96 protein-coding genes (2 of these 96 running past the window's edge) are annotated in these 115,343 nt (G+C 72.9%); 54 read left to right on the top strand and 42 right to left on the bottom strand.

Annotated features, from left to right (window positions below):
* On the top strand, positions 1–533 hold the 3' portion of the coding sequence (locus ACFFR3_RS12015) for a helix-turn-helix transcriptional regulator (protein WP_364377016.1). It extends 442 nt beyond the left edge of the window; only the last 533 of its 975 coding nucleotides appear in the window; its start codon lies beyond the left edge, outside the window; it ends in the stop codon at positions 531–533.
* 95 nt (positions 534–628) lie between these two features.
* On the opposite strand, the gene ACFFR3_RS12010 is transcribed toward ACFFR3_RS12015, so the two are convergent.
* The 6 genes from ACFFR3_RS12010 to ACFFR3_RS11985 all read right to left on the bottom strand — a co-directional run bounded on the left by ACFFR3_RS12010 (position 629) and on the right by ACFFR3_RS11985 (position 7,698).
* On the bottom strand, positions 629–2,005 hold the full coding sequence (locus ACFFR3_RS12010; RefSeq protein WP_379483113.1) for a PQQ-dependent sugar dehydrogenase: 1,377 nt from the start codon (positions 2,003–2,005) through the stop codon (positions 629–631).
* A gap of 157 nt (positions 2,006–2,162) precedes the next feature.
* On the bottom strand, positions 2,163–2,987 hold the full coding sequence (locus ACFFR3_RS12005) for a PIG-L family deacetylase (RefSeq protein WP_364377020.1): 825 nt from the start codon (positions 2,985–2,987) through the stop codon (positions 2,163–2,165).
* Between the two features lie 10 nt (positions 2,988–2,997).
* Positions 2,998–4,419 (bottom strand): tetratricopeptide repeat protein, encoded by a 1,422-nt coding sequence (locus ACFFR3_RS12000; protein ID WP_379483112.1) that lies wholly within the window; start codon positions 4,417–4,419, stop codon positions 2,998–3,000.
* A 104-nt stretch (positions 4,420–4,523) separates the two neighbouring features.
* Positions 4,524–6,110: a GMC oxidoreductase gene (locus ACFFR3_RS11995; protein ID WP_379483111.1), complete on the bottom strand. Its 1,587-nt coding sequence runs from the start codon at positions 6,108–6,110 to the stop codon at positions 4,524–4,526.
* The gene (locus ACFFR3_RS11990) at positions 6,107–6,625 is read right to left on the bottom strand and encodes a carboxymuconolactone decarboxylase family protein (RefSeq protein ID WP_364377026.1); all 519 of its coding nucleotides are present in this window, start codon (positions 6,623–6,625) and stop codon (positions 6,107–6,109) included. The genes ACFFR3_RS11995 and ACFFR3_RS11990 overlap by 4 nt, the downstream gene beginning before the upstream one ends.
* The gene (locus ACFFR3_RS11985; RefSeq protein WP_379483110.1) at positions 6,622–7,698 is read right to left on the bottom strand and encodes an NAD(P)H-dependent amine dehydrogenase family protein; all 1,077 of its coding nucleotides are present in this window, start codon (positions 7,696–7,698) and stop codon (positions 6,622–6,624) included. Before ACFFR3_RS11985 ends, ACFFR3_RS11990 begins: the two co-directional genes overlap by 4 nt.
* Positions 7,699–8,004: 306 nt before the next feature.
* On the opposite strand from ACFFR3_RS11985, the gene ACFFR3_RS11980 reads away from it, so the two are divergent.
* On the top strand, positions 8,005–10,101 hold the full coding sequence (locus ACFFR3_RS11980) for an ATP-binding protein (RefSeq protein WP_379483109.1): 2,097 nt from the start codon (positions 8,005–8,007) through the stop codon (positions 10,099–10,101).
* Between the two features lie 11 nt (positions 10,102–10,112).
* On the opposite strand, the gene ACFFR3_RS11975 is transcribed toward ACFFR3_RS11980, so the two are convergent.
* From ACFFR3_RS11975 to ACFFR3_RS11945, 7 genes are all read right to left on the bottom strand, one after another.
* Entirely contained in the window at positions 10,113–11,429 is a 1,317-nt protein-coding gene (locus ACFFR3_RS11975) for an amidase (RefSeq protein WP_379483108.1), read from the bottom strand.
* Between the two features lie 71 nt (positions 11,430–11,500).
* On the bottom strand, positions 11,501–12,310 hold the full coding sequence (locus tag ACFFR3_RS11970) for an amino acid ABC transporter permease (RefSeq protein WP_364377034.1): 810 nt from the start codon (positions 12,308–12,310) through the stop codon (positions 11,501–11,503).
* Positions 12,307–12,975, bottom strand: coding sequence for an amino acid ABC transporter permease (locus ACFFR3_RS11965; RefSeq protein WP_345402824.1), 669 nt, complete (start codon positions 12,973–12,975; stop codon positions 12,307–12,309). The genes ACFFR3_RS11970 and ACFFR3_RS11965 overlap by 4 nt, the downstream gene beginning before the upstream one ends.
* Before the next feature lie 6 nt (positions 12,976–12,981).
* Positions 12,982–13,821 carry a glutamate ABC transporter substrate-binding protein gene (locus ACFFR3_RS11960; protein WP_345402827.1) on the bottom strand — a complete coding sequence of 280 codons (840 nt, stop codon included), beginning with the start codon at positions 13,819–13,821 and terminating at the stop codon, positions 12,982–12,984.
* A gap of 9 nt (positions 13,822–13,830) precedes the next feature.
* Positions 13,831–14,574: an amino acid ABC transporter ATP-binding protein gene (locus tag ACFFR3_RS11955; protein ID WP_345402831.1), complete on the bottom strand. Its 744-nt coding sequence runs from the start codon at positions 14,572–14,574 to the stop codon at positions 13,831–13,833.
* Positions 14,575–14,656: 82 nt separating this feature from the next.
* Positions 14,657–15,487 (bottom strand): glutamate ABC transporter substrate-binding protein, encoded by an 831-nt coding sequence (locus tag ACFFR3_RS11950; RefSeq protein ID WP_364377037.1) that lies wholly within the window; start codon positions 15,485–15,487, stop codon positions 14,657–14,659.
* The gene (locus ACFFR3_RS11945) at positions 15,484–16,170 is read right to left on the bottom strand and encodes a response regulator (RefSeq protein WP_345402842.1); all 687 of its coding nucleotides are present in this window, start codon (positions 16,168–16,170) and stop codon (positions 15,484–15,486) included. The genes ACFFR3_RS11950 and ACFFR3_RS11945 overlap by 4 nt, the downstream gene beginning before the upstream one ends.
* A gap of 155 nt (positions 16,171–16,325) precedes the next feature.
* On the opposite strand from ACFFR3_RS11945, the gene ACFFR3_RS11940 reads away from it, so the two are divergent.
* From ACFFR3_RS11940 to ACFFR3_RS11915, 6 genes are all read left to right on the top strand, one after another.
* Complete coding sequence (locus tag ACFFR3_RS11940) at positions 16,326–19,208, top strand: hybrid sensor histidine kinase/response regulator (protein WP_379483107.1); 2,883 nt, start codon at positions 16,326–16,328, stop codon at positions 19,206–19,208.
* Positions 19,209–19,290: 82 nt separating this feature from the next.
* The gene (locus ACFFR3_RS11935; RefSeq protein ID WP_345402846.1) at positions 19,291–20,196 is read left to right on the top strand and encodes an ATP-binding cassette domain-containing protein; all 906 of its coding nucleotides are present in this window, start codon (positions 19,291–19,293) and stop codon (positions 20,194–20,196) included.
* On the top strand, positions 20,193–21,032 hold the full coding sequence (locus ACFFR3_RS11930) for an ABC transporter permease (RefSeq protein ID WP_379483106.1): 840 nt from the start codon (positions 20,193–20,195) through the stop codon (positions 21,030–21,032). Before ACFFR3_RS11935 ends, ACFFR3_RS11930 begins: the two co-directional genes overlap by 4 nt.
* 35 nt (positions 21,033–21,067) lie before the next feature.
* Complete coding sequence (locus ACFFR3_RS11925) at positions 21,068–22,219, top strand: sensor histidine kinase (RefSeq protein ID WP_379483105.1); 1,152 nt, start codon at positions 21,068–21,070, stop codon at positions 22,217–22,219.
* On the top strand, positions 22,210–22,854 hold the full coding sequence (locus ACFFR3_RS11920; protein ID WP_345402858.1) for a response regulator: 645 nt from the start codon (positions 22,210–22,212) through the stop codon (positions 22,852–22,854). Before ACFFR3_RS11925 ends, ACFFR3_RS11920 begins: the two co-directional genes overlap by 10 nt.
* A 64-nt stretch (positions 22,855–22,918) precedes the next feature.
* Complete coding sequence (locus tag ACFFR3_RS11915; protein ID WP_379483104.1) at positions 22,919–23,707, top strand: aldo/keto reductase; 789 nt, start codon at positions 22,919–22,921, stop codon at positions 23,705–23,707.
* Positions 23,708–23,713: 6 nt separating this feature from the next.
* Here ACFFR3_RS11915 and ACFFR3_RS11910 read toward each other — a convergent pair whose 3' ends face one another.
* A complete protein-coding gene (locus tag ACFFR3_RS11910; RefSeq protein WP_379483103.1) occupies positions 23,714–24,463 on the bottom strand; it encodes a maleylpyruvate isomerase family mycothiol-dependent enzyme in 750 nt (249 codons plus the stop codon).
* A 69-nt stretch (positions 24,464–24,532) separates the two neighbouring features.
* Between ACFFR3_RS11910 and ACFFR3_RS11905 the strand changes: the two genes are divergently transcribed.
* On the top strand, positions 24,533–25,447 hold the full coding sequence (locus ACFFR3_RS11905) for a MerR family transcriptional regulator (protein WP_379483102.1): 915 nt from the start codon (positions 24,533–24,535) through the stop codon (positions 25,445–25,447).
* Between the two features lie 37 nt (positions 25,448–25,484).
* On the opposite strand, the gene ACFFR3_RS11900 is transcribed toward ACFFR3_RS11905, so the two are convergent.
* Entirely contained in the window at positions 25,485–26,750 is a 1,266-nt protein-coding gene (locus ACFFR3_RS11900) for an MFS transporter (RefSeq protein WP_379483101.1), read from the bottom strand.
* Between the two features lie 90 nt (positions 26,751–26,840).
* Here ACFFR3_RS11900 and ACFFR3_RS11895 point away from each other — a divergent pair, with 90 nt between their 5' ends.
* The 5 genes from ACFFR3_RS11895 (at position 26,841) to ACFFR3_RS11875 (ending at position 32,846) form a co-directional block, all read left to right on the top strand.
* Positions 26,841–27,782: a LysR family transcriptional regulator gene (locus ACFFR3_RS11895; protein ID WP_345402885.1), complete on the top strand. Its 942-nt coding sequence runs from the start codon at positions 26,841–26,843 to the stop codon at positions 27,780–27,782.
* Between the two features lie 54 nt (positions 27,783–27,836).
* Positions 27,837–28,205: a hypothetical protein gene (locus ACFFR3_RS11890; RefSeq protein WP_345402889.1), complete on the top strand. Its 369-nt coding sequence runs from the start codon at positions 27,837–27,839 to the stop codon at positions 28,203–28,205.
* Positions 28,206–28,214: 9 nt separating this feature from the next.
* The gene (gene boxC, locus ACFFR3_RS11885) at positions 28,215–29,798 is read left to right on the top strand and encodes a 2,3-epoxybenzoyl-CoA dihydrolase (protein ID WP_379483100.1); all 1,584 of its coding nucleotides are present in this window, start codon (positions 28,215–28,217) and stop codon (positions 29,796–29,798) included.
* Positions 29,799–29,813: 15 nt separating this feature from the next.
* Entirely contained in the window at positions 29,814–31,223 is a 1,410-nt protein-coding gene (gene boxB, locus ACFFR3_RS11880; RefSeq protein WP_345402895.1) for a benzoyl-CoA 2,3-epoxidase subunit BoxB, read from the top strand.
* A gap of 87 nt (positions 31,224–31,310) precedes the next feature.
* Positions 31,311–32,846 carry a benzoate-CoA ligase family protein gene (locus ACFFR3_RS11875; RefSeq protein WP_379483099.1) on the top strand — a complete coding sequence of 512 codons (1,536 nt, stop codon included), beginning with the start codon at positions 31,311–31,313 and terminating at the stop codon, positions 32,844–32,846.
* On the opposite strand, the gene ACFFR3_RS11870 is transcribed toward ACFFR3_RS11875, so the two are convergent.
* From ACFFR3_RS11870 to ACFFR3_RS11835, 8 genes are all read right to left on the bottom strand, one after another.
* On the bottom strand, positions 32,843–33,481 hold the full coding sequence (locus ACFFR3_RS11870) for a class I SAM-dependent methyltransferase (RefSeq protein ID WP_364377061.1): 639 nt from the start codon (positions 33,479–33,481) through the stop codon (positions 32,843–32,845). The two genes, ACFFR3_RS11875 and ACFFR3_RS11870, sit on opposite strands and share 4 nt — an antisense overlap.
* Before the next feature lie 109 nt (positions 33,482–33,590).
* The gene (locus tag ACFFR3_RS11865; protein ID WP_364377063.1) at positions 33,591–35,111 is read right to left on the bottom strand and encodes an acyl-CoA synthetase; all 1,521 of its coding nucleotides are present in this window, start codon (positions 35,109–35,111) and stop codon (positions 33,591–33,593) included.
* A 44-nt stretch (positions 35,112–35,155) separates the two neighbouring features.
* Positions 35,156–36,133: an MsnO8 family LLM class oxidoreductase gene (locus tag ACFFR3_RS11860; protein WP_379483098.1), complete on the bottom strand. Its 978-nt coding sequence runs from the start codon at positions 36,131–36,133 to the stop codon at positions 35,156–35,158.
* A 29-nt stretch (positions 36,134–36,162) separates the two neighbouring features.
* Entirely contained in the window at positions 36,163–36,918 is a 756-nt protein-coding gene (locus ACFFR3_RS11855) for an aminotransferase class IV (RefSeq protein ID WP_345402918.1), read from the bottom strand.
* Between the two features lie 48 nt (positions 36,919–36,966).
* Positions 36,967–38,010: a hypothetical protein gene (locus tag ACFFR3_RS11850; RefSeq protein ID WP_379483097.1), complete on the bottom strand. Its 1,044-nt coding sequence runs from the start codon at positions 38,008–38,010 to the stop codon at positions 36,967–36,969.
* Positions 38,007–38,474: a SigE family RNA polymerase sigma factor gene (locus ACFFR3_RS11845; RefSeq protein ID WP_345402924.1), complete on the bottom strand. Its 468-nt coding sequence runs from the start codon at positions 38,472–38,474 to the stop codon at positions 38,007–38,009. The genes ACFFR3_RS11850 and ACFFR3_RS11845 overlap by 4 nt, the downstream gene beginning before the upstream one ends.
* A gap of 86 nt (positions 38,475–38,560) precedes the next feature.
* Positions 38,561–39,517 carry an adenylate/guanylate cyclase domain-containing protein gene (locus ACFFR3_RS11840; protein WP_379483378.1) on the bottom strand — a complete coding sequence of 319 codons (957 nt, stop codon included), beginning with the start codon at positions 39,515–39,517 and terminating at the stop codon, positions 38,561–38,563.
* Between the two features lie 38 nt (positions 39,518–39,555).
* Entirely contained in the window at positions 39,556–40,395 is an 840-nt protein-coding gene (locus ACFFR3_RS11835) for a FadR/GntR family transcriptional regulator (RefSeq protein WP_379483096.1), read from the bottom strand.
* A gap of 88 nt (positions 40,396–40,483) precedes the next feature.
* On the opposite strand from ACFFR3_RS11835, the gene ACFFR3_RS11830 reads away from it, so the two are divergent.
* The 8 genes from ACFFR3_RS11830 to ACFFR3_RS11795 are packed head-to-tail and all read left to right on the top strand — an operon-like array spanning position 40,484 to position 49,078.
* Complete coding sequence (locus tag ACFFR3_RS11830; RefSeq protein WP_345402930.1) at positions 40,484–41,986, top strand: ABC transporter substrate-binding protein; 1,503 nt, start codon at positions 40,484–40,486, stop codon at positions 41,984–41,986.
* Complete coding sequence (locus tag ACFFR3_RS11825; protein ID WP_345402933.1) at positions 41,983–42,921, top strand: ABC transporter permease; 939 nt, start codon at positions 41,983–41,985, stop codon at positions 42,919–42,921. Before ACFFR3_RS11830 ends, ACFFR3_RS11825 begins: the two co-directional genes overlap by 4 nt.
* Positions 42,918–43,751, top strand: coding sequence for an ABC transporter permease (locus ACFFR3_RS11820; RefSeq protein ID WP_364377074.1), 834 nt, complete (start codon positions 42,918–42,920; stop codon positions 43,749–43,751). Before ACFFR3_RS11825 ends, ACFFR3_RS11820 begins: the two co-directional genes overlap by 4 nt.
* On the top strand, positions 43,738–44,655 hold the full coding sequence (locus ACFFR3_RS11815; protein WP_379483095.1) for an ABC transporter ATP-binding protein: 918 nt from the start codon (positions 43,738–43,740) through the stop codon (positions 44,653–44,655). Before ACFFR3_RS11820 ends, ACFFR3_RS11815 begins: the two co-directional genes overlap by 14 nt.
* An 11-nt stretch (positions 44,656–44,666) precedes the next feature.
* Positions 44,667–45,458: an ATP-binding cassette domain-containing protein gene (locus tag ACFFR3_RS11810; RefSeq protein ID WP_379483094.1), complete on the top strand. Its 792-nt coding sequence runs from the start codon at positions 44,667–44,669 to the stop codon at positions 45,456–45,458.
* Entirely contained in the window at positions 45,449–46,633 is a 1,185-nt protein-coding gene (locus ACFFR3_RS11805; protein ID WP_364377080.1) for a M20 family metallopeptidase, read from the top strand. Before ACFFR3_RS11810 ends, ACFFR3_RS11805 begins: the two co-directional genes overlap by 10 nt.
* Positions 46,633–47,631, top strand: coding sequence for a P1 family peptidase (locus ACFFR3_RS11800; protein ID WP_379483093.1), 999 nt, complete (start codon positions 46,633–46,635; stop codon positions 47,629–47,631). Before ACFFR3_RS11805 ends, ACFFR3_RS11800 begins: the two co-directional genes overlap by 1 nt.
* A gap of 28 nt (positions 47,632–47,659) precedes the next feature.
* A complete protein-coding gene (locus ACFFR3_RS11795) occupies positions 47,660–49,078 on the top strand; it encodes an aldehyde dehydrogenase family protein (protein ID WP_379483092.1) in 1,419 nt (472 codons plus the stop codon).
* Between the two features lie 85 nt (positions 49,079–49,163).
* On the opposite strand, the gene ACFFR3_RS11790 is transcribed toward ACFFR3_RS11795, so the two are convergent.
* Together ACFFR3_RS11790 and ACFFR3_RS11785 are read right to left on the bottom strand one after the other, a co-directional pair.
* Complete coding sequence (locus ACFFR3_RS11790) at positions 49,164–49,925, bottom strand: SDR family NAD(P)-dependent oxidoreductase (RefSeq protein WP_364377085.1); 762 nt, start codon at positions 49,923–49,925, stop codon at positions 49,164–49,166.
* Between the two features lie 60 nt (positions 49,926–49,985).
* Positions 49,986–50,636: a TetR/AcrR family transcriptional regulator gene (locus ACFFR3_RS11785; protein ID WP_345402947.1), complete on the bottom strand. Its 651-nt coding sequence runs from the start codon at positions 50,634–50,636 to the stop codon at positions 49,986–49,988.
* Between the two features lie 59 nt (positions 50,637–50,695).
* Between ACFFR3_RS11785 and ACFFR3_RS11780 the strand changes: the two genes are divergently transcribed.
* From ACFFR3_RS11780 to ACFFR3_RS11765, 4 genes are all read left to right on the top strand, one after another.
* Positions 50,696–51,700: an NAD(P)-dependent alcohol dehydrogenase gene (locus ACFFR3_RS11780; RefSeq protein ID WP_379483091.1), complete on the top strand. Its 1,005-nt coding sequence runs from the start codon at positions 50,696–50,698 to the stop codon at positions 51,698–51,700.
* A gap of 127 nt (positions 51,701–51,827) precedes the next feature.
* Positions 51,828–55,901: a hypothetical protein gene (locus tag ACFFR3_RS11775; RefSeq protein ID WP_379483090.1), complete on the top strand. Its 4,074-nt coding sequence runs from the start codon at positions 51,828–51,830 to the stop codon at positions 55,899–55,901.
* Positions 55,902–55,952: 51 nt separating this feature from the next.
* Positions 55,953–56,414 (top strand): pyridoxamine 5'-phosphate oxidase family protein, encoded by a 462-nt coding sequence (locus ACFFR3_RS11770; RefSeq protein WP_345402965.1) that lies wholly within the window; start codon positions 55,953–55,955, stop codon positions 56,412–56,414.
* Positions 56,415–56,635: 221 nt separating this feature from the next.
* Entirely contained in the window at positions 56,636–56,923 is a 288-nt protein-coding gene (locus ACFFR3_RS11765) for a HesB/IscA family protein (RefSeq protein WP_364377092.1), read from the top strand.
* A 57-nt stretch (positions 56,924–56,980) separates the two neighbouring features.
* Here ACFFR3_RS11765 and ACFFR3_RS11760 read toward each other — a convergent pair whose 3' ends face one another.
* On the bottom strand, positions 56,981–57,961 hold the full coding sequence (locus ACFFR3_RS11760; protein WP_345402971.1) for an acetylxylan esterase: 981 nt from the start codon (positions 57,959–57,961) through the stop codon (positions 56,981–56,983).
* A gap of 163 nt (positions 57,962–58,124) precedes the next feature.
* On the opposite strand from ACFFR3_RS11760, the gene ACFFR3_RS11755 reads away from it, so the two are divergent.
* Positions 58,125–58,352, top strand: a complete 228-nt coding sequence (locus tag ACFFR3_RS11755; RefSeq protein ID WP_364377096.1) for a hypothetical protein — start codon at positions 58,125–58,127, stop codon at positions 58,350–58,352.
* Between the two features lie 3 nt (positions 58,353–58,355).
* On the opposite strand, the gene ACFFR3_RS11750 is transcribed toward ACFFR3_RS11755, so the two are convergent.
* Positions 58,356–59,573, bottom strand: a complete 1,218-nt coding sequence (locus ACFFR3_RS11750) for an alpha/beta hydrolase (RefSeq protein ID WP_379483089.1) — start codon at positions 59,571–59,573, stop codon at positions 58,356–58,358.
* A gap of 276 nt (positions 59,574–59,849) precedes the next feature.
* Between ACFFR3_RS11750 and ACFFR3_RS11745 the strand changes: the two genes are divergently transcribed.
* The 3 genes from ACFFR3_RS11745 to ACFFR3_RS11735 all read left to right on the top strand — a co-directional run bounded on the left by ACFFR3_RS11745 (position 59,850) and on the right by ACFFR3_RS11735 (position 62,548).
* Positions 59,850–60,401: a DUF4142 domain-containing protein gene (locus ACFFR3_RS11745; protein WP_345402981.1), complete on the top strand. Its 552-nt coding sequence runs from the start codon at positions 59,850–59,852 to the stop codon at positions 60,399–60,401.
* Positions 60,402–60,688: 287 nt separating this feature from the next.
* A complete protein-coding gene (locus tag ACFFR3_RS11740) occupies positions 60,689–61,354 on the top strand; it encodes a hypothetical protein (protein ID WP_379483088.1) in 666 nt (221 codons plus the stop codon).
* 120 nt (positions 61,355–61,474) lie between these two features.
* Positions 61,475–62,548: a DUF2382 domain-containing protein gene (locus ACFFR3_RS11735; RefSeq protein WP_379483087.1), complete on the top strand. Its 1,074-nt coding sequence runs from the start codon at positions 61,475–61,477 to the stop codon at positions 62,546–62,548.
* Positions 62,549–62,615: 67 nt separating this feature from the next.
* Here the strand turns inward: ACFFR3_RS11735 and ACFFR3_RS11730 are convergent, their stop codons facing one another.
* Complete coding sequence (locus ACFFR3_RS11730) at positions 62,616–64,325, bottom strand: exo-alpha-sialidase (protein WP_379483086.1); 1,710 nt, start codon at positions 64,323–64,325, stop codon at positions 62,616–62,618.
* A gap of 243 nt (positions 64,326–64,568) precedes the next feature.
* Between ACFFR3_RS11730 and ACFFR3_RS11725 the strand changes: the two genes are divergently transcribed.
* From ACFFR3_RS11725 to ACFFR3_RS11700, 6 genes are all read left to right on the top strand, one after another.
* On the top strand, positions 64,569–65,465 hold the full coding sequence (locus ACFFR3_RS11725) for a hypothetical protein (protein ID WP_379483085.1): 897 nt from the start codon (positions 64,569–64,571) through the stop codon (positions 65,463–65,465).
* Between the two features lie 69 nt (positions 65,466–65,534).
* A complete protein-coding gene (locus tag ACFFR3_RS11720; RefSeq protein WP_364377112.1) occupies positions 65,535–65,822 on the top strand; it encodes a hypothetical protein in 288 nt (95 codons plus the stop codon).
* A gap of 66 nt (positions 65,823–65,888) precedes the next feature.
* Complete coding sequence (locus ACFFR3_RS11715) at positions 65,889–67,289, top strand: FAD-binding oxidoreductase (protein WP_364377114.1); 1,401 nt, start codon at positions 65,889–65,891, stop codon at positions 67,287–67,289.
* 97 nt (positions 67,290–67,386) lie between these two features.
* Complete coding sequence (locus ACFFR3_RS11710) at positions 67,387–68,994, top strand: MFS transporter (RefSeq protein ID WP_364377116.1); 1,608 nt, start codon at positions 67,387–67,389, stop codon at positions 68,992–68,994.
* Positions 68,995–69,021: 27 nt separating this feature from the next.
* Positions 69,022–70,155, top strand: coding sequence for an FAD-dependent monooxygenase (locus ACFFR3_RS11705; RefSeq protein ID WP_364377118.1), 1,134 nt, complete (start codon positions 69,022–69,024; stop codon positions 70,153–70,155).
* Positions 70,156–70,374: 219 nt separating this feature from the next.
* Positions 70,375–71,406 carry a fatty acid desaturase family protein gene (locus ACFFR3_RS11700; protein ID WP_446686041.1) on the top strand — a complete coding sequence of 344 codons (1,032 nt, stop codon included), beginning with the start codon at positions 70,375–70,377 and terminating at the stop codon, positions 71,404–71,406.
* Here ACFFR3_RS11700 and ACFFR3_RS11695 read toward each other — a convergent pair.
* The gene (locus ACFFR3_RS11695) at positions 71,396–71,710 is read right to left on the bottom strand and encodes a hypothetical protein (RefSeq protein ID WP_364377122.1); all 315 of its coding nucleotides are present in this window, start codon (positions 71,708–71,710) and stop codon (positions 71,396–71,398) included. The genes ACFFR3_RS11700 and ACFFR3_RS11695 overlap by 11 nt on opposite strands.
* 320 nt (positions 71,711–72,030) lie before the next feature.
* Between ACFFR3_RS11695 and ACFFR3_RS11690 the strand changes: the two genes are divergently transcribed.
* The 3 genes from ACFFR3_RS11690 (at position 72,031) to ACFFR3_RS11680 (ending at position 74,311) form a co-directional block, all read left to right on the top strand.
* Entirely contained in the window at positions 72,031–72,582 is a 552-nt protein-coding gene (locus ACFFR3_RS11690) for a hypothetical protein (protein WP_345403022.1), read from the top strand.
* A gap of 90 nt (positions 72,583–72,672) precedes the next feature.
* Positions 72,673–73,308 carry a copper resistance CopC family protein gene (locus ACFFR3_RS11685; protein ID WP_345403027.1) on the top strand — a complete coding sequence of 212 codons (636 nt, stop codon included), beginning with the start codon at positions 72,673–72,675 and terminating at the stop codon, positions 73,306–73,308.
* Positions 73,298–74,311 (top strand): hypothetical protein, encoded by a 1,014-nt coding sequence (locus ACFFR3_RS11680; protein WP_345403034.1) that lies wholly within the window; start codon positions 73,298–73,300, stop codon positions 74,309–74,311. The genes ACFFR3_RS11685 and ACFFR3_RS11680 overlap by 11 nt, the downstream gene beginning before the upstream one ends.
* 53 nt (positions 74,312–74,364) lie before the next feature.
* Here ACFFR3_RS11680 and ACFFR3_RS11675 read toward each other — a convergent pair whose 3' ends face one another.
* From ACFFR3_RS11675 to ACFFR3_RS11655, 5 genes are all read right to left on the bottom strand, one after another.
* Entirely contained in the window at positions 74,365–74,547 is a 183-nt protein-coding gene (locus ACFFR3_RS11675; protein ID WP_379483377.1) for a zinc ribbon domain-containing protein, read from the bottom strand.
* Positions 74,548–74,665: 118 nt separating this feature from the next.
* Positions 74,666–76,516 carry a hypothetical protein gene (locus tag ACFFR3_RS11670; protein ID WP_345403040.1) on the bottom strand — a complete coding sequence of 617 codons (1,851 nt, stop codon included), beginning with the start codon at positions 76,514–76,516 and terminating at the stop codon, positions 74,666–74,668.
* 4 nt (positions 76,517–76,520) lie between these two features.
* Positions 76,521–77,123 (bottom strand): pentapeptide repeat-containing protein, encoded by a 603-nt coding sequence (locus ACFFR3_RS11665; RefSeq protein WP_345403043.1) that lies wholly within the window; start codon positions 77,121–77,123, stop codon positions 76,521–76,523.
* 28 nt (positions 77,124–77,151) lie between these two features.
* Positions 77,152–78,315, bottom strand: a complete 1,164-nt coding sequence (locus ACFFR3_RS11660) for a cation:proton antiporter (RefSeq protein WP_345403046.1) — start codon at positions 78,313–78,315, stop codon at positions 77,152–77,154.
* Positions 78,316–78,323: 8 nt separating this feature from the next.
* The gene (locus ACFFR3_RS11655; protein WP_345403049.1) at positions 78,324–78,806 is read right to left on the bottom strand and encodes a cation:proton antiporter regulatory subunit; all 483 of its coding nucleotides are present in this window, start codon (positions 78,804–78,806) and stop codon (positions 78,324–78,326) included.
* 227 nt (positions 78,807–79,033) lie between these two features.
* Here ACFFR3_RS11655 and ACFFR3_RS11650 point away from each other — a divergent pair, with 227 nt between their 5' ends.
* The 3 genes from ACFFR3_RS11650 to ACFFR3_RS11640 all read left to right on the top strand — a co-directional run bounded on the left by ACFFR3_RS11650 (position 79,034) and on the right by ACFFR3_RS11640 (position 81,648).
* Positions 79,034–79,678: a response regulator transcription factor gene (locus tag ACFFR3_RS11650; RefSeq protein WP_364377131.1), complete on the top strand. Its 645-nt coding sequence runs from the start codon at positions 79,034–79,036 to the stop codon at positions 79,676–79,678.
* 94 nt (positions 79,679–79,772) lie between these two features.
* On the top strand, positions 79,773–80,378 hold the full coding sequence (locus tag ACFFR3_RS11645) for an ATP-binding protein (RefSeq protein ID WP_379483084.1): 606 nt from the start codon (positions 79,773–79,775) through the stop codon (positions 80,376–80,378).
* A 67-nt stretch (positions 80,379–80,445) separates the two neighbouring features.
* On the top strand, positions 80,446–81,648 hold the full coding sequence (locus tag ACFFR3_RS11640; RefSeq protein ID WP_345403058.1) for a PAS domain-containing sensor histidine kinase: 1,203 nt from the start codon (positions 80,446–80,448) through the stop codon (positions 81,646–81,648).
* 66 nt (positions 81,649–81,714) lie between these two features.
* On the opposite strand, the gene ACFFR3_RS11635 is transcribed toward ACFFR3_RS11640, so the two are convergent.
* Together ACFFR3_RS11635 and ACFFR3_RS11630 are read right to left on the bottom strand one after the other, a co-directional pair.
* Positions 81,715–82,923, bottom strand: coding sequence for an acetate/propionate family kinase (locus ACFFR3_RS11635; protein ID WP_364377137.1), 1,209 nt, complete (start codon positions 82,921–82,923; stop codon positions 81,715–81,717).
* On the bottom strand, positions 82,899–85,202 hold the full coding sequence (locus ACFFR3_RS11630; RefSeq protein WP_364377139.1) for a phosphoketolase family protein: 2,304 nt from the start codon (positions 85,200–85,202) through the stop codon (positions 82,899–82,901). Before ACFFR3_RS11630 ends, ACFFR3_RS11635 begins: the two co-directional genes overlap by 25 nt.
* 182 nt (positions 85,203–85,384) lie before the next feature.
* Between ACFFR3_RS11630 and pgi the strand changes: the two genes are divergently transcribed.
* The 3 genes from pgi (at position 85,385) to ACFFR3_RS11615 (ending at position 89,264) form a co-directional block, all read left to right on the top strand.
* Entirely contained in the window at positions 85,385–87,016 is a 1,632-nt protein-coding gene (pgi, locus tag ACFFR3_RS11625; RefSeq protein WP_364377141.1) for a glucose-6-phosphate isomerase, read from the top strand.
* A gap of 100 nt (positions 87,017–87,116) precedes the next feature.
* Positions 87,117–88,499 (top strand): glucose-6-phosphate dehydrogenase, encoded by a 1,383-nt coding sequence (zwf, locus tag ACFFR3_RS11620; protein ID WP_364377143.1) that lies wholly within the window; start codon positions 87,117–87,119, stop codon positions 88,497–88,499.
* 411 nt (positions 88,500–88,910) lie between these two features.
* Positions 88,911–89,264, top strand: a complete 354-nt coding sequence (locus ACFFR3_RS11615; RefSeq protein ID WP_345403064.1) for a spore germination protein GerW family protein — start codon at positions 88,911–88,913, stop codon at positions 89,262–89,264.
* Between the two features lie 243 nt (positions 89,265–89,507).
* Here the strand turns inward: ACFFR3_RS11615 and ACFFR3_RS11610 are convergent, their stop codons facing one another.
* The gene (locus ACFFR3_RS11610; protein WP_345409750.1) at positions 89,508–90,812 is read right to left on the bottom strand and encodes an IS256 family transposase; all 1,305 of its coding nucleotides are present in this window, start codon (positions 90,810–90,812) and stop codon (positions 89,508–89,510) included.
* 297 nt (positions 90,813–91,109) lie between these two features.
* Between ACFFR3_RS11610 and ACFFR3_RS11605 the strand changes: the two genes are divergently transcribed.
* The gene (locus ACFFR3_RS11605; RefSeq protein ID WP_364377147.1) at positions 91,110–91,682 is read left to right on the top strand and encodes a LysE family translocator; all 573 of its coding nucleotides are present in this window, start codon (positions 91,110–91,112) and stop codon (positions 91,680–91,682) included.
* A gap of 89 nt (positions 91,683–91,771) precedes the next feature.
* On the opposite strand, the gene ACFFR3_RS11600 is transcribed toward ACFFR3_RS11605, so the two are convergent.
* The 3 genes from ACFFR3_RS11600 to pulA all read right to left on the bottom strand — a co-directional run bounded on the left by ACFFR3_RS11600 (position 91,772) and on the right by pulA (position 96,660).
* A complete protein-coding gene (locus tag ACFFR3_RS11600) occupies positions 91,772–92,494 on the bottom strand; it encodes a VIT1/CCC1 transporter family protein (protein WP_364377149.1) in 723 nt (240 codons plus the stop codon).
* A gap of 733 nt (positions 92,495–93,227) precedes the next feature.
* Complete coding sequence (locus ACFFR3_RS11595) at positions 93,228–93,815, bottom strand: hypothetical protein (protein ID WP_345403073.1); 588 nt, start codon at positions 93,813–93,815, stop codon at positions 93,228–93,230.
* Between the two features lie 202 nt (positions 93,816–94,017).
* Complete coding sequence (gene pulA, locus ACFFR3_RS11590; protein WP_379483083.1) at positions 94,018–96,660, bottom strand: pullulanase-type alpha-1,6-glucosidase; 2,643 nt, start codon at positions 96,658–96,660, stop codon at positions 94,018–94,020.
* A 173-nt stretch (positions 96,661–96,833) separates the two neighbouring features.
* On the opposite strand from pulA, the gene ACFFR3_RS11585 reads away from it, so the two are divergent.
* From ACFFR3_RS11585 to ACFFR3_RS11560, 6 genes are all read left to right on the top strand, one after another.
* A complete protein-coding gene (locus tag ACFFR3_RS11585) occupies positions 96,834–99,227 on the top strand; it encodes a hypothetical protein (RefSeq protein WP_364377155.1) in 2,394 nt (797 codons plus the stop codon).
* Between the two features lie 58 nt (positions 99,228–99,285).
* A complete protein-coding gene (locus ACFFR3_RS11580) occupies positions 99,286–101,388 on the top strand; it encodes a hypothetical protein (protein ID WP_364377157.1) in 2,103 nt (700 codons plus the stop codon).
* Positions 101,389–101,451: 63 nt separating this feature from the next.
* Complete coding sequence (locus tag ACFFR3_RS11575; protein ID WP_379483082.1) at positions 101,452–104,844, top strand: phosphodiester glycosidase family protein; 3,393 nt, start codon at positions 101,452–101,454, stop codon at positions 104,842–104,844.
* 115 nt (positions 104,845–104,959) lie between these two features.
* Complete coding sequence (locus ACFFR3_RS11570) at positions 104,960–106,105, top strand: amidohydrolase family protein (RefSeq protein ID WP_364377161.1); 1,146 nt, start codon at positions 104,960–104,962, stop codon at positions 106,103–106,105.
* Positions 106,106–106,185: 80 nt separating this feature from the next.
* Positions 106,186–107,562, top strand: a complete 1,377-nt coding sequence (locus ACFFR3_RS11565) for a M20 metallopeptidase family protein (RefSeq protein WP_379483081.1) — start codon at positions 106,186–106,188, stop codon at positions 107,560–107,562.
* A gap of 69 nt (positions 107,563–107,631) precedes the next feature.
* Entirely contained in the window at positions 107,632–110,454 is a 2,823-nt protein-coding gene (locus tag ACFFR3_RS11560) for a glycoside hydrolase family 2 TIM barrel-domain containing protein (RefSeq protein WP_379483080.1), read from the top strand.
* A 60-nt stretch (positions 110,455–110,514) separates the two neighbouring features.
* Here the strand turns inward: ACFFR3_RS11560 and tuf are convergent, their stop codons facing one another.
* Both tuf and ACFFR3_RS11550 read right to left on the bottom strand, forming a co-directional pair.
* Entirely contained in the window at positions 110,515–111,684 is a 1,170-nt protein-coding gene (gene tuf, locus ACFFR3_RS11555; protein ID WP_364377167.1) for an elongation factor Tu, read from the bottom strand.
* Positions 111,685–111,914: 230 nt separating this feature from the next.
* The gene (locus ACFFR3_RS11550; RefSeq protein ID WP_364377169.1) at positions 111,915–113,210 is read right to left on the bottom strand and encodes a UDP-glucose dehydrogenase family protein; all 1,296 of its coding nucleotides are present in this window, start codon (positions 113,208–113,210) and stop codon (positions 111,915–111,917) included.
* A gap of 208 nt (positions 113,211–113,418) precedes the next feature.
* On the opposite strand from ACFFR3_RS11550, the gene ACFFR3_RS11545 reads away from it, so the two are divergent.
* Both ACFFR3_RS11545 and ACFFR3_RS11540 read left to right on the top strand, forming a co-directional pair.
* Complete coding sequence (locus ACFFR3_RS11545) at positions 113,419–115,299, top strand: S9 family peptidase (RefSeq protein WP_379483079.1); 1,881 nt, start codon at positions 113,419–113,421, stop codon at positions 115,297–115,299.
* Positions 115,260–115,343: the 5' end (the start) of a serine hydrolase domain-containing protein gene (locus ACFFR3_RS11540; RefSeq protein WP_364377173.1), read on the top strand. It continues 1,245 nt past the right edge of the window; 84 of the gene's 1,329 nt are visible here — the first part of the coding sequence; the start codon lies at positions 115,260–115,262; its stop codon lies beyond the right edge, outside the window. The genes ACFFR3_RS11545 and ACFFR3_RS11540 overlap by 40 nt, the downstream gene beginning before the upstream one ends.

Below are 115,343 nucleotides of genomic sequence, written 5' to 3'. Positions count from 1 at the left end.
ACCGCGAGCCCAACCCCGTCGAGCTGGACCTGCTGCGGCGCGGCGTGCGCTACCGCGTCATCTACGAGAGCAGCGTGCTGGAGATGCCCGGCTGGCTGGAGGACGTCACGGTCGGCGTGCAGCACGGCGAGCAGGCCAGGATCCATCCCGGCCTGCCGATGAAGCTCGGCATCTCCGACGACCGGCTCGCCATCATCCCGCTCATGCGGGCCGGGGACGACGTGCTCTCCGCGTCCTACCTGATCCACCCGTCGCCGCTGCTCGACGCGCTGATCGCGCTGTTCGAGGCGCTGTGGGAGCGCAGCGTCCCCGTGCGGCTCAACGGCGAGCTCGCCTTCGAGCAGGAGCTGTCGCCGGACGAGGAACGGCTGCTCACCCTGCTCGCCGCCGGCGCCACGGACCGCTCGGCGGCGCGGGCCCTGGGCTGGAGCGAACGCACGGTCCAGCGCCACCTCACCAGGCTGATGCGCCGCCTCGGCGCCCAGACCCGCTTCCAGGTGGCCATGGAGGCCACCCGCCGCGGCTGGATCTGACCCACCCGGGGCCTCGCGCCTCCGGGCCCGGGCCCCCGGCGCCGCGTGGTCCGGCCCTGGGCCCTGGGCCTCAGGTCATGGCCGCGCCGGGTGGGTTACGAGCACTGGTAAGCCGTGGGGAGGCCGGTGTCGCCGGCCGGGCGGGTGGCCTGGAAGCCGAACGTGGTGCGCTGGCCCGCCGCCAGGGTGCCGTTGTGGGTGGTGTTCCTCGCCGTGGCGGTCTGGCCGGAGACGGTCAGGGCCGCGTTCCATGAGCCGGTCACCGTGTGGCCGGGCGGCAGGGAGAAGGTCACGGTCCAGGCGGTCAGGGGTGCCGTGCCGTCGTTGGTGACGGTCACCGGCTGGATGACGTAGCCGGTGCTCCACTGGGTCTGCGTGGTGGCCGTGGCCGTGCAGGCGCCGGAGGGGCCGCCGCCCTCGTCCGTCGCCTGCGGGACGCGGATGATGCGGTCGTCCTGGGCCACCGGGGTGCCGCGGCCGTCGCGGTTGCTGGTCGACACCCAGAGGTGACCGTCCGGGCCCGCCGCCACCGCGCGCAGCCGGCCGTAGGAGCGGAGCTGCGCCACCGGGGTGCCCGGCGTGCCGTCGGTCAGCGGGATCGCCCAGAGCCGCTGGCCGCGCAGCGCCGCCGCGTACAGGGCGCCGTCGGCGTACGCCAGGCCGCTGGGCGACGACTCGGCGGTGGACCACGTGACGATCGGGTCGCGGTAGGAGCCGTTGCCGCAGGTGCCCTCGCACACCGGCCAGCCGTAGTTGCCGCCCGCGACGATCCGGTTGATCTCGTCCCAGGTGTTCTGGCCGAACTCGGAGGCGTACATCCGGCCCGCCTCGTCCCATGCCAGGCCCTGCACGTTGCGGTGGCCGTAGCTCCACACCCGCGAGCCGGGGAACGGGTTGCCCGACGGCACCCCGCCCTCCGGCGTCATGCGCAGGATCTTGCCGGCCGGGCTGTTCAGGTTCTGGGCGTTGGAGGTGGTGCCGGCGTCGCCGGTGGCGACGTACAGCATGCCGTCGGGGCCGAACGCGATGCGGCCGCCGTCGTGGATCGTCGCGCTCGGCACCCCCGAGAAGAGCACCTCCTGCGTCTGCGGGGCCGTCAGCCGCAGCCTGACCAGGCGGTTGTCGCCGGCGGTGCTGGTGAAGTAGGCATAGACCCAGCCGTCCTGCGCGTACGACGGCGAGACCGCGATGCCCAGCAGGCCGCTCTCACCCGACGCGCGCACCCCGCTGATCGTCGCCACCGGCGACGGCGCCTGCCCAGGGCGTACCTGCATGATGCGGCCCGTGTTGCGCTCGGACACCAGCGCGCCGCCGTCGGGCAGGAACCCGATCGCCCACGGCACCTGCAGCCCCGTGACCGACACCTCCGCCCGCGAGAAGTCGAACCCCGCCTGCGCACCTGAGGCGGCCGGCGCGCCGAGGCCGAGGGCGAGCAGGGCGAGAACCAGGACCGGGATGAGGCGGGCACGCATGACGGGCTCCTTGACCGGATGTCCGGGTGGGTCTGTCAGCACTCGTCAGCACTGTAGGCGGCCCAGAGCCCGATCACCATCACCACACCCGCCCCCGCCCGGCGAACTGCGACGACCGCCGAAGAGCGGTGAAACTTTCACCACCCGCCAGGAACCGTCAGGGGCGGAGGCCGGCGAACAGGTCGTCTTCGTGGGCCGGAGCGTCGACCTTGGACAGGACGCGTTCGAACGCCTCGTGGGAGAACGCCTGCTGCTGGGCCTCCTCCGGCATGCGCAGGAAGAAGATGTTCTCCCCCTGGCTCTCGTGCGCCCGCAGCGCCTTCAGCTTGCGCTCGGCGTAGGCGGTGACGTCGACGACGGTGGTCACCTTCTCGTCGGGGGTGCCGAAGTCGTCGGACGGCAGCTCGTCGCCGAAGTCGACGCCGTTGGCGCGCATCAGCTCGAACATGCGCTTGATCGCCGCCCGGGGGATGGCCGTGTGGTAGAGCTTGTCGGGAATGCCGGTGCGCTCGACGGCGGCCACCGTGATGTCGTGGGCCCGCACGTGGTCGGGATGGCCGTAGCCACCGCCGCCCGTCTCGTCGTAGGTCACCACGACCTGCGGCCGGTAGCGCTCCATCAGCTCGGCCAGCCGCCCGGCGGACTCCTCCAGCGGCACGTTGGCGAACGCCTCGGGATGGGCGTTGGCCTCCCACCCCTCCATGCCGGAGTCGCGGTAACCCAGCAGCTCAAGGTGCTCGACGCCGAGGTGGGCGACCGACTCGCGCAGCTCGCCGAGCCGCTGCACGGCCACCGCCGCGTCGTCGTGGCCGGGGTCGCCCGGCTTGACGCCGCCCGCGCCGTCGCCCTGCTCGCCGTTGGTGCAGGTGACGAGGACCGTGCGGATGCCCTCTTCCGAGTAGCGGGCGAGGATGCCGCCGGTGCTGAGACACTCGTCGTCGGGGTGGGCGTGCACGACCATCAGGGTGAGTTGGCGTTCCATGCCTTGCAACCTACTCGACGGGCCCGACAGTTCCGGCGGCCCCGCCGGTGCGGGCCAGGTCGCCCGCGCGCACCCGCGCCACGGCCGCCGCCGCGCCGTCGCCGACCGCGTCGGCCAGCGCCGCCTGCTTGAGCCAGTTGTACGGGCTGCACGGCCGCAGGCTGATCCGCTCGCTCACCAGCACCCTGGCCAGGTCGCGCCGCCCCGCGCGCAGGGCCGACTCCAGCAGCGTGCGCTGCACGGCGTCGCGCTGCGCGTGGCTGCCGCCGAACTCGGCGATCCGGTGCCTGATCGGCCACAGCAGGTCCACGACCGCGTCATGATCACCGCGCCCGAACGCCACGATCGCCCGGCACACCGGCAGCCCCACCCGCAGCGTCATGGCGTGGTTGGTGACCCCCGGCCGGGACCTGGTCACGTACGCCTCGCGCTCGGCCACCAGCTTGTCCGCCTCGCCGATCCGCCCCGCGCCGACGTACGACATCACCGCGTGCATGTCGTTGAACGCGTAGAACGGCTCGGCCACCCGCGCCGGCCACCGGTCGGCCAGCGCCTGCCAGCGTTCGTGCTGGTCGGAGCCCTCCAGGTGGAGCCGCCACAGCAGCGCGGCGGCGTCAAGCAGCTCCAGGCACGACTGCCCGTCGGCGAGCACCGCGTCGTAGATCGACAGCACGCGCGGCAGGTCGCCGCTCTCCAGCGCGTACAGGCAGTAGTGCCACCAGGTGTGCACGTTGAAGAACGTCCCCCTGGACCAGTCGGGCAGCCGCGCGTCGAGGTAGCGCAGGCCCGTGCCGAACCTGCCCTGCTCCTCGTACGTGTGCACCACCGCGTGGATGCCCCACACGTCGCGCGGGTTCAGCTCGACCGCCCGCAGCCCTGCCTCCTCCGACCTGTCGTGGTGCCCGCACTCCTCCAGCCCGAAGGCGTACATGCCGAGCAGGTGACCGAAGTGCGGGTCGTCCTGCGGCCAGGCGTTGAGCGCGCCGCCGACGCGGTCGCGCAGCATGCGGGCGTCGCCGGTGAAGAAGTCGATCTGGTGGCCGACCGCGAGGGCCAGCGCGTCACGCGGATGCTCGGCCGTCAGCTCGGCGAGCAGCGAGCCGCAGGCCAGGAAGTCGCCGTCGAGCAGCGCCAGCACCGCCGCCACGTGCGCGCGCTCCCTGGGCAGCAGGTCGGCGCCCTCGGTCCGGCGCAGGAACGCCCCGAACCTGGCCCGCGCCGTCCGCGCGTCCTCCACCTCGGTGGTCAGCAGCCCGAGGTAGGCCACCAGGACGTTCCCCATCGGGAACCCGGGTGACTCGGCCAGGGCGGCGCCGGCCTCGGCGTCGACCTCGGCCCTGAAGTGCAACAGCTCGTCGATCGCGCGGTCGTAGTGGCGTACCGCCCCCGCGCCGGCGCCCGTCATGGCCAGGCCGTGCCGATCGTGGCTCACCGCCTCACTGTAACCAGCGAACTCCGTACGGGCACGGACCTGCGGCGGGGTATCACGGATGGAGTGCAGGCTGCTCGCCGACGCCGGGCTGACCGGCCGGTGGATCACAGGTCGGTGGCGATGATGTGCTCGATGTTGCGTTCGGCCAGGGCCGTGATCGTGACGAACGGGTTGACCGTCGCGTTGCCGGGGATCAGCGCGCCGTCGATGACGTACAGGCCGGGGTAGGCGGTCAGCCGGCCGTAGTTGTCGGTGGCGCGGCCGAGCACGGCGCCGCCCAGCGGGTGGTACGTGAGGTGGTCGCCCCAGATCTTGTAGACGCCGAACAGGTCCGTCCGGTAGATCGTGCCCTCCTTGGCGTTGATCTTGTCGAAGATCGTCTTCGCCATGTCGATGGACGGCTGCTTCCAGGCGGCCTGCCAGCTCAGCTCGACCTTCCCGGCCGCCGCGTTCCAGGTGAACTGCGCCCGGTGCGGGTTGTTCGTGATCGACAGGTAGAAGGAGGCCCACGTCTCGATGCCCGTCGGCAGCGGCGCGACCTCGGCGAACGCGCCCCCGGCCGACCAGTTGTCGATGCCGCAGCACGGGATCGCCGACTGCAGGCTGCCGGTCGGGTCCCACAAGTGGTTGGCCCGGCCGCACATCACGTTGCCGTTGTCGCCCCAGCCCTTGCCGACCTCGCCGTTCAGAGCCGGCAGCGCGCCGGTCGCCTTCAGCCTGACCAGCAGCTTGCTCGTGCCGACGCTGCCGGCCGCGAAGAACACCCGGGTGGCGGTCACGGTCTTGGCCGCCACCACGTTCCCGCTCGTGTCGAGCTGGTCGATGAGCACCGTGTAGCCGCCGCCGGGCGCGGGGGAGACCGAGGTGACCTGGTGCAGCGGCGACACCGTGACCCGTCCCGTGGCCTTGGCCCGCGCCAGGTACGTGCGCTGCAGCGACTTCTTGCCGTGGTTGTTGCCGTAGAGGATCTCGCCGGCCAGCGCCGACTTCGGCACCGTGCCCGCCTCCTCCTGCTTCATGTAGTCCCAGTCGTAGACGTCCGGCACGAACACGAACGGGAAGCCGGAGCGCTGGGCGTGCTTGCGGCCCACCCGGCCGTACTGGTAGGCGGGCGTCGTGTCGAACCAGGCCGGGTCGATCGTGCCCACGCCGAGCGCGGCGTTGGCGCGCGGGTAGTAGACCGAGTACATCTCGTCGGCGTTCACCGTGGGCAGCACCGAGGCGAAGTTCTCGCGCTTGGGGGTGACCGCCATGCCGCCGTTCACCAGCGAGCCGCCGCCGACGCCGCGGCCCTGGTAGACGGTGATGCCGGCGAACTCCTCGGCGTCCAGCACGCCGGTGTGCTTCGGGATGCCGCGGTCGAGCGGGAAGCCGAGGAAGTAGTTGAGCGGGGCCTTGGTGCGCGTACGCAGCCAGTACGAGCGGTAGTCCGGCTCCCGCGTGTTGCAGAAGATCTTGCCGTCGGCACCCGGGGTGTCCCAGGCCATGCCCATCTCCACCAGGTGGACGTCCACGCCCGCCTGGGCCAGGCGCAGCGCGGCCACCGAGCCGCCATAGCCGGTGCCGATGACCAGGACCTGGACCCGCGCGCCGGAGGGGATTGCGCGGGCCGGCGAGGCGTGGACGCCGAGTGCGGCGGCTCCGACCAAGGAGCCGGTGCCGGCGATGAAGCCGCGACGGGTGATGCTCATGGTGCCTGCCTCGCTTCCGGCCGGTGGGCGGGCGACGCGCCGCCGGGCAGCCGGCAGACGGTGTCCAGGCCCAGAACGTGGTTGAGCCGGCCGAACGCCAGCCAGGAGCCGAGGCACATGCTCAGCTCGACGATCTCCGCCTGGCCGTAGCTCGCCGTCATCCTGGCCCAGAACTCCTCGTCCAGGCCGTGGGGGTCGAGGGTGTAGCGCTCCGCGTACTCGGCGGCCAGGCGGGTGCGCTCGTCGAAGGCCGTGGTGGTGCGCCAGTTCGTCACCGCGTCGGCGAAGCCGTCCTCGACCTTCTCGCCGTCCCGCTCGGTCCGCCAGTCCAGGCAGAACGCGCAGCCGTTGATCTGGGCGACCCGCAGCCTGGCCGCCTCGAACTCGCGCAGGCCGAGCGTCGTGTGGGCGTAGACGGCCAGCGAGAAGCGGGCGGCGGCGGGGCCGATGCCGGGGATCATCTCGCCCCAGACGTACTCGATGGCGTCCTTGCCCTCCGGGATGTCGATCCTCATCGCGTACCTCCGAGCTTGCCGGGGATCGGGCGTAGCGGGACGTCGAGCGCGTCGTACAGGCCGGGGGCGGCGGCCACGAGCCAGTCGACGGCGCCCACCAGGCGGCCCACGGCTGTCGCGTTGCCGCCCGCCGACTGGTTGCCGTCCTCGTCGGTGGCCTCCAGGGTGACCTCGATGCGCGGGCGGCCCTCGACGATCACGCGGTGCGCGCCCACGCCGCCCGGCGGGACCGGCCAGTCGGGGGCGCAGGCCGGGTGGATGCGGGTGACGTGCTCGATCACGATGCGGGGCGCGCCGCCGATCACGCCCCGCACCTCGAACCTGGCCGCGCCCTGCGTGCCCTTCTCGAACGTGCCCATCGTGGCCGTCGTGATCGTCTCGCCGAGCGGGCGGCGTTCGACGTGCTCACGGATCTCGTCGAGCTCGGCGCCCAGCGCGCGGGCCATCAGCCTGATCTGGCCGCCCCACACCATCGATGGGACGTCCCGCGCCAGCATCGGGGGCTCGTAGTCCATCGGCTGGCCCATGCCGACCAGGTAGCGGACCGAGTCCGGCTGGTCGTAGGTGGAGTAGTCGAAGATCTCCTGGCAGCGTACGGAGTCCACGGTCGCGGCCAGGCCGCTGACCAGCAGCGGCAGCACGTCGTTGGCCCAGCCGGGGTCCACGCCCGAGGCGAACAGCGACCCGCCGCCCTCGGCCACCGCCTTCAGCAGCGGCTCGCGGACCTCGGGAGGGGCGTTGCGGTGGTCGTAGAGGGCGTACAGGGACGGGGTCACGACCACGGCGCCCGCCCTGACCGCCTTGACCACGTCCTCCAGGGCCTCATTCGGGCGCAGGTCGCCGGAGGCGGCGTACACGACGGCCCGGGGGGCCGCGCCGAGCACCGCGTCGACGTCGGTGGTGGCCGCGACGCCGAGGCGGCGGCCGAGCCCGGCCAGCTCGCCCGCGTCCAGCCCGGCCTTGCCCGGATCGTGAACGAGGACGGCGGCCAGCGTGAGCGCGGGATGAGCGGCGACGGCGCGAATGGCGGCGCGCCCGATGTTGCCGGTACCCCAGACGATCGTGGACACCATGGGCGGAGCGTAGCAAGCGCTTGGTTGCGTGTATAGCTCCTGCCGACACATCTCCTGACCGAAACTCACTCCCAACCGGCCCCGCTTGTGAGGGGGAGCCGGGGTGCGCGGTCGTCCGGTGGGGGGCTGTCCGAGTTGTCCCAAGGGGGAGGGTTGGGGTTCTTGTCCTTGGTTGAGCGGGGTTTGCGGGGTGGGGGCGGTGGAGCTGGTGGGTAGTCACTTTCTTACTTTTCGTGGCGGATGCACGGCGGGTCCGGCAAGCTGCTGTCACCGAATGCGGCGGAGCGAGCCGGACGGGTGAGGCTGATGAAGATGGGTGGGCGGCCGGCCGGCAATCTGCCGCCGGAGATGACCAGCCTGGTGGGCCGGCGTGGCGAGCTGGCCAGGATCCGCCGGCTGTGCCGTGAGTTCCGCATGGTGACGCTGACCGGCGCCGCGGGCGTCGGCAAGACCAGGCTGGCGCTCAGGGCCGCCGCCCGCATGCGGCCGGCGTACGCGGACGGCGCCTGGTACATCCCGCTGTCGGCGCTCGACCAGGGCGCGCTGCTGCCGTACACGATCGCCGAGGCGCTGCCCCTCGCGGACCGGACGACGCGGCCGATGATGGAGGTGCTCGGCGAGTATCTCGCCGACCGCCACCTGCTCCTGGTCCTCGACACCTGCGAGCACCTCATCGACGACTGCGCGCGGACCGCACGCGCGCTGCTGGTCGCCGCGCCCCGGCTGACGATCCTCGCCACCAGCCGCCGCCCGCTGGACGTCCCCGACGAGCAGGCGCTCATCATCGAGCCGCTGCCCGTGCCCGACGCGCGCGGCGAGGGCCCGCAGGAGGCGGTGAAGCTGCTCGCCGAGCGGGCCGCCGCCGTCGTGCCCGGCTTCGAGGTGACGGACGGCAACCGCCACCAGCTCGTACGCATCTGCCGCCACCTGGAGGGCCTGCCCCTGGCGATCGAGCTGGCCGCGGCCCGGCTGCCCAAGCTGGGCGTCGCCGAGCTGTGCGAGCGGCTCGACGACCGCTTCGCGCTGCTGGGCGACGCCGACGACGATCTGCGGGGAGCCGACCCGCCCTGGCACCGGGCGCTGCGCACCGCGATCGGGTGGAGCCACCAGCTGTGCGATCCGGGGGAGCGGCTGCTGTGGGCGCGGGCCTCGGTGTTCGCGGGCAGCTTCGACGACCGGGCCGTGATCGAGGTGTGCGCGGACCGGCTGCTGCCCGCCGACGCGATCCCCGGCCTGCTCGCGGGCCTGGTGGACAAGTCGATCCTCATCTGGGCCCCCACGGGCGGCGGCGAGCGCTACCGGATGCTGGACACGATCCGCGAGTACGGCGCCGGCTGGCTGCGCGCCCTCGGCGAGCAGGACGAGCTGCGCCGCCGCCACCGCGACCACTACCTGGCGATGGCCCGCCAGGGCGACGCCGCCTGGTTCGGCCCCGACCAGGTCTCCTGGAACGACCGCACCACCGCCGAGCACGAGAACCTGCGCATCGCCCTCGACTTCAGCCTGTCCGCCCCCGGCGACCACGGCGCGCTGGAGCTGGCCGCCGCCCTGTGGTTCTTCTGGTACCCGTGCGGTTTCCTGCGCGAGGGCCAGCACTACCTGGAGCGCGCGCTGGAGCTCGACACCGAGGCGAGCGCCGTACGCAGCCGCGCCCTGTGGGTGTGCGCCCTGACCCTCATCGTGCAGGGCGACGCCGACGCCGGCATGGCGTGGGCCACCGAGTGCGCCGGCGTCGCCGAGGAGCTCGGCGACGCCCCGGCCGCGCTCGCCGCGCAGGCCATGGTGATGGCCGCGGCCACCATCAGGGGCGACCTCCCGCTCGCCCTGGCGCTGGCCGACAGCCTGGTGGCGGTGCATCGGCCGGAGCAGGGGCTGGACCTGCCGACGATGCTGGCCAGGCTCGGGCAGTGCCACGTGCACACCGCGCAGGGCCGCATCGAGGACGCGATCAGGGCGCTTGAGGAGCTGTGCGCCGAGTGCGACGAGCACGGCGAACGCTGGATGCGCGCCTACGCCGACCTCTTCCGCGCCCAGGCCGAGCTGGCCCTCGGCCGCTACGAGCCGGCCCAGCGGTACGCCCGCGCGTCCCTGGAGCTGAAGCACCGGCTGCACGACAGCATCGGCATCGCGCTCGCGCTCGACGTGCTGGCCTGCGCCGCGGCCGCATCAGGGCAGGGTGAGCCGGCCGCTCGCCTGCTGGGTCTCGCCCAGCAGGTGTGGGACACCATCGGGCGGGCCCAGATCGGCATCCACGAGTGGGTGGAGGCCCGTACGCGCTGCGAGCGGCAGGCCCGCGCGGCGATCGGCGACCAGGCGTACGGGACGGCGTTCCGCACCGGCTACGACACCGGCCTCGACACCGGCATCGTCCAGGCCATCGACTCCGGCACCGCCCACCGCTGACCCCCTCGCCGTCAGGCCGGCAGGCGGCTCGCCGTCGCGAAGAGCAGGGGCTCGTCGCCGGGGCGGCAGAGGAGCTGGAGGCCGACCGGGAGGCCGGCGACCGTGCCGGCCGGGACGGTCAGGGCGGGCAGGCCCAGCACGTTCCACGGGCAGGTCAGGGAGAGCAGCGCGACCCCGACGGGCACGGGCCGCCCCGCCGGCGTCACCTCGCGCTCGTCGATGAGCGGGGCGGTGACCGCCGCCGTGGGCAGCGCGAGCACGTCGTGCCGCGCGAACAGCCCGTCCGCGACCGCCGCCAGCCGCTCCCTGGACTCCAGGGCCCGCACGTAGCTCCATCCTGGCACCTGCGCGGCGCCGCGCAGCCGTTCCAGCACCTCCTCGCCGAACAGCTCGGGCGCCGTCTCCATGCGGTCCGCGTGTACGGCGACCGCCTCGCACGACTGGATCGCCCGGTACGTCCGCAGCACCTCCTCGGCGAACCCGTCAGGAAGCCGCACCTCAGGCAGCTCACCCGCCGCCGCGCGGACCGCCGCCACCACCTCGGGATCGCCCTCGAACAGGTCGCTCGCGTCCAGCCACGCCACCCGGGCCGCCTCCACCGGGGCGGGCGCGCCGGCGCCGGTCAGGGCGCGGTAGGCGATCAGGCAGCTCTCCGGGTCGCCGGCCAGCACGCCCACGTGGTCGAGCGAGCGTGACAGCGGGAAGACCCCGTCCGCCGGGATGGCGTCGTACGCGGGCTTGAACCCGGCGACCCCGCACAGAGCGGCCGGGATGCGGACGGACCCGCCCGTGTCGGTGCCCAGGGCCAAGGGCACGACGCCCGCGCCGACGGCGGCGCCGCTGCCGCCGCTGGAGCCGCCCGACATGCGCGAGGGGTCGTGCGGGTTGCGCGAGGCCCCGTTGGCGGAGCGGTCGCCGGTCGGCCCGTACGCGAACTCGTGGGTGGTGGTCTTGCCCACGATCACCGCCCCGGCCTCCCGCAGCCGCGCCACGCAGGCGGCGTCCCGGGAGGGGACGTACCCGGCGAAGTGCCGCGAGCCCATGGTCGCGGGCAGCCCGGCCACCTCGATGAGGTCCTTGACCCCCACCGGTACGCCGTGCAGCGGCCCCCGGTCGAGCCCCGCCGCCAGCTCGGCGTCCGCCGCCTTGGCCGCCTCCAGGGCGCCTGTCCCGTCCACGGTGACGAACGCGTTCAGCCCGGGATCGAGCGCGGCGGCGGCGCCGAGCGCCTGCTCGGTGAGGTCGGTCGAGGTGGTACGGCGCTCGCGCAGGTCCTGGGCGAGCCGGGCGAGGGTGCGGCCGGTGAACGGGCCGGGGGGAATAGGCATGGCATCTTTCTACACATTTCATGCCATCCCCATCGACCTTCCCCCGCGGGCATCGCCCCCGTGGCCCCCGGTCAGGCGGTCCTGGCGCGCGCGCCGAGCCGCTGCGCCAGCCGGTCCAGCGCCATGTTGATGACGATGAAGATGGCCGCGATGAGGATGGCCGCCGGGATCACGTTGGAGAAGTTCGCCGCGATGCCGTTCAGGCCCCGGTCCACCAGCTCGTCGTAACCGACGATCAATCCCAGCGCCGAGTCCTTCAGCAGCACCACGAACTGGCTGACCAGCGCGGGCATCATGGCCTTCAGCGCCTGGGGCAGCAGCACGAGCCGCATCACCTGCCCCTTGCGCATGCCCACCGCGTACGCCGCCTCCCGCTGCCCCCTGGGCAGGCTCAGCACCCCGGCGCGGACGATCTCGGCGATCACCGAGCCGTTGTAGAGGGTGAGGCCGAACACGACGGCGGCGAAGGCCGAGATGTTCACGCCGATGAGCACGTACGAGCCGAAGAACGCGAAGAAGATCATCAGCAGCAGCGGCACGGACCTGAAGAACTCCACCACCACCGCCGCCGGCACCCGCACCCACGTGTGCTCCGACAGCCGCGCGGTGGCGAAGACCAGCCCGAACAGCCCGGCCAGCACCACGCCGACGACCGCCGCCGACAGCGTGCCGGCCAGCCCCGGCAGGATGAACGTGGCCCACACGTCGGCGCGCAGCAGCGGCGTCCACTTCTCGGCGGCCCACTGGTCCTTGGCGTCGAACCGGACGTACACGAAGGCCGCCACGGCGAGCAGCGCCAGCGCGACGACGCCGGTCAGCACCCGGTTGCGCCGCACGCCGCGCGGGCCTGGAGTCTCGTAGAGCGTGGTGTACGCGCTCATCGGGCCACCGCCAGCCGCCGCGACAACCAGCCGAACAACAACCCCATCGGCAGGCAGAGCAGCACGAACCCGGCCGCGAAGCCGAGGAAGATTTCGATCACCTGGTCCCCGTACGTCTCGATCAGCTCGCGCATCCGCACCGACGCCTCGGCGACGCCCACCACCAGCGCGATCGTGGTGTTCTTGGTGAGCGCGATGAGGATGCTGCCGAGCGGCGCCACCACCGCGCGGAACGCCTGCGGCAGCGTGATCAGCGCCAGCGTCCTGACGAAGCCGAGCCCCAGCGAGCGGGCCGCCTCCGCCTGGCCGACCGGCACCGTGTTGAGCCCCGCGCGCAGCGCCTCGCAGACGAACGCCGAGGTGTAGGCGGTCAGCCCGATGACGGCGAGCCAGAAGTTGTTGGTGGCGATGTCGTCGGACAGCTCAAGGCCCAGGTTCGCGCCCACCCCGAGGCCGGTGAAGAGCAGCACGAGGGTGAGCGGGGTGTTGCGGGCCACGGTCACGTACGCGGTGGCGGCGGCGCGCAGCGAGCCGAGCGGCGCCACCCGCATGGCGGCCAGCAGCGTGCCCAGCACCAGCGAGCCGAGCGCGCTGACCGCCGTCAGCCGCACCGTCATCCAGAAGGCGGCGACGATCGTGCCGCCCTCGGTCAGCAACGCGTCCATCGGGCCTCAGTACCGCTCGAGCTGCGGGGCCTGCGGCACGGCGAACCCGGAGGCGCCCACGCTTGCCTGCAGCGCCTGGGTCCAGCTGCCGTCGGAGAACATCTTCTCCAGCGCGTCGTTGACCGCCTTGCGGCCCGCCGTGTCGTCCTTCTTCAGGCCGATCCCGTACTTCTCGGTGCTGAACGTCTTGCCGACGACCTTGAGCTTGCCGGTGTGCTGCGCGGCGTAGCCGGCCAGGATGACGTTGTCGGTGGTGATCGCGTCGAGCTGGCCGCCGAGCACGCGGTCCACGCACGCCGAGTACGTGCGCTCCTCCTGCAGCTGCACCTCCTTGGCGTACTCCTCCTTGACCTTCTGCGCCGGGGTCGAGCCGGCGACCGAGCAGAGCTTCTTGCCGTTGAGCGTCTCAGGCCCGGTCAGCGCGCCCTCGTCGGACCTGACCAGCAGGTCCTGCCCGGCCACGAAGTACGGCCCGGCGAAGGAGACCTTCTGCTTGCGGGCGTCGGTGATCGAGTACGTGGCCACGACCATGTCGACCTGGCCCTGCTCCAGGAAGGCCTCCCGGTTGGCCGAGACGGTCTCCTTGAACGTGATGTCCTTCTCCTCGACGCCGAGCTGCCTGGCGACGTACTTGGCGACCTCGATGTCGAAGCCGGTGAAGGCGCCGTCGGGGGTGCGCAGCCCGAGCCCGGGCTGGTCCGCCTTCACGCCGATGACCAGCTTCTTGTCGTTCTTGGCCTTGTCCACGATCGAGGCGTAGGTCTCGGAGCCGCCACCGCACCCGGAGGCGGCGGCGACGACGGCGACCACCGGGACGAACACCGTGAGAAGGGATCTGCCGAACATGACGACTCCTTAGTGGGTGAGGATCTTGGCGAGGAAGGACTGGGCGCGGTCGCTGCTGGGCGCGCCGAAGAAGGCGGTGGGGGAGTCCTGCTCGACGATCTGGCCGTCCGCCATGAACACGACCCGGTCGGCGGCGCGGCGGGCGAAGCCCATCTCGTGGGTGACGACGACCATGGTCATGCCCTCGCGGGCCAGCGCCGTCATGACCTCCAGCACCTCGTTGACCATCTCCGGGTCGAGCGCCGAGGTGGGCTCGTCGAACAGGATCGCCTTCGGGTCCATGGCCAGCGCCCGGGCGATCGCGACCCGCTGCTGCTGCCCGCCGGACAGCTGCGCCGGGTACTTGTCCGCCTGGGAGCCGATGCCGACCCGGTCGAGCAGCTCGCGGGCCTTGCGCACGGCTTCCGCCTTCGGCCGCTTCAGCACGTGCACCTGCCCGAGGACGACGTTGTCCAGGACGGTCTTGTGCGCGAAGAGGTTGAACGACTGGAACACCATGCCGACCTCGGCCCGCAGCCTGGCCAGCGCCTTGCCCTCGGCGGGCAGCGGGGTGCCGTCGAGCGTGATCGTGCCGGAGTCGATGGTCTCCAGCCGGTTGATCGCCCGGCACAGGGTCGACTTGCCCGCCCCTGACGGGCCGATGACCACCACGACCTCGCCCTGCTTGACGGTCAGGTCGACGTCCCTGAGCACGTGGTGGTCGCCGAAGCGTTTGTTGACCCGGTCCAACACGATCAGGTCCGCGTGGCTCATGCGTCACGCTCCTTGTCTCGGTCAGCGTTGGCGTAACCGTAAGGAGCGGGACGTGCCGCGAAGCGGCTTATGATCGTTTAGTTCAGCGGTTCGCCGGTCGGGACGACGCCGAGGTCGTGCCGGTGACCCCGATCGTGGCCATGAAGGCGCGGTCCCACTGCCCGTCGCGCAGCCAGCGCGCGATCAGCCCGTTCAGGTAGTCGCGGAAGGCCGCGTCCTGCTTGCGGATGCCGATCCCGTACGGCTCGCGCCCGAACGGCTTGCCGAGCATCCGCAGCGTGTCGGGATGCTGGGCCAGCAGCCCGAGCAGGATGGTGTCGTCGGTGCTGATCGCGTCCACCCGCCCCGACACCAGCGCGGGCACGCAGATGCTGTACGCGTCCACGATCTCCAGGTCCGCCTCGGGCACGGTGGAGCGCAGCCGCTCGACCGACGTCGAGCCCTTGGCCGTGCAGACGGTCTTGCCCTTCAGGTCGGAGACCTGGTTGATCGTCATGTCGCCGGCCCTGACCAGCAGGTCCTGCCCGGCGTAGTAGTACGGGTCGGTGAACGACACCAGCCTCGCCCGCGCCGGCGTGATCGAGTACGTCGCCACCACCAGGTCCACCAGGCCCTGGGTGATGAAGTTCTCCCGCTCGCGCGAGACGGTCTCCACGAACCGGATGTTGCGCTCGCTGCCCGTCAGGTCCTTGGCGATGAGCCGGGCGATCTCCGCGTCGAACCCGGTGATGCGCCCGCTGACCGGGTCCTTGTAGCCGAACATCGGCTGGTCGAACTTGGTGCCCACGGTGAGCACGCCGCGCTCCCTGATGCGCGCCATCGTCGAGTCGTCGGGGAACGGGTCCGGCTCGCCGCAGCCCGCCGTCGCCAGGCAGATGAGCATCGCCGCGACCAAGGCGCGCAGTCCCCTCATCGGACGCGGTACCGGTGCTGCGGGCGTCCCGTCGGGCCGTAGCGCGGCCGGCCTTCGACCAGCCCGCGGTCGGCCAGGTGTTCCAGGTAGCGGCGGGCGGTGGCCCTGCTGACCCCGATCATGCCGGCCAGCTCGTGCGCGGAGGCGTCCTCCTCGACCTCCGACAGCGCGTCCAGCACCGCCTGCTCGGTCGCCGCCGAGATGCTCTTCGGGCGGGAGGCCGGGTCGAGGTGCATCGAGCGGAAGATGCGGTCGATCTCCTGCTGCTCGGCGAACCGGCCGCCCGACTCCAGCTGCTCGACGGTGGCGGCGTACCGCAGCAGGGTCTGCTCCAGGGTGCCCGCCCTGGTGGGCTTGACCAGGTAGTAGAGGGCGCCGCGCTGGATCGCCGCGCGTACGGTGGCCGACTCCTTGCGGCCCGAGACGACGATGACGTCGGCGGGCGGCTGCTCGGGCCGGCGCAGGCGATGCGCCACCTCTAAGCCGGGCATATCCGGAAGGTGCAGATCGAGCAGGACGAGCCGCGGCGCGAAGCGGGCGGCGGCGGCCAGGGCGGCGTGGCCGGTGTGGGCGATGCCCACGACTCTGAACCCGAGCACCCTGTTCACCTGGGCGTGCAGCGCGGCGGTGACGACGGGATCGTCGTCCACGATGAGAACGGTGATGTCCCTGAGCTCAGGCATCGCCACGCTCCTCGTCACTCTGGTCGATCACTGCAGCTTAGGCGGGTTTTATCAGAAAAGATCGACTTTTGCTCGTTCTGCTCAGCTGGAACCGGCGCGAACGCCGTAACCCTCCTAGTCTGTACCCCAAAGAGTGGGGGGAGGGACGGACGCCCGTGCGATGGCTGCTCGCGGTGACCGCCTTGTGGACGCTGCTCGGTCTGCTGCCCCTGGCGCTGCTCACCTCCTCCAGCATCTCCCTGTCGGAGCAGGCCGTCAGAGGCGAGGTCAGCGACCGCGTCAAGACCACCGCCTCGGTCAGCCGGGTCGTGGTCGAGCAGCAGATGGACTCGCTCAAGCAGCTCGTCACCGCCTTCGCCCAGCGGCCCCAGGTCCGCGAGGCCGTCAAGAAGACCGCTCCCGGCACCCTCGGCGGCTGGCTCACCGAGCTGCAGGGCATGCGCGACGGCGTCAGCGGCCTGGTCATGATCTCGCCCGAGGGCAAGATGCTCGGCGTCGAACCGCCCGTCGTGCTGCCCCAGGACATCACCAGCACCGACTGGTACCGCGCCGTACGTGACCAGCGCGTCGCCTACGTCTCGCAGGCGTACACGCCGACCATGCGCGACGTGTCCAGAGCGGTCGCCGTGGCCGCGCCCATCCCCTCGGCCGACGGGACGGGCATGGTCGGCGTGCTCGCCGTCGTCTACAGCCTCGACGCCATCCAGCAGTTCGCCGAGAAGGCCGCCGACGCCCAGGACATCCGGCTGCTCATCACCGACAAGGCCGGCGTGCTCGTCGCCGACGACCCCAGCAAGAAGCTGAACGCCCTGACCTCCCTGCGCGAGGACCCCCGCGTGGACGACGCGCTCAACGGGCAGGCGTGGAGCGGCGAGTACCGCGGCATCGACGGCGTCGTGCTGTCGGCGTCCGAGCCCATCCCCGGCATCGGCTGGACCGTCACCGCCGAGGTGGTCGCCGCCGAGGCGCTGGCCTCCGCCGAGCGGCTGCGCACGAACGTGCTCACCGTCGCCGCCCTGCTCGCCCTGCTCATCCTCATCGGGCTCGGCCTGCAGATCCACAGCACCAGGGGCCGCCGCCGCGCCCAGGCCACCCTCGCCAGGTACGCCGCCGAGCTGGCCGGCGCCCGCGACGAGGCGCTCAGCGCCTCCAGCGCCAAGTCCGAGTTCGTCGCCAAGATCAGCCACGAGATCCGCACCCCCATCAACGGCGTGCTCGGCATGAACTCCCTGCTCATGAACACCCGCCTGGACGACGAGCAGCGCTACTACGCCACCACCGCCCAGGAGGCCGCCCAGAACGTGCTGCGCCTGCTCGACGACTTCCTCGACCTGTCCAGGATCGAGGCAGGCCACCTCCAGGTCGAGGCCGCGCCGTTCGACCTGCCGCGCCTGTGCGACGAGGTCGTCGCGCCGTTCGCGCCGCACGCCTACGAGCAGGGGCTCTGGCTCACGCTCAGGATCGACGAGAACGTGCCCAGGCAGGTGTGCGGCGACCCCGCCAGGCTGCGCCAGGTGCTCACCAACCTCGTCGGCAACGCGCTCAAGTTCACCGTCCAGGGCGGCGTGGACCTGCACGTCACGATCTCCGAGGGCGAGCCCGGCCAGGACCGGGTGGTGCTCAGGTTCGCCGTGGCAGACACCGGCATCGGCGTCGGGCCGCAGGACCGCGAGAAGGTGTTCGGCGTCTTCCGCCAGGTGGACACCCCGATCACGCGCAGGACCGGCGGCAGCGGGCTCGGCCTGGCCATCAGCAGGCAGCTCGTCGAGCTGATGGGCGGCAGCATCGGGCTGGACAGCGTGGAGGGCGTCGGCAGCCGGTTCTGGGCCACCCTGCCGGTCGACGTCCTCGACTGGTCGGAGCCCGGCGCCGCGGCGCTCGAAGGGCTGCGCGCGCTCATCGCCGACCAGCGGCCCGAGGACCGCGCGCTGGCCGCGCGCTTCCTCGCCCAGGCGGGAGCCGACGTGGAGGAGACCAGGGACGTCGAATCCGCCCTCGGGTTGCTGCGGGCCGCGGCGCGGGGCGGGGAGCCGTACGAGCTGGCCGTCGTCGCCCTCGACCTGAGCGTGGGGCAGGACTACGCCGACCCCGCCGATCCCGGCACGCCGCGCTCGCTCGCCCACGCCATCCTCGTCGATCCGCTGCTCCAGGCCACCAGCGTCATCGTGGTCGTCACGCCAGGCCGCTCCGGCGTCGCCTGGCCCGCCCCGGCCGGGGAACGCGCCGTCCAGTCGATCACCCGCCCGCTCAGCCGCCGCCGCCTGCTCGCCGCCGTGGAGAACGCGCTCGGGAACGCGCTCGACGCCGTCGAGAGCCCCGGTGGCGCTCCCGCCGTCGCAGCCGGTGGGCCCACCGGGGGCGCGCGGATCCTGGTGGCCGAGGACGACGAGGTCAGCCGGCAGGTGGCGATGCTCGTCCTCAGCCAGGCCGGGCACGCGGTCGAGACGGTGGACGACGGCGAGCAGGCCGTGCGCGCCGTCCTCGCCGGCGGCTACGACCTGGTCTTCATGGACTGCCAGCTGCCCGTGCTCGACGGGCTCGCCGCCACCGAGGAGATCAGGAGCCGCGAGGAGGTCCACACCCCGATCATCGCCATGACCGCCGCCGCCATGCCGGACGACCGCATCCGCTGCCTGGAGGCCGGCATGGACGACCACCTCGCCAAGCCGGTGGACTGGGCGCGCGTGCTGGCCAGGATCCCCGAGTGGGCCGCCTCCGCCGGGCTGCCTCCCGAGCTGGCCGGGCTGTCCGCCGAGGCGCTCGCCGACGTGGCGCGGGCGTACCTGGCGACCGCGTCCCGCACGTTCGAGGAGCTCCGCCAGGCCGTCCGCGACGGCGATCGCCCCCAGGCGGCCTCCCTCGCCCACCGCCTGAAGGGCGCCTGCGCCACGGTCGGCGCCACCAGAGAGGCCGAGCTGTGCCGCCGCGCCGAGGAGATCTCCAGGGCGGGCGGCGTCGTGGGCGAGGCGCTACTGGAAGAACTGGAAACCCTCCTCAGCCAGGCCCCCGACTGGATGGACACCGTCCGCTCCACCTGACCGCCGTTACGGTTTTCCGCTATCGAAGTCGGCGGGGCGCCCCCATGGCCGGCGGGGTGCCGCGCTCCTAGCGTGGCGGGTTGTGATCAGTCTCAAGGGTTTGACCAAGCGCTACGGCGATCGGCTCGCCGTGGACGATCTGACGCTGGAGTTGCGGCCGGGGAAGGTGACCGGGTTCCTCGGGCCGAACGGGGCGGGCAAGTCCACCACCATGCGCCTGGTGCTGGGCCTCGACCGGCCCACCGCGGGCACCGCGCTCGTCGGCGGCGTGCCGTACCACCGCATCGAGAACCCCCTGCGCACGGTCGGCGCGCTGCTCGACGCGCGGGCCGTGCACCCGGGCCGCAGCGGGCACGCCCACCTGACGGCGCTGGCCCGCAGCAACGGCATCCCCGTGCGGCGGGTGGGCGAGGTGCTGGAGGCCGTCGGCATGACCGACGCCGCCCGCAGGCGCGCCGGCGCGCTGTCGCTCGGCATGAGCCAGCGCCTCGGCATCGCCGCCGCGCTGCTCGGGGACCCGGAGGTGCTGATGTTCGACGAGCCGGTGAACGGCCTCGACCCCGACGGCGTGCGCTGGGTACGCGGCCTCATGCGCTCCCTGGCCGCCGAGGGACGCACGGTGTTCGTCTCCAGCCACCTGATGAGCGAGATGCAGCTCACCGCCGACCACCTCGTGGTGATCGGCAAGGGCCGGCTGCTCGTGGACGCCCCGCTCGCCGACGTCATCGCGAGCAGCTCCATGACCGCCGTGGTCGTCCGCACCCCGCACGCCGCCGACCTCGCCGACCGCCTCCGCGCCGCCGGCCTCACCGTGAAGCGGCTCGCCGAGAACGAGCTGGAGGTCGCCGGCGCCACCATCGAACAGGTCGGCGACCTGGCGTACGAGGCGGGCGCCCGGCTGCACGAACTCCGCACCAGACAGGCGTCCCTGGAGCAGGTCTACCAGGAGCTCACCTCCGGCAGCGTCGAATACGGAGCCGCCGCATGACCCCCGCCGCCCGGACCGCGCTGAAGAGCCGGTCACCTCGGGCCCTGCCCCGCGCCCTGTGGCAGAGCGTCGCGGCCGAGTGGGTGAGGGTGTGGTCGGTCAGGAGCACGTGGTGGTGCTTGGCCTGCGCGTTCGCGCTGACCGTGCTCGCCGCCGCGACGCTGGGCGCCGCGTACGCGACCGAGGCCGTTCGTGCGGGCGTGGACACGCGCATCACGGCCAGCGAGGCCGTGGTCGCGGCCACGTCGTTCGCCCAGTTCGCGCTGGTCGCCCTGGCCATGCTGACCGTCACCTCCGAGTACGCCTCCGGCGGCATCCGCGTCACCCTCCAGGCCACGCCCGTGCGCGGCATGGTGCTGGCCGCCAAGGCGCTGGTGGTGGCGCCGGTGATGGTCCTCGCGGGCGTGCTGACGGGGGCGGTCGCCACGGCAGCCGTGTACGCCCTGCTGTCGATCGACGTGTTCGGCGGGCTCGTCGTGCTGCCGCCTGGCGAGGTCGCCTGGGACCTGCTGGCCACGGGCGGCTACTACGCGCTCATCGGCGTGCTGACGGTCGGCGCCGGCGTCGCGATGCGCAGCGCCGTGGGCACGCTCTCCACGGTGTTCATGCTGCTCATGGGCCTGCCGCTGCTGCTCATCATGACCGGGAGCCAGGTCGCGGTGGACGTCTCGCTGCGGATGCCGATGTTCGCCGGGCTGGCGTTCATGGACAGCACCGACAACCTGACCGGCGCCCCGATCCCGTACTCGGCGGGGGAGGGCCTGGCCTGGCTGCTGGCCTGGACGGCGGCGGCCCTCGCGACCGGCTGGGCCGTCGTGCGCCACCGCGACGCATGACCGATTCCACGGGCGGCGGCATAGACTTCACGGCCGTGTCAGGCAGCCGGATCGTACGGGCGTTCGCCGGGGTCCTCATGGGGGTCCCGCTCGGGGTGGCCGAGCTGGCCGTCCTCGCGCTCGCCGTCCCGGCCCGGCTCGTGCCCGCGCTGCGGCCCGCCGCGGCGCGCGGGGTGGCGCGGCTGGTCGCGGTCGAACGCGGCCGCCTGTCCCGGTGGCTCGGGCACGAGACCGCGCCGCCGCGCGCGGGCGGAGCCGCGTTCCTGACCGCCCGTGCCGTCCTCGGCCTGGTCGGCGGGTACGCCACCGCGTCCGCGCTGTTCCTGACCGGCCTGCTGCTGGGCGGCGGCACCTGGGCGCTGATCACGGGCGAGTCCGACCCGGTGCCGCTAGAGCTGCCCGGCGTCCGCCTGGTCACCGACAGCGGGATGCTCGGCGTGAGCAGCGGGGTGGTGCTGCTGGCGGTGTCCGCCCTGCTGATCCTGGGCGTGGCCGCGCTCGAACGGCGGCTGGCCACGTACTTCCTGGGCCCGAGCGCCCAGGAGCGGATGCGGGCCCGCATCGCCGAGCTGACCGCCACCCGCTCCGGCATCGTCGAGGCGGTGGACGACGAGCGCCGCAGGATCGAGCGCGACCTGCACGACGGCGTCCAGCAGCGCGGCGTCTCCCTCGCCATGCTGCTCGGCCGCGCCCGGCACACCCCCGACCACGAGCGCACGGCCGAGCTGGTCGAACAGGCCTACGCCGAGTCGCGCCGCCTCCTCGACGAGCTGCGCAGCGTCGCCTGGCGCGTCTACCCGACCGCGCTGGACGAGCTGGGCCTGTGCGCCGCGCTCGAAGGCGCCGCCGAGCGGGCCGGCGTGCCGGTCACCGTCCACTACGGGCTGTCCGGCCGCCCCGCCACCCGCATCGAGACCGCCCTGTACTTCGTGGCCCGCGAGGCGATCACCAACGCGGTCAAGCACGCCGCCGCCCGTGACATCCTGGTGGTCCTGGACGAGGACGAGCAGGCGGTGAGCGTGGCGATCTCCGACGATGGCAGGGGCGGCGCCGACCCCTCGGGCGGCGGGCTGTCCGGGCTGGCCCGGCGGGTCCTGGCCCTCGACGGCACGTTCACCGTCGACAGCCCGCCCGGCGGCCCCACCCGCGTCACCGCCACCCTGCCCAAGGCGCCGCCGTGCGGCTGATCCTCGCCGACGACTCCGTGCTGCTGCGCGAGGGCCTGACCCGGCTGCTCGCCGACGCGGGCCACGAGGTGGTGGCCGCCGTCGGAGACGCGCCCGCGCTGCTCGACGCGGTCGAGCGCCACCGGCCCGACGTGGCGGTCATCGACGTCCGCATGCCGCCGGGGCACAAGGACGACGGCCTGCGCGCCGCCCTGGAGATCCGCGAACGCCTTCCGGACGTCGGCGTGCTCGTCCTGTCGCAGTACGTCGAGCAGCACTACGCCGCCCGCCTCCTGGCCGGCGCCACGGAAGGGCTCGGCTACCTGCTGAAGGACCGGGTGTCGGAGGTGGCCGAGTTCCTCGGCTCGCTCGAACGCGTCCGCGCCGGCGGCACCGTGCTCGACCCCGAGGTGGTGCGCCGCCTGATGGCCCGCGCCACCCGCACCGACCCGCTGAGCACGCTCAGCCCGCGCGAGACCGAGGTGCTGAAGCTGCTCGCCCAGGGCTTCGTCAACGCCGCCGTCGCCGAACGCCTGCACGTCTCGCTCAGCACGGTGGAGAAGCACGTCAACGCCATCACCGACAAGCTCGACCTGCCGCGCGACCCGGGCTACAGCCGCCGCGTGCTGGCGATCCTGCGCTATCTGGAGGGCTGATTGACCGGCCCGCCCCTGGGGAAGGGTGATCGCCATGACTGTCATGCTCGCTGACGGACGTCCCATGCCACGACTCGGCCTCGGCACCTGGCCCATGGACGACGAGGAGGCCCGCCAGGCCGTGACGCACGCGCTCTCGCTGGGCTACCGGCTGGTCGACACCGCCGCCGCCTACGGCAACGAGCGCGGCGTCGGCGCCGCCGTGAACGAGGCGGCCGTGCCCCGCGAGGACGTGTTCGTCACCACCAAGCTGCGCGGCGCCGACCACGGCTACGACGCCGCGCTGCGCGGCTGCGAGGCCAGCCTGGGCCGGCTCGGCCTCGACTACGTCGACCTCTACCTGATCCACTGGCCGCTGCCCGGCCGCGACCTGTACACCGACACCTGGCGCGCCTTCGTCCGCCTGCGCGAGGAGGGCCTGGCCCGCTCGATCGGCGTGTCCAACTTCACGCCTCCGCAGATCGAGCGGATCGCCGGCGAGACCGGCGTCTGGCCGGTGCTCAACCAGATCGAGCTGCACCCCGGCTTCGCCCAGACCGGGCTGCGGGCCTGGCACGCCGACCACGGCGTCATCACCGAGTCGTGGAGCCCGCTCGGCCTCGGCCAGAAGCTGCTCGACGACCCCGTGGTCACCGAGCTGGCCACCGCGCACGGCCGTACGCCCGCCCAGGTGGTGCTGCGCTGGCACCTCCAGCTCGGCGCCGTGCCCATCCCCAAGTCGGCCGACACCGACCGCATGCGGCAGAACTTCGAGGTGTTCGACTTCAGCCTGACCCCTGACGAGATGGCCAGGCTCGACGCGCTACCGGGCGGCCGCATCGGCGGCGACCCCGACACCCATGTCGAGCTCTGACCGCACTCAGAACACGGTGTGATCCAGCCAGTGCCGCAGCAGCGCCCGGTCGCCGTGCACCCGGGCGGGCGGCACGCGCCTGGCCAGCACCAGCATGCACTCGGCCACCGGGCCCGACAGCACCATGTCGGCGTCCGCGTCGGAGCGCTCCCACCGCGGCCCGTCCGGCGTCCTGGTGATCAGCCAGCCGGTCATGCCGTCGGGGCGCACGGCCAGCCGCTCTCCTCGGCCGCGCAGCGCGGTCAGCTCGGGCTTGAACGCCTGTGACGCCGGTGCGGTGATGAGCTCCATCGCCTCAGTGATCACGTCGGCCGCGAGGTCGTCGGCGATCGTGTAGGGCGCGCCGGTGGTGGCCGCCGCGTCATAGTGGTGGACGGCGGTGTCGCACAGCATCCGGCGCAGCCAGAACACCGGCGGCACCGGCCCGTTGAAGGACCAGACGGAGGCGCTGGGGGCCGCCGTCCGTACGGCGGTGATCAGGTCCTCGGCGCCGTCACGCAGCCAGGACGCCCAGGCGTCCGGGGCGCCCGGCAGGGCGTCGAGCGGGTCGGGCACGGGCAGCGGCGTGCCCGCCGCGCGGACCAGCCCCGCCGCCCACCGGGTGGCCTGGCCGGCGTGCCCGGTCAGGACGCGCAGCCGCCACTCCGGGCAGGTCGGCACCTTCGCCTCCGGGTCGCCGCCCGCGACGGCCAGGCCGAACGCCGCGCCCTGCTCCCGCAGCCCCTCCGCCAGCCGGTCCTGGTCCAGTGTCGTCATCACTCACTCCTCGAGGTCGTCCGTCGATGGCGCGGGTAGCGTAAGAACTCCAGTCAGGTGGAGGTTCAAGTGCCTTTGTGGGACGAGACGCTCGGCATCGGCGACCTGGCCAGGCTCACCGGCGTGCCCGTGCGGACCATCCGCTTCTACTGCGACGAGGGCGTCCTGGCGTCGGTGCGCAGCACGGGCGGCCACCGCAGGTTCGACCGGGCGGCCGTCGAGCGGCTGGTCCTGGTCAGGCGGCTGCGCGGGCTGGGGCTCGGGCTGAACGCGATCGCCTCGGTGCTCGAAGGCGAGACCTCCGTGGCGCGGGCGGTGGCGGCGGAACGTGCCGCGCTCGACGTCCAGCTTCACGAGCTGGCCTGGCGGCGGGCCCGGCTGCGGGCGGTCGAGGAGGCGGGGGCCGCCGATCGGGCCGGGCGGCTCGCGCTGCTCGCCGCCGTCGAGGACGCGCGGGCCGCCCGCGAGCGGCTGGTCGCGTTCTGGCGGCTGCAGATGGTGCTGCCCGTCTCCGACGAGCTGTTCGGCTCGTTCCTGTCCATGGCCGCGCCTCCGCCGCCGCCCGATCCAACGCCGCCGCAGGTCGTCGCGTACGCCGAGCTGGTCGCCGTGACCGGTGACCGGTCACTGACCCGCGGCCTGCGCGCCAGGGCGAAGGAGAACGCCCGCGCCATCACCGACGAGAACGAGCTGATGCAGGGCGTCGGGGCGGCCGTCGCGCTGGCCGAGCCGCTCGTGGCCGCCGGCGAGCCCCCCGCTCCCGGCCCTGAGCTGGACCGCTTCGTGGCCGCCCACGCCGCGGTGCGGCGCCGCTCCGACACCCCGGGCTTTCGCCGCGAGCTTCTCGGCATCGTGGCCGGCGACCACGACCCCCGCGTACGCCGCTACTGGCGCCTGGTCGGCGAGGTCACCGGCGAGCGCGCCCCGATCGGCACCACCCTCACCTGGCTCGGCGACGCCCTCGCCCGCTCACTCGCGAGGTGAGACCCGTGCCGCGACCGCCGGGGACCGCCGCCCTGCGTCACGCGGCGGCCGGGCGGCGGAGGCGACGCGTGGCGAGGACGGCCGACGCGGCCAGGAGGAGCCAGGCCGACGTCAGGGCGATCAGCCAGGGCCAGCCCGCGTGGCCGTACACGACGGCGCCCGTCGTGCCGCCCGCGCCGCTGCCCAGGTAGTAGCAGAGCGTGTAGACGCCGGCGGCGCGCCCGCGGGCGTGCGGGGGCGCCTCGGCGGTGACCCAGGTGTTCGCGATGGCGTGGGCGGCGAAGAAACCGCCGGTCAGGACGGCGAAGCCGAGGGCGATCACGACCAGGGACGAGTGGGCGGTCAGCGCTGATCCCGCGACCGTCACGGCCAGCGCCGTCACCAGCGCGGGTGTGCGGCCCAGCCGGGACGCCAGCCGGCCCGCGGCGGCCGAGGACATCGTGCCCATCGCGTACGACAGGAACACCAGCGACGCGGCGGCCGGGCTGAGCGACAGCGGCGGGGCGGAGAGCCGGAAGCCCGCCGCGTTGTAGACGGCCACGAACGCCCCCATCCCCAGCGCGCCCACCGCCACCGGCACCCCCAGCACCACCCACGTACGCCCCGGCACCCGCCCGGGAGGAGCGGCGGCGGGGGCGGGACGGGCGGCGGCGGGCAGGGTGGTGGGCAGGGTGGTGGGCAGGGTGGTGGGCAGGGTGGTGGGCAGGGTGGTGGGCAGGGTGGTGGGCAGGGTGGTGGGCAGGGTGGTGGGCAGGGTGGTGGGCAGGGTGGCGGCGGCGAAGAGCGCGCACACCAGCGCCACGGCCGCGACGGCGAACTGGGACCCCTGCCAGCCCAGCGGCCCGGCCGCGAACCCGGCGCCGAGCCGGCCCAGCATGCCGCCCACCGAGTTGCCCGCGATCATCGCCCCCACGGCCCCGGCGAGCCGTCCCGCGCCGAGCTGGTCGGCCAGGTACGCCGCCGCGACCCCGGCGAACCCGGCGATCGCCGCCCCCTGAGCCGCCCGCAGCACCAGCAGCACGGGGAACGACGGCGCCAGCGGCAGCAGCAGGCCGAGCAGCGCGGACACCAGCACCGACCACAGGATCACCCGGCGCCGCCCGACCTTCCCCGCCAGCCAGGCCAGCGGCAGCACCGCGACCGCGAGCGACCCGGTGGCCACTCCGATCGCCAGCGACGCGCTGCCGGGATCCAGCCTGTACGCCGCCGCGAGCTGCGGCAGCACCGGCTGCGGCGAGTAGAGCAGGGCGAAGGAGGACAGGCCGGCCGCGGCGACGGCCGTACTGACCCGACGGGTGTTCACGGAGGGGGAAGCTTCAAGGACCGCCACGCTCTGCACGCTAGGCAACCTCGATAGATACGTCTAATACGAATATAGGCGATAATTCATACCGTGACGCATGAATCGGATGACCGGCTGGCCGCCCGCCTCGCCCCGACGCTCGCGCTGCTCGCCGCCGTCGGCGAGACCGGCCACGTGACCAGGGCCGCCGAGCTCCTCGGCATCCCGCAGCCCACCGCCAGCCGCCGCCTGGCCGCGCTCGCCGACCTGGTCGGAGCCCCGCTCGTGCTCCCGGCGGGCCGCGGCATCCGCCTCACCCGCGCGGGCCGCACCCTGGCCGCCGCCTCCAGCCGCGCGCTGACCGCCGTGACCGCCGCCGCCCGCGAGGTGCGCGAGGAGATCGACCCCGGCACCGGCCGCATCGTGCTCGGCTTCCTGCACCTGCTCGGCCGCACCCTCGTGCCCTCGCTCATCGGCGCCTTCCGCGAGCGCAACCCCGGCGTGCGCTTCAGCCTGGCGCAGGGCTCCCGCCAGGACATGCTGCGGGCGCTCCGCGACGGCGAGATCGACCTGGTGTTCGTCGCGCCCATGCCGCTGGACGACCCCGACCTCGTCACCCGTCCCATCGCCGACCAGGAGCTGGTGCTGTCGGTGCCGCCCGCGCACCGCCTGGCCGCGCGCAGGCGGGTGCGGGCCGCCGAGCTGGCGGGGGAGGAGCTGGTGACGCTCGAACCCGGCTACGGGCTGCGCCAGATCACCGACGACCTGTGCGCGGCGGCCGGGTTCGAGCCGCGGATCGCCTTCGAGGGGCAGGAGTCGGAGACCGTACGCGGGCTCGTCGCGGCCGGGCTCGGCGTCGCCGTGCTGCCCCGCTCCGAGCAGCCGCCCGCGGGCGGCGTCACCGAGATCACGCTGTCGCCCGCGCTGTTCAGGACGATCGGCATGAGCTGGCGGGCCGGCGACCGCCTCACCCCGGCCGCCCGCGCCTTCCGCGACCACGCCCTGACCGCCCTGCCACCCCACACGCCCGGCTTCCGCCCACCCCACCCATGAACCGCGCCCCACACACGACCCGCCTCCCTATGAACCTGCGCCAGACTGAGACGCATGGGACGGCAGGACGGGGACGCGGGGGTGCCGGGTTCGCTGGCGCGGGTGCTCGCGCAGGTGCGGGACGAGCGGGCCGCGCAGGACGAACGGTTCGGGATGCAGGTGCTGCCCGACGGCACCGGCGGCCATGACGCGGTCGCGGCGGCCGACGAGGCGCGCGAGGAGACCGACGCGGCGGCGCGAGAAGGCGCGCTGACGTGGCGGCACATCCTGGCCGAGGAGGTGATGGAGGCGTTCGCCGAGCACGACCCGCAGCGGCTGCGCGGCGAGTTGATCCAGGTGGCGGCGGTCGCGGTGAAGTGGGTACAGGCGCTCGACCGGCGCGACGTTCTACAGAACCTTGACGGAGGGCGCTCAGATTGTTGAACTTGGGGCATGACAGGACAGCCCCAGGTGTCCTTCGACACCGGCCCAGGCCGCTACCGTCACCTCCGCCTCGAGATCGACGCGCCGCTGGCCCGGATCGTGCTGGCGGTCGACGAGGCCGGCGGGCTCGTCCCCGGGTATGACCTCAAGCTCAACTCCTACGACCTCGGCGTGGACATCGAGCTGTACGACGCCGTCCAGCGCCTGCGCTTCGAGCACCCCGAGGTGCGCGCGGTCGTCCTCACGGGCGGCCTCGACCGGGTGTTCTGCGCGGGCGCCAACATCCGCATGCTCGCCCAGTCCTCCCACGCCTGGAAGGTGAACTTCTGCAAGTTCACCAACGAGACGCGCAACGCCATCGAGGACGCCACCCTCCACTCAGGACAGACCTACCTGGCGGCCGTCAACGGCACGGCGGCCGGCGGCGGATACGAGCTGGCCCTGGCCTGCGACCGGATCATCCTGGTCGACGACGGGTCGACGGCGGTGTCCCTGCCGGAGGTGCCGCTGCTCGGCGTGCTGCCCGGCACCGGAGGGCTGACCCGGCTGACCGACAAGCGGGGCGTGCGCAAGGACCTGGCCGACGTGTTCGCCACCCGCAGCGAGGGCGTGCGCGGGGCGACGGCGGTGGCGTGGGGGCTGGTGGACGAGGTGGCGCCGCCCAGCAGGTTCGAGGAGACCGTACGCCGCCGCGCCCTGGAGGCCGCCGCCCGATCCGCCCGCCCGGCCGACGCCGCCCCGGTGCCGCTGCCGCCGCTCGACCCCGACGGGTACGCGTACGGGACGGTCACGGCGGAGCCGGAAGGGGACCGGGTGACGATCACCGTACGCGGCCCTGAGGAAGGCGACGACGGCTGGCTGCTGCGCATGACCCGCGAGCTGGACGACCTGATCCTGCGCCTGCGCACCCATGAGCCCGCCCGGGGCACCTGGGTGATCAGGACGGAAGGCGACATCGACGCGGTGCTCGCCGCCGAACCGGCGGGCGACGCATGGCCGTACGGCGAGATCAGGCACTACCTCAAGCGCACGCTCAAGCGCCTCGACGTCACCAGCCGCAGCCTGATCGCGCTCATCGAGCCGGGCAGCTGCTTCGCGGGCCCGCTGCTGGAGCTGGCGCTGGCCTGCGACCGGCAGTACATGCTCGACGACCCCGACGAGCCCCCCGCCGTGCGGCTCTCGCCCGCCAACTTCGGCGCCTACCCCATGGCCAACGGCCTGTCCAGGCTGGCCTCCCGCTTCCTCGCCGACCCCGCCAAGGTGGCCCGGCTGGAGAAGGAGGCGGGCCGCCGCATCGGCCCCGCCGAGGCGCTGGAGCTGGGGCTCGTCACGTTCGCGCCGGACGACCTCGACTGGGACGACGAGGTACGCCTGGCGCTGGAGGAGCGCGCCGCGCTCAGCCCCGACGCGCTGACCGGCATGGAGGCCAGCCACCGCTTCGCGGGCCCCGAGACCATGGAGACCAAGATCTTCGGCAGGCTGGCCGCCTGGCAGAACTGGATCTTCATCCGCCCGAACGCCTCCGGCCCCGAAGGCGCCCTGCGCCGCTACGGCACCGGCCGCCGTCCCGTCTACGACCGCGAACGAACCTGAAGCCGGGAGAGCGACATGCCGATCGACTACTCCGAGCGCATCCCCAACAACGTCGACCTGGCCGGCGACCGCAGGCTGCGCCGCGCCCTGGAGTCCTGGCAGCCGCGCTTCCTGCAGTGGTGGTCGGAGATGGGCCCGGCCCTGCCCACCCAGGACGTCTACCTGCGCACCGCCGTCGCCGTCGGCCGGGCCGGCTGGGCGCACTTCGACCACGTCGCGCTGCCCGACTACCGCTGGGGCATCTTCCTGGCCGAGCGCGACACCGACCGCCGCATCGCCTTCGGCCAGGACAAGGGACGGCCGGTCTGGCAGCAGGTGCCCGGCGAGTACCGCGCGGAGTTGCAGCGCCTCATCGTCATCCAGGGCGACACCGAGCCGGCCAGCGTCGAGCAGCAGCGCAGGCTCGGCCTGACCGCGCCCTCCCTGTACGACCTGCGCAACCTCTTCCAGGTGAACGTGGAGGAGGGCCGCCACCTGTGGGCCATGGTCTACCTGCTGCACGCCTACTTCGGACGGGCGGGCCGCGACGAGGCCGAGGCGCTGCTGCTGCGCAACTCCGGCAGCGAGGACTCCCCGCGCATCCTCGGCGCCTTCAACGAGGAGACGCCCGACTGGCTGTCGTTCTTCATGTTCACCTACTTCACCGACCGCGACGGCAAGTACCAGCTCGGCACGCTCAAGGAGTCGGCGTTCGACCCGCTCAGCAGGACCTGCGAGTTCATGCTGAAGGAGGAGGCCCACCACATGTTCGTCGGCACGACGGGCGTGGACCGGGTGGTGGAGCGCACGGCGCAGCTCATGCGCGAGCACGACACCGACGACGTGGCGGCGTACGGCGGCATCCCGCTCGACGTGATCCAGAAGTACGTCAACTTCCACTACAGCGTCAGCCTCGACCTGTTCGGCGGCGAGACCTCGACGAACGTGGCCAACTACTTCACCGCCGGGCTCAAGGGCCGCTGGCAGGAGGAGCGGCGCCAGGACGACCACCTGCTCACCGACGCGTACGCGACGGTGCCCCGGGTGTCCGGCGGCCGGGTGGTGGAGGAGCGGCTGCCCGCGCTGACGGCGCTCAACGCGGACCTGCGCGGCGAGTACGTCGCCGACTGCGTGACCGGCCTCAACCGCTGGAACCGCATCCTCACAGGACACGGCCTGGACCCCGTGCTCCACCTGCCGCACGTCGGCTTCAACCGCCAGGTGGGCGTGTTCGCCGGGCACCACCTCGCGCCGGACGGCCGGGTGATGGACGAGGCGGAGTGGGCCGCGCACCGCGACCGGTGGCTGCCCACACCGGCCGACAAGGAGCACGTACGCTCGTTGATGAGGCCCGTCTACGAGCCCGGCAGGATCGCCGCCTGGCTGGCGCCGCCACGCTCGGGCATCAACGGCAGGCCGCTCGACTACGAGTACGTGCACCTCTGACCGCTGCCGTACTACACGACATTGACGGAGCCGCGTTCCTGTGTAGAAGATTCAGTCACGATCGCCAGCCTGCGGATGGGGACGCCCATGACGGCCGAGTCGTTCAACGCCAGCGTCTATCTCACCGAGCGCCAGGTCGCGGCGGGCCGGGGCGGCCACGTCGCCGTCACCGGCCCGGCGGGCACCCTCACCTACGCCGAGCTGACCGCCCAGGTCGCCGGCCTCGCCACCGGGCTGCGCCGTCTCGGTGTCAGGCCGGAGGAGCGGGTGCTGCTCGTCATGTCCGACCGGCCGGAGACCGTGGTCACGATCCTCGCCGTCATGCGGATGGGCGCGGTCGCGGTGCCGGTGTCCACCATGTACCACGCCGCCGAGCTGGGCGAGCTCATCCGTGACGCGCGGGCCAGGGTGGTCGTGGCGACCCCCGAGTACGAGCCCGTCGCCAGGGCGGCGCTGGCCACCGCGCCCGAGGCCGAGACGCTGATCACGACCGGGCCCGGCGGGTCGTGGGCCGAGCTGCCGGCGTCGGGGCGGCCGGCCGGGCCCGCCTACGACACCTGGTGCGACTCGCCCGCCCTGTGGCTCTACACCTCCGGCACCACCGGCGCGCCCAAGGCCGCCATGCACCGGCACGGCGCGATCAGGGACGTCTACGAGACCTACGGCCGCCAGGTGCTCGGCATCCGCGCCGACGACCGGTGCCTGTCGGTGGCGCGGCTGTTCTTCGCGTACGGGATCGGCAACTCCATGTTCTTCCCGCTCGCCGCGGGCGCCACCGCGATACTCGACCCGGCCCGCCCCACCCCGGCAGGGGTGCTCGAACGGGTGCGGGCCGAGCGGCCGACGCTGTTCTTCGCCGGCCCCACGTTCTACTCCGCGCTGCTCGCCACCCCCGGCGACGCCGGCGCGTTCGACTCGGTCCGGCTCGGCGTCTCGGCCGGCGAGGCGCTGCCCGCCGAGATCCACCGCCGCTTCCTGGCCCGCTACGGCGTGGAGATCATCGACGGGCTCGGCTCCACCGAGGCGCTGCACATCTTCATCTCCAACCGGCCCGGCCAGGTGCGTCCAGGCACCTCGGGCACGGTCGTGCCCGGCTACGAGGTGAGGCTCCTCGACGAGCACGGCGCCCCGGTCGCCGACGGCGAGCCCGGCCACCTGTACGTGCGCGGCGACTCGATCGCCACCGGCTACTGGTGCCGCACGGCGACCACCCGGCAGGTGTTCCAGGGCGAGTGGCTGCGCACCGGCGACACCTACGTCCGCGAGCCCGACGGCGCCTACCGCTGCCTGGGCCGCTCCAACGACATGATCAAGGCGGCCGGCATCTGGGTCGCGCCGATGGAGGTCGAGGCCAGGCTGCTGCAGCACGAGGCCGTGGGGGAGTGCGCGGTGGTGGCGTACGTGGACGGCGAGGGGCTGGAGAAGCCCGTCGCCTGCGTGGTGCCCGCCCCGGGGCGCACGGTGGACGCCGCCGAGCTGGTCGCGTTCTGCCGGGACGGGCTGGCCTCGTTCAAACGGCCGCGCGAGGTGCTGGTCATGGAGGAGCTGCCCAAGACGGCGACCGGCAAGATCCAGCGGGGTGTGGTGCGCCGGCTGGCCGCCGACCTGCTGGGCAAGCGCTAGCCTTTCGGCGACCAGACGGTGACGGCGAACGGCCGCGGCGGGATCTCGTACACCTCGTCGCTGATCCTGGCCAGCGTGCCGTGCGCGTCCAGATAGCCGTGCAGCCTGGCCGCCTCCGGCCACGGATGCACGGCCACCAGCACCCCGTCAGCCGTCAGCAGGTCGCTGAGCTGCGCGGAGGCGCGGCGCAGCCGTTCGTGACGGCCCAGGTAGTAGAGGGTCTCCGAGCAGAACACCAGGTCGTGGCGGGGCTCGCAGCGGTGGGTGAGGAAGTCGGCGTGGACGAAGCGCACCCGCCCGTTCTCCGGCACGCGGGCCCTGGCGCGGGCCAGGGCCCGCTCGGAGACGTCCACCCCGGTGATCTCCGCGTCGGGGTAGGCCGCGGCCAGCGCGCCGGTGAACACTCCCTCGGCGCAGCCGATCTCGATGATGCGCCGGTACGGCCGGGGCGGCAGCTGCTTGAGCGTCACCTGGTACTTCTGCTGCTCGTAGCCGTCGGTCGCCAGCTTCCACGGGTCGGGGGCCCGGTGCCGCCAGTCGAAGTAGCGGCGCAGGAGCAGGCCCTGTCCCTTGGGCGAGAGCAGGGACAGGGTGCGGAAGAACGTACGGTGCAGGCGGTCGGGCAGACTCGGCATGCGGCCTCTCTCGGTCGGGGACCCCCATCGTCGGTCCCGGGACTTGAGGTGAAGTCGTCGCCGGATGGAGATTCCCGTCAACCGCGCGGCCGACGCCTGCCCGCGGCCCCTACCCCATGGAGTCGCGCAGCTCCCGCTTGAGCACCTTGCCCGAGGCGTTCTTCGGCAGCGCGTCCACGAACACCACCCGCTTCGGCGTCTTGAACGGCGCCAGCCGCCCCCGCAGGAACGCGATCAGCTCGTCGGCGGTGAGCCCCGCGCCCTGCCGCAGCACCACCGCCGCCGTCACCGCCTCGATCCACTTGTCGTCCCGGACCCCGAACACCGCCGCCTCGGCCACCGCCGGATGCTGGTAGATCGCCTCCTCGACCTCGCGGCTCGCGACGTTCTCGCCGCCCGACTTGATCATGTCCTTCTTCCTGTCGACCACCGACAGGTAGCCGTCGGCGTCCATGACGCCCAGGTCGCCGCTGTGGAACCAGCCGCCGCGGAACGCCTCGGCGGTCTTGTCCGGGTCGTTCCAGTAACCGAGCATCGCGTGCGGGCTGCGGTGCACGATCTCGCCCACCGTGCCGGGCGGCACCGGCTGGTCGAGGTCGTCGACGATCCTCGTCTCGACGTTCAGCGCCGGCCGACCGGCCGAGCCGAGCCGGGTCAGCTGCTCCTCCGGGCCGAGGATGGTCGCCACCGGCGCCATCTCCGTCTGACCGTAGAAGTTGAACAGCCGCACGTCCGGCAGCCGGGCGGCGATCTCCTTCAGCACCTCGACCGGCATGATCGAGGCGCCGTAGTAGCCCTTGCGCAGCGACGACAGGTCACGGCGGTCGAAGTCGGGGTGGCGCAGCAGCGAGATCCACACCGTGGGCGGGCAGAACAGCTTCGTCGCGCGCTCGCCCTCGATCGTCGCGAGGATCACCGCCGGGCTCGGGCCGGGCAGCACGATGTTGGTGGCGCCCAGGTAGACGCCGGGCGTCAGGAAGCAGTGCAGCTGCGCGCAGTGGTAGAGGGGCAGGGCGTGCACCTCGACGTCGTCGTGGCTCATCTCGCCGTCGACCATGCAGGTGACGTACTGGGAGATGAGGCTCCTGCTCGACAGCATGGCGCCTTTGGGGCGGGACTCGGTGCCGCTGGTGTACATGAGCTGGATCGGGTCGTCGTCGGCGATCTCCACCTCGGGCTCCGACGAGTCGTCGTGCGCCGACCACGCGCTGAACGGCTCCCACCCGTCCTGCCCGTCGCCGATCACCCCGCGCACGGCGACCCGCTCGGTCACCGCCGCCTGGGCGACCGGCAGCAGCGCCTCCTCGGCCAGCATCCCGGTCGCCCCGGAATGCTCAAGGATGTACGCCACCTCCTCGGCCCCCAGCATGAAGTTGACCGGCACGGAGATCGCCCCCAGCCGCGCCAGCGCGAAGTACGTCACCACGAACGCGTGGTTGTTGTGGCTGAACACGGCGAACCTGTCGCCCTTGCCCACCCCGCGCGCGGCCAGCGCGTTGGCCGTCCTGTTCACCACGAGGTCGAGGTCGGCGTAACTCTGGCGCAGATCGCCGAACACGATCGCGGTCTTCGCGGGGTGGCGGGCGGCCGAGCGCCGCAGGAGGTCACCGATGGTGTGCTGCCGGGTCATACGGGGGGCACCCTTCAGTCGCGCAGAACGATGTTCGGGCGATCCTAACCCCTGAACAGCGCCGCGAGCCGCCGGTAGGAGTCGAGTCGCCGGCCGAGATCGTAGGTGTTCATCGTCACCAGCACCTCGTCCGCGCCGCTCGCCGCCACCAGCGAGTCCAGCGCCACCGCGACCTCACGCTCGGTGCCGTGGATCTGCCCCTTCAGCGTCTGCTCCAGGTACGCCCGCTCCCGCTCGCCCAGCTCCATGGCCGCGACCTCCTCGGCCGGGATCAGCGGCGGGAACGCCCCGCTGGTGCGCGAGCGCGCCGTCGCCCACGCCTCGGGCAGCTGCAGCAGCTCCGCCTCCGCCGTGCTCGCGGCGACCGCCACGTTCGCCGCCACCATCACGTACGGCCGATCCGCCCACGCCGAAGGACGGAACCCGGCGCGGTAGCGGGCGACCGCGTCCAGCATGCGCGAGCCCGCCCCGATCACCATGGGCAGCCCGTGCTCGGCCGCGATCTCCGCGCCCGCCCCCATGGCCAGCACGAACACCTGCGGCCGCAGCCCCTCCGCGGGCAGCGCGTGCACGCCCGGATAGGCGGACTGCCCGCCGGTGAAGAAACCCAGCAGTTCGGCGAGCTGCTCGCCGAACCGGTCGGCGTCGTCCTTGCCGTGCCCCAGCGCCTTGCGGATGCCGCCGGTGAACCCCACGGACCGCCCCAGCCCCATGTCGATCCGGCCGGGATGCAGCGACTCCAGCACGCCGAACTCCTCGGCCACGACCAGCGGCCGGTGGTTGGGCAGCATCACGCCGCCGGTGCCCACCCGGATCCGCGACGTCGCCGCGGCCACCGCCGCCGCCAGCACGGTCGGCGCCGAGCCCGCGACGCCGGGCACGCTGTGGTGCTCCGACACCCAGAACCGGTGGTAGCCGAGCTCCTCGGCCTGCCCGGCGAAGCGCACGGTCGCGCGCAGCGCCTCGGCCGGGGTCGAGCCCCTGCGGACGAGCGAACGGTCGAGGATCGAGTACGCGGTCATGTACGGGTGCAACGCCCCGGGGCGGCGGATCAATCCACCGGGTCGCCCGCGATGCCCTCATAGCAGGCGAGCAGCCGTTCCTCCAGCGCCGCGTCCCCGCGCAGCTTCGTGCCGTCCACCTCGCCGACCGGCATCACCCCCCACGAGTTGCAGAGGAACACCAGGTCGAACCCCGCCAGGTCGGGGACCCGCAGCGGCCGGCGCTCCTGCGGCACGTCCATGCGCTCCAGCAGCCGCATGGTGACGCCGTGCAGCATCGGCGCGTCGGGCCACACCAGCCGGCCGCCGGCGAAGCCGCCCAGGTTCGTGATCGCGCCCTCGCTGATCAGGCCGTCCTGCGTGGTCAGCAGGGCCTCGTCGAAGCCGGCGCGGTTCGCCGTACGCAGGATGTGCGGTTGCTGGAAGCCCGACGCCTGCTTGATGTGCGCCAGGTAGCGCTGGTAGACGACCGGCGTGACGCGCAGCGGGCCGGGCAGCGGCGGGTGCGGCGCGGCCGCCGTCGCGATGACCCGCGGCCGGCCCGCCACCTCCACGTGATACACCCGTACGCTCGCGTCGCGCTCGTCGCCCAGCGCCGCCCTGATCGAATCCAGCACCACCGCCCGGTCAGGCACGGCGCCGAACAGCTCGGCGCCGGCCCGCTCCAGCCGCTCGACGTGCAGCTCGAGACCGCGCACCCGGCGAGCGGCGACCTGCATGGCGGTGAAGTGGCCGTAGCGGGCCTCCATCCCCAGCAGCGCCTCCTCGCCGAGCCGCTCGCCGTCCATCGCGATCCGTCCTGCCATCGGCCGCCCCTCTCCCTCGATCACGGTACGGCGCCCCAGGCTAGGCCCTCACCGCCGGTAGAGCGCCACCGCCCAGTCCACCGGCCGGTTGGTGCTCGCTCCCCACAGTCCCGTCCGCACCTTGACCTCGACCCGCTGCCCCTTCCGCACCGTGAACGCGGCGGCCCCGCCCGTCCGCGTGCCGCACCCGATCGAAGTGCGCGACTCGACGCCGTCGATCCAGTACTTGAACCACAGGCGGTCGCGCAGATCGCCCGAGCAGTTCTGCTGCAGGGTGTAGCGGCCGGGGGCGACCACCGTGGCCTCGTAGGACCCGTCGCCCGGCCACGTGCCGGTGGACAGGGCGACCTGCTTGGCGCCGTCCACCCGGGCGGGCAGGGTGGCCGGCGCCGGGATGACGGGGCGGGCGGGCGGCGTCCACTCGTAGACGGCCACCCGCCAGTGAGCCGCGCCGGGCCGCTCCGGCGTGCATGGCCCGTCCGCCGTCCTGAGCACGCACGTGGCGCCCGTCGTGTCGAACGTGACCGCGACCTGACCGGTCCCGGCGGGCACCTCCAGAGGACGCAACCGCATCCCCAAGCCCGCGCACGCGAACGCCGGCGGCCCCGCCCGCCGTCCGTCCACGAACACCTCAGGCCCGGCGACGGCACGCCCGCCACCAGCGCCGGTCGCGGGCTCGCCGCCCGCCGGGTCACCGCCGTCGCACAGGACCGCCGCCTCCAGCGGACGGCCGGTGCGCGGGACCGTGAGCGTCGTCTTCGCCCCTCGCGCATCGACCGTGCCGGCCGCCAGCCGACGGTACGCGGTGCCGTCGGACGAGGTGTGCCACGCGGGCAGCTCCACCTCCGGCGTGCGACTGACCGTGCCGGTCAGGGGGCCCGGCCGGGGCGTCTCCCTGATCACGCCGGTGATCGCGGCCGTCGCCAGCACCGTCGCCACCGCCGCGGCCCCCGCGAGCGCCGCCGTGGCCGTGGTCCGCCGCCGCCTGACCCGCCGCACCCGGTCCCTGACCTGCTCGTGCCGGTACGGGTTCGCCGGCGCCGGACCCTCCGCCCGCTCCCGCAGGACGTCACGCAGCTCTTCCACGCTCATCGGTGTGACTCCCTCACGATCGACTCGTCCACGCGCAGCTTGGCCAGCGCCTTGGCGGTCTGGCTCTTGACCGTGCCCTCCTGGCAGCCCAGCAGCGTGGCCACCTCGCTCACCGGCAGGTCCTCGTAGAAGCGCAGCACGATCACCGCGCGCTGCCTGGCGGGCAGGCGGCCCACCGCCCGCCACACCTCCTCGCGGCCGGGATGCCCCTCGTCGTGCACCGGACGGTCCGGCAGGTCGTCGCTGGGCAGCTCCCTGCGCCAGCGGCGCCGCCACCAGGACGTGTACGTGGTCACCAGCACCCGGCGCACGTACGCCTCAGGCTCCTCGATGCCCGGCCACGCGAACCACGCCTTGGCCAGCGACTCCTGCAGCAGGTCCTCCGCTACGCCCCAGTCCCTGGTCAGCAGGTACGCGGTGCGTAACAGCCGATCCGCCCGCGACACCACGAAGTCATCGAACATCGCCCTGTCCGCCACGTCGCGCCTTCCGCCGTCCTTGCCGGTCGCCGGTACTGACGCATCGTCCGCCCCGCCGGGTTGCCTGCCGGCTAGGGGGTTTCCGCGCGCTGCACGGTGAAGGGGGCCAGCTCGCCCAGCCCGCGTACCGACAGCCGGTTCACCTCGCGCAGCCGGAAGGCGCGGTCGCCCTCCAGCTCCTCGGCGAGCTGCGGGTCGGCCAGGATGCTGCCGGGCAGGGACAATGCGGTCAGCCGGCTGGCCAGGTTGACGGTGGTGCCGAACACGTCGCCCATGCGCCAGATGACCGGCCCCGAGGCCAGCCCCACCCGCAGCTCGGGCATGTCACGGCCGCGCGCGTGCGTCTCCACCAGCCGCAGCGCGATCTCGGCCGCCACGTGCGCCTTGTCGGTGATGAACAGCACGGAGTCGCCCAGCGTCTTGACCACCCGCCCGCCGGACGAGGTCACGATGTCGGCCGAGCGCCCCTCGAACCTGTCGATCAGCCTGGCCAGCTCGGCGGCGGTGATCTGCCTGCTCAGCCGGGTGAAGGCGACCAGGTCGGCGAAGCCGACGGCCAGGCGTACGGCGCTCATGTCCTGATCGGCCAGGCGCCCTGCGGCGGCGGCGAGCTGGCGCTGCCAGGCGTAGACGAGCAGCTTGGCGAGGTCGGGCACCACCCGCTCGGCCCGCCGCCGCCAGGCCCGCGGCCGCTCGGCCAGCGGCACCCCGGCCTGGTCGAGCACCTCGGCGCCCAGCTCGGCCTGCGACTCGGCCAGCCGCGCCGTGGCCTGGCCCAGCGCGCGGGCCGTCAGCAGCACGTGCTCCTCGTCGTAGATGCCGGAGGTGACCATGCCGAGCAGGGTCTTGAGCGCCTCGACGTCGGAGTCGGTGAACTCGACCGCGTCGTCGGGCACGTTGGGGAAGCCGAGGGCACGCCAGAAGCGCCGCGCACGATAGACCGGCACGCCCGCCATCTCGGCGACCTGACGACTGGTGTATCGGCGCGGCTCGCGCAGAAAAGCATCTGCAACCCCGTCCCGGTCCACGCGCGCCACCTGGGCAAGATAACACCCTGTGGGCCAGATCACTCCAGCAGCGCCCGCAAGGCGCTTGTCTCGCTTTCCGCCACATAAGGCGCGTAGTAGTCGTACATCGCTTTTCTCGACAATTGGGCGGCCAGCGGGCCATCGCCCGCCCTGATCGCGGCGATGACCTCCTCGTGGTGCCGGATGCTGCGCCGCATCAGGGCCTGCCGGTCGTCGGCGGCGTCGATGCGGGCGGCGATCTGCCGCAGCACGATCTGCCGCACCACGTCGGTGCAGATCTGGATGAGCTTGTTGCCGCTCGCCGCGACCACCGCGTCGTGGAAGGCCACGTCGGCCCGGCCGAACGCCTCGGTGTCCACTACACCCCACCCGGTGCCCGGCCCGCTGTCCGTCCCGGTGCCCGGCCCGCTGTCCGTCCCGGTGCCCGACTCGCTGCCCGACCCGGTGCCGGCCGCGGCGCGCATCGCCGCCACCGCCTCGGCCATGCCGGCGAGCTGCTCGTCGGTGCGCAGCCGCGCGGCCAGCAGGATCGCCGCGGAGTCGAGCACCATCCTGAACTGCACCAGCTCGCCCAGCGACAGCTCCTCGACCCGGGCCAGCGTGGTCATCGACTTGTGCAGCGCGGCGGGCGAGAACGGCAGCACCTCCGCGCCGTTGGGGTCGCCGGGCCGTGAGCGCACCAGGCCGCGGGCCTGCAGCACGCGCAGCGCCTCGCGGACGGTGGAGCGGCCGACCGACAGCTGCACCATCAGCTCACGCTCACTCGGCAGCCGCTGGCCGGGTGTCAGTGCGCCGCTCTCGATGGCCTCTTCGATCTGCTCGACGACCCGCTCGTAGGCGCGCACCGCGCGTACGGGCTCGAAGCGCGCACCACCCATGCAAGCCCCCTTGACCCGAGCCGTCGCCGACTGGCAATGTGCGTAGCCTACTGGTCAGACCAGTGCACTAGCCAGGAGGCTGTAAGACATGAGGCGAATCGGGATCTGGCTCGCCGCGGGCGGCCTCCTGCTGGCCACCGCCGCGTGCGGTGGCGGCGGCAGTGGTGACACAGGCGGGGGAGGCGGCGGCTCCAAGGCCCAGTCGTTGTCGGTCGGGTTCGTGGCCGAACCGGCCAACCTCGACTTCACCTCGACCGAGGGCGCCGCGATCCCGCAGGCACTGCTCGTCAACGTCTACGAGGGCCTGGTCAAGCTCGACCAGAACGGCGAGATCGTCCCGCTGCTGGCCGAGAAGTGGGACGTCTCCGACGACCGCAAGACCTACACCTTCACCCTGCGCAAAGACGTGAAGTTCTCCAGCGGCGCGCCGTTCACGGCCGACGACGTGGTGTTCTCGCTCGACCGCGTCAGGAGCGACTGGAAGCTCAAGATCAAGTCGCAGCTCGACGTGATCGACGACGTGGAGAAGAAGGACGGCACCACCGCCGTCGTCACGCTCAAGCGGCCGAGCAACGGCTTCCTCTACGCCATGGCCACCAGGCTCGGCGCCATGTTCAGCCGCACCGGCGTCGCCGACCTGGCCAACAAGCCCGTCGGCACCGGCCCGTACGTGCTGGGCGCCTGGCGGCGCGGCGACTCCATCAGGCTCGATGCCAACCCCTCCTACTGGGGCACCAAGCCGCCGGTCTCGTCGGTCACGCTGAAGTACTTCAAGGACGCCACGGCGATGAACAACGCGCTGCTGACCGGCGGCATCGACGTCATCTCCAGCGTGCAGGCGCCCGAGTCGCTCCAGCAGTTCGCCGACCCCAACCGGTTCGAGACGGTCGAGGGCACCACCAACGGCGAGGTGGTGCTGTCGATGAACAACGGCCGGCCGCCGTTCGACGACAAGAAGGTCAGGCAGGCCGTCCGGCACGCCATCGACCACAAGGCGCTGCTCGACACCGCCTGGGCCGGGCGCGGGCAGCTCATCGGCTCGATGGTGCCGCCCACCGACCCCTGGTACGAGGACCGCACCGGCGACTACCCGTACGACCCGGCCAAGGCCAAGCAACTGCTGGGCGGCAAGACGTACGACGTCAAGATGCGCATCCCCAACCTGCCGTACGCGGTGAGCAGCGCGCAGGTCGTCAAGTCGCAGCTCGCGCAGGTCGGCATCACGGCCGACATCGAGCCGCTGGAGTTCCCCGCGCGCTGGCTGGACCAGGTGTTCACCAAGGGCGACTACGACCTGTCGATCATCAACCACGTCGAACCCCGCGACATGGGCATTTTCGCCGACAAGTCGTACTACTTCCGCTACGACAACCCCGAGTTCGGCAAGCTGCTCGCCTCCGCCGACGAGGGCACCGAGCAGCAGCAGACCGACGACCTCAAGCAGGCCGCCAAGCTGCTGTCCGACGATGCCGCGGCCGACTTCCTCTTCCTCTTCCCGAACCTGATCGTGGCGAAGAAGGGCGTCACAGGGCTGCCGAAGAACGGTATCTCCGAATCCTTCGACTTCACCGCGCTCTCCCGGCAACCGTGACGCTCTACCTGCTCAAACGCCTGGCGGTGCTGGTGGCCAGCACCGCCGTGGCCGCCGTCGTGGTGTTCGCGTTCATGGCGCTGCTGCCCGGCGACCCCGCCGAGATCGCGCTGGGCGTCAACGCCACCCCCGAGGCGGTCGCCGAGCTGCGCCGCCAGTACGGCACCGACCGCCCGCCCCTCGCGCAGTTCTTCGACTGGGCCGGCGGCCTGCTCCAGGGCGACTTCGGCACCTCCTACGTGACCAGCTCGCCCATCGGCCCGCAGATCTCCGACCGGCTCGGCGTCACCGCCGTGCTCGTGCTCGGCGGCATGCTGGTGGCGCTGGTGCTGGCGGTGCCCGCGGGCACGTTCGCCGCCGTGCACCACCGCAACCCGCTCGGCGCCGCGCTCAGCGCGCTCAGCCAGCTCGGCATCGCCGTCCCCGCGTTCCTCGCGGGCATCCTGCTGGTGTTCGTGTTCGCGGTGCGGGCGCAGGCGCTGCCGTCCGGCGGCTACGTGCCGATCGCCGAGAACCCGGGGGAGTGGCTGCGCAGCCTGCTGCTGCCGTGGTTGTCGCTCGGCCTCGTCCAGGGCGCCGTGCTCACTCGCTACGTGCGCAGCGCCGTCCTCGACGTCATGCGCGAGGACTACCTGCGCACCGCCAGGGCCAAGGGCCGCGGCGCCACCGGCGCGTTGTGGCGGCACGGCCTGCGCAACGCCTCCATCCCCGTCGTCACCGTGCTCGGCCTGCAACTGGCCACGCTGCTCATCGGCGCGGTCGTCGTCGAACGCGTCTTCGTCATCCCCGGGCTCGGCGACCTGCTGCTCAACGGCGTCGCAGGGCGCGACCTGCTGCTCGTCCAAGGCGTGGTGATGGTGCTGGTGGCCGCCGTACTGCTGATCAACTTCGTGGTGGACGTCGCCTACCACCTGCTCGACCCGAGGCTGCGATGAGCGGCCGCCTGAACGCCGGGCTGCTGGTCGGCGGCACGCTCGTCGGGCTCGTCACGCTCGCCGCGCTGGTGTCGTTCGTCTGGACCCCGCACGACCCGACCCTCGTCGACGCCGCCGGCAAGCTGCGCGAGCCGGGCGGCGGCTACCTGCTCGGCGCCGACAAGTTCGGCCGCGACACCTTCAGCCAGCTCATGGTGGGCGCCCGCACCACCCTCTACGTCGGCATCGTCGCGGTCGGCATCGCCGCCGTCCTCGGCACCCCGCTCGGCGTGATCGCCGGGATGACGCCGCGCGGCTGGCTGTCGGAGCTGATCATGCGGGTCAACGACCTCGTCTTCGCCTTCCCCGCGCTGCTGCTGGCCGTCATGCTGGGCGCCGTCTACGGGCCGGGCACGCTGACCGCGATGATCGCGATCGGGGTGGCGACCGTCCCGGCGTTCGCCCGGGTGGCCCGCGCCGCCACGCTCCAGGTCATGGTGACCGACTACGTGCTGGCCGCCAGGGCCGCGGGACGCCGCAGGCCCGCGATCGCCGTCCGCCACGTGCTGCCCAACATCGGCTCCATGCTCATCGTGCAGGCGTCGGTGTCGTTCGCGATCGCGATCCTCGCCGAGGCGGCGCTGTCGTTCCTCGGCTTCGGCACCCGGCCGCCCACCCCGTCCTGGGGGCGCATGCTGCAGGAGTCGCAGGAGCTGCTGTTCTCCACCCCGCGCCTGGCGCTGTGGCCCGGCCTCGCCATCGCGGTCGCCGTGCTCGGCTTCAACCTGCTCGGCGACGGCCTGCGCGACTTCCTCGACCCCAAGCTCAGGAGGATCAGTGCTGAGCGTTGAGGGGCTCACCGTCTCCGCCGGCGACGTCGAGCTCGTCCGCGACGTGTCGTTCGGCATCGCGCCGGGCGAGCGGGTCGGGCTGATCGGCGAGTCGGGGTCGGGCAAGTCGCTGACCGCGCTGTCGCTCATGGGCCTGCTGCCCGAGGGCGTCACCGCCGCGGGCACGGCGAGGCTCGGCGAGCACGACCTGGTGGGCGTGCCGGAGAGCCGGCTCAAGCGGCTGCGCGGGCGCGAGCTGTCCATGGTCTTCCAGGAGCCGATGACCGCGCTCAACCCGCTCATGCGGATCGGCGCCCAGGTCGCCGAGGTCATGACGCTGCACGGCCGCTCCCGCGACGAGGCCCGCGCACGGGCGCTCGACCTGCTCGGCCGGGTACGCCTGCCCGAGCCCGCCCAGATCGCCCGCGCGTTCCCGCACCAGCTCTCCGGCGGCCAGCGCCAGCGCGTCATGCTCGCCATCGCCCTGGCCAACGACCCCGGGCTGCTCATCTGCGACGAGCCCACCACCGCGCTCGACGTCACCGTGCAGAAGCAGATGCTGGAGCTGATCGCCGAGGTCGCGCCGGCCCTGCTGTTCATCACCCACGACCTCGCCGTCGTCGCCTCGGTCTGCGACCGCGTCATCGTCATGTACGGCGGCCGCGTCGTCGAGTCGGGCCCGCTGCGCGAGGTCTTCGCCCGCCCCCGCCACCGCTACACGCAGGGCCTGCTGGCCGCCTCCAAGCTCACCCCGCGCGGCACCCGCCTGCCCACCATCGCGGGCAGCGTTCCCGCCGCCGGGCGCTTCCCGGCCGGCTGCGTGTTCAGGAACCGCTGCCCGCACGCCACCGCCACCTGCGAGACGGTGCCCGAGCTCACGGACGACGGCCACGCGTACGCGTGCTGGCACCCCGCGGACGATTGACGGAGAACGACATGTCAGGCAGCCCGCTCATCGAGGTCACCGGCCTCAGCCGCGTCTACCGCCGCCCCCGCACCTCGCTCACCAAGCCGGGCGCCGAGGTGCGCGCCCTGCGCGACGTCTCCCTGACCGTGCACCGCGGCGAGCGCTTCGGCATCGTCGGCGAGTCGGGCTCGGGCAAGTCCACCCTGCTCAGGCTGCTGTGCGGGCTCGACAGGCCCACCGCGGGCAGCATCCGCTTCGACGGCCAGGAGATCACCGGCCTGCCCGAGCGGCGGCTGCGCTTCCTGCGCGAGAACCTGCAGATCGTCTTCCAGGACCCGCTCAGCTCGCTCGACCCGCGCATGCGCGTCCGCGACCTCGTCGCCGAGCCGCTCGTCGCGCTCGGCCAGCCCGCCGGCGACCGGGTGAGCGAGCTGCTCGAGGCCGTCGGGCTGAGCGCCGACGCCGCCGAGCGCTACCCGCACCAGTTCTCCGGCGGGCAGCGGCAGCGCATCGCGATCGCCCGCGCGCTCGCGCCACGGCCCGCGGTGCTCGTCGCCGACGAGCCGGTCAGCGCGCTGGACGTGTCCGTGCGCGGGCAGATACTCAACCTGCTCGCCGACCTCGCCGACGAGCTGGGGCTCACGCTCGTGTTCGTCTCCCACGACCTGTCCGTGGTGCGGCACGTGTGCGAGAGCGTGGCCGTGATGAGCCGGGGCGAGATCGTCGAGACCGGGCCCGTGGACGACGTCTGGGCCGCGCCCGCCCACCCGTACACGCGGGCGCTGCTGGAGGCCGTACCGACGCTGGAGGGATGGACATGATCGAGGTCGACGCCGACGGAGTGGTGGCGTTCACGCAGGCGCTGGTGCGCGTCCCCAGCACCAACGACCCGGCGAAGGGCCGCTCGGAGCAGCCCGCAGCCGACCTGGTCGCGGCCAAGATGCGCGAGTGGGGCTGGGACCCCGTCGTGTACGAGGCCGCGCCCGGCCGCCCCAACGTGGTCGCCGTCGTCGAGGGCGGCGGCGGTCCTGGGCCGACGCTGATGTTCGAGGGACACACCGACGTCGTCACCGAGGGCGACCTGTCCGCGTGGACCGTCGACCCGTTCGGCGGCGAGATCCGCGACGGGAAGCTGTGGGGCCGGGGCAGCGCCGACATGAAGTCCGGCCTGGCCGCCACCCTCTACGCCACCCGCGCGCTCCAGCTCGCGGGACCGTTCCCTGGCCGGATCAAGGTGTGCGCGCTGGCCGACGAGGAGGGCCTGATGATCGGCGCGCACCACTTCGTCTCCGAGGGACTCGCCGCCGACGTGGACGGCGCCATCGTCGCCGAGCCCGAGGCGGGCGAGATCTGCGCCGTCGCCAAGGGCGCGCTGCGGCTGCGCGTGGACCTCACCGGCAAGATGGCGCACGGCGCGATGCCGCAGCACGGCCGCAACCCCATCCAGGCCGCCGGGCCGCTGCTCGTCGGGCTGCGCGCGCTCCAGGACGAGCTGCAGGCCGCGCACCCCGCCCACGAGCACCTCGGCGCGGTGTACGTCACCCCGACCGTGCTCCAGGCCGGCTCCCAGGAGCAGGTCAACGTCATCCCCGCGGTCGCCTCGGTCTTCGTGGACGTGCGGACGATCCCCGGCGTCGAGCACAAGGACGTCGCCGACCGGGTCGCCGCGCTCGCCGCCGCCGACGGCATCACCGCCGAGGTGAGCGTGCTGGTGGACCGGCCGCCGGTGGACGTGCCCGTGACCGACCCGGTGGTCGCCGCGCTGGCCGCCGCCCACCGTACGGTGACGGGCGAGGAGCCCGTCTACGGCGGCGTGCCAGGCACCACCGACGGCACCGTGCTCACCCACTGGGGCGGCGTCCCCTCCGTCGTGTACGGCCCGGGCGGCAAGTGGATCGCCCACCAGGCCGACGAGTACGTCGAGCTCGACGACATCGTACGCGGCACCCGCGTCTTCGCCGAGGCCGCCAGGCGCTTCCTCACCGGGGACCACTGATGCGGCCAGGACCCGCCAACGGCCTGCCGGACGTGGCCGGGCTGCGGGTCGGGCACGCCACGCGGACCGACGACGGCCACCGCACCGGCACCACCGTCGTCCTGTGCCCGGGCGAGGGGGCCGTGGCGGGGGTGGACGTGCGCGGGGCCGCGCCGGGCACGCGTGAGACCGAGCTGCTCGATCCGCGCAACCTGGTCGAGCGGGTGCACGCCGTGGTGCTGACGGGCGGCAGCGCGTACGGGCTGGCGGCGGCCTGCGGGGTGGTGGACCGGCTGGCCGACGCCGGGGTGGGCTACCCGGTGGCGGGCGGCGTGGTGCCGATCGTGCCCGCGGCGGTCATCTTCGACCTCGGCAGGGGCGGCGCCTTCCGTGCCACCCCCGGCGCCTCCTTCGGCGCCGCCGCGTACGACGCCGCCCTGGACGGGACCGTTCCCGGCCAGGGGAGCGTGGGCGCGGGCACCGGGGCCGTGGCGGGCGGGCTGGCCGGCGGGGCCGGCATGGCGAGCGCCGTCCTGGACGACGGCACGACCGTGGCCGCGCTCGGCGTGGTCAACGCCGCCGGATCCGTACTCGACCCGCTCGACGGCACGCTCGCCGGCGCCAGGTACGGCCTTCCCGGCGAGTTCGCCCACCTCAGAGCGCCTGATCCGGGCGAGGTGGCGGCGTGGGCTCCCGAGCGGGCGCCGTCGTTCAACACGACGATCGGCGTCGTCGCCACCGACCGCACGCTCAGCAAGGCCCAGTGCGGCAAGCTCGCCGGGGTCGCCCACGACGGGCTGGCCAGGGCGATCAGGCCGGCCCACACCATGACCGACGGCGACACCGTCTTCGGCCTGGCCACCTGCGCCGCCCCCGCGCCCGGCCACGACGCCTTCCAGGACATCCTCGCGGCGGCCGCCGACGCGTTCAGCCGCGCGGTGGCCCACGCCGTCCTGTCGGCCACCGGCCGCGACGGCGCCCCCGCCTACCTCGACGTCTTCCCGAGCGCCCATGTCTGACGAGATCCCGAAGCCTGAGGAGGCGGTCATGAAGCAGGAGTGGCCCGGCGGGCTGCCCATCGGCGGCGGCTGGGCGGAGACCGCGGACACCAGTCCGGTGATCTTCCCCTACGACGGCAGCGAGGTGGCCGCCGCGCCGCTGGGCACGCCCGAGCTCGCCGCGCGGGCCCTGGACGCCGCGCTCGGCGTCGCGCCGGCGATGGCGGCGCTGCCCTCGCACGCCCGCCGCGCCGCCCTCATCGGCGCCCGTGACGCGCTGCGGGACAGGCGGGACGACTTCGAGCGGCTGCTGGTGCTGGAGACCGGCAAACCGCTGGTGGACTGCCGCGTCGAGGTGGACAGGACACTCGTGACGCTGGAGAGCGCCGCCGAGGAGGTCGCCCGGCTGCACGGCGAGACCGTCCCGCTCGACCTGCTGCCCTCGGGCGAGGGCCTGATCGGGTTCTGGACGCGCCGCCCCATCGGCGTCGTCGTCGGCATCACCGGCTTCAACTACCCGCTCCTCCTCGCCGCCCACAAGATCGCTCCGGCGGTCGCGGCGGGCTGCCCGGTGATCGTCAAGCCGGCCCCCGCCACCCCGCTCGCCACGCTCTGGCTGGTGCACCTGCTGCGCGAGTCGGGGCTGCCGCCCGAGGCCGTCCAGCTCGTCACCGGCGACGTCGAGGTGGGCAAACGGCTGGTGGAGGACCGGCGGATCGGCGCCGTCTCCTTCACCGGCTCGGCCGCCGCCGGCCACGCCATCGCCCGCGCCGCCGCCCCCACCAAGGTCCTGCTGGAGCTGGGCTCGAACGCGGCGCTCGTGGTGGCCGCGGACGCCGACCTGGAGGCCGCCGCCGACGCGGTCGTCAGGGGCGGCTACTACGCCTCGGGGCAGGCGTGCATCTCCGTGCAGCGGGTGCTGGTGGAGGCGGCGGCGGCGCAGGCGTTCACCGCGCTGGTGGCCGCGCGGGTCAAAGGTGTGGAGGTCGGTGACCCGCGCCTGCCCGGCACGCGCGTGGCGCCGCTCATCGACCCGGCCGCCACCGACCGCGTCCTCGGCTGGATCGCCGCCTCCGGGGCGGAGGTGGTCACCGGCGGGCACCGCGAGGGCAGGTCCATCGCGCCGACGGTGCTCTCAGGGGTGCCCGACGGGGCCGCCGCCTGGGACGAGGAGATCTTCGGGCCCGTCGTGTGCGTGCGCTCCGTGCCCTCGCTGGACGCGGCGTTCGACGCCGTCAACGCCTCCCGGTACGGCCTGCACGCCGCCGTCTACACCCGCTCCCTGGCCACGGCGTTCGCCGCCATCGAGCGCATCGAGGCCGGGGGAGTGGTGGTCAACGAGGTGCCGGGGTTCCGCGCCGACAACATGCCGTACGGGGGTGTCAAAGACTCGGGCGCGGGCCGCGAGGGCCCCCGCTTCGCCATCGAGGAGCTGACCGTCACCCGCATGGCCATCATCCGCCCCTGACCCCACCCCGACCGGCCCCAGCCCGCCCTTGAGCCCGCTCCCGGCCAAGGGGGCGGGCCCGGGTTCCACGTGTCTTGAAGGCGTGTCAGGTGGGTGGGTCGAAGCGGCCGTCCACGGCCGTCCAGCCGCCGTCCACGTACAGGACGGAGCCGGTGACGAAGCTGGACGCGCCGCTCGCCAGGTAGACCACCGCGCCGGCCAGCTCGTCGGGGGCGGCCCAGCGTCCGAGCGCGCTCTTGGCGGCGTACGCGTCGTACCAGGCCGGGTCGTCCTTGATCTGGCGGGTCAGCGGCGTCTCCACGATGCCGGGCGCGACGGCGTTGACCCGCACCCCGCTCGGCCCGAACTCGGCCGCCGCCGTCCGCAGCAGCTGCACCAGCCCGGCCTTCGTGGCCGAGTAGACGCCCTGGCCAGGCTCGGTGACGAAGGCGCGGATGGAGGCGAACCCGATGATCGACCCGCTGCCCCGCTCCACCATGCCCGCACCGAAGGCGCGTACGACGTCGAAGGAGGCCCGCAGGTTGAGCCCCACCACCCGGTCGAACTCCTCGCTGGAGTAGTCGAGCAGCCGCTTGCGCACGTTCGTCGCCGCGGTGAACACCAGCACGTCGGCCGGCTCCTCGGCGGCCAGCGCCCGCACGGCGTCGCCGTCCAGCACGTCGAGCAGCCGGGCGCTGCCGCCGCACCCGTCGGCGGTCGCGGTGGCGGTGGCGAGGTCGCGGTCCGCGCACACCACGTGAGCGCCGTGAGCGGCCAGCGCCAGCGCGGACTCCCTGCCGATGCCGCTCCCCGCCCCGATCACCACGGCCCGCAAACCGTCCAAGCGGAACAACGTGTCATATCTCATGCACCGACCTTAGCCCCGGCCCGCCGCCCGCCTGCTCGGCAGGTGCCACCGCGGCGCCGCTCAGGACAGGGAGGGGATGACGTGGTCGAGCGCCAGCGGCGGGGCGGGCGGCAGCGGTGCGGCGTTCTCGGCGCGGAACGCCTGCAGCAGGTACGCCACCAGCCGCCGCGACGCGGCCTGAGCCCGGTCACCGGCGCCGTCGGTCACGGCGCAGTTGGCCTGCAGCAGCAGGAGGAAATCGGCGAAGACGAAGTCGGCGCGCAGCCGCCCGGCGGCCTTGGCCCGGCGGATGATCTCGTCGAACCCCTGCTCGGCCCGCCGCCGCGCCCGCTCGAAGTCGACCGCCTGCGGGAACGCGGTGAGGAACGCCCCCGTGAACCCGTGGTCGGCCACCTGCATCGCGCACACCTTCTCGACGGCGCTCTGGAAGGCGTGCCAGGGGTCGGGGTCGGCCAGCGCCTCCTCGACCGCCGTCGCGCACGACGCGAGCTGGTCGGAGAACACCTCGGTGATGAGCGACTCGCGGGAGGGGAAGCGCCGGTAGAGCGTGGCGACGCCGACCCCGGCCCGCCGCGCGATGGCCGCCATCGGCACGTCGAGCCCGCGCGTCGAGAACGCCTCCCGCGCGGCGTCGAGTATGCGCTCGCGGTTGTGCTCGGCGTCGGTGCGCAGCTGCGCCCGCTCGGCGATTTGAGAGGGATGACCAGGCATGTTTCTCACATTAACCGAAATGGAGAGTGCCGTCCGTTTCGCTGGCTAGCGTCGCAGACATGAACACAGTGAACGAGACGATGCGCGCGGTCCTGTTCGACCGATACGGCCCGCCCGAGGTCCTGTACGCGGGCACGCTGCCCAAGCCGGTCCCCGGCCCAGGAGAGGTCCAGGTGCGGGTGCACGCGGTCAGCGTCAACGGCGGCGAGCTGCACGGCAGGGCGGGCGAGCTGCGGCTGGTCACGGACCTGATGGCCCGGGGCTTCCCGAAGCGCGTGGGGCTGGACTTCGCCGGCGAGGTCGCCGCGCTCGGCCCCGGCGCCACCGGCCCGGGAGTGGGCGACCGGGTGTGGGGCGCGCTCGGCAGGACGTTCGGCAGCCTCGCCGAGTACGTCGTCGTCCGCCCTCGCCAGATCGCCCTGGTGCCGCAGGGGATCGACCTCGTGGAGGCGGCGGCCCTGCCCGTGGGCGCGGTCGCCGTCACCGCCCTGCGCGACAAGGCCGGGCTGCGCCCTGGGGAGCGGCTGCTGGTGCGCGGCGGCAGCGGCGGCGTGGGCCACGTCGCCGTCCAGCTCGGCAGGGCGTACGGGGCGCACGTCACCGCCCTCGCCGGGGGCCGCACGCTGGACTTCGTCCGCGACCTCGGCGCGCACGAGGCGTACGACTACGCCACCACGACCCCGTCCGAGCTGGGCCGCTTCGACGTGGTCCTCGACACCGTCGGCACCGAGCACCCGGCTTACCGCGGGCTGCTCGCGCCCGGCGGGCGCATGGTGGCGATCGCGTTCGACCTGCGCCGCCTCGTCCCGTCGCTGGCCTACATCGCCGCCTCGGCCCGGCACGGCCGCGCCCGCGTACGCGCCTTCAGCGGCCGGCCCACGACCAGGCTCCTCACCGACCTGGCGGGGCACGTGGCGAAGGGTGAGCTGCGGCCGGCCGTGGACCGGGTCTTCCCGCTGGAGGAGGCCGCCGCCGCGCACCGGGCGCTGGAGGCGGGCGGTGTGCGCGGCAAGATCGTCGTCAAGGTCGTCCAGAACCCTGTTCTGGCCCCTGAGCAGCGGTGAAACCCACCCCGGGAGAAAAATTGGAGCCCCACGTCGGGCGGGGTTTGACGGGCTGTGAGGAAATGTGGTCATCTCGTGACCAATGTTTCTGATGGGATGAACCGAGATAGGTCGGGGGAAACGCTCAATGCCGCACGCCCTCCTGCGCGTGCTCGCTTCGACGACGATCGCAGGCACGGTCCTGACCGCCGTGCCCCAGCCGGCCCAGGCACAGGCCCCGCTCCAGCAGGCGCTGTCCGCCGGCGTCAAGCCCGTACCGGCGGTCGAAGAGCCGCCGGCCGCCGTCGTCAACGTCCAGAAGCAGCCCTCGCTGGCGCTGCGACCGGCCGGCGAGCAGCGGGTGGGACCCGCCGCGCCCGAGGTGACCACGCCCGCGGGCCCCGGCCTGGTCGGCCAGGTCACCTCCGGCGCCGCCGCCGTGCAGGAGCAGCAGGGGTTCGGCAAGGGGGCGCCCGACGCGGGCGACGTGCTCCCCGACACCTCGCAGGCCAAGCCGCTGGGCCTGGCCAAGCAGGTGGAGTCGGTGACCAAGGGCTTCGACGGGCTCGGCGCGCTGCTGGGCAAGGTCACGACGAAGGTGCTGCCCCAGACCTCGAAGTCGGCGTCGAAAGCGGTGTCGGGGGTGACCTACCGGCTGTGCGTGGAGAGCGCCGAGGTGCCGGTGTCCTGCTCGATCCGGCAGCCCGTCGGCGTGCCGGTGGCCGCCGACGTCACCGGCGACGACAAGCCCGACCTGGTCGCCGGGCTGGTGCCCGTCGCCAACCCGGGGCAGGGCTCGGTCGGCGTCACGTTCGCCGTCAAGCGCCTCGCGGGGCAGAGCCTCAGGGCGCAGGTCTGGGCCGAGTACGACGGCAAGGTCTCGGTCGGCTTCGACGGCCTGCGCCGTGGGTCGTCGCTGTCGGCGTCCGACAAGGGCACGTTCACCGTGGACCTGGCGGGCAAGCGGGTCAAGGCCGTCGTCAAGCGCAAGGAGCCCGGCGCGTCCGCCGCGCTCGTCGCCGGGGTGACCGGCCGCGCCTCGGTGAGCCTGCGCCAGACCCCCGCCACCTCCGAGCTGACCGTGAACGCCACCCTCGCGGAACCCTCACTCGACGTCGCCGCCTCCGCCCCCGCCAGGCTCGAGGCGCTCGCCGTGAACGGCCGCCGCCTCACCCACGCCGTGCTCGACCGCATGGGCACCCGCGCCGCGGTGCGCGTGTCCGGCGGCAAGGTCAGCTTCACCAGCCCGACCACGGTGGGCCGGGCCGTGCTCGACGACCTCGTCTACCGCGACGGCCGCCTGTCGCGTGTCATCCGCGCCGAGATGGACCGGCTGCCGCCCGCCTTCACCGCCCAGTACCGCTCGGCGAAGAACAAGCAGACGCTCTCCACCGCCACGGCCAAGGGCGCCTCGGGCCCGGCCAGCCTCCTCTTCTACGACCGGGCCGCCGGCCAGACGGTGATCAAGGCCGAGCTGAGCGCGCTGCCCGCCAAGGTCCGCGTGGTCAACGACCTGGCCGCGCACCGGGTCACCCACACCTCCAGCGCCCCCATCCGCGATCTCGGCCTGGTGCTGCAGCGCGGCGGCGGCGCGATCTCCACCCCGCGCGGCAGCCACGTCACGATGATCAAGGACGGTGCCGCCGTCGGCGTGTCGGGGCGGCTGTCGGGGCTGCGCGGGTTCGACGTCACGTACGGGGCCACGCCGCACGCCCACCTCGACGCCACGTCGGGCGGCGGGCCCTTCGTGGGCGCCGCCAGCATCGACCGGACCCATGTGGCCCGGCTCGAACTGTCCAACACGCCCGCCACCGTGGACGTCACCCTCGACCCCGCCGCCCGCAAGGCGGTCTACCGGGCCGGGGGCGTCATCGGCACGCTGCGGGCCGCGTACGCGAACCTCAAGTCGGGGCCCACCGTGGACGGCACCGTGCTCGGCGTGCGCGACGACGTGCAGGCGTCGTGGGCGCTCGGCGAGCGCTCGACGGTCAAGGTGGAGAGCTCCGGCAAGGTGCGGTCCGTACGGATTTATGCCAATAAAGCGCACGTGACGACGCCGTCCGGCGAGGACGTCCGCGCCGTCGTCGAAGGCGTGCGCAAGCGCGCCGAGCTTGTCGCCGACACCAAGGCCCACACCCTCACCTGGGACTCCGACGGGCCGGTGACCAAGGTGACCGCGCTGGCCAGGGTCAAGCTCGGCAACCGGTACGCCAGGGCCGCCGCCCAGGTCACCGGCGTCCCCGCGAAGTTCGACGCCTCCTGGGACGGCGGCTCCTACCGCTTCCGCGGCGTGTCGGGCCCCGTCGGGTCGGCCGAGGTGGCCTTCACCAACCACGACCGCGCCACGTCCCCCACGGGCCCGCACCTCGCCGCCCACTACGACCAGGCCACCGGCGACCTCGACGCCAGCGTCCGCGTCACCAAGCTGAAGCAGGTCGAGCTGACCCCGGCCGCGCAGGGCTTCACCGCCGGCCTGGACGCCGGAGGCCACACCATGACCGTGGACGCCGACATCCGGCGGGGCGACGACCGGTTCGGCCTCATCGGCACCGTCGGACCCGTGCCCGGCAGGCTCGCCGTCGCCTCCGAGGGAGGCAAGCTCACCTACACCGGCTCCCGCCTCGACGTCCGCGCCCGCGCCTGGCTCGGCAAGACCGCCGCCCTCGACCGCATGCGGGCCGCCCCCGCCGTGACCGGCGGCGTGTCGCTGGTGGACGGCGCCTGCGTCCCCGGACGTCCCGGCTGCTCGCAGGGAGCCTTCTGCGTGGCCCAGCGCGGCTGCTTCGGCCTGCAGGGCTACATCGACGTCAGCGGCCTGCCCGAGCAGGTCTCGGTGGACCTCGGCGGCAAGACGTTCGGCTTCTCCGGATTCCGGCCCAAGAACCGCACCCTGGACGTCTACCTCGCCAGCAACGTGCTGTCGCCGGTGCCCGTCAAGGCCAGGGCCAGGCTGACCGGGCTGCCGGAGAAGATCACCGGCATGTCGCTCGGGCCCATCACGGTGGCGCAGGGCAACGCCGTGCAGGCCGCGTACCGGATCGAGCCCGCCGCCACGCTCGGCAAGCTGGACGTGCGGGCCGAGGCCGCCGGGCTGCGCGGCCACCTCGCCATCGACCCCGTGCCCGCCTCCGTCGCCTTCCAGGGCACGTACGGCGCCAAGACCCGCATCAGGGTCACCAACTCCGCGCCCGTCAAGCACCTCAGCGCCAAGGTCACGCTGCCCGGCAAGGGCACCGGCGAGCTGCGCTTCTCCGACGTGCCCGCCGTCTTCGGCGTGGACGCCGACGCCTCGGCCGCCGGGCTCAGCGTGCCGGCCGTCACCTACAAGGCGATCGGGAACGTCAACACGCTCGACGGCCGGCTCAGCGTCGAAGGCGGCCTGATCGACCCGTCGGGGCGGCTCGGCGACGTCGCCTTCGCCGTCCGCGACCTGGCCGCCGACACCACCGTCAGGCTCAACCCCGACCAGTCGCTCGACCTCGTCTCCAAGCCCGTGCCCACCGGGCGCATCAGCGTGCGCGGCGGGCTGCGCGTCGACGCCGTGCCCGCGCAGAAGCTCGCCGTGCACAAGGAGGTGCCGTCCACGGGCGGGTTCCTGACGTACCACGTCGGCGGGCGGTTCGGGGTGCGCAAGAGCTCCGTCGAGCAGGTCACGCTGAGCATCTCCCGCATGTCGTGGCTGCGGCTGCGGCCCGGCAGGATCCCGTTCGGGCTCAAGGCGCCGGCCGCGCTCGGGTACGTCGCCCCCGGCTTCGAGGGGTCGTACGGCACTCTCAAGATCGCCGCCAAGGGCGTCGACCTGCGGCCGGACGTCAAGCTGGACATCAAGCTGAGCCGCAAGGTCGGCGCCGACGTCTTCCGCGAGTCCGTCCGCATCGGCCGCGTCACCTCGCTCGCCCTGCGCCGCTACGACCAGCGCATGCGGCCCGTCGGGCACAAGCAGGAGGTCAAGGCCGCCGGCATCAGCCTGGCCTGCGTGAGCGTGGACGCCAAACCCGGCTTCGCCGCCGGGGGCCGCGCCGCCGACACGATCACGCTGCGCGGCGCCGACGGGCCCCAGATGGTGTCCCTGCTGGACCCCGGCGGTCAGGTGCCCGACTACGCGGTGGACCTGCTGACGCACTTCATGAGCCCGTTCCCCGGGGCGGAGTGGAAGGTGGCCGGGCTCGACGCCGGCTCCTGCGGCTCTGACCGGCCCGCCTCCCGGACGTCCGACCGCTGACTCGTCCATAATGTCGGCTTAGATCTTCGCAGCCCGACAGGAGACGTACGCATGTCCATGCCCGCCCCACGCACCCCGGAACAGCGCAAGCAGGACACCCTGCAGCGCCTCGAACACGACGTGGACGCCTGGGTGGCCACCGCCAGTGCGGACGGGACGCCGTACATGGTGCCGCTGTCGTTCCTCTGGGACGGCGAGTCGATCATCGTCTCGACCAACGGCGCCAGCCCCACCGGCCGCAACCTGCTGGCCAACGGCAAGGCGCGGGTGGGCATCGGACTGGTGCGCGACGTGGTGCTGGTGGAGGGCACCGTCCGCGCCACGCCGGCCGGCGAGCTGCCCGCCGACGTCGGCGACGCGTTCGCCGCCAAGGCGGGCTTCGACCCCCGCAAGGAGCCCGAGTCCTACTACTACTTCCACATCACGCCCCGCCGCCTCCAGGCGTGGCGCGAAGCCAACGAACTCGCCGGCCGCACCCTGCTCCGCGACGGCACCTGGACCGTCACTCCCTGAGCACCGGCCCCCACCTGACCGGCGGGTGAGGATGAGCGGGCCCGGCCTCCCGACGCTCTGTGAGCCGCGTCACCATGCCCACCCGCAGGCCGGTCAGGTCCAGGGGCTCTTGTCCACCGCGACCCGAATTCCGGGTAAAGAAACCCGTCAGGGAGGGTTGAGGCGCGGTGTGGAGGGAAGGGCAGGCAATTCCTGAACGTCGAACGTGAGGAGGAGCCGTAGTGCTCACCCTGACAGCCAACGCAGCCCAGGCGATCCGCGATCTGACCGCGGCGGCGCCCGAGCCCTCCCAGAGCGGGATCCGCATCTCGTCTCAGGGAGAGGGCGCCAGCTCGCTCACCCTTACCCTGGCCACCGCCCCCGAACCGGCGGACGCGGTGGTCGAGTCGGAGGGCGCGCGAGTCTACCTCGACCCTGTGGCGGCGACCGTGCTGGAGGACAAGTCCCTGGACGCCGGAGCCGATGACCAGGGGAGCGTGTCGTTCCTGGTCACCGAGCAGCCCGCTTGAGGCGGCCCTGCCGCGCCCGAGGCGACTCGGGCGCGGCGGGGTCCCCTCCTGATCCGATCAGCCGTCGGACAGCAGCTTGTGCAGGTAGCGCACCTGCTCCTCCGACTGATAGCCGCTCCCGCCCTCGTGGTTGTTCCACGGATAGACGTTGATCTCCTTCGGGCCCTGCCAGTGGTTGTAGGCGGCGAACACCGTGGACGGCGGGCAGATGTCGTCCATCAGCGCCACCGAGTACAGCGCGGGCACCTGGGCGCGGGCGGCGAAGTTCATCCCGTCGAAGTACGCCAGCGTGCGGAACACCTGGTCGGCCGCGTCCCTGCGGGTGGCGAGGTAGCGCACCAGCTCCTGGTACGGGTCGCGCGGCGTGATCTCCACCGCCCGCCTGAAGTGCGACAGGAACGGCACGTCGACGAGCGCAGCCTTGACCCCCTGGTGCAGCGCGGCCGTGGCCTGCGCGATGGCGCCGCCCTGGCTGCCGCCCGCCACCACGATCCTGCTCGCGTCCACGGCGGGATGCCCGGCCGCCGCGTCCACCGCCCGCACGGCGTCGGTGAAGACCCGCCGGTAGTAGTAGTCGGCGGGGTCGAGGATGCCGCGCGTCATCATGCCGGGCGCCTGCGCGCCGGCCGAGCCGTGCGGGTCGCCGGTGACGCCGGGGCTGTTGACGTTGGCGCCGCCGTGGCCGCGCGTCTCCATCACGAACACCGCGTACCCGGCGGCCGGCCACAGCAGGTGGTCCTTCGGGAAGCCGCGTCCTCCGCTGTAGCCGATGTAGTGCATCACGCACGGCAGCGGGCCCTGCGCGCCGCTCGGCAGCAGGAACCAGCCGTTGACGCGGTGCCCGCCCCAGCCGGCGAACGACACGTCGAACACGTCCACGCCCGCCAGGGGCAGGTCGTACGGGACGTACTCGGCGGCCAGGTCGTGCTCTCTGGCCTCGGCGAGGGTCGCCGTCCAGAACGCGTCGAAGTCGGCGGGCTCGTCACGGTCGGGGAGGTAGGAACGAAGTTGCTCGAGCGGCAGGTCGAACAGTGGCACGTCGGTGACTCCAGCTGTGTAGAGAGGTTCCTGATATTTCACCCCAAAGCGGAGGAAAGCGCTATCCTGCGTGCTTTTTCCACTGAAGGTGTCATATCTGGGTAGGCGCTGACCCGTGACGGAACATGTTATCCAGGTGCCCTACTCTCACCTTCACCCTGGTTTGGTCCTCGACGCGCCCGCGGACACGCACGACTTCCTCGTCCTTTTCGGCGACGACTCCGAGTCCCGCGCCCAGCTGCTCCACGATCACACGGGACGGCCGGTGCTGCGGATGGGCGGATACATGACGGCGAACGGGACGGTGATCGACGAGCGCGTGTGGACCATCCGCGAGAGCGCCCGCCACGGCCCCCGCCTCCATCTCCGCCTCGGCGACTCCCTCCCCTGACCGCTAAGCGGGACCCTTGTAGCCCGGGGGAGGGGCGTCGCCTTCGTACGCGGTGAGCGGACGGTCGGTGAGGAAGGCTTTCAGGAGCCGCAGATGGGCGGTGTTGCGGTCACGCCCCGCGGCCTCGCCGAGGTAGGCGAGGCGGGCGTCGGGCAGCGCCTGCCGGTACGCGGCCGCCGCCGACCAGCTCTCCGTGTCGCAGGCGCCCTTGACGATCAGTACGGGCACGTTCACCGCCCCCAGGTCCGTGCGCAGCGACGCGGGCGCCGGCCGCCCGGCCAGCGCGACGTAACCTCCGGCGGCATCCTCCTCGGCGGGGGAGGGGCAGGGCGCCGCGGCGGCCCCGCGCACGCGGGCGAGGTGCGCCGACAGGCCCGGGTCGCCGGCGAAGGCGTGCGCGGCGACCGGATCCACCTGGAGGAGCGTGGCGACGGCGAGCGTACGGGGGCCGGGCAGAGCCCCAGGGGTGAGCAGGGCCGAGGTGGCGGGGCGCGACGGGGTGAGCCCGTCGGGGGAGTACAGGGCCGCCCTGGCGACCCGGCCTGGATGGCGTACGAGATAGGCGGCGGCGAGCTGGGCCCCGTGGTCGCGGGCGACCAGGTTGAGGCGCTCCGCGCCGATGAGGCGGCGGACGGCCTCCAGGTCGGCGACGTCGCGGTCGAGGCCGTAGCCGCGCGGGTCGTCGAGCAGGGCGGAGCGTCCGGCGCCGAGCTGGTCGTAGACATACACCTCGAAACCCACGGACGCCAGCCGTCCGTAGAACGCCGCGTCCCGCTCCAGATCGCCCACTCCAGGGCCGCCGTGCAGGAACACCACCGGCTCCGCCCGGGTGACCCGCTTCGGCGCGGTACGCACGTACGCCAGCCGCGAACCCGTCGGCAACCGCCACTCCCGCTGCCCGGCCACCTTGGCGGGCGCGACGGGCGACGGCGGCGGCCCGAGCGTGGCGGCGGCGGCCTGCCAGACCACCAGCGCCTCCACGGCGAGCAGCGCCACCGCCCGCACCCACCGCCCCCACACCGCCCTCGGCCTGGGCACGCACAGCAGCAGCCCGAGGAAGAACACCGACGCGAACACCGCCAGCCCCGCCACCGCGAACACCACCGGCCGCGCCCCCACCATCGCGGTCCCGGCCAGTCCGGCCAGCCCCAGCATCGGTGAGAGCGCCAGCACCCCGGCGCCCGCCACCACCCGACCTGCCAGCCTGGCGACTGAAACCACGCAGGGGACGTTAGTGCAATACACCCCAAAGAGGGGCGAAAAGGCGCAGGAGTCTCCAGGTTTCGCGCTGGTAGGGCCGGGCAGACGGTCCAAATGATCAGGAGGTGCGGAACGCGCGACAGCGTGAGGCGCGCCTGCGAAGGCCAGAGCCCCGGACAGGGCTCGGAGAGGCGCGGCGGTGGGAGGCGCGCCTGTGGTTGCGGGGGTGCCGGGCGGGGCTCCGAGTGGCGATTACGCTCTGTGGGTGAGATGTATCACTCCGTCATAGGAAGCCTCATGCGCACACGTCTGACCCTTCTGCTCGCCGCCGCGGCCCTCGCCGCCCTGACCGGCTGCTCCGGTCAGCAGCCGCCGCCGCAGAGCGCCGCCGCCGTTCCAGGGCCCACCGGCGAGCAGCCGTCCGAGCAGGACAGGACCTGGATGCGGGCCATCCACCAGGCCAACCTGACGGAGGTCCAGGCGGGACGGCTGGCCCAGGGCAAGGCCACCACCAAGCCGATCAAGCAGGTCGGCCAGATGCTCGTCAAGGACCACACCAAGCTCGACACCAAGGTGACCCGGACGGCCGAGCACCTGGGCGTCGATCTACCCACCTCACCGTCGCCGGAGCAGCACGAGCTGCTGAACCGCATCAGGGAGGTCAGCGGGCAGGACTTCGACCAGGACTTCCTGGCCGGGATGATCAAGGCGCACCGCGAGGCGCTGAACGCCACGAAGACCGAGATCTCCAAGGGCTCCGCGCCGGCGGTGGTGGCGCTGGCCAAGACGGCGGCCCCGTCCCTGGACCAGCACCTCAAGGCGCTGCGCGAGGCCCAGGGCGGCGGCTGATCGAGCACGACGAACCGCGAAGGAGGCGATGAGCGATGAGCAGGAGGGACAGGGGGACGGACACGGGGACGGACAGGGGGACGGACAGCACAACGGGCAACGCCACGAGCAAGGGGACGGGCGCTGCGACGGGTGACGCCACGAGCAAGGGGGCGGGCGCCGCGACGGGTGACGCCACGAGCGGCGCGACGGAGGGGCGGACCGCGGGCGGCTCGCCGCATGAGGGCGCAGGCGGCGCAGCGCGCAAAGGGCCGGGTGGCGCGGCGCGTAAGGGGTCGAGTGGCGGGGTGGATCGGGTTGCGCGGGGGCTCGGGGTTGTGGCCGCGGCGGTGGCGCGGCAGGTGACGCGGTGGGTGGCGCGGTGGGTGGCGGCGGTGCGGCGTGGAAGGGCGCTGCATCCGCGTGGGCTGCTGCTGCGGGCGACGCTCACCGTGGAGTCGGAGTTGCTCGGGGAGCATGGCGAGCACGAGGTGCCGGTGCGCCTGTCCAAGGGGGTGTCGCTGCCGGGCCGGCTGCCCGACGTGCTGGGTCTCGCCGTACGCCTGCCCAACGGCGTGGACCTGCTGCTGTCCACCGGGTACGGGTTCGTCCCGGTGCCGAGGCGTGGCTTCACGTCGGGCCCCTACTCCACGCTGGCCACCTACTACTGCGGGCAGCGGCGGTGCCGGATCGTGGCCAGGCCGGAGGGCGGACGGCGGGTGCCGGTCGATCCGGCGGAGCTGCCGGGCGTGCTGGAGCGCCGGGACCTGGCGTTCCATCTGTGGGCGGGGGTGCAATACCTGGGCAGGCTGCGGATCCACACCGCGCTGCCGGACGGCGACCTGACGTTCGACCCGCTCGTCAACAGCGTCCCGTACCTGCGTCCGGCGAGCCGCCTCCAGGTGCTGCGCGGCGCCGCGTACGCGGGGTCGAGGCGGGGCAGGGGCGCGAAGCTGGGGGAAGGCGGGGAATGACCCGAGAGCCGTTCCGTGAAATAGGCCGAAACGTGCCCAACCCCTGTACGGCTTTGCGGTGATCTGGGGTATTTGTCCCTCTTGAACCAGGACGAAAACATCAGGGGGATCGTCGTGGCTATGAACACAGAGATCCGCAACCTGCTCGACTGCCATGTCGTGGGGTCGGACGGACAGTCGATCGGGAAGGTGGGCCAGGTCTACCTCAACGACCGCACCGGCGAGCCCGAGTGGGTGACCGTACGCACGGGATTCTTCGGCATGAAGCAGACCTTCGTGCCGCTCCAGGACGCCCGCCGCTCGGGCGAGGAGATCCGGGTTCCCTTCGACAAGGAGATGATCAAGGGGGCGCCGAACATCGACGTGGACGGCCGCCTGTCCCTCGACGAGGAGACCGACCTCTACCGCTACTACGGCATGCAGCCGACGGACGTCCCGCGCCAGCGGCCGGCCGACTTCGACGACAGCGGTGAGCGGCAGGGCTTCGCCGCGGAGAACCGCGAGGGCCTGGCCGCCGGCAGCCCCGGCCTCATGGACCGGCCCGGCACAGGAACCGGCACAGGAACGGGCGCGGGGCTGGGCGCGGGGTCCGGCATGTCCGACATGGACAGGTCCGGCGGCCTCGACGAGTCCGACCGCCTCATCGGCGACACGCCCGGCACGACCGACGAGCCCGGCCTGATGCCCGGCGGCAGAACCATGGGCATGAGAGACGACCAGCCCAGAGGCTTCACCGATGAGCCCAGAGGCTTCGCCGGCGAGACCGGCGGCTTCGCCGAGGACCGCGACATCGACATGACGTGCTCGGAGGAGCAGCTCCACATCGGCAAGGAGAGCAGAGAGTCAGGTCGCGTACGCCTGCACAAGTACGTGGAAACGGAAAACGTCCAGGAATCGGTCCCGCTCTCGCACGAGGAAGTCGTCATAGAGCGCGAGGACATTCGCGACGCCGGATTGTCGGGATCGTACGAGATAGGCGCGGAGGATCGCGAGATGATCCTGCACGAGGAGCGCCCGGTGATCGGCAAGGAAACCGTCCCGGTCGAGCGCATTCACGTGCACAAGCAGGACGTCCAGGGCGAGGAGATCGTCGAGGGGCAGATCCGCAGAGAGCGCCTGGAGATCGACGAGGAGGGCCCGGCCAGGGACGACGGGGGCTACGGCCGCGGCGACGGGTTCCCGCCGCGGCGGTGAAAGGGAATGCGCCGGGCGGCCGCCGCCCGGCGTATCCAAAACCGTCTCGAAAAAGCCGCGAAAAGGCTCAGGAATAGAGTTCGATCTCATTCAGCATGCTGCATTCGAATCCGATCTCCGCGTCACATCCGGACGCGGCCGGCAGGACCACCTTGACGTATCGGGCGGTCCGCCCGACCGTCGCGTACCGGAGCGCGTAATCGGTCCGATCCTTGACGGTGACCACCGGCGGGCCCCACGTCCGGCCGTCCTGTGAGACGTACACACGGGCCGAGGCGGGATGTCCAGGCCGGAGGCTGAGCCCTACGCGGCTGATGGTCCGGGGCCGGGAGAAGCGCAGGACGTACCGGCCGGGCCCGGCGGCGACCGCGCTCGACCAGTGGCCGGTGCTGCCGTCGAAGGCCCCGCCCGGACCGGTGCGCGGCCGGTACGGGCTCGTCCACCGCATGGTGGTGGACACCCGGAGCTCGCCCCGCCGCCGCAGGTCGGCCAGGTCGATCCGGCTGCCGGGGACAGCGACGTCGAAGAGCAGCCGCTTGATCGCGTACCAGCCGCCGTGCTCGAACCGCCCGTGCGCCGGGCAGGCGGTCTCGTCGAGCAGCCCGCTGGGCCGCACCCCGGGCAGCTTGCAGTTGTCGAACACCTGGATCAGCCGGTGCGGCCCCACGGCGGCGAGCCCGGTGTAGCCGGACGAGCCGTGCGCGGGCCAGATGCCGTCGCGGTTGTGGTACGTCACGCGCGGCTCCCGCCACGTCTCGCCGAGCCCGTCGGGCGAGACCGCGAGCCAGTTGTCCGGCCGCCCCGCGCTGAGCACGAGCGCGCCGCCGGGCATCAGCAGCAGCCGCGGCGCCACGCCGCGCACCACGCAGTCGAGCCCGGCGAAGCGCAGCTCGCGGGCGGGCGTCCAGGTGTGGCCGCCGTCGGGCGAGCGGCTCTGCCACAGCGTCGCGTACGGCCCGCCGTCGCGCCGCAGCACCGCCACCAGGCTCCCGTCCACGGCTTGCGCGATCGCGGCCTCGGTGAACTGGAAGCCGCCGCCCGGCTCGGCGATGACCCCGCGCCTGACGAAGGTGCGGCCGCCGTCGCCGCTGGCGTACACCTCGGCCTGGTAGGCGTCCACCGGGGCGTAGCGGGCGTACACGGTGATGAGGATCGTGCCGTCGGCGAGCTGCAGCGGCGTGCCGTGCGCGGCCCCACCGGGCAGCAGGTCGCCCGGCGTGATCAGCGTCGACTCCGAGCGCAGCCAGCTCTCGCCGTCGGAGAGGGCCGACGAGGTGAGCACGCCGAGCCGCGCGGTGTGCGGCCCGGTGCGGTGCGGATAGTACTCGGTGGCGAAGAACCGGCCGTCGAGCAGCTCGACCGGCGACTCGCGCAGCGGCGTGGGGCCGGCCGGGCCGAACGTGCGCCCGTCGTCGTCGGAGACGGCCGCCGAGCTGGTGAGGACGACCACCCGGTCCACGTTCGTGGTGAACGTGGTGATGACCTTGCGGGCGGGCCGGCCGCGCGGCCCCGTGACGTCGAGCGCCGACACGTTGGGGAACCCGGCGAAGTCGAGCCGCTCGGTGTTCGTGGGCTCCGGCGCGAGGGGCGCGGGATGCGGATGGATCCAGCCCAGTGAGGAAGCAGTATCGATGAGGTAAGCCCCGGACTGGAGGGAGTGTTCCGGTAGCACGCAGTAACCGGGGCCGCCGTCCGCCTTGACGGGCCACCCGGCCGGTACGAGGGCCGCCGACATGCCCACCGACAGGCCCACGACCATGGATCTTGGCACCCGCACGCGCTCGCTCCCCGGCTCTCCTCCACGACCGTCGGCACCACAGCGAACTTTAGATCATCGACAGCGCGTAACCCGGCATTCACCTGCGGGAAGTCGGCGGTTCACGGCGCTACCCACCTTCGGGCGTGGCCAGACATACCAGATGCGTAAAGTGACAGTTGACAGAGAACCGGCTCCTGACGACGATCGGGACGGCACTATTAAGTGTCAATTTACGTAGGTCGGGTCAGGAGGTGGCCCTCAATGAGCATCGAGCCGAGGGCGAGAGTAGCCCCCGAGCGCGTGCTGCCCAGCCCGGCGCCCATGGCGCCGGAGACGGCCGCGCAACAGCGGGTCGTCGAACGAATCTGCGCCAGGGTCGCGCCCCCCGGCGTGGACGTCGGCGTCGCCGAACTACCCCCCGGCGGACTGCAGGTGTGGATCGACACCCCGGTGCCGGTCGCCGAGCAGGAGTCGTGGGTGCTGTATCACCGGATGGCCCGCGAAGTGGCGCTGGTCGGCTGGCATTGCGAGGCCGACGCCGACCGGCTGCTGGTTCTGGGCTGGAGCGCCGCGTGCCTGCACAATCGCGTACGCCTGCTGCAGAGCGGGCTGCGCAGGCTCGCCGACTTCGAGCACACCGCCCAGCGGGCCGTGCAGCTCGACGGCCGCGACCCCGGCGGCGCGCCGGCCACGCGGCTGGTGGAGGAGGTGTGCGCCGCCATCGAGCGGCGGCTGCGCTGGCCGGAGCGGCTGGCGGAGCTGGACGGCTTCGAGCGCAGCTCGGGCCTGCCGCACCTGCAGCTGCTCCTCGCCCAGGTCGCCGGCCTGGAGGCGAAGGTCGCGGCGGCCTGCGAAGAGCACCTCGTCATGGCGCGGGTGCTGGCGCGGGCCGTCTGCGAACACCACGCGCGGCACGGGGACCCGGCCCGTGCGCGGCGCGACGTGCTGGCGGAGTCGCGCCGCTGGGTGCACGCCAGCTCCATGATCAGGGGGACGGCCACCGCACGGCCGATCCCCGCGGGCGCGGGCCGGCCGCACATGGGCCTGGCCGAGCGCCGCATCGCAGCGAGCGTCATCAACCACGGCGTGCCGCGGGTGATCCCCGCCGCCGTCACTCCAGGGGTCGCACACGCCGACCTCGAGGAGGGCGCCCGCTGATCCCGAACCGCTCAACGGCGAGTGGTCGCCCGGAAAAACCCACCCGAATCCGGTAGGAGAGCTCCCGTCATGCGAACCCCCCCGCACCTGCCCGCCCGATCCAGGCATGACCGTACCGACCGGGCCAGGCGCCACCCCTACGGGCTGGACATGCCCGCGCAAGCCGCGCCGCACGGCACGATCGACTTCACCGCGGACTTCCCCGCCGACTACGCACCCGGCCGCTTCAGCACCCCGTTCGACGCGCCCCCGCCACCCGAGGCGGACGAGTTCGTCGAGCAGCGGCTGCTCGGCATCAGGGAGATGTCCAACCAGGCCATCGGCTCCATCGACGACCTGCTTCAGCACACCGTCTGAGTCGTGCCCCAGCGGCCCCCGACGCAGGGAGCCGGAAGAGCGAAACCGCACCACTTGAGGAGAGTCATGCAGGACCTTTCGCGCCCGGAGCTGCGGTCGCGTGACGTCGGGGGCCACCAGCCGCGCACCGTGGCGGGCGTCGAGACGCCACGCACCCTGGACGAGGTACGCACCCTCGTCAGGCAGGCGACGGCGGACCGCCGCCGTCTCTACCCGATCAGCACCGGCAGGAACTGGGGCATGGGCTCGGCCATGCCCGTCACCGACGACAACCTGGTCGTCGACCTCGGCGCGATGAACCGCATCCGCGGTCTCGACCTCGAGGCCGGCTACGCCGTCATCGAGCCCGGCGTCACCCAGCGCCAGCTCGCCGAGGTGCTGCGCGGCACCCCGTGGATGCTGAACGTCACCGCCTCGTGCGCCGACACCTCCGTGATCGGCAACGCGCTCGACCGCGGCGACGGCTGCATCCGCTCCCGCGTCCACGACGTGGCCGGGATCGAGGCCGTGCTCGCCGACGGCAGCGTGGTCACCACCGGCGGGCTCGACCCCGCCGGCCGCTACCACGGCAGGGTCGCGGGGCCCGACCTGACGCAGGCGTTCGTCCAGCACAACCTCGGCATCGTCACGGCGATGGCCGTCTCGCTGGTGCCGCGCCCCGAGACCATCGCGCTCGTGCACGGCCGCATGCCGGCCCACCAGGCCGGGGTGGCGCTCGAGGCGATCGCCGGCTTCCTGCGCCGCGGCAACCCCGCCGACGGCCTGATGCGCGTCCGCGAGCTGGCGCTCGTCCCGTCCCACGGCGACTGGACGCTCCCCGGCGGCGTCGACCCGAGCCTGTTCACCGTGCTCGGGCCGCTCATGGGCGGCGACGCCACCGTGGAGCTGGCCGAGGAACTGCTGCGTAAGTCGCTCATCGAGGTCGAGGGCGCCGAGGCGCTGCGCGTGGTGGACGCCGCGGAAGTCGGCCCGCACGACCCGCTCTACGCCAGGGCGCTCATGTCGCTGGGCATCCCCACCTGCCTCGGCGTGCACAACGCGCTCGGCGTGACGTCCTGCGACCAGATCGACGACGGCCCGATGGGCTTCCTCGCGCTGCTGCCGCTCATGCCGCTGCAGGCACGCAGGACCGAGCACCTCGTCGGCGCCCTGCAGAGCGCCGTGGACGCGCACACCACCGCTCTCATGATCGAGTGGAACCTGGTCAGCCCGCACATCGGCAACGGCGTCATGCAGATCTTCTTCGACCGCGGCGCCCCCGGCGCGGCACACCGCGCGCACCAGCTCCGCAACGACGGCAACTGCGTGCTGCGCGGCAACGGCTGCGCCATCTACCGCTCCGACATCGACCACGCCGCCGCCGACGTCTGGTCCGAGACCAGCACCGCCGGCCTCGGCATGCTGCACCGGCTCAAGACGGCGCTCGACCCGGACGGCCTGCTGTCGCCCGGCCGGTACGGCGCCTGACACTCGCCGGCAGACCTCGCAGATCGCGCCGCCCCGGCGCGCGGCCGGAGCGCCCCGGGGCGGGAGAACGGCTCGACGCAATCCAAGGAGGACCCACGTGCGTTCGTCACCAGCGGCCGTCAGGCCCACCACCACGAGCCGGCGTCACGGCGTGATGCTGCGCCTCGTCGGTGCCGGTGTCATGTTGACGGTGATGGCCGACACCACGGCCACCACCCTGGCGGTGGGAGTACTGAAGTACACGCCCGCAGGCGCCGGCATGCCGCTCGGTGATTTGGTCTGGCTGACCAGCGCGGCGTTCATCCCGATCGCGGCGCTGCTGGCCACCGCCGGCCGCTGGGCCGACCTGTTCGGCCGGCGGCGCGTGCTGGCGGTCGGGCTCGTGGTGTTCGTGCTGGGCGGCATCGCCACCGTCGCCGTGGAACCCTGGTCGTACGTGCTGGCCGCACGGGCCGTCCAGGGCGCGGGCGCCGCGGCGATGATCCCGGCCAGCCTCGGGCTGCTGCTCGGCGAGCTGCCCGAGTCGCAGCGCAGGGGCGCGATCGCGCTGTGGAGCTCGGCTTCAGGGCTCGGCTGCCTGCTCATGCAGGCCGGCGGCGGCTGGCTGGCCGTGGCCGTCGGCTGGCGCGCCCTGTTCCTCCCCAACGTGGTGATCGGCGTGCTCCTGCTGATCGCCTGCATCGGGCTGCCGGCCGGCAAGCGCGGCAACGCCAAGGGCGTGCCGGACGTCCTCGGCGCGTGGCTGCTGGCCGCCGGCATCGCGGTGATCGTGCTCGCCATCTCCAAGGCCATGGCCTGGGGGACGGACGTGCTGTGGCTGGGGCTGGCCGCCCTCGCCCTCATCGGCGGCGCGCTCGCCCAGGCCAGGCACCACCGGCTGCCCGCCATCGACCTGGCGCTGTGGCGGCGGCCCAGGTTCGTCTGGGGCTGGCTGGCCACCTGGGGCTTCGGCGCCCTGTCGTACGGGCTGCTCACCGTGCAGCCGCTCTACCTGCTGCACCTCGGCTACCCGATGCTGGAGGTGGCCATGTGGCTGACTCCGACGTCGGTGGCCGTGGTCGTGACGAGCTTCCTGGCCGGAAAGCTGGTCAAGCGGGTCGGCGCGTACGGCCTCATCTACGCCGGGTCGCTGCTCTGCGGCGGCGCCTGCGTGCTCGTGCTGACGCAGGCCGGGCCCACCGTGTGGGGCCTGATCGCCAGCGTCGTGGTCGGCATGGGCGTCGGCGCGCTCGCGCCGGGCACCTCCGTCGCCACCACCCTGGCCGCCCGCCCCCACCAGTACGCCTCCGCGGTCGGCGCGGCCACCATGGCGCGCATGGTGGGCGGGGCCGTCGGCGTCGCCGTCGTGTCGGTCGTGATCGACCACCCGTTCATGACCGGGCCCTTCGCGGGCCTGGCCGGCGCGCTCGCCCTGTGCGTGGGGATCTCGGTGCTGATCGGCGCGCTGGCGCTAACCAAGATCACCAGGCAGCGGCCCGACCCTGGCGACGTGATGGTGAAGGTGCCCCGCCGGATGCTGCTCGAACTGCGCATGACCCTCGCCACCGTGGCGGCGGAGGCCGACGCGCTGCTGCCGGTCGAGACCCGTGCTCCCTCCGCAACTCCGTCCGCGCACCCCTCTGCCGCCCCGCACACGGATCATGTCCCGCGGCCGCGTGCGGCCGAACCGGGGCCGCTCGCCGGGACCCGCGGACATACGAACTAGTTCCACCCATTCAGAAGGGCTCTCGTCATGGCTACCACATCGTGCGACGTAGCGATCGTCGGCGCCGGGCTCGGCGGCTGCTTCCTGGCCTTGCTGCTGGGCCGCCGCGGGCAGCGCGTCGTCGTCATCGAGCAGGGACCCTCGGTCCCGAGCGCGGGCGCCGACTTCCTCAAGCCCCCGGGACTGCGGGTGCTCGCCCGGCACGGCCTGGCCGACCTCGTCGGCCGTAACGGCCTGCGGCGCGACACCATCCGCTACTACCACGATGGCGACCCCATCCAGGAGATCCGCTTCCCCGACGGCGGCTTCCTCATCCGCCCCTACCGCGAGCTGGTCGAGCTCATCTACACCTCGTGCGCGATGGCGGGCGTGGAGTTCTGGTTCGACGCCGGCATCGACGACCTCGCCACCGGCGAGGGCCGCCCGGCCGAGCTGACCCTCCACGACGGGCGGCGGTTACACGCGGGCGTGGTCATCGGCGCCGACGGCACCAAATCCGCCGTCCGGCAGGCGCTCGCCATCGAGCAGTGCACGATGCCGTACGAGCGGGTGCTCATGCGGGTGGCGACCGTGCCGCTCAGCGCCAGCGTCGCGCAGCTCAACCGGCTGTACTTCAGCTCCGACGGCTGGTTCACCTACTTCTACCCGATCAGCAGGGACGAGGCCCGCGTCTTCGTCGGCCTGCCCCCCGAGGACGACAAGGAGATCTTCCAGGACGGCATCCCCGCGCTGCTCGACGAGCTGAAGAAGTTCGTTACCGACAGCTCCGACACCTTCAACCACCTCCAGGCGGCGACCTGGCAGCGCATCAAGGTGTCGTCGCTGCGCGTGGAGGCGTACCACCGGGGCAACGCCGCGCTGCTCGGCTCGGCCGCGTTCGCCTGCCACCCGATGACCGGCATGGGCATGAGCTACACGCTGCGCGACGCCGAGATACTCGCCGACGTCATCTGCGCCGCCGGCGGCGACGCCGAGCTGCTCGACCGGCTGCTGTACGCCCGCTACGAGCCGCGCAGGCACGCCCACCGGCAGCTCATCGACTACGGCGACGCGCTGGCCGCGACCTTCCGCGACCGGGCGTCCTACCTCGCGGCCTTCCGCCCCGACCTGCACATCCACGGAGAGGCCTGTGCCGTGCCCGACGCGCCGCAGCTCGTCTGAGCCGCGCCCCCGCCGCCCGCCGTTCCCCACCTGGTGAGGTCGTCCAGTGCCGCGCTGAGTGCGGTGGCAGCCCGATACCCAGGCGGCGGGGGCGCACATACGGTAGTGCTGGCCCTACCGTGAAATCGGGTGACAGCCGGGGTTCGCAGGACGCCTATCGACCGGAATGCTGGGAAGAGATCACATTTTCCCCTCGGCATCCCGGAGACGCATGTGACTGTGACGGAGACCTCCCGCCCCGGCTCTGGGCAGCGGGGCAGCGACTACGCGCGGCTGTCGCGGCGTATCGCCCAGGCTGGGCTGCTCGAGCGGCGGCCCGGCTACTACGCGGCCAGGATCACCCTGGTGGCCGCGCTGTTCGCGGGCACGTGGGCGCTGTTCGCCGCGCTCGGCGACTCGTGGTGGCAGCTCGCCGTCGCCGTGCTGCTCGCGGCGGCCTTCGGGCAGGTCACGCTGCTGGCCCACGACCTGGCGCACGGGCAGATCTTCCGGTCCCGGCGCACCAGCAGGAACGCCGGGCTGATCGTCGGCAACCTGGCCGTCGGGCTCAGCTACGGCTGGTGGATGGACAAGCACACCCGCCACCACGCCAACCCCAACCACGAGGACCACGACCCCGACGTCTCACCCGACTTCCTCCTGTGGTCGGAGCGGCAGGCCGCGGCCAGCAAGGGGCTGCCCCGGTTCATCGGGCGCTACCAGGCGTGGCTGTTCTTCCCGCTGCTCACCCTCGAAGGCGTCAACCTCAAGGTGTCGAGCTTCCGCGCGCTGCGCAGGCCCACGCTCAAGAACCGCGCGATCGAAGGGGCGCTGCTCGGCGGGCACGTGCTGGCGTACCTGGGGGCGCTGCTGCTGGTGCTGCCGCTGCCCAAGGCGCTGCTGTTCTTCGCCGTGCACCAGGCCTGCTACGGCGTCTACCTCGGCTGCACCTTCGCCCCCAACCACAAGGGCATGCCCGTGCTCACCGCTGAGGACGAGCTGGACTTCCTCCGCAAGCAGGTGCTGACCTCCCGCAACGTCCGCGGCGGGCATCTCGTCACCACCGCGCTCGGCGGGCTGAACTACCAGATCGAGCACCACCTGTTCCCCAGCATGCCCACCGCGAACCTGCGCAGGGCACGGCCCATCGTCCGCGACCACTGCGCCTCGCTCGGCATCGACTACGTCGAGTGCGGGCTGCTGGAGTCGTGGGGGCAGGCGCTGCGGCACCTGCACGAGGTCGGCCGGCCGCTGCGCCGGGTCAGGACGTGACGATCAGCTCCAGGCCGTCGAAATCCTCCGTGACCTGGTGACCGGCCTCCACCAGCACCGTGCGCAGCGCGAGCTGCACCGCGTCCCTGATGGTGGAGTACCTGACCAGCTGCTCCGCCGAGCGGCCCCAGGTCACCACCACCCCGCGGGCGGGGTCGTGCCAGACCCCGAGCCCGCCGTCGGCGGTCAGCAGCGACGGCTCGACGCTGAAACCCGCCTCCGTCAGCTCCTGCCGGACCACGCGTTCGAGGTCCTGGCCGGCGCCCGTGGCGACGCTCGTGGCGACATCCGTGGGGGTGTCCATCCGGATCCGCTGCCCTCACCCGCGCGCTCCGAACCTCGGGACCGCGAGAAGTGTGTGGAAGGATGTCGCCTGTGTCCCCCGCGACATCCCAGGCCCCATCCCCGGCCTCGCACCCGGTCCCGCACCCGGTCCTGCAGCCGGTCCCGCACCCGGTCCCGCACCCGGTCCTGCAGCCGGTCCGCCCAGCGGCCCGGACCCTAGGCCCGGCCGACGGCGCGCCGGCGATGGGTGCGCGGCCGGCCGCTGTGCCAAGGGCCGGTGTGTCGAGGGCCGGTGTGTCGAGGGCCGGTGTGTCGAGGGCCGGTGTGTCGAGGGCCGGTGTGCCGAGGGCCGGTGTGGTGCTGCGGCTGGCGCGGGCCGTCGTGTTCGCGACGGTCTGCGGTGCCGTGTCGGTGGGCGGGCATGCGCTGGCCGGGGGAGGGGCGGTGCCGTTCCCTGTCTATCTGGCCGCGGTGCTGGCGACGCTCGCGCTGGCGTACCTCGCCGACGGGCGGGAGCGCGGCCCCGGCGCGGTGCTCGCGGCGACCGTCGGCACCCAGATGCTGCTCCACCAGCTCTTCGACCGCCTGGCGCCCGGTGAGGCGGCCGGGCACGTCCACGGTCATCCGGCCGCCGGCATGCTGCTGGTCCACCTCACGGTCGCGGTGCTCAGCGCCTGGTGGCTGCACCGCGGCGAGAGCGCGCTGTGGCTGATCCTCCGCCTGTACGGCACCCCGTTCCCGGCCGTCCGGCTGCTCGTCACCGCGGTCGCCGTACCCGATGCCCGGCCGCCCGCCTGGCGCCCGGCCACCCCCGAGACCGCGCCCCTTCTGGGCCGTCTCGTCTCCCGCACGATCAGCAGGCGAGGACCGCCCGCCGTGGGGCGTCACTGACGCCCCACGGCGCCTTTTCACCCTTGGCCTGTGTCCGGACGTCCGGCGCCACGGGCGCGGTCGTCCGGAAGATCATTCTGGAGACCTGACATGGCATTCTCGCTCCATTTCGCTGGGCTGCGCTCTCTCCTCGCCACCCTGTTCGCCGCCGCCTTCATAACGGGCCTCATGGCATCGCCCGCGCTGGCCCACGATGCGCTCAAGCGCAGCTCGCCCGCGAAGGACGCCGAGGTCACGGCGCTGGAGGAGATCGAGCTCGAGTTCACCGCGAGCGTCAAGTTCCCGTTCGTGGTGCTGCACGACGCGTCCGGCAAGCAGCTCCAGCTCGGCGAGCCCGAGCTCGACGGCCCGCTCGTCACCGCCGGCGTCACGCAGCTCCTGGCGCCCGGCTCGTACACGATCGGGTGGCGGGTCGTGTCCTCCGACGGACATCCCATTGAGGGCGAAATCCCGTTCAACGTGAAAGGATCTACATCTCCGTCCGCCTCGCCCACGGTGACCGGCGAGACGGCCGCGGCACCGGCGACCGGAGCCACGGCCGGACCGTCCGAGCCGGGGAACCCCGGTGCGGACACACCGGCAGGCGCCACGACCACCGACGAGGCGCCGGCGGGTGTGCCCGCCTGGATCTGGGGCGTGCTGGCGGTGCTCGTCGTGCTGGGCGTGCTCGTCTGGTTGAAGACTTCGCGCCGCGGCCCCGACCGGGAGGAGCTGGATGCGGATTGAGCAGGCGAGGCAGGTCGCCCGGCAGTGGGTGCTCGAGGAGGGCGCGAAGCTGCCGGGGTTCGGCGGGGCGTTCCTGACCGGGTCGGTCCTGTGGGCCGACCCCGGCGACGAGCTGGCCGTGTCCTCCGACGTGGACGTCATGGTCGTCGCCGACCCCGCCGCTCACATAGGGCACATCGGGAAGTTCCACTACGAAGGGGTGCTGCTGGAGGTCTCCTCCATGGTGGCGCCCCGCTCCGTCCACGACGTGCTCAGCGACTACCACCTGGCCGGCAGCCTCCATCTGCCCGGCCTGCTCGCCGACCCGACCGGACGGCTGAGCGAGATCCACCGCGTCGTGGCCCGCGACTTCGCCGAGCGCCCCTGGGTCCTCGCCCGCTGCACCGGCGCCATGGACCGCGTACGCGGCTGGATCAACGGCATCGACGAGTCCGCCTCGCTGCCCGCCCAGGTCACCTCGTGGTTGTTCGGCACCGGCGTCACCACTCACGTGCTGCTCGTGGCCGGGCTGCGCAACCCGACCGTACGCCGCCGCTACGCCGCCGTCCGCGACCTGCTCGCCGAGCACGGGCGGCTCGAATACCACGAGAGCCTGCTCGACCTGCTCGGCTGCGCCCACCTGAGCCGCGCCCAGGTCGAGGGGCACCTCGCGATGCTGGAGAAGGTGTTCGACGCCACCGCGCCGCTGCGGGTGCCCGCCTACCGGTTCGACACCGACCTCAGCCCGGTCGCCCGCCCCGCCGCCATCGACGGCACCCGCGAGCTGATCGCCGCCGGCCTGCACAGGGAGGCGGTGTTCTGGCTGGTGGCGACGTACGCGCGGTGCCTGGACAAGCGGGCGCTGGCGGGGGAGCGGGGCTTCGAGGACGGGTTCGGCGAACTGCTCGCCGACCTCGGCGTGGCGACGCCGGCCGACCGCCGCCGACGCGCCGACCGGGTGCTGGCCGCCCTGCCCGGCCTCTGGCAGACCGCCACCACGCTCTTGTCAGCTTCTCGGTCGTGAACGACCGAGCTTGCAGCTCCTCGCCGTCGATGGCTTCGACGGTCCGGTCCGCGTCAGGCAGCGTGACTCACTGCCCAGCCCGTCGCACCGCGTGAGGCGATGTTCCGGGCTGCGTTGACGTCGGCGTGCTCAGCGAAACCGCACGACGTACACGAGAAGGTGGCCTGGTCAGGCCGGTTGCGCTTGTCCATATGCCCGCAGTGCGAGCACTGCTGTGAGGTATGGGCCGCATCCACGGCGATCACTCAAAGGCGTTTCTGCCCGGCTCCTGCGCAAGGAGTACGGCGCCCTCCCGAGCGTGAACGCCCGGGGCTCCACGCCACATTCGGCTGAACCGGCATGAACCGGCAGGGCTCAGGCGCGGCGCAGGGTGCGGGTCAGGCCGGTCGCGATCGTCGTCGCCAGCACCCACCCGGCGGCGATCAGACCGTAGGCCAGCCATTGCGCCCCGCCACCGGGGTTGAACGCCTTCTCCTGCCCGAAGTCGATGATCGGCAGCAGCAGGTCGAGCGTGTAGACCAGCGGGTTGAACTCGGGCGCCTCGCCGCGCTTGAGCGGCGGCGGCCGGTCGAGCCAGAACACCGCCGTGCCGACGGCGAGCAGCGCCAGCAGCCACCCGGCCGCGCGCAGCGGGCGGAAGCCGTAGCCGACGGTGACGTCCTGCAGGTGGCCCCAGGCGCGGGCGTACCAGGGCAAAGTGGCGCGGCGCTGCTGCTGCCCGGCCAGCATGGTCGCGCGGGCGTCGGCGTCGCCGCCCAGCCGCCGGTACATCGCGGCGAGCTGCTCGTAGGCGTTGGGACGGTAGCCCTCGGGGTCGCGGCGCAGCCAGGCGATGCGCTCGGCGGCCGGCAGCATGGGGTCGAGCACCTCGTACGACGCGCCGTCCATGCGCAGCTCGCCCGGCCAGACCGCCGGGTCGTCGCGGAGGACGCCGATGCGGGCGTGGCCCAGCTCGACCCGGCCGCGCACCGGCGCGGCGGTGCGCATCGCCAGCTCGCGGGTCTCCAGCCGCCAGCCCTTGAGCGCCACGTCGCCGGGCGCGGCGAGGGTGGCGTCGTCGAGGCACAGGCGGCTGCCGATCTGGGCGTTGGTCAGGCGGACCCGGCCCTCGGCGGTGAACCCGTCGCACAGGTTGAGCACCTTGCCGACGGTGATGCCGTTGGCCGACAGGGCCGCGCCGCCGGGGTTGACCAGCCGCGCGCCCTCGAAGTGGGCGGGCCCGCTGACCGAGGCGTCGAGCAGGCTGATCTCGCCCTCGGCGACCAGGCCGTGCCGGCCCACCAGGGCGCCGTCGACGGTCAGGCCGTCGCCGGCCAGCGCCTGCCCGCCGGGGTTGACCAGGTGCGCGCCGTCGAGGCTGAGCGTGCGGCCGACGGCGGCGGCCCGCAGCCACACGGCGCCCTCGGTCTCGGTGTGCGCGAGGAACAGTCCGCTCTCGGCCTTGAGCCCGCCGCCGTGCACGGCCAGGCCGCCGGGGTTGCGCAGCTTCGAGCCGCGCAGCGTGAGCGGCCCGCCGACGCGCGCGAACCGCAGGCTGACCTCACCCTCGACCTCCATGCTGCGGGCGAACAGCCCCACCTGCACGTCGAGGTTGGAGCCGCCGAACGCCAGCCCGCCCGGCGCGCGTAACCTGGCGCCGTCGAAGTTCACCGCCGCGCCGACCCTGGCGGCGGTCAGCACGATCTCGCCGTCGCAGACGAAGCCGTCCTGTGCGCGCAGGCTGCTGCCGACGTCGAGGTGCTCGGCGTTGATCGCGGCGCCGCCCGGATGGTCGAGCCGCGCGCCGCTGAGTGAGAGCGTGCCGTTGATGTGGGCGCCGGGCAGGCGCAGCTCGCCGGTGACGTGGCAGCCGTTGAGCCGCAGGTTGCCCTCGACCTGCGCGTTGGACGCGATGAGGCCGGGCAGCGTGGAGCCGGTCAGGCTGATGAAGCGGGTGCGGGCCTGGTAGAGGTCGGGCACCTCGTCGAAGACGCAGTCGTGCAGCAGGATCGGCAGGTCGAGCTCGGCGAACGCCAGGTGCAGCCGGCCCGTGACATGGGCGCCCGACAGCCGCAGCGCCGGCTTGGCGCCCGGCTCCGTGCGCTCGGCGAGCAGCAGCTCCGCCAGCACCTCCGCGCGCACCGGTCCGAGCGGGCCCGCGTCGACCTTCGCGCCGCGCGGGATCGCCTCGGAGACGGCCTGCTCTGCCGGGGTCAGCTCGCGCACGGCGTCACCCGCGTACGTCGAAGCCCAGGCCGGCGGCCACGATGGCGGCCTGCGCCGGGTCGATGCGGGTCTCCTTCAGCGTGACCTCTCCGGGCTCCAGCGTGAGCAGATCGCTGCCCCGCAGGTCGCACCGGGTGAGGTCGGCGCCGCGCAGCAGCGCCCCCGACAGGTCGCACGAGCGCAGGGACGCCTTCTCCAGCCGGGCCTCCGACAGGTCGGCCTCGCGCAGGCGCACGCCGTCGAAGGTGCTGCCGCGCAGGTCGGCGCCGTAGAGCGAGGTGTAGGACCAGTCGCCGCCCGTCGCCTTGAGCAGCCCGAACGTGCAGTCGGCGAAGACGGCGCCGGTCAGCTTGCAGCCGGTGAACGTGGCGTCGAAGAACGAGCAGTGCGTGAAGACGCAGCCGGCGAAGCTCGCGTCCCGGTGGACCGAGACGTTGAAGCGGACGTTCTCGAACCGGCACTCCTCGAACGAGCAGCCCTGGTCGGTCAGCTCGGTCATGTCCACCTCCTGGAACAGCACCCGGTGATGGCGCTCGCCGGAGATCTCCCGGCTGTCCCAGTCGGCGGACCTGACCGTCCGCTCCATGGAGCCCTGTCGTTCTGTCATCCGAACACGGTATCGGATGAGGGTGACGCTACGCCGCCCGTTCCGCGATGGCGGTGATCAGCGGCTGCACCAGCTTGGCCGCCAGCGGGCCGAACGCCGCGAGGATGAGCACGTACGCGGCGGCCAGAGCACCCAGGTCGGGGTGCACGCCGGCGCCCACCGCCAGACCGGCGATGACGATGTTGAACTCACCGCGCGGGATCAGGGCGATGCCGGCACGTGCCTGACCGGCCTTGGCGATGCCCGCCCGCCTGGCCGCGTACGCACCGGTCAGCAGCTTGGTGATCATGCTGACCAGGGCGAGCAGCGCCGCGAGGCCCGCCACCGGCAGGATCTTCGCCGGGTCTGTCTGGAAACCGAAGAAGACGAAGAACACCGCCGCGAACAGGTCGCGCAACGGCGCCAGCAGCGCGTGCGCGTCCTCGGCGAGCTGCCCCGACAGGGCGATGCCGACCAGGAAGGCGCCGACCGCCGCCGACACCTGAAGCTGCTGGGCGAGGCCCGCGACCAGCAGGGCCAGGCCGACCACCTTGAGCAGCATGACCTCGTTGTTGGGGCTGCGCACGAACGCCTCGATGTAGCGTCCGAACTTCAGCGCCACGACGAGGACGATGCTCACGGTGAGCAGCGCGATGCCGACCGAGATGGCCCCGCTGAGCAGGCTCAGCCCGGCCAGCATGGTCGTCAGGACCGGCAGGTAGATCGCCATCGTCAGGTCTTCGAAGACCAGCAGCGACAGCACGGTGGGCGTCTCCCGGTTACCGATCCACCCCAGGTCGGACAGCACCTTGGCGGTGATGCCCGACGAGGTGGCGTAGGTGACGCCCGCCATGGCGATGGCCGCGACCGGTCCCCAGCCGAGCAGCAGGGCGATGATGGCCCCTGGCGCGGCGTTGAGCACCAGGTCGACGATGCCCGCGCGGAAGTTGCTGGTCATGCTGGTGACCAGCTCGTCCGCGTTGTATTCGAGGCCGAGCGTGAGGAGCAGCAGGACCACGCCCATCTCGGCGCCGGTGGAGATGAACGCCTCGCTCGTCGCCAGCGGCAGCACCCCGCCGGTACCGAACGCCAGTCCGGCGATCAGGTACAGAGGGATGGGAGAGATGCCGCCGCGCAACGCGAGCGCGCCAAGAATCCCCAGGCCGAGCAGGACAGCGCCGAACTCCAGGAAGATGATCGCGGTTTCGTGCACCCGCGGCCCTACCCGTTCGCCAGGATGCCGGCCACGTCGGACGTGCTGTCCTCGCTGCCCACCACGACCACGACGTCACCGACGGCGAAGACGAAGCCGGGTCCCGGGCTCGCGAACACCTGCCCGCCTCTGACGACGGCGACGATGGACGCGCTGGTACGGGTGCGCACGCGGGCGTCACCCATCGGACGCCCCGCGTAGGGGGAGCCGGCCGGGATCGGCAGCTGCACGCTCATCAGGCCTTCGACCTGCTGGTGCAGCTGGTTGAGCCGCTGCACGATGCGAGGCGCGCCGAGGAGCTCGGCGAGGGCGTCGGCCTCCTCGTCGTTGAGCTTCACCGTCTGGCAGACCGCGTCGGGATCGTTCTTGTCGTAGATGACCAGATCCCGGCGGCCGGTGCGATGAGAGACGACACCGACCCGCTGTCCCTTGCGAGTGGTGAAATCGTGCCGTAGCCCGATGCCCGGCAGTGCTGTTTGTTCGACCTCCACCTGTCCCACCCGTATAGATCCGGATATTTTCGGATAACCCTACCAATGGTGTGACTTGCCCTTGCCAGGGCTTCGCACGGCCTTGACCTTGGACCGTCCACACCGGCCTGGACCTGGGCGAAGGCCGGTGCTCCGCAGAGCATGGGAGACTGGGTCAAGGCGTCGCGGACCCAGGCGCCCCAGCCCGTGCCGACCCGGCAGCACGCCACGCCAAAAGGGACCTCACCATGCCGCCCCCTCCTCCGATCCGGCTGGTTCTCGTGGAAGACCACGCGATGGTCGCGGAGGCCCTCGGTCTCGCCCTCGGCCGCGCGCCCGACATCGAGGTGGTGGCCCAGGCCGGCACCGTCGCGCAGGCGCTCGCCGAGACCGGCAGGTGCCGCCCCGACGTCGTCGTGCTCGACCGGCGGCTGCCCGACGGCGACGGCATCGCGGCCATCGACCGGCTGACCGCGCTCGCGCCCAAGGCCCGGGTGCTCGTGCTGACCGGCGAGGCGAGCGCCGCCGTCGCGGCCCGGGTGGTGGCCGCCGGTGGTGCCGGGCTGGTGGTGAAGTCGTCCCGGCTCGGCGAGCTGGAGTCGGCGGTGCGCGAGGTGGCCGCGGGCGGGGTGGTGTTCGCGCCCGGGTTGCTGCCCGGGGTGTTCGACCGCCTGACCGGGCGCGCGGGTCACGTCGGGGCGGCGCTGACCGCGCGCGAGCGGGAGACGCTGCTGCTGCTCGCCGAAGGGGTCAGCACCGACGAGCTGAGCGACCGGCTGGGGGTCGCCCGCAACACCGCGCGCAACCACGTCCAGCATGTGCTGGAGAAGCTGGGGGCGCGGTCCAAGCTGGAGGCGGTGGCGTTCGCGCGGCGGGACGGGCTGCTCGACTGATGCGGCTGCACCAGGTCACGTCCCACATGCGTACCAGGCGGCCTGGGGTGCCTGCGTCTCGTGACCGGCCGCCGCGCTCCACGAAAGTAGAGGCGTGGAACGTGCGGAGGCCGAGACATACCAGGTGGACACCCCTTTGCCGGAGGAGATGGCCAGCATCACGGAGGCGCGCAGGCTGGCCCGCGAGGCCCTGGTGACGTGCGGCTTCCAGGGGCGGCACGAGGACGTCCTGCTGGTGGTGTCCGAACTGGTGACCAACGCGCTCGTGCACGGCGACGGCTCGCCCGTGCTGCGTGTGCGGGGGAGCGCCGACCGGGTGCGGATCGAGGTCGGCGACGCGGGTGCCGGGGTGCCGCGGACGCGCGAACCCGGGCCGGCCAGCGGGTGGGGGCTGCACGTCGTACGGCTGCTGTCGGCCGGGTGGGGCATCTCACCCGCGGACCCCGATCACCTGGGTGGCCCGCTAAGGGGCGGCGGTCCCGGTGACGGTCCCGGTGACGGTCTCGGGGGCGGTCCCGCGGAGGGTGTAAGCGGCGGTCTCAGTGGCGGTCTCAGTGGCGGTCTCAGTGGCGGTCCGAGTGGCGGTCTCAGTGGCGGTCTTAATGGCGGTCTTAATGGCGGTCTCAGGGGTGGGAAGGTCGTGTGGTGCGAGCTCGTCGCGGGCCTCTCCGACGCCCAAGCGCGCACCTCAGAGGCATGACGGCGGAGCATGGCCGGCAGGGCGTGATCGGCTTTGGCGTCGCGCGCCACGCGTGAGAAGGTGCGGTATGCCCGAGCATGACCCGTCGCCGGATGTCATGAGCCAGCTCGTCCAGAGCATCCGCGATCCCGCCATCCTCATGCTCGACCCGCACGGCGTCGTCCTCAGCTGGAACGCCGGCGCCGAGCGCATCACCGGCTACACCGCGGGCGAGGCCGTCGGCGCCCACTTCTCCCTGTCGTACCCGCCCGCCGGGATCGCGGCCGGCGACCCCGCCCGCGCTTTGGCGGCGGCCGCCTCCGGGGGCCGCTGGGAGGAGGAGTGCTGGCGGGTGCGCAAGGACGGCACCCGCTTCTGGGCCGGCGTCGCCATCACCGCCTTGCGCGACGCGGCGGGCGCCTTGCGGGGCTTCGGCGAGGTGACCCACGACCTGACCACCCACCACACCCCCGCCGGGCCGCCCGGCGAGCGCCCGAGCAAGAGGCCCGCCACCGCGGGCGGCGAGCGCGGCCAGACCGAGCAGCGCGCCGCCGGCACTGCGGCCGGTGAACGTGAGCTGGGCGAGCGGGGCGCCGCCGGCACTGCGGCCGGTGAACGTGAGCTGGGCGAGCGTGGCGCTGCCGGCGGGGCGGCTGGTGAGCGTGAGCTGCTGGTGTCGCGGCAGGCGCAGGAGCGGGAGCGGCGGCGGATCGCCTCCGGGGTGCACGACGACACCATCCAGTCCATGGTGGCCGTCGGGATGCGGCTGCGGTCGTGGGGTGCGAGCCTGCCGGCCGAGCAGGCGGCCACCGTGCGGGCGCTCGACGACGACGTCAACGCCGCCGTGCTGCGCCTGCGCGACCTCGCCTTCGCTCTGCGCCCGCCCGCCGACGGCCTGGTGGACAGCCTGGCCGGCTACCTCGAGCGGACCATGCCCGCCGCGGGCCTCACCCACGAGCTGCGCCACGACCTCGACACCGAGCCGCCCGACGAGACCGTGCTCGCCGTCTATCGCATCTGCCAGGAGGCGCTGACCAACGTCCGCAGGCACGCCGCCGCCCGGCACGTCACCGTCATGCTGCGCTCGCTGGGCGCGGGCGTGCACGTCCGCGTCCGCGACGACGGCGCCGGCCTGTCCCCGGCCGCCACCGAGCCCGGCCACTTCGGGCTGATCGAGATGCGCGAACGTGCCGAGACCGCCGGCGGCTGGTGGACGATCCTCGGCCCGCCGGGGGCGGGCACGACGGTCGAGTTCTGGATCCCCACCCCACCACCAGCCGGCCACACCTGACCTCCCGCATCCCTGCCGCCCCCGACCGGAGCCGCCGTTCCGGAACCCCCCCGCCGCTGGCCCCGATCAGGGCTGAGCGGGGGCTTCGTCGCCGTTGACGAGGGCGCTCGCCTGGCGGGCGATCTCCCATTCCTCGTCCGTCGGGATCACCAGGACGGCGACCTCCGCCCCTTCACCCGAGACGGCGCGTTCGGCGTCCGAAGGGGCTTCGTTGCGCTCCCGGTCCAGGGTGATGCCGAGGCGGGTGAGGCCGGTCAGGGATTCGGCGCGGGTGGCGGGGTCGTTCTCGCCGATACCGCCGGTGAAGACGACGGCGTCCACGCGGCCGAGCAGGGCGTAGTAGGCGCCGACGTACTTGCGGATGCGGCGGGTGTAGACGGCGAGGGCCAGGAGCGCGTCCTCGGCCCCGGACCTGGCGCGGGCGCGCACCTCGCGCATGTCGCTCGACCCGGTCAGCGCGAGCAGGCCGCCCGCGTGGCCGAGCGCGTTCTCGGCGCTCTCGGCGTCCATGCCGTCCACGCGCGCCAGGTAGCCGGGCAGCGCCGGGTCCACGTCACCGGAGCGGGTACCCATCACCAGCCCTTCCAGCGGCGTCAGGCCCATCGAGGTGTCGACGCTGCGCCCGCCCGAGACGGCCGTGGCGCTGGCGCCGTTCCCCAGATGCAGCACGATCAGGTTCAGATCGGACAGGTCGCGGCCGAGGAAGGCGGCGGCGCGGCGGGAGACGTACGCGCAGGAGGTGCCGTGGAAGCCGAACCGCCGCACCCCGAGCCGCTCCCGCCACTCGCGCGGCACCGCGTACGTGTACGCCTCGGGAGGCAGCGTCAGCTGGAACGCCGTGTCGAACACCGCCACCTGCGGCACGGACGGGAACGCCGCCCGCGCCACCCTGATCCCGGCCAGGTTGACCGGATTGTGCAGCGGCGCGAGCGGAGCCAGCTCCTCGACGGCCGCGATCACCCCGTCGTCCACCAGGACGGCCCGGTCGAACCGGGCGCCGCCGTGCACCACCCGATGCCCGACCGCGACGGGATCGAGCGCGGGACCGGCCGCCGCGAACGCCTCCATCATCGCCGCCAGCCCTTCGTCGTGACCGGGAAAGGGCCGCTCCCGCACGTACGGGGGGCCGTCGCCGTGATGGTGGACGAGCCGGCCGTGCTCCTCGCCGATGCGCTCCACCAGCCCCCTGGCGGGGCGCTCCCGGCTGGCCACGTCCACGAGCTCGTACTTGATGGACGAGGAGCCGGTGTTCAGGACGAGAATGTGTCCGGCCATGTCCACGACCTGATCTCCGCCGGATCCTCGCCGTGCTCCCGCGTGTACGCGCGGGCCCGCAGCCGCTCGTCGCTCATCAGCTGGCGCAGGTGGGCGGCCTTGCTGCCGAGGCCGGGCACCCGGTCGATGACGTCCATGACCAGGTGGAAGCGGTCGATGTCGTTGAGCATGCACATGTCGAACGGCGTCGTCGTCGTGCCCTCCTCCTTGTAGCCGCGCACGTGGATGTTGTCGTGCCCGTGGCGGCGGTAGGTGAGCTGGTGGATCAGCGACGGGTAGCCGTGGAAGTTGAAGATCACCGGCCGGTCCACGGTGAACAGCGTGTCGAACTCGGCGTCCGGCATGCCGTGCGGATGCTCGGACTCCGGCTGCAGCCGCATCAGGTCCACCACGTTGACGACGCGGACCTTCAGCTCGGGCAGGTGCTCGCGCAGCAGCGCGGCCGCGGCCAGCGTCTCCAGGGTCGGCACGTCGCCCGCGCAGGCCAGCACGACGTCGGGCTCGCTGCCCTCGTCGCTGGAGGCCCACGGCAGGATGCCCAGGCCGCGCGTGTTGTGCGCGATGGCCTCGTCCATCGTGAACAGGTCGAGCACCGGCTGCTTGCCGGCGACGATCACGTTGATGTAGTCGCGCGAGGCCAGGCAGTGGTTGCCGACCGACAGCAGCGTGTTGGCGTCCGGCGGCAGGTAGACCCGCACCACCGACGCCTTCTTGTTGACGACGACGTCGAGGAAGCCCGGGTCCTGGTGGCTGAAGCCGTTGTGGTCCTGGCGCCACACGTGCGACGACAGCAGGTACGTCAGCGACGCCACCGGCCGCCGCCACGGGATCTTCTGCGACGACTGCAGCCACTTGGCGTGCTGGTTGAACATGGAGTCCACGATGTGGATGAACGCCTCGTAGCAGTTGAACAGCCCGTGCCTGCCGGTCAGCAGGTAGCCCTCCAGCCAGCCCTGGCACAGGTGCTCGCTCAGCACCTCCATGACGCGGCCGCCGGCGCAGAGGTTCTCGTCGGTGGGCAGCGTCTCGGCGTTCCACGCCCGGTCGGTCACTTCGAACACCGACGACAGCCGGTTCGACGCCGTCTCGTCCGGCCCCATCAGCCGGAACGTCCTCGGGTTGGCCGCGATCACGTCGCGCAGCAACCCGCCGAGCACCCGCGTCGGCTCGCTCGACTGCGTGGCCGGCGCCTTCACCTCGACCGCGAGGCGGCGGAAGTCGGGCAGCCGCAGCGGTTCGAGCAGCTCACCGCCGTTGGCGTGCGGGTTGGCGCTCATCCTGCGCTCGCCGCGCGGCACCGTCTCCAGGATCGCCCCGACCGGCTTTCCGTCCGCGCCGAACAGCTCCTCCGGCCGGTACGACCGCATCCACTCCTCCAGGAGCGCCAGATGCGTGGCGTTCTCGCGGACCTTGGCCAGCGGCACCTGGTGCGACCGCCACGTGCCCTCCACCGGCAGCCCGTCGACCTCGCGCGGTCCCGTCCAGCCCTTCGGCGTGCGCAGGATGACCATCGGCAGCCGGCCGGCGTCGCCCGCCTTGTACGCCGCCAGCTCGTCGAACGCGGTGTCCAGCGTGCCCGCCATCTCCTCGTGGTCGGGGCCCACCAGGTGGGGGCGGTAGCCGTACCCCTCCATGAGCTTGATCAGCTCGTCCGCCGGGATGCGGGCGAGGACCGTCGGGTTTGCGATCTTGTAGCCGTTCAGATGCAGGATGGGCAGCACCGTCCCGTCGCGGCGGCGGTCGAGGAACTTGTTGGAGTGCCAGCTCCCGGCCAGCGGGCCCGTCTCGGCCTCGCCGTCGCCGATGATGCAGGCCACGACCAGGTCGGGGTTGTCGAAGGCGGCGCCGTACGCGTGCGCCAGCGCGTACCCCAGCTCGCCGCCCTCGTGGATCGAGCCCGGCGTCTCCGGCGCGACGTGGCTCGGGATCCCGCCGGGGAAGGAGAACTGCCTGAACAGCCGGCGCATGCCCGTGACGTCCTGCGACACGTCGGGATAGCGCTCGGAGTACGACCCCTCCAGCCAGGCGTGCGCCACCGCGGCGGGACCGCCGTGACCTGGCCCCGCGATGTAGATCATGTCCTGGTCCCGCTCGCGGATCACCCGGTTGAGGTGGGCGAAGCAGAAGTTCAGGCCCGGCGTCGTCCCCCAGTGGCCGAGCAGCCGCGGCTTGATGTGCTCCGGCCGCAGCGGCTCGGTGAGCAGCGGATTGTCCAGCAGGTAGATCTGCCCGACGGACAGGTAGTTCGCCGCCCGCCAGTACGCGTCGATATGGTCCATGCTCCTGCTGCTTCCACCACAGGATTGCCGCAATCCCCCCGGAACGCCAATTCCACTGAGCTGCTAAAGACTCCGCTCCGCCATGCGCGGAATCAACCGTGCGGGGTACACGGTTACGGGACGATGGGACCAGGCATGATCGGCTTGGCGCCACGAGGTTTGGCGACACGAGGAGGCAAAGCGTGAACGGCGACATCACCCAGAGCCAGGAGTGGGCGGCCCTGGGCAAGCACCACGAAGAGCTGGCGGGCAGGCACCTGCGCGAGCTGTTCGCGGACGACCCGGGCCGGGCCGGGCGCATGACGGTGACCGCCGGCGACCTCTATCTCGACTACGCCAAGCACCGCGCGACGCAGGAGACGTTCGACCTGCTCACGGCGCTGGCCGAGCGGGCCGGGCTGCGCGAGCGCATCGACGCCATGTTCCGCGGCGACCACATCAACGTCAGCGAGGACCGCGCGGTCCTCCACGTCGCGCTGCGCCTGCCGCGCAGTGCCGAGCTCGTCGTCGACGGGCAGGACGTCGTGGCCGACGTGCACGCCGTGCTCGACAAGATGAGCGGCTTCGCCGACCGGGTCAGGTCCAAGGAGTGGAAGGGCGCCACGGGCAGGCCCATCGAGACCGTCGTCAACATCGGCATCGGAGGCTCCGACCTCGGCCCCGCGATGGCCTACGAGGCGCTGCGCGACTACGCCGACGCCGGCATCACCGCCCGCTTCGTCTCCAACATCGACCCGGCCGACATCACCGGCAACCTCGCCGGCCTCGACCCGGCCACCACGCTGTTCGTGGTCAGCTCCAAGACCTTCACCACGCTCGAGACCCTCACCAACGCCAGGGTCGCGCGCCGATGGCTGGTCGAGGCGCTCGGCGAGGAGGCCGTCGCCAAGCACTTCGTGGCCGTCTCCACCAACGCGGCGAAGGTCGAGGAGTTCGGCATCGACACCGCCAACATGTTCGGCTTCTGGGACTGGGTGGGCGGCCGCTACTCCTACGACGGCGCCATCGGCCTGTCCCTGATGATCGCCATCGGGCCCGAGCGCTTCCGCGAGATGCTCGACGGCTTCCACACCATCGACGAGCACTTCCGCACCGCGCCGTTCAAGGCGAACATGCCGGTGCTGATGGCCCTGCTCGGCATCTGGTACACCGACTTCTTCGACGCCGAGACCCGCGCCGTGCTGCCCTACAGCCAGCGGCTGCACCGCTTCCCCGCCTACCTCCAGCAGCTCACGATGGAGTCCAACGGCAAGTCCGTACGCGCCGACGGCACCCCCGTCACCGCCACCACCGGCGAGATCTTCTGGGGCGAGCCAGGCACCAACGGCCAGCACGCCTTCTACCAGCTGCTCCACCAGGGCACCCGGCTCGTGCCCGCCGACTTCATCGGCTTCGCCGAGCCCCACGAAGACCGTGAGGGCATGCACGACCAGCTCACCGCCAACCTGCTGGCCCAGACCTCCGCGCTGGCCTTCGGCAAGACCGCCGACGAGATCGCGGCCGAGGGCACCGCGCCCGAGATCGTGCCCCACAAGGTGATGCCGGGCAACCGGCCCACCTCCACGATCCTCGCGCCCAAGCTCACCCCGTCCACGCTCGGCCAGCTCGTCGCCCTCTACGAGCACATCGTGTTCGTCGAGGGCACCATCTGGGGCATCGACTCCTTCGACCAGTGGGGGGTCGAGCTGGGCAAGAAGATGGCGCTCGACCTCGCGCCCGCGCTGATCTCCGACGCCCCGCCCACCTCCTTCCCCGACCCCTCCACCGAACAACTCATCCGCCGCTACCGCGCGCTGCGGGGAAGGCGCGTCTGACATGAACGCCACGGGGGAGTCCCCGACACCGGCCCCGACACCGGCCCCGACACCGGCCCCGACACCGGCCCCGACCACTCCGACCGCCACAGCGGGTGCGGTGTCAGGCGAGGAGCCCGGTGCGGCGGGGGCGCTGGTGCTGTTCGGCATCACCGGCGACCTCGCCCGCAAGATGCTGCTGCCGGCCCTCTACCGCCTGACCGCCGACGGCCGGCTCGACCTGCCGATCATCGGCGTCGCCAGGACCGACCTCGACCTCGACGGGCTGCGCGAGCACGCCCGCGAGGCGTGCGGTGGGCCGCACGACGCCGCGTTCGACAGGCTGGCCGGCAACCTGCGGCTCGTCGCAGGCGACTACCGCGACCCCGAGACCTTCACCCGGCTGGCCGACGAGGTCCGGGGCAAGGGCTTCCTCGTCCACTACCTCGCCGTGCCGCCCGCCCTGTTCGCCCCCGTCGCCGAAGGGCTGGCCGGGGCGGGCCTCAACCACGACGCGCGGCTGGTCGTGGAGAAACCGTTCGGCCACGACCTCGGCTCCGCCCGCGCGCTCAACGACCAGCTGCTCCAGCACTTCGACGAAGACCACCTGCGCCGGGTCGACCACTTCCTCGGCAAGGAGCCGGTCGAGGACCTCCTGGTCTTCCGGTTCGCCAACATGCTGCTGGAGCCCATCTGGAACCGCTCCTACATCCGCAGCATCCAGATCACCATGGCCGAAGACTTCGACGTACGCGACCGGGGCGCCTTCTACGACGCCAACGGCACCGTCCGCGACGTCGTCCAGAACCACCTGCTGCAGCTCCTCGCCCTCCTCGCGATGGACCCGCCGCCGTCCACCGACGCCCGGGCCACGCTCGACGAGAAGTGGCGGGTGCTGCGGGCGGTGCAGACCATCGACCCGGCCGACGTCGTACGCGGCCAATACACCGGCTACCTCGACACCGACGGCGTGCGCCCCGGCTCCACCACCGAGACCTACGTCGCCCTGCGCGCCTACATCGACAACTGGCGCTGGGCCGGCGTGCCCTGGTGCATCCGCTCCGGCAAGGCGCTGCCCACCACCGACCTCGAGGTCGTCGCCGAGCTGCGCCGCCCGCCGGTCACCATGTTCAGCGACGCCCACGCACCCGGCAGCCCCAACCTCATCCGCTTCCGCCTGCAACCCGACGCCGGCGTCACCTTCGACGTCCTGGCCAAGGAGCCCGGCAAGCAACGCACCCGCCCGGTGCCCGTCAGCGTCGACTTCACCAAAGAGCTCGGCCCGATGGACGCCGCCTACGAACGCATCATCGCCGACGCGGTCAGCGGCGACCCCCGCAGGTTCGCCAGGTTCGACCTGGTGGACGAGTCCTGGCGCATCGTCCAGCCCCTCCTCGACCTGCCGGAGCCACCCTTGCCGTACGACCCCGGCACCTGGGGCCCCGCGCCGGCGGCGGACATCGCCCCGGGCGGCTGGCACAAAATCTCCACCACCTTCGACTGACCCACGACTTCAACCGAACCACGACGGGGCGCACCGCGCACGGGCTCACCTCGCAGGGGCCGTCCGCAGGGGGGCCGTCCGCACGGGGGCCGTGCGTGCGCGGGCCGTGCGTGCGGGGGCCGTGCGTGCGGGGGCCGTGCGTGCGGGGGCCGTGCGTGCGGGGGCCGTGCGTGTCTCGGGCCGTGCCGTGCCGCGCCTTCCGACAAGTGCCGGCGCCCCCTGACGGGTGCTGGCTGGCAACCCCAAGAGGCGGCCGCGCACGAGGGCCGTCCGATCGAGGGCCGTGCCGTGCCGCGCCCTCCGACACGTGCCGGCGCCCCGGACGGGTGCCGTCTCGTTCGCCCCAAGGGGCGGTCGCTCGGCGGTGAGCAGCGTGTTCGACGGGGCGACGTCCGGGGGTGACGATGGGGTATGGACCTCATAGAACTGGTCGAGAAGTCGAAGGACGCCGCGACGGTCAGCCGGGTCTTCGGCGAGCCCGTCCGGCACGGCGACATCGTCGTCATCCCGGTCGCCAGGGTCGCTCAGGGCGGCGGCGGAGGGCACGGCCGGGGCACGGGTGAGAGGGGCGACGAAGGCGGCGGCAGCGGCGGCGGCTTCGGCTACAGCGCCACCCCTGCCGGTGTCTTCGTCCTGAAGGACGGCGAGGCTCTGTGGCGCCCCGCGATCGACGTCAACCGCATCGTCATCGGCGGCCAATTCGTCGCAGTAGTCCTGCTCCTGACCCTACGCTCGATCTTGAAACGCCGCCGTCGCAAGCGCTGACCCCACACCCCCGCCGCCCACTCTTCAGGAACGCCGGCTTCGCGGTGACAGGCCCGCACTGCCACCGCGACCGGCCAAACCGGACCCCGCCCACACAGGCAGCCTCCGCCCCCCACTCCGCTCTTCAGCCGAACAGGCCCACCCATTTCGCCGAAGACCGGCGAGACCCGCCTCCCGCTTCGAGGTCGGCGATGCCGGTTGCCTGGGTCTGTCCAGATAACGATGTATCTCGATCTTGATTAGTTATCGGGTGGTCGGGGTCAAGCGGCCTTCGAAGGTGATGGCGAAGGCGTTCAGGGCGGCTTTCCAGCGGGTGATCCAGCGTTTGCGGCCCTTGCCGGTCGGGTCCAGGCTCATGATCGCCATGTAGACGCACTTGAGCGCGGCCTGCTCGTTCGGGAAGTGACCGCGGGCCTTGACCGCCCGCCGGATGCGGGCGTTGACCGACTCGATGGCGTTGGTCGAGCAGATCACCCGGCGGATCTCGGTATCGAAGTTGAGGAAGGGCACGAACTCGGCCCAGGCGTCTTCCCACAACTTCACTATCGCCGGGTACTTGCCGCCCCAGACCTCGGCGAACTCGTAGAACCGCTCCAGTGCGGCGGCCTCGGTCGGGGCGGTGTAGACAGGCTTGAGGGCCTTGGCGATGGCGTCCCAGTGCTGGCGGGCGGCGTATCGGAACGAAGCACGCAGCAGGTGCACCACGCAGGTCTGCACGATGGCCTGGGGCCAGACCTGCTCAATAGCCTGCGGCAGTCCCTTGAGGCCGTCGCAGACCACCATCAGCGCGTCCGCAACGCCGCGGTTCTTGATCTCAGTGAGCACATGCAGCCAGAACTTCGCGCCCTCGCCGCCGTCGCCGGCCCACAGACCAAGGATGTCGCGCTCGCCATCGACGGTGACGGCCATCGCCACGTAGATGGGGCGGTTGGCGACCTGGCCGTCACGCAGCTTGACGTGGATGGCGTCGACGAAGATCACCGGGTAGACGAGGTCGAGGGGCCGGTTCTGCCATTCAGCCATCCCGTCCAGGACCTTGTCGGTGATGGTGGAGATGGTCTGCTTGGACACCTCGGCGCCATAGACCTCGGCCAGGTGCGCGGAGATCTCGCCGGTGGTCAGTCCCTTGGCGGCCAGCGAGATGACCATCTCATCGACGCCGGACAGGCGGCGCTGCCGCTTGCGTACGATCCTCGGCTCGAAGCTGCCGTCCCGATCGCGCGGCACGGTGATCTCGACCGGCCCGACGTCGGTGATGACGGTCTTGGACCGGCTGCCGTTGCGGCTGTTGGTCGTCTCGCCGCCGTTGCGCTCGTGCTTGTCGTAGCCGAGATGGTCGGTGATCTCGCCTTCCAGGGCGGACTCCAGCACCAGCTTGGTCAGCCGGCCCAGCAGCCCGTTCTCACCGACCAGTTCCACTCCCTCGGCGCGGGCCTGGTCGACCAGTCTGGCCACCAGCTCCCGGTCCGTCGAGTTCTCGGGCTTCTTGCGCGCCACTGCGGCGTCCTCCAGGTCGATCTCCGTCGATGCCTGGATCACAGTACTCATCAGGGTGTCCTCCATGATCAGGAGTTACACCGTTGTTCTTACAGTCCCGGTTGCCTTTCCGAGGGTTGGTCAGGTCGGACCCGATGTTCGGGGCTCGGTGAGGTGGGTCCCGTTGCCTTCCGGCGGGGTGATGCCGGCTTCCCTCATCGGAAGTTGGACTGGCCGGCTTCGTTGGTCCGGGGTGGGTGAAGGAGGCTCGGCAGTGGGTGGGGGTTGGTGGAGGGGAGGTCGTAGGGTGGGCGGGTGACGGCTTTGGGGCAGGTTGTGGCTTTTGGTGGTGTGGTGGTGCTCGGGGCGATGTCGCCTGGGCCTGACTTCGCGGTGGTCGTGCGGCGTTCGGCCGTTTCCGGTCGCGTGCACGGGATGGCCGCCGCCTCTGGAATCGCGGTGGGTGTCTTCGCCTGGGTGGTCGCCGCAGCCACCGGGGTGGCCGCGCTGCTCGCGGCATCCGCCGCCGCCTTCACCGTCGTCAAGGTGGTCGGCGCGGCCTACCTGCTCTATCTCGGCGTACGGTCGCTGCTCGCGGCCTGGCGCGGTGGCGGCACCCTGCGGCTGGACGTCCCGGACGCGGGCGGGCGGGGGCCCGGGGCCGCGTTCATGGAGGGCTTCCTGACCAACGTGCTCAACCCGAAGGCCGCCCTGTTCTTCGTGGCGCTGGTGCCGCAGTTCCTCGGCGCCGGGGCACCGGTGGTGGCGCTCTCGGCGGCGGCGCTGGTCGGGACGGTCGCCTGGTTCCTGGTGGTGGCCAACGTGGTGGGAGCCCTGCGCAAACTGTTCGCCCGTCCGGGCGTACGCCGCGCGGTGGACGCCCTGACCGGCGTGGCCCTGGTGGCTCTGGGCCTCAAACTCGCCACCTCCACCCGCCCCTGACCGCACGACGCGAACGCGCGGTGTGCTGCGTTCGCGCGTTCGCGTGGTGCGGGGGCGGTGTCGTTAGCCCAGCCCGTACGGCTCACGCGTCAGGCGATGGCGACGCCCAGGAGGTGGCCCAGGCCGAAGGTGACCGTGGCGGCGCCGACGCCCAGGGCGAGTTGGCGTAGACCCCCGAGCCACCATGGGCGGGCCGTCAGGACCGCCACGACCGCGCCGAAGCCGAACAGGGCGATCACGCTCACCAGCAGCGCCACCATCAGCCCGGACGCCCCGAACAGGAACGGTGCCAGCGGCACCAATGCGCCGGCGGCGAAGGCGCAGAACGACGAGCCGGCGGCCACGTACGGGGACGGCAGGTCGTCGGGGTCCACGCCGAGCTCCTCGCGGACGTGCACTCGCAGCGCCTGCTCGGGGTCGGCGGACAGGCCGTCGGCCACCCGTTCGGCCAGCTCGGCGTCGAGGCCCCGCGAGCGGTAGAGCGCCACCAGCTCGGCGCGTTCACCGACCGGGTTGCGGGCCAGCTCGCGGCGCTCGACCGCGATCTCCGCCCGCATCAGCTCGGTCTGGGACTTCACGGACGTGTACTCGCCGGCCGCCATCGAGCACGCCCCGGCGAACAGCCCCGCGAACCCGGCCAGCACCGCCCCCTGCCCGGCCCCCGCCGCGCCGACCACTCCGGCTATCAGCGCGAAGTTGGACACGAGCCCATCCATCGCCCCGAACACCGCCGGCCGCAGCCATCCACCGGTCACGTCCCGGTGGGTGTGGTGCTGCTCGGGAGAGTGCGGACGAGCGAGCTCGATCGTCATACGTTTTCCTCCGATTTCGGATCTCTCATGAAAAATGTGGCATATGCTCCACAAGATCCGCAACGAAGGCGAGCCTTGCCTGACCTGCGGTGTTGACGGGCTTTCCGGCGTTCTGTGCTCGCCCGGTCATGGACGGTGACGCCGCTCCGACCGTCTCTCAACGACCGCTCCGATCGTCTCTCGGCGACCGGTCGGACCGTCTATCGACGACCGGTCCAACCGCCCGTCGGCGACCCTCGGACGGTGCCGGACGGCCCTGCGAAGGTGCCCGATGCTCACAGGCTGCGGGGTGGGTATCGCAAAGCTCGACGAGAGAGCGCAAGTCAGCGATTCGCGCGGGAAAGGATCAGTGGGCGGCGGGTTCACGAGCTGATCAGTGATTGGCGGAACTCGTCCGAGAGGTGATCTGAGCCGTGGCGATTGCTTGATCTTCGGGCGCGAACTCCGATCTCATGACCTCCCCTCGCCCCGCCGGGTTCCTGATCTCGGGCGTAGGAAAGGCCAGAACCGTCGATGGGAATGCAGGCCGATGGCCTGCCTTGGTGCTGTCGCCGCAACCAACGAATGCGCTGTCGGCCACCAAAGGGCGTGAAGTCACGACGCGCCGCTGGCGAATTCGGAGTCCGACGTGTGCGACGGCGCAGTGGCTCTGCCGGCGGTGGTGGGCCGCGGCCAGGTGTCGGGCGCGGGGGATGCCCCCGCACCCGGAGAACGAGGCTGCGGTCCTGACGTGTCAGGCGTGGGCTGGGGCCGGTGCCGGAGCTTCAGTCGTGGCGGGGTGGATGAGGGTGGCGCATTCCTCGATGGTCTCCTCCAGCAGCCTGCGGAGCAGGGCGTCCGGGTCCGGGATGCAGGCCTGGACGATGCCGACCACCGCCAGCTGCACCGCGTTCGGGGCGGCGTAGCGGCGGAAGCCCTTCTCCGTGATGCGGGCGGCGCGGCTGAAGCGCCGGGCCTGTTCGGCCGCGTGCGGGACCTCGGCCATCGCGCGGCGGCTGCGCTCGCTCATCCGCCCGGACGGCGCCCCGTCGAGGCGGGCCAGCATCTCCTCGGCCGCGAGCACCGAGACGGCCAGCGCGAGCTGGCGTTCGGCGGCGGCGACCGGCAGGGCGGTGGTGGCGCAGCGCAGCGCGATGTGCGCGTCCACGCGCAGGTCGTCGCTGTTCAGGCCGATGATGGACGGTACGAGATGGACGAGTTTGGCCCGGTTCTCGTCGTCGGTGTTGTCGTTGACGAGCCTGGCGAGCGCGGCCAGCAGCGGATGTGTGCAGGCCGGGTGGTCGCTCCAGCGCTCGCCGGCCAGGTAGGAGGCGAGTTCCATGAAGCAGGCACCGCGTTTCGGGTTGCGATGCCTGCCACGGGAAAGGACCGGCAGGTGATCAAGGTGATTGTCCACGGGTGCTCCACTGCTCCACGCGATCGCCGTCTATCCAGTCTGCGCCGTCGTGCGGCTCATTGCCAGTGATGCGATGAACGTTCCCTCTACCCCGTACAGCCACACTCCAACGCGGACGAACCACCCTTTACGGCTCCACGAAGACGGCGACCGTGCGGGCCGGAACGGTCAGCATGCCGGTGGACGGGTCGTACGACGACGACCGTACGACCGGATCGGCCGACTCCGCCTGGACGGGATGGAGCGTCACGGGCGACGCGGCGGCCTGAGCCTGAGGTGACGGCGTGGCGTTGAAGACCACCGTGACCGACCGCCACCGCTCGTCCAGGCCCGAGGTGTCGATGCGCATCGTGATCACCCCTTCGGCGGACTCGGGGAACGTCAGCCGCCGCCGCACCTCCTCGGCCGTCCCGAGCGCGAAGGCCGGCGTCGAGGACCGGATCCGCAGCAGTTCGCCGACCATGGCGCGGGCGGCCCTGATGTCGGCGGGACCGGGCCGCAGGGAAGGGTCGGCGAGCAGCGGGCGGGCGTACGGCCAGCGGGCCTCGTTGTCGCGCCGCGGCGGCAGCCCGGCGCCGAAGCCGTTGCCCTGCGCGCAGTCCCACAGCAGCCGGTTGAACCAGTCGCCGGAGTCGTAGGAGTTGCGGTCGAGCGACTTCGAGCGCAGCCGTTCGCTGCCCGCGTGCAGGAACGCCATGCCCTGCGCCAGCAGCACCACAGCCAGCGACAGCACCTGCATGCGCACCCGGTCGGCCATCGGCGTGTTCTGCGGCAGTTTGTAGGCCAGCGCGTCGTACAGGGTCTCGTTGTCGTGCGCGTCCACGTACGCGACCGCCTCGCCCGGCGCGGCGGTGTACCCGGCGGGCATGCCGTTGTACCAGACCTCCGAGCCCGCCCGCCCGGACGGCAGCACGTAACCGGCCAGGGCGCCGGTGAGCCCGATCCTGATGAGCTCGCAGTAGCGCGCCAGCCGCTCGCGCTGCTGGTCGGGGCCGCCGTTGACGGGGGCGCCGTTCGGCGCGCCGGCCAGGCCCGAGCCGAAGCCCTGCACGCGCGGGTCGGCGTCGAAGGGGGCGCCGCCGCGCACCGCGTCGCGCAGCCGGTCGTTGAACGTGGCGATGGCGGTGCCCGCCAGGTTGGCCTGGGTGGCCTGCACGAACCGGGCGTCACCGGCCACCTCGCCGAAGCTCCACCCCTCCCCGTACAGGATGATCGACTTCCCGTCGACCCCGTCGGCGGCGGGCGTGAGCGCGTCGAGCGCGCGGCGGACGGCGAGCAGGTTGGACTTCGGGTGGTGGCCCATGAGGTCGAAGCGGAAGCCGTCGACGCGGTAGTGGCGGGCCCAGGTGACGACGGAGTCGACGACGAGCTTGCCCATCATGAGGTGCTCGGGGGCGGTGTTGGCGCAGCAGGTGGAGGTGGCGAGCGAGCCGTCGTCGAGCAGCCGGTGGTAGTAGCCGGGCACGATGGGGTCGAGCACGGCGGTGGAGTGGGTGTGGTTGTAGACGACGTCCATGACGACGCGCAGCCCCGCGTCGTGCAGCGCGGCCACCATGGCGCGGAACTCGCGGACGCGGGCGTCCGGGTCGGTCGCGTACGAACCCTCCGGCACCGTGTAGTGCAGCGGGTCGTAGCCCCAGTTGTAGGAGTCGTTGGCGGCGGTGCGGGCCACGATCTCCTGCTGCCGCTCGGAGTCGGGCGGCAGCGCGGCCAGCTCGCCGGCGGGAGGCTCGGTACGGTCCTCGCGCCGCTCTGGGATGGTCGCCACGTCGAAGACCGGCAGCAGGTGCACGTGCGTGACCCCGTCGGCGGCCAGGGCGCGCAGCTCGCGCGTCCCGTCGGAGTCGAGGGCGAAGGCCGCGTACGTGCCGCGCAGCTCCTCGGGCACGGTCGGGTCGGCGGCGGAGAAGTCGCGGACGTGCAGCTCGTAGATCACCGCCCGGTGCTGCGGCACCGGCGGCGGCGCGGCGCGCCGGTCCCAGCCGGGCGGTTTGAGCGCCGCCCTGGTCAGGCAGACGATCCTGCTGCGCCGGCCGTCGGCGGTGACGTCCACGCCGTACGGGTCGGTGACCTCGTTCGTCACCACCGCCCCCGCTTCGGGCGAGTAGACGGTCACCAGGTACGTGTACTCCAGCCCCCACCACGCGGGCGGCCCGTGCACCGTCCACACGCCGGTCTCGTCGTCGCGCCGCATGCGGTGCACCCGCCGCCCCGCGGGGCCGTACAGGGCCAGCTCGACCTTCCGCGCGGTCGGCGCCCACACCGCGAGCTTCGGGAACATCCTCCCCGAAGGCCCCAGCACGGCGTCGGCGGCGGCCGCGTACAGGTCGTCGAGGACGCCGGGCAGCTGCACGCCGGTGACGGCCTCGACCCGGCCCTCGGGATCGCGCCGCACGGCCACCACCTGGCCGCGCAACGCCTCAGGGACGAGGTCGGCGTCCTGCGGATCCACCTTGTACGCCGGATGCCCGGCCAGGTGCGGCCACCTGACGCGCTGCTGCCCGGTGAGCCTGCCCGCCATCAGCCGGATCAGGCAGGCTCCGCAGTCCTGCTCGCCGTGGCCCCACGGCACGTCGCCGGGGTGGAAGACCAGGAACGCGCCCTCCTGGCAGGCCGGCTCGCCCGGCCACACCACCGTGTCGCGGTCGATCCAGTGCGCCCTGGCCTCGCTGAGGCGCCCGTCGTCCCCCTCGGCAGGGCGCTCCTGCGGCGCTTCCCTGTCGTCGCGTCTGCGAATGATGTCTCTCAGGCTCTCCGCCCCCTCGCCCATCGGGCACCCCCGCACCCCCGTACGGACGCCACAGCGTCCTCGTTCCCACCTGAGCGGCGGTGAAGCGAAGCGCCCCGGAATACTCCTCTTTGCCATGTTTGCCGCAGCGTGACCATGGCCGTAAACACGACGAGTATTTGACCAATCACAGTAAGTGATTAGATGCTGGGTTGGTGGACGGTTTTCTCGACGAGACCTACGACGGTGTGACCGAGCTGCGCGTGCACGGCGTCTCGGGCACGCCGCCGGCCGGCATCCTCGCCCATCCCCACCCCAGGCTCGTCGCGGGCGACGGCACCACCGGGTTCTATCGCCGCTGGTGGGAGGGCGGGCCGCCGGCCGGAGAGCACGCCGACGTGCCGGGGGTGCGTCACCGTGAGGCCTACGCGTGGGGCAACCTCACCTCCGGGGGCCGGGCCATCGCGCTGTGGCTGCTCCTGCTGCCGTTCTCGCTCGCCAACCTGGCCTACTTCATGCTCCCCAGACCCGCCGGGGCCAGGCGGCTGCGGCACGTGACCGAGGCGGGGCAGCGGCTGTTCGCGCTGCTGCTCACCGGCACGCTGGTCGGCGCGGTCACCCGGGTCGGCGTCGATCTCATCGGCTGGCAGTGCACCGCTTCCGGCCGGGCCTGCGCCGCCGACACCGCGCCCGTCTGGGTGCGGTGGCTCGCCGTCCTCTGGGGCGACGAGCCGTCCAGGCGGCTGGCGGTCACGTCGCTGCTGCCGCTGGCGCTCGTGGTCCTGCTGTGGTGGCTAGCCCGGCGCACGTGGCGCCGCGACGAGAACACCCGCCCTCCGGACGGTCCGGCGACCCCACCTGCGGCCGGCGTCCCGGCTCCGCGCACCCAGACGGACGACACCCCACCCCCCGCACCGGCCGCGGGGGAGCGGCCGGGTGATGCGCGGGTGAGGGAGCGGCCGGGTGGTGGCGCGGAGCCAAGGGTGGAGGAGCGGCCGGGTGGTGGTGTGCGGCCCGGCGGCGGGGTGCTGTTGGGGAGGCCGAGGCTGTGGCATGGCGGGGCGCCGGTGTGGCGGCTGCGGGTGGTGCATGTGGCCTTCGCCGTCGCCTCCATCGGGGTGGCGGTGGTGGCGCCGTTCGCCGGTACGGCCTTGGGGCTCGTGCTGACCGTCGCCAATGCGGCGATCCTGGTCGCCGCCGTCGTGCTGGTGACGTTGCCGTGCATCGCCCGCCGGGTCGATCCGCAGGCGGGGCGGCGTACGCCGGTGCTGCTCGACGCCGCGTGCCGGGCGTTGCGGGTGGCGGCGCCGGTGGTGTTCGTCGCCACGGCCGGCGCCGCGCTGGCGGGTCTTGAGCCGGGTGACGGTGGCACGCTCGCCTGGCAACTCCCCGGCGTCGGCATTGGAGCGTTCCAGTACGCGCTCACCGTCGGCCTCGGGCTGTTCCTCCTGATCACCACCTTCGCCCTGGCCCGCGCCGCCAAGGACGAGGAGGGCGGGCCGCGGGCGATGGCCGGGATGGCGGCCTGGTTCGTGCTCATGGTGGCCGTGGGCGCCGCGAACGTGCTGGCGCTCGGCCTGCTGTTCTGGACCGCCGCGTTCTTGGGCGTCCCCGGCACCGCCGCGGAGCCCGGCCCGCTGGGGCGGGCGCTGCTGATCGACGACTCCGCCTGGTGGACGGCGGCCCTGGTGCCGCTGCTCGCGTTCGGCCTCCTCGCGCTGGCGGGCGTGCTCTGGCTGATCAGGAAGGCGGCGGCGGCCCGGCTGGCGCCCGAGCTGAAGCCCTACTACGGCGAGCGTGACGACGCGGAGACGGTCGCGAGCGCGTGGGCGCTGGCCGCGCTCACCGACCGGGCCGGGCTGGTGCTCGGCGTGCTCACCGCGCTCGGCGCGGCCGGGTCGGCGGTGGTGACCGTGCTGCACCGGCTCGGTCCTTTCACCCCAGGAGGCGGCGTCTCGGGCATGCTCGCCTCGGCGGGCGGCTGGGTCATGGTGGCGGCCGTGGTGACGCTGGTGCTGGTCGGGCGGCGTACGTACAGCGACGCCCGGCTGCGCAGGACGATCGGCATCCTGTGGGACATCGCCACGTTCTGGCCGCGCGCCATCCACCCGCTCGCGCCGCCCTGCTACACCGAGCGGGTGGTGCCCGAGCTGGTCGCCAGGGTCCGCAGGCTGGCCGCGAAGGACGGCGACCAGGTCGTGCTGTCGGGGCACAGCCAGGGCAGCGTCATCGCCGCCGCCGTGGTGCTGCAGCTCGATCCGCAGGCCCGGCGGCGCGTGCGGCTGCTCACGCACGGCTCGCCGCTGCGCCGCCTGTACGCCGCCTACTTCCCCGCCTACTTCGGCGGCAGGGAACTGACGGCGGTACGCGAGGCGGTGACGTGGTGCAACCTCTACCGCCTCAGCGACCCCATCGGCGGCCCCGTCTTCCGCCGCGTCGACCCCCTGGCGGGCGGCGAGCAGGACGCCGTCGACCGGTTCTGCTGGGACCCGCGCAGGCCCGGCCCTGGCGAGCCGCTGCCCGAGGCCCGGCGGCACACCGCGTACTGGCTGGATCCGCTCTACGACGAAGCCCTGACCAGGCTCATCACCGTCGAGCGCGCCGTCTGACGGTCCCGCACTGTAGGGTGTCCCGCGGTCTGGAGTCGGTGAGCCATGGGGGCTGACGGTGCGGTGGGTGCTCTTCCTGGTGGTGCTGTTCGCGGGGTTATGGGTCACGCCCCCCGCCGATGCCGCCCCGGAGGGCGGCAGGGTCGCCTTCATCGGCGTGCCGGGGCTGCTCTGGGACGACCTCGACCCGCGTGACACCCCGCGCATGTGGGAGCTGGCCGGGCAGAGCGCGCTCGGGTCGCTCTCGGTCAAGGCCGTCGGCACCGTCACCTGCCCGTACGACGGGTGGCTGAGCGTGTCGGCGGGCGTGCGCCAGGCCGTCGACCGCCGCTGCGGCCTGCCGCCCGAGCCGATCGCGCAGGGCGCGGGCGCCGTCGTGCCCGAGGTGCCCGAGCTGCGCGCCACCACCAACGGCATGTACGCCGGCGCGCTCGGCGGCGCCGTGCACGCCGCGGGCCACTGCACGGCCGCCGTCGGCAGGGGCGCCGCGGTGGCGCTGGCCGACCAGCAGGGCAGGGTCGACCTCTACGCCTCCGAGCCCGCGGGGCTCTCCGACTGGACGCGCTGCCGGGTGCTGGCCGTCGACGTCGCCGCGCTCGTGCAGCCGTACCTCGAAGACGGCAGGCTGCCGCAGGAGCCCGAGGTGATCTCACCCGAGCAGCGTCGCGAGCTGGCCCGCCAGGCCGACGCCGAGGTCGGCGCGGCGCTCGACCGGCTGCCCGCGGACACCGAGGTCGTGCTGGCCGGCATCGGCGACCACGGCTCGGTGCCGCACCTGCGCGCCGTGCTGTGGCGGCGGGCGGGCACCGACGCGGTCACCGGCGAGGCCGGGCCGTCCATCGGGGCCGGTTCCACCATGCGCGACGACCTCGTGGTGCTGCCCGACATCACGCCCACGCTCCTGGGCGCCGCGGGCATCACGCCGCCGTCCGGCGTCGTCGGGGTGCCGTGGCGGCTCGGCGACCCCGTCACGCCCGCCGACCTGGTCAGGGCCGACGTGGCGGGCACCTCCGTACGCGGCATGACCGGCTGGTTCTTCACCGCCTACGCGATCCTCCAGGTGGCCTTCTACGTGGGGGCGTACCTCCTGCTGTCGAAGCGTCGCAGGCTCGGCCTGGTCGGGACCGTCGCGGTCGTGCCGGCCTGCGTGCCCGTCGCGACGTACGCGGTGAACGTGCTGCCGTGGGACCGCAGCCCCTACCCGGTGGCGACGCTGATCGGCGCGGTGCTGGCCATGACGGCCACGATCGCCGCCGTGGCGCTGCTCGGCCCGTGGCGGCGCGACCCGCTCGGCCCGCCCGCCGCGGTCACCGCGATCACCGCGGCCGTGCTCGTGGCCGACCTGCTGACCGGCACGACGCTGCAGTTCAACAGCCTCATGGGCTACACCGCCGTGGTCGGCGGGCGCTTCTACGGCCTGGCGAACATCCCGTTCGCGCTGCTCGTCACCTCCGTGCTCATGTGCTCGGCGATCGCCGCCCAGCATCTCGTACGCGCCGGGCGGCCGCGCGCGGCCGTGGCGGGGGTGGTGGCGTCCGGCGTGGTGGCGATGCTGCTGGCGGGCTGGCCCGGCGTGGGCAGCGACTTCGGCGGCGTGATCGCGTTCGTGCCGGGCATCGCGGTGACCGCGCTGCTGGTCGCGGGCCGCAAGGTGTCGCTGCTGAAGCTGGCCGGGTTCTGCGTGCTCGGCGGGGTGGCCGTGTCGGTCATCGCCGTCCTCGACCACCTGCGCCCGCCGGCCGCGCAGACGCACCTCGGCAGGTTCGTGGGGATGGTGCTCGACGGCACGTTCCTGCCGATGATCGCGCGCAAGCTGGGCGCCATGCTCAACACCCTGCTCTCGCCCAACCTCATGCCGATCGTCATGGCCGGGCTGATCTTCCTGATCTTCGCCGTGCTGCGGCCCGGCAAGGTGAGCGCGGGCGTGGTGCCGCTGGCGTTCGAGCGGCTGCCGATGCTGCGCGCCGGGCTGCTCGGGGCGCTGGCCAGCGGCGTCGTCGGCATGCTGGTCAACGACTCGGGGACGGCGGTGCTGTCCATGGTGGTGGCGCTGGCGGTGCCGCTGGTGCTGCACGCGGGCGTCCGGCTGCCGGAGCTGGCGGGGCAGGAGGAGGAGCCTCCGGGGGACACGGTGGGGGAGCGTGTGGCCACCAAGATCTGAAATTTTCTTTTAGTTCATGTCAAAGCCTTGAAAGTTATAACCACGAGCGATTGCATTCGGGGCGTGCAGACCCTCCGATTGCTGGCCGCCGCCGCGCTCGTGTTAGCCCCCGTGGCCATCAGCGCGCCCGCGCAGGCCGATCCCGTCTCTCCCGCAGAGGACGCGTCCCAGGCGTCGTCCTACCCCGCCTCCTCCACGCTGCTCGCCAAAGCCTCCGAAGGCCGGCGGCTGGAGACCGCCAAGACCACCCGGCCGGTCGCGCCGGGCCTCTCCCTGACCTCCTTCGACACCTTCGACGAGCTCGGCTGGCTGCGTGCCGACGCCGTCACCGCCGACCTCGGCAGCGTCAAGGCCGACTACGTCTTCTCCGGCGAGGTGTCCAAGACCGAGCCGCTGTCCGGCCCGGCCAAGCGCTCGCGCGCGGTCGCGGCCGTCAACGGTGACTTCTTCGACATCAACAACTCCGGCGCCGCCCAGGGCATCGGCGTGCAGAACGGCACGCTCGTCCAGTCGCCGATCGCCGGCCACGAGAAGGCCGTCGCGATCTCCGGCGACGGCGTCGGCCGGGTGCTCGCGATGTACTTCGAGGGCACCGCCACCCCCGCCGGCGGCGCGCCGATCACGCTGACCCAGTTCAACCAGATCGTCCAGCGCGACGGCGTCGGGCTGTTCACGCCGCTGTGGGGCTCGTACACGCGGGCCCGCGCCGTCGAGGGCGCCACCGCGGTCGCCGAGGCCGTGCTGGTGGACGGCGTGGTCTCCGAGGTACGCGACGCCGCGGGCAGCGGCCCCATCCCGGCCGGCAGCACGATCCTGCTCGGCCGCGACGCGGGCGCCACCGCCGTGGCCGCGCTCCAGCCCGGCGACAAGGTGGAGGTGAAGTACCAGCCCAAGCCATCCGACGGCACGTCCGTCAAGGCGGCCGTCGGCGGCAACTGGGTGCTGCTCAAGGACGGCGTGGTGCAGAACTCCACCGACACCGCCGCGCACCCGCGCACCGCGGTCGGCTTCTCCGCCGACGGCAGGAAGATGTACCTGCTCACCGTGGACGGCCGCCAGGCCGACAGCCGCGGCGTCACCCTGAACGAGCTGGCCGCCATGATGAAGGAGCTCGGCGCGGCCGACGCGCTCAACCTCGACGGCGGCGGCTCCTCCACGATGCTGGCCCGCGAGCCCGGCTCCGCCGACGTGCAGGTGGAGAACAGCCCGTCCGACGGCGGCGAGCGCCACGTGCCCAACGGCCTGGCCCTCTACGCGCCCGAGGGCAGCGGCAAGCTCAAGGGCTTCTGGGTGGAGACCGCCTCCGACCCGGCCAAGGCGCCCGGCGCCGCCCCCGTCGGCGGCGGCCGTCCCGACCGCGTCTTCCCCGGCCTGACCAGGCGGCTGACCGCGGCCGGCTACGACGAGACGTACGGCCCCGCCGCCGGCACCCCGTCCTGGCGCGCGAAGCCGGCCGTGCACGGGGTCGTCCGCGACGGCCGCTTCCACGCCCTGCTGCCGGGACAGACCACGGTCACCGCCGCCCGCGGCAAGGCCAAGGGCGAGATCGAGCTGACCGTGCTGCAGCCGCTGGAGCGGCTCGGCGCCACCGCCGACCGCGTCGGCATCGCCGGCCAGGACGGCACGGCCGCCTTCGGCGTCGTCGGCTACGACCGCAACGGCAACTCCGCGCCCATCGAGCCCGCCGACCTCAAGCTCTCCTACGACAAGAACCTCTTCGAGGTCACCGCCGCCGAGCACGGCTACTTCACCGTCAAGGCGCGCCAGGCCACCGGCTCCGGGCTGATCACCGCCAAGGTCGGCAAGCTCAGCACCGCCGTGCCGGTGACCGTCGGGTTCGAGGACAAGCAGGTCGCCGACTTCGAGGACGCGGCGAAGTGGACGTTCGCCGCAGCCCGCGCCACCGGCTCGCTGTCGGCCGCGCCCGGCCACGACGGCGGCGGGCTGAAGCTCTCCTACGACTTCACCACCTCCACCGCCACCAGGGCCGCCTACGCCGCCCCGCCCGGGGAGCTGGTCGTCGAGGGGCAGCCACAGGCGTTCGGATTGTGGATCAACTCGACCGGCAAGGGCGAGTGGCCCAGCCTGGAGTTCTACGACGGGCTCGGGCAGTCGCAGATCCTGCGCGGGCCGTACATGACGTGGACCGGCTGGCGCTACGTCGAGTTCCCGGTGCCGCCGGGCGTCAACTACCCGCTCAAGCTGCGCCGCTTCTACGTCGCCGAGACCAAGGCCGACGCCTCGTACACCAACGAGATCATGATCGACGGGCTGGTGGCCAAGGTGCCGCCGTCGGTGGAGGCCCCGGCCGCGCCCAAGGTCGCCGACCCGGTGGTCAGGGCGGACGTGGCGGACATGCCGTGGCGGTTCGCGGTCATGTCGGACGCGCAGTTCGTGGCCAGGGACCCCGACAGCGACCTGGTGAAGAACGCGCGGCGCACGCTGCGCGAGATCAAGGCCGCGAAGCCGGACTTCCTGATCGTCAACGGTGACCTGGTGGACGAGGCGTCACCGGAGGACTTCGCGCTGGCGAAGAAGATCCTCGACGAGGAACTCGGCGGGACGGTGAAATATCACTACATCCCGGGTAACCACGAGGTGATGGGCGGCCAGATCGACAACTTCAAGGCCGTCTTCGGCGACACTTACCGCACCTTCGACCACAAGGGCACCCGCTTCATCACGCTGGACACCTCGCGCCTGACCCTCAGGGGCGGCGGCTTCGACCAGGTGGCGATGCTGCGCGACCAGCTCGACCAGGCCGCGAAGGACGCCTCGATCGGGTCGGTCGCGGTGCTGTTCCACGTGCCGCCGCGCGACCCCACGCCGGGCAAGGGCAGCCAGCTCGGCGACCGCAAGGAGGCCGCGCTGGTCGAGGACTGGCTGGCCGCCTTCCAGCGCGAGACCGGCAAGGGGGCCGCGTTCATCGGCGGGCACGTCGGGACGTTCCACGCCGAGCACGTGGACGCGGTGCCGTACGTCATCAACGGCAACTCCGGCAAGAACCCGGCCACCGCGCCCGACGACGGCGGCTTCACCGGCTGGTCCCTCTGGGGCGTCGACCCGGTCAGCAAGGCCGAGGCCGAGCTGGTCAGGCGGAGCTGGTTCACCGACGCGCCCACCTGGATCGGCACGCAGGTGCGCCCGCACGTGGACGAGCTGACGCTCACCGCGCCCGCGAGCGTCGCGGTCGGCAGGCCCGCCGCCGTCAGCGCGTCCGTCGTCCAGGACGGCCGGACGGTGCCCGCCGCCTACCCGGTGTCGGTCACCTGGTCGGGCTCGCCCAACCTGCACGTCGGCGGCCGCGCCTCGGCCAGGCCCCGGCACGTCGCCGTCCTCGACCCGGCCACCGGCACGCTCACCGCGCTGCGGCCCGGCCAGGTCACGGTGGCCGTCACCGTCAACGGCGTCACCCGCCAGGCGACGGTGGCCCTGACCGCCAGGGCCGCCGCCTGATCTTCCCCTTTCAGCGGGCCCCTGGGAACGTCTCCCGGGGGCCCGCCCCTGTGTTGGGGGCCTCGGCGGGCGGGTACGAGATCGAATCAGCGCCGTCTGATCGGGAGGACCGGCGATGTCGATGGAGCTCGAAGTCGTGCCCGCCGGGCTGGCCCGCGTGCTGGAGGAGCTGCCGCTGGTGGACCACCACGTGCACGGGGCCACCTCGCACGACCTGTCGCGCACCGCGTTCGAGGAGTTGCTCGGCGAGTCCGACCGGCCGGTGCCCGACTGGATGACCCGCTTCGACTCCCAGCTCGGGTTCGCCGTGCTGCGTCACTGCGCGCCCGTGCTCGGCCTCGAACCGTTCTGCCCGCCGGAGGAGTACCTCGCCAGGCGGGCCAGGATCGGCGCGCACGAGGCCAACCGGCTGCTGCTCGGCGCGTCCGGCGTCGGGCACTTCCTGGTCGAGACCGGCTACCGCGCCGAGGAGCTGCTCGGCCCCTCCGGGATGGCCGAGGCGAGCGGGGCGCCCGCCGACGAGGTGGTGCGGCTGGAGAGCGTGGCCGAGCAGCTGGCCGCCGCCGGGTGCGGGGCGGGGGAGTTCGGGCGGCGGTTCGCCGAGGCGTTGTGGGAGCGGACCGGGGACGCGCGCGGGCTCAAGACCGTCGCCGCCTACCGGTGCGGGCTCGACTTCGATCCGGCGCCGCCGTCCGCCGACGAGGTGGCGGCGGCGGCCGGGCGGTGGCTTGAGGAGGGCGGGCGGCTGCGCGACCCCGTGCTCGTCCGTCACCTCATCTGGACGGGACTCGAACGGGGGCTGCCGCTGCAGTTCCACATCGGGTACGGCGACCCCGACATCGACCTCAAGCGGTCCGACCCGCTGCTGCTGCGCGGGCTGATCGAGCTGGCCGAGCCGACCGGGGTGCCGTTGCTGCTGCTGCACTGCTACCCCTTCCAGCGGCACGCCGGGTATCTGGCGCAGGCGTACCCGGCGGTGTTCTTCGACGTGGGGCTGGCGCTCACCCACGTCGGGGCGCGCGGTTCCGCGCTGCTGGCCGAGAGCCTGGAGGTGGCGCCGTTCGCGAAGATCCTTTACTCGTCCGACGCGTGGGGGCCCGCCGAGCTGCACCATCTCGGCGCGTTGCTGTGGCGGAGGGGGATGGCGCGGGTGCTCGGGGAGTTCGTGCTGGAGGAGGAGTGGTCGGTGGCGCAGGCGGTGCGCGTCGCGACCATGATCGGCGCGGAGAACGCGCGCCGCGTGTACGGCCTGGGCGGCTGACGTTCCTTTGGGGACGGGTATGGGACGGCCATAAGGGCACGTATGCGGACATTGCACATTTTCGATGGAGAGGAGAGACGGTGACGGGGGCAGCACGAGCGGCCGGGAACGGACATCGGGCGGCGGGGCTGGAGGCGGCGCTGCGGGCCGCCCTGCGGCGGGAGCTGCCGGCGGCCGTCGCCCTGCGCCGCGAACTGCACGCGGCGCCCCGCGTGTCCGGGCAGGAGGGGCCGACGCTCAAGCAGGTGCTCGACGCGCTGCCCGACGGTCTCGTCGAGCACGTGGCGGGCACCGGAGCCGTGCTGCGCGTCGGGGGGCCCGGCGCCGCCGTGGGGGTGCGGGGTGAGCTGGACGCGCTGCCGATCGTCGAACGTACGGGCGTGCCGTGGGCCGCCACCAACGGCGCCATGCACGCCTGCGGCCACGACGTGCACCTGGCCGCCGTGGTCGCCCTGGCCCGCGCCGTCGCCACGGTCGCCGCCGGCGGCCCGGCGAAGGCCCGGGAGGTCCTGACGGAAGCCGCCGCCCAGGGCGCCGCGGAAGCGGTCACGGACGCGGACCCCGCCGGCGGATCCTCCGCACGCCCCGCCGCCACCGGAGTGGTGGAGGAGGTCGCCGAGGCCGCCATGGCAGGGGCCGCCGAGGCGGTCGCCGAGGTCGTGGGTGGGGCGGAGCCGATGCCCTTGCTGGTGGTGTTGCAGCCGCGCGAGGAGACGTACCCGTCGGGGGCGCAGGACGTCGTGCGGTCCGGCGCGCTGGACCGGCACGAGCTGCGGGCGATGGTCGGGGCGCACGTGCAGCCGGTGCTGGAGGAGGGGACGATCGCCTGCACACCGGGGCCGGTCAACGCGTCGTCCGACGAGTTCAGGGTGCGGGTCACGGGAGCCGAGGGGCACGCGGCGTACCCGCATCTGACCCGCGATCCCGTGCTCGCGATGGCGCAGGTGATCGTGGCCGCGCAGCAGCTCGTCAGCCGGGCCGCCGACCCCATGGTGCCGACGGTGGTGACGTTCGGGACGGTCACGGCGGGCACCACCCCCAACGCCGTGCCCGGCGAGGCGCTGGCCACCGGCACCCTGCGCACGATGTCGGAGAGCTGGCGCGAGGAGCTGCACGTCAGGTTCAGGCAGGTGATCAGGGACACCGCCCGCGCGTACGGCTGCACGGCCGACGTCGAGATCCTGCCCGGCGAGCCGATCCTCATCAACGACCACGACCTCGCGCTGCGCGCGGGGGAGCGGCTGCGGCATGAGGGGTGGACGGTGTCGGACGAGCTGCGTTCGTGCGGGGCCGACGACTTCGCCAGGTACGGCGCGGTGGCGTCGTCGCTGATGATGTTCGTGGGCGTGGACACGGTGGCCGGGCTGCACAGCCCCCGGTTCCTGCCGGACGACGAGGCGGTCGGGGCGGTGGCCGAGGCGCTGCTGGCGGGTTACCTGGCCGCCTCCGGCCCGTGACCCCCGTACAGTCCGGACGAAGGACCCCATCGCTGACGAAATCTCCCCCAACCTCTAGGCTCAGCGGCGATGGATCTCGAAACCTTCACCCCCGGCTCGGGCCGGCTCGCCCCCCGCGCGGCCCTCCACTCCGACGCCCCCGCCATCAGCCTCAACGGCACGTGGCGCTTCCGCCTGTCGCCGGCCGCCGACGTCCCCGAGGACTTCACCGCCCCCGGCTACGACGACTCCGGCTGGGACGACCTCCCCGTCCCGTCCCACTGGAACCTGCACGGCCACGGCGCCCCCGCCTACACCAACGTCTCCTTCCCCATCCCGATCGACCCGCCGCACGTCCCCGGCGAGAACCCGACCGGCGACTACCGCCGCGTCTTCGAGCTGCCGGACGGCTGGCAGGGCGGGCGGCAGGGCGGACGGCAGGGCGGGCGGCAGGGCGGGCGGCTGCGGTTCGAGGGCGCCGAGTCGTTCGCCCGCGTCTGGCTCAACGGCCACGAGCTGGGCTTCTCGACCGGCAGCCGGCTGCCCGTCGAGTACGACGCCGCCCCCTACCTGCGGCCCGGCCGCAACGTGCTGGCCGTACGGGTGCACCAGTGGTCGGCCGCCACGTACCTGGAGGACCAGGACATGTGGTGGCTGCCCGGCATCTTTCGCGACGTCACGCTCACCCGCTCCACCGCCGACGTGTACGTCCGCGCGGACCACCGCGACGGCCGCGGCGTGCTCGCCTACCTCGAAGGTCCCGGCCCGCTGAGCATCCCCGAGCTGGGCGTGACCGGCCTGGAGCCGGGCGGCGAGATCACCGTCGAGGCCGAGCCGTGGACCGCCGAGACCCCCCGCCTGTACGAGGCCGTCGTCGCCGGCGACGGGGAGACCGTGCGGCTGCGGGTCGGGTTCAGGACGATCTCCATCGAGGACGGCGTGCTGCTCGCCAACGGCAGGCCGCTGCTGCTCAAGGGCGTCAACCGGCACGAGTTCCACCCGGAGCACGGCCGGGCGGTGCCGTACGAGACCATGCGCGAGGACGTGCTGCTGATGAAGCGGCACAACGTCAACGCGGTCAGGACCAGCCACTACCCGCCCCACCCGCGCTTCCTCGACCTGTGCGACGAGCTCGGCCTGTGGGTGATCGACGAGTGCGACCTGGAGACGCACGGCTTCTGGGAGGTCGGCTGGCGCGCCAACCCCACCGACGACCCCCGCTACGCCGACGCGCTGCTCGACCGCATGCGCCGCATGGTCGAACGCGACAAGAACCACCCCAGCGTCATCATGTGGTCGCTCGGCAACGAGGCGGGCGTGGGCCGCAACCTCGCCGTCATGGCCGACTGGGCGCGCGAGCGCGACCCGTCCAGGCCGCTGCACTACGAGGGCGACCGCTCCTGCGCCCACACCGACGTCTACTCCCGCATGTACGCCTCCCACGCCGAGGTCGAGCTCATCGGCAAGCGCGAGGAGGACCCGCTCGACGACCCCGAGCTGGACGCGCGCCGGCGCACGCTGCCGTTCCTGCAGTGCGAGTACGCCCACGCCATGGGCAACGGGCCCGGCGGCCTCGCCGAGTACCAGGAGCTGTTCGAGCGCCACCCCCGGCTGGCCGGCGGGTTCATCTGGGAGTGGATCGACCACGGCATCGCCCACCCGGTCCACGAGTACGCCTACGGCGGCGACTACGGCGAGCCCGTCCACGACTCGAACTTCGTCATCGACGGCCTCGTCTTCCCCGACAGGACGCCGTCGCCCGGCCTGACCGACCTGAAGAAGGTGTTCGAGCCGGTCCGCTTCACGTTCGACGGCGATGACGTCGTGCGGGTCGTCAACGGGTACGGCTTCCGCGACCTGTCCCATCTCCGGTTCACCGCGACCGTGCAGGTGGAGGGCGAGACGGTGACCGAGCACGTGCTCGGCGTGCCGGCGGACGGCGGCGAGGTCGCGCTGCCCGGCGCGGGCGGCGGGCCCGAGGGCGAGCGGTGGCTCACCGTACGGGCCGAGCTGGCCGAGGACCAGCCGTGGGCGCCGGCCGGGCACGAGGTCGCCTGGGGCCAGACCCGGCTTGCTGCGGCCACACCCGCGCCCGCGTCCCGCACGACCGCGTTCACCAGGGACGGGCTGATCACCGCCGGCGACTGCGCGTTCGACGCGTCGGGGCGGCTGGTGCGGCTGTTCGGGCTGGAGGTCGAGGGGCCCAGGCTCGGCCTGTGGCGGGCGCCCACCGACAACGACCGCTACGGCGGGCTGGAGGGCCGCTGGCGGGCGCTCGGCCTGCACCGGCTCACCCACCGCGTGGACGAGGTCAGCGTGGGCGACGAGCTCGTCGTACGGACGCGGGTCGCGGCGGCCGCCACCGACCTCGGGATGCGGGCGACCTACAGGTGGACGTACGACGGCGGGCTGCGGCTGGCCCTGGAGATCGAGCCGGAGGGCGAGTGGCCGGGGCCGATCCCGCGGCTCGGCGTCGACATGACGCTGCCCGGCGCCGCCGTGGACCGGGTGACCTGGTTCGGGCCGGGGCCGGGGGAGTCGTACCAGGACACCGGGATGGCCGCCCGCGTCGGCCGCTGGTCGGCCACGGTGGAGGAGCTCCAGACGCCGTACGTGTACCCGCAGGAGAACGGCCACCGCGCGGACGTCCGCTGGGCCGTGCTCACCGGCGAGCAGGGCGGGATCCGGGTGTCGGGCGAGCCCGCGTTCGGGCTGACCGCGCGCCGGTGGAGCGCTGCCGAGCTGACCGCCGCCCGGCACCGCCCCGACCTGGTGCCGGGCGACCGCCTGCACCTCCACCTCGACCTCGCCCACCAGGGCATCGGCACCGCCACCTGCGGCCCAGGCCCCCTGCCCGCCTACGACCTGCACCCCCAACCGGCCACCCTGCGCCTCCGCTTCACCCCCGCGTGAGGACGCGCCCATGAGAACGGCCGTCCCGGTCGTGATGACCGGGACGGCCGTTCAGGGGGGTCAGGCGGTCAGGACGGTGCCCGCGCCGACCGTGAGGCCGCCCTCACGGATGGCGAAGCCGAGCCCCGCCTCCAGCGCGACCGCCTTGCCCAGCGTCACCGTCACCTCCACCGTCTCGCCGGGGGCGGCGCTCTCGACGCCGTCCGGCAGGGTCAGCTCACCCGGCACGTCGGTCGTGCGCAGGTAGAACTGCGGCCGGTAGCCGGAGGCGATCGGCTTGCGCCGGCCGCCCTCCTCCGGGGTCAGCAGGTAGACCCGGGCCGTGAACGCCCCGAGCGCCCGCTGGCTGCCCGGCGCGGCCAGCACCATCCCGCGCCGCACCTGCTCGCGGCGGATCCCGCGCAGCAGCACGGCCGCGTTGTCGCCGGCCTCGCCCTGCTCCATCGTCTTGCCGAACGTCTCGACGCCGGTGACGACGGCGGTGAACCCCTCGCCGAACCCGACCACCTCGACGGTGTCGCCGACGCGGACGGTGCCCCGCTCGATGGCGCCGGTGACGACCGTGCCCCGGCCGGTGACCGTGAGCACGTTCTCGACCGGCATGAGGAACGGCGCGTCCACGTACCGCACGGGCACGGGGATGTGCTCGTCCACCACCCGCAGCAGCTCCTCGACGGAGGCCGTCCAGACCGGGTCGCCCTCCAGCGCCCGCAGCCCGGAGACCCGCACCATCGGCACGTCGCGGTAGCCGTGCTCGGCGAGCAGCTCCTGCAGCTCCAGCTCGACCAGGTCGACGAGCTCGGGGTCGGCGCCGTCGGCCTTGTTGACGGCGACGACCAGGTGCTCGACGCCGACCCGCTTGGCCAGCAGCACGTGCTCCTTGGTCTGCGGCATGATGCCGTCGTGCGCGGACACGACGAGGATCGCGCCGTCGAGCTGCGCCGCCCCCGTGATCATGTTCTTCACGTAGTCGGCGTGGCCCGGCATGTCGACGTGGGCGTAGTGGCGGGTGTCGGTCTCGTACTCGACGTGCGAGATGTTGATCGTGATGCCCCTGGAGGCCTCCTCCGGGGTGCGGTCGATCCGCTCGAACGGCGTGTACGTCGCCTGCCCACGCTGCGCCAGCACCTTCGTGATGGCGGCGGTCAGCGTCGTCTTGCCGTGGTCGACGTGACCCATGGTGCCGATGTTGAGATGCGGCTTGTTGCGTACGTAGGCCTGCTTGGCCATCGGTTCCCTTTCCCTGAAACCTGCGGAGTGAGTGACCCGTGTGGGCCGGTTCGACCTCCCCCCGCCGGGTCACTTCAGGGACTTACGGGAAGAGGTCGGCGCTCCAGGCCGTCGCAGGCACGCCCGGACGCGCCCGGCAGTGCGGGCGTCGCGAGGTGGGCGAGCGGGAACATGATGTTCATAGTGCGGTCGTCAGCAACGAACCGCAACGGATTATTCCGCCGCGTGGGTCAGGGGCGGCCGACCCCCATGTAGGTGTAGCCGAGCCCGCGCATCTCCCGCGGATCGAGCAGGTTGCGCCCGTCGAACAGCACGGGACGCCGCATGGTCGCCGCCATGCCCGCCCAGTCGGCCTCCTTCAGCTGCGGCCACTCGGTGACCACGATGGCCGCGTCGGCGCCCTCGACGGCCAGCTCGGGGGTGGCGAGGCGGGTGGTGGAGGTCCACGGCTCGACCTCGGCCGGCCGCGCCATCGGGTCCCAGCAGCGCACCTCGGCGCCCTCGGCCAGCAGCCGCCCGGCCAGCACGGTGCTGGTGGCCTCGCGCATGTCGTCGGTGCCCGGCTTGAACGTCAGCCCGAGCAGCGCCACCCGCATGCCGGTGAGCGTGCCCAGCTCGTCCTTCAGCTTCTGGATCGCGCGGCGCTTCTGCAGGTTGTTGACCTCGATGACGGCCGACAGGAGCTGCAGGTGGTAGCCGGTGTTGGAGGCGAGCTGGCGCAGCGCCTCGGAGTCCTTCGGGAAGCAGGAGCCGCCCCAGCCGATGCCGGGCCGCAGGAAGTGGGGGCCGAGCCGGTGGTCGAGGCCGACCGCGCGGGCGACCTCCTCGACGTCGGCGCCGGTCTTCTCGCACAGCGTGGCGATCTCGTTGATGAAGCTGATCTTCGTGGCGAGCAGCGCGTTGGAGGCCAGCTTGACCATCTCGGCCGAGCGCACGTCCATGACGACCACCGGGCCCTCGATGCCCTCGTGCAGCTCGGCGACCAGGGCGGCGGTGGCGTCGTCGGCCGAGCCGATGACGATGCGGTCGGGCCGCATGAAGTCGCGTACGGCGCTGCCCTCGGCGGTGAACTCGGGGTTGGCGGCGTAGCCGACGTGGGACAGGCCGGCCTCGTCGAGCGCGGCCCGCACGCGGGTGCCGGTGCCGACCGGCACGGTGGACTTCATCACGACCGCCCGCAGGTGCTCGGCGCCTTCGAGGGAGCGCACGACCGACCAGACGCGCGACAGGTCGGCGTCGCCCGAGGCGGACGGCGGGGTGTCGACGCACACGTACGCGATCTCGGCGCCGTCGAGCGTCTCACCGAGGTCGGTGGTGAAGGACAGGCGCTCCTTGTTCCTGGCGATCATGTCGCCGAGGTCGGGCTCGTAGATCGGCACGTCGCCGGAGCGCAGCAGGGCGACCTTGCCGGGGTCGATGTCGCGGACCACGACCCGGTGACCCAGCTCCGCGAGGCAGGCGCCGGTCACCAGACCGATGTAACCGGCACCGAACACGGCCACCTGCCGTTCCGGCGTGCGTACCATGCTTGAACCATCCATTCTCGGGAAAACTCGGGGGAAATCAGGCGCCGGGGACCGGCGGGGGATCTTAACCTTAACGTTCGCCCCGTCATTCTCCCCGACCGGCGGGACCACCTGGTTCCCCGGCCGCTTGTAGCGGGGCACAACCAGGGGCCGGGCGTTCGTCCGGGAGGCCGAAGCAGGGCCGATGCCGGTGGCCTACGGTTCGCATATGCGACGTCTCACCCTGGACGACCTGTACGGCTTCGCCGTCCCCTCCGATCCGGCCCTGCGTCCCGACGGCGGCGCGGTGGCGTACACGCTGACGAGCGTCGACCGCGCGGCCGACGAGAACCGCACCGAGGTGTGGCTGGCCGTCCCCGGCGGGCAGCCGCGCCGGCTGGCGGAGGGCAGCGCGCCGCGCTGGTCGCCGGACGGGCGCACGCTCGCGTTCCTGCGCCCGGTGGACGGCGCCGCGCAACTGCACCTGCTGCCCATGGACGGCGGCGAGCCCGCGCCGCTCACGAAGGCGCCGCTCGGCGCGGGCCCCGCCGTGTGGTCGCCCGACGGCACGAAGATCGCCTACGCGGGCCCGGTCGGCCCTGGCGACGGCGGGCCGCCCGACCCGCACGCGCCCGTGGTGGCCGACCGGCTCGACCACAAGGCCGACGGCGCGGGCCTGCTGCGCGGGATCACCACGCACCTCTTCGTGATGGACGTCGCCTCAGGCGAATCCACCCGGCTCACCGAGGGCGACCTGCACGCGGGCGAGCCGTCGTGGTCGCCGGACGGCGCCACGCTGGTGTTCACCGCGGCCCTGGAGCCCGACCCCGACCTGGAGCTCGACGCCGGCGTGTACGCGGTGCCCGCGACCGGCGGGAAGCCCGAGCGGCTGACCGACCCCGAGCTGCTCTGCGCCGGCGCCTGGTGGCTCGGCGACCGGCTGGTGGTGGCCGCGCAGAAGGGCGAGCCGGTGGGCCACGTCCGGCTGTTCGAGCTCGGCCAGGACGGCGCCGCCGAGGTGGAGACCGGGCTCGACCGCAACGTCATGGTCGGCCACCCCGGCTACCCCGGCGCCGTCCCCGCCGCGCACGGCGACGACCTGCTGTTCTGCGCCCGCGACCGCGGCCTGACCCGCCTCTACCGCGCCCCCGCGCACAGGCTGGTGCCCGGCGACGTCAGCGTGGCGGGCGCGAGCGTGGCCGCCGGCAAGGTGGCCTACGTCGCCGCCACGCCCCGCAGCCCCGGCGAGGTCTTCCTCCTGGACCTCGCCGGCACGACGCCCGAGCGGCTCACCCGGCACACCCCGGCGGACATCGAGCCATACGTGCCGGTCAGCCGCACCTTCACCGCCCCCGACGGCACCGAGGTCGAGGGCTTCGTGCTGCGCGACGAGAGCCTCGAGGAGAGCCGCACCGGGCCCGGGCCGCTGCTGCTCGACGTGCACGGCGGCCCGCACAACGCCTGGGCGCCCGTGCTCGACGGCTTCCACCTCTACCATCAGGCGCTCGCCGCGCAGGGCTGGACGGTGCTCACGCTCAATCCGCGCGCCAGCGACGGCTACGGCGAGGCCTTCTACAAGGCGACCGCGGGCGCCTGGGGCCTGGCCGACACCCAGGACTTCCTGGCCGCCGTGGACGCCCTCGTCGCCGACGGCGTCGCCGACCCCGAACGGCTGGCCGTCACCGGCTACAGCTACGGCGGCTACATGACGTGCTGGCTGACCGGCGTGACCGGCAGGTTCAAGGCCGCCGTCGCGGGCGGCGCGGTCACCGACCTGAGCAGCATCTCCGGCACCTCCGACCTGGGCCACCTGCTCAAGACGTACGAGTATCACGGCGACCTGGCCGCCCAGTCGCCGATCACCCGCGTCGGCGAGGTCACCGCACCCACCCTGCTGCTGCACGGAGAGAACGACGACCGCTGCCCGATCGGCCAGGCCGAGCAGTGGTTCGCCGCACTGCGCGAGCGCCGCGTGCCGGTCCGGCTCGTGCGCTACCCGGGGGCCTCCCACCTGTTCATCCTGAACGGCCGGCCCTCACACCGGTACGACTACAACGAAAGGATCATCGCGTGGCTGGAGCAATGGGTCAGCAGCGGCTCGCCGAGCTGATCGCCCGGTACGAAGTGCCAGGAGCGGCGCTGGCGTACCTGCAC

Source organism: Nonomuraea salmonea, from assembly GCF_042428605.1.
Lineage (GTDB): Bacteria > Actinomycetota > Actinomycetes > Streptosporangiales > Streptosporangiaceae > Nonomuraea > Nonomuraea salmonea.
This window is presented reverse-complemented; position numbering and strand designations above follow the sequence as displayed.

Bases quoted from the DNA above. Each gene is read 5' to 3' on its own strand.
- ACFFR3_RS12010 (WP_379483113.1), bottom strand. From the start codon at position 2,005: ATGCGTGCCCGCCTCATCCCGGTCCTGGTTCTCGCCCTGCTCGCCCTC.
- ACFFR3_RS12005 (WP_364377020.1), bottom strand. From the start codon at position 2,987: ATGGAACGCCAACTCACCCTGATGGTCGTGCACGCCCACCCCGACGAC.
- ACFFR3_RS11995 (WP_379483111.1), bottom strand. From the start codon at position 6,110: ATGAGCATCACCCGTCGCGGCTTCATCGCCGGCACCGGCTCCTTGGTC.
- ACFFR3_RS11990 (WP_364377026.1), bottom strand. From the start codon at position 6,625: ATGAGGATCGACATCCCGGAGGGCAAGGACGCCATCGAGTACGTCTGG.
- ACFFR3_RS11985 (WP_379483110.1), bottom strand. From the start codon at position 7,698: ATGGTGTCCACGATCGTCTGGGGTACCGGCAACATCGGGCGCGCCGCC.
- ACFFR3_RS11980 (WP_379483109.1), top strand. From the start codon at position 8,005: ATGAAGATGGGTGGGCGGCCGGCCGGCAATCTGCCGCCGGAGATGACC.
- ACFFR3_RS11975 (WP_379483108.1), bottom strand. From the start codon at position 11,429: ATGCCTATTCCCCCCGGCCCGTTCACCGGCCGCACCCTCGCCCGGCTC.
- ACFFR3_RS11970 (WP_364377034.1), bottom strand. From the start codon at position 12,310: ATGAGCGCGTACACCACGCTCTACGAGACTCCAGGCCCGCGCGGCGTG.
- ACFFR3_RS11965 (WP_345402824.1), bottom strand. From the start codon at position 12,975: ATGGACGCGTTGCTGACCGAGGGCGGCACGATCGTCGCCGCCTTCTGG.
- ACFFR3_RS11960 (WP_345402827.1), bottom strand. From the start codon at position 13,821: ATGTTCGGCAGATCCCTTCTCACGGTGTTCGTCCCGGTGGTCGCCGTC.
- ACFFR3_RS11955 (WP_345402831.1), bottom strand. From the start codon at position 14,574: ATGAGCCACGCGGACCTGATCGTGTTGGACCGGGTCAACAAACGCTTC.
- ACFFR3_RS11950 (WP_364377037.1), bottom strand. From the start codon at position 15,487: ATGAGGGGACTGCGCGCCTTGGTCGCGGCGATGCTCATCTGCCTGGCG.
- ACFFR3_RS11945 (WP_345402842.1), bottom strand. From the start codon at position 16,170: ATGCCTGAGCTCAGGGACATCACCGTTCTCATCGTGGACGACGATCCC.
- ACFFR3_RS11930 (WP_379483106.1), top strand. From the start codon at position 20,193: ATGACCCCCGCCGCCCGGACCGCGCTGAAGAGCCGGTCACCTCGGGCC.
- ACFFR3_RS11915 (WP_379483104.1), top strand. From the start codon at position 22,919: ATGCCACGACTCGGCCTCGGCACCTGGCCCATGGACGACGAGGAGGCC.
- ACFFR3_RS11910 (WP_379483103.1), bottom strand. From the start codon at position 24,463: ATGACGACACTGGACCAGGACCGGCTGGCGGAGGGGCTGCGGGAGCAG.
- ACFFR3_RS11890 (WP_345402889.1), top strand. From the start codon at position 27,837: ATGGGACGGCAGGACGGGGACGCGGGGGTGCCGGGTTCGCTGGCGCGG.
- boxC (WP_379483100.1), top strand. From the start codon at position 28,215: ATGACAGGACAGCCCCAGGTGTCCTTCGACACCGGCCCAGGCCGCTAC.
- boxB (WP_345402895.1), top strand. From the start codon at position 29,814: ATGCCGATCGACTACTCCGAGCGCATCCCCAACAACGTCGACCTGGCC.
- ACFFR3_RS11875 (WP_379483099.1), top strand. From the start codon at position 31,311: ATGACGGCCGAGTCGTTCAACGCCAGCGTCTATCTCACCGAGCGCCAG.
- ACFFR3_RS11870 (WP_364377061.1), bottom strand. From the start codon at position 33,481: ATGCCGAGTCTGCCCGACCGCCTGCACCGTACGTTCTTCCGCACCCTG.
- ACFFR3_RS11865 (WP_364377063.1), bottom strand. From the start codon at position 35,111: ATGACCCGGCAGCACACCATCGGTGACCTCCTGCGGCGCTCGGCCGCC.
- ACFFR3_RS11860 (WP_379483098.1), bottom strand. From the start codon at position 36,133: ATGACCGCGTACTCGATCCTCGACCGTTCGCTCGTCCGCAGGGGCTCG.
- ACFFR3_RS11855 (WP_345402918.1), bottom strand. From the start codon at position 36,918: ATGGCAGGACGGATCGCGATGGACGGCGAGCGGCTCGGCGAGGAGGCG.
- ACFFR3_RS11850 (WP_379483097.1), bottom strand. From the start codon at position 38,010: ATGAGCGTGGAAGAGCTGCGTGACGTCCTGCGGGAGCGGGCGGAGGGT.
- ACFFR3_RS11845 (WP_345402924.1), bottom strand. From the start codon at position 38,474: ATGTTCGATGACTTCGTGGTGTCGCGGGCGGATCGGCTGTTACGCACC.
- ACFFR3_RS11835 (WP_379483096.1), bottom strand. From the start codon at position 40,395: ATGGGTGGTGCGCGCTTCGAGCCCGTACGCGCGGTGCGCGCCTACGAG.
- ACFFR3_RS11830 (WP_345402930.1), top strand. From the start codon at position 40,484: ATGAGGCGAATCGGGATCTGGCTCGCCGCGGGCGGCCTCCTGCTGGCC.
- ACFFR3_RS11820 (WP_364377074.1), top strand. From the start codon at position 42,918: ATGAGCGGCCGCCTGAACGCCGGGCTGCTGGTCGGCGGCACGCTCGTC.
- ACFFR3_RS11810 (WP_379483094.1), top strand. From the start codon at position 44,667: ATGTCAGGCAGCCCGCTCATCGAGGTCACCGGCCTCAGCCGCGTCTAC.
- ACFFR3_RS11805 (WP_364377080.1), top strand. From the start codon at position 45,449: ATGGACATGATCGAGGTCGACGCCGACGGAGTGGTGGCGTTCACGCAG.
- ACFFR3_RS11800 (WP_379483093.1), top strand. From the start codon at position 46,633: ATGCGGCCAGGACCCGCCAACGGCCTGCCGGACGTGGCCGGGCTGCGG.
- ACFFR3_RS11795 (WP_379483092.1), top strand. From the start codon at position 47,660: ATGAAGCAGGAGTGGCCCGGCGGGCTGCCCATCGGCGGCGGCTGGGCG.
- ACFFR3_RS11790 (WP_364377085.1), bottom strand. From the start codon at position 49,925: ATGAGATATGACACGTTGTTCCGCTTGGACGGTTTGCGGGCCGTGGTG.
- ACFFR3_RS11785 (WP_345402947.1), bottom strand. From the start codon at position 50,636: ATGCCTGGTCATCCCTCTCAAATCGCCGAGCGGGCGCAGCTGCGCACC.
- ACFFR3_RS11780 (WP_379483091.1), top strand. From the start codon at position 50,696: ATGAACACAGTGAACGAGACGATGCGCGCGGTCCTGTTCGACCGATAC.
- ACFFR3_RS11775 (WP_379483090.1), top strand. From the start codon at position 51,828: ATGCCGCACGCCCTCCTGCGCGTGCTCGCTTCGACGACGATCGCAGGC.
- ACFFR3_RS11770 (WP_345402965.1), top strand. From the start codon at position 55,953: ATGTCCATGCCCGCCCCACGCACCCCGGAACAGCGCAAGCAGGACACC.
- ACFFR3_RS11745 (WP_345402981.1), top strand. From the start codon at position 59,850: ATGCGCACACGTCTGACCCTTCTGCTCGCCGCCGCGGCCCTCGCCGCC.
- ACFFR3_RS11735 (WP_379483087.1), top strand. From the start codon at position 61,475: ATGAACACAGAGATCCGCAACCTGCTCGACTGCCATGTCGTGGGGTCG.
- ACFFR3_RS11725 (WP_379483085.1), top strand. From the start codon at position 64,569: ATGAGCATCGAGCCGAGGGCGAGAGTAGCCCCCGAGCGCGTGCTGCCC.
- ACFFR3_RS11720 (WP_364377112.1), top strand. From the start codon at position 65,535: ATGCGAACCCCCCCGCACCTGCCCGCCCGATCCAGGCATGACCGTACC.
- ACFFR3_RS11715 (WP_364377114.1), top strand. From the start codon at position 65,889: ATGCAGGACCTTTCGCGCCCGGAGCTGCGGTCGCGTGACGTCGGGGGC.
- ACFFR3_RS11705 (WP_364377118.1), top strand. From the start codon at position 69,022: ATGGCTACCACATCGTGCGACGTAGCGATCGTCGGCGCCGGGCTCGGC.
- ACFFR3_RS11695 (WP_364377122.1), bottom strand. From the start codon at position 71,710: ATGGACACCCCCACGGATGTCGCCACGAGCGTCGCCACGGGCGCCGGC.
- ACFFR3_RS11685 (WP_345403027.1), top strand. From the start codon at position 72,673: ATGGCATTCTCGCTCCATTTCGCTGGGCTGCGCTCTCTCCTCGCCACC.
- ACFFR3_RS11680 (WP_345403034.1), top strand. From the start codon at position 73,298: ATGCGGATTGAGCAGGCGAGGCAGGTCGCCCGGCAGTGGGTGCTCGAG.
- ACFFR3_RS11665 (WP_345403043.1), bottom strand. From the start codon at position 77,123: ATGACAGAACGACAGGGCTCCATGGAGCGGACGGTCAGGTCCGCCGAC.
- ACFFR3_RS11650 (WP_364377131.1), top strand. From the start codon at position 79,034: ATGCCGCCCCCTCCTCCGATCCGGCTGGTTCTCGTGGAAGACCACGCG.
- ACFFR3_RS11640 (WP_345403058.1), top strand. From the start codon at position 80,446: ATGCCCGAGCATGACCCGTCGCCGGATGTCATGAGCCAGCTCGTCCAG.
- ACFFR3_RS11635 (WP_364377137.1), bottom strand. From the start codon at position 82,923: ATGGCCGGACACATTCTCGTCCTGAACACCGGCTCCTCGTCCATCAAG.
- ACFFR3_RS11630 (WP_364377139.1), bottom strand. From the start codon at position 85,202: ATGGACCATATCGACGCGTACTGGCGGGCGGCGAACTACCTGTCCGTC.
- ACFFR3_RS11615 (WP_345403064.1), top strand. From the start codon at position 88,911: ATGGACCTCATAGAACTGGTCGAGAAGTCGAAGGACGCCGCGACGGTC.
- ACFFR3_RS11610 (WP_345409750.1), bottom strand. From the start codon at position 90,812: ATGAGTACTGTGATCCAGGCATCGACGGAGATCGACCTGGAGGACGCC.
- ACFFR3_RS11605 (WP_364377147.1), top strand. From the start codon at position 91,110: ATGTCGCCTGGGCCTGACTTCGCGGTGGTCGTGCGGCGTTCGGCCGTT.
- ACFFR3_RS11600 (WP_364377149.1), bottom strand. From the start codon at position 92,494: ATGACGATCGAGCTCGCTCGTCCGCACTCTCCCGAGCAGCACCACACC.
- ACFFR3_RS11595 (WP_345403073.1), bottom strand. From the start codon at position 93,815: ATGGAACTCGCCTCCTACCTGGCCGGCGAGCGCTGGAGCGACCACCCG.
- pulA (WP_379483083.1), bottom strand. From the start codon at position 96,660: ATGGGCGAGGGGGCGGAGAGCCTGAGAGACATCATTCGCAGACGCGAC.
- ACFFR3_RS11570 (WP_364377161.1), top strand. From the start codon at position 104,960: ATGTCGATGGAGCTCGAAGTCGTGCCCGCCGGGCTGGCCCGCGTGCTG.
- ACFFR3_RS11560 (WP_379483080.1), top strand. From the start codon at position 107,632: ATGGATCTCGAAACCTTCACCCCCGGCTCGGGCCGGCTCGCCCCCCGC.
- tuf (WP_364377167.1), bottom strand. From the start codon at position 111,684: ATGGCCAAGCAGGCCTACGTACGCAACAAGCCGCATCTCAACATCGGC.
- ACFFR3_RS11550 (WP_364377169.1), bottom strand. From the start codon at position 113,210: ATGGTACGCACGCCGGAACGGCAGGTGGCCGTGTTCGGTGCCGGTTAC.
- ACFFR3_RS11545 (WP_379483079.1), top strand. From the start codon at position 113,419: ATGCGACGTCTCACCCTGGACGACCTGTACGGCTTCGCCGTCCCCTCC.